78 protein-coding genes and 1 tRNA gene are annotated in these 97,452 nt (G+C 44.4%); 44 read left to right on the top strand and 35 right to left on the bottom strand.

What is annotated here, in order from left to right; genetic code table 11:
- Positions 1-476 precede the first annotated feature (476 nt).
- A complete protein-coding gene (locus tag BW716_RS18975; protein ID WP_083724860.1) occupies positions 477-1,409 on the bottom strand; it encodes a winged helix-turn-helix domain-containing protein in 933 nt (310 codons plus the stop codon).
- A 109-nt stretch (positions 1,410-1,518) separates the two neighbouring features.
- Here BW716_RS18975 and BW716_RS18970 point away from each other — a divergent pair, with 109 nt between their 5' ends.
- Both BW716_RS18970 and BW716_RS18965 read left to right on the top strand, forming a co-directional pair.
- Positions 1,519-1,941, top strand: a complete 423-nt coding sequence (locus tag BW716_RS18970) for a DoxX family protein (RefSeq protein ID WP_083724858.1) — start codon at positions 1,519-1,521, stop codon at positions 1,939-1,941.
- Between the two features lie 150 nt (positions 1,942-2,091).
- A complete protein-coding gene (locus BW716_RS18965) occupies positions 2,092-3,042 on the top strand; it encodes a DUF2911 domain-containing protein (protein WP_083724856.1) in 951 nt (316 codons plus the stop codon).
- 264 nt (positions 3,043-3,306) lie between these two features.
- Here the strand turns inward: BW716_RS18965 and BW716_RS18960 are convergent.
- Positions 3,307-3,395 (bottom strand) — tRNA-Ser (locus BW716_RS18960).
- A 201-nt stretch (positions 3,396-3,596) separates the two neighbouring features.
- Between BW716_RS18960 and BW716_RS18955 the strand changes: the two genes are divergently transcribed.
- The 5 genes from BW716_RS18955 to BW716_RS18935 all read left to right on the top strand — a co-directional run bounded on the left by BW716_RS18955 (position 3,597) and on the right by BW716_RS18935 (position 11,037).
- Positions 3,597-4,676 (top strand): fatty acid desaturase, encoded by a 1,080-nt coding sequence (locus BW716_RS18955; protein WP_083724854.1) that lies wholly within the window; start codon positions 3,597-3,599, stop codon positions 4,674-4,676.
- 286 nt (positions 4,677-4,962) lie between these two features.
- The gene (gene fabF / locus BW716_RS18950) at positions 4,963-6,225 is read left to right on the top strand and encodes a beta-ketoacyl-ACP synthase II (protein ID WP_083724852.1); all 1,263 of its coding nucleotides are present in this window, start codon (positions 4,963-4,965) and stop codon (positions 6,223-6,225) included.
- Positions 6,226-6,654: 429 nt separating this feature from the next.
- Entirely contained in the window at positions 6,655-9,531 is a 2,877-nt protein-coding gene (gene uvrA, locus BW716_RS18945; RefSeq protein ID WP_083724850.1) for an excinuclease ABC subunit UvrA, read from the top strand.
- Between the two features lie 176 nt (positions 9,532-9,707).
- Positions 9,708-10,184 (top strand): DUF6452 family protein, encoded by a 477-nt coding sequence (locus BW716_RS18940; protein WP_083724848.1) that lies wholly within the window; start codon positions 9,708-9,710, stop codon positions 10,182-10,184.
- Positions 10,144-11,037: a DUF6048 family protein gene (locus tag BW716_RS18935; protein ID WP_143708902.1), complete on the top strand. Its 894-nt coding sequence runs from the start codon at positions 10,144-10,146 to the stop codon at positions 11,035-11,037. The genes BW716_RS18940 and BW716_RS18935 overlap by 41 nt, the downstream gene beginning before the upstream one ends.
- Before the next feature lie 23 nt (positions 11,038-11,060).
- On the opposite strand, the gene BW716_RS18930 is transcribed toward BW716_RS18935, so the two are convergent.
- A complete protein-coding gene (locus BW716_RS18930; RefSeq protein ID WP_083724844.1) occupies positions 11,061-11,504 on the bottom strand; it encodes a GNAT family N-acetyltransferase in 444 nt (147 codons plus the stop codon).
- Between the two features lie 453 nt (positions 11,505-11,957).
- Here BW716_RS18930 and BW716_RS18925 point away from each other — a divergent pair, with 453 nt between their 5' ends.
- The 4 genes from BW716_RS18925 (at position 11,958) to BW716_RS18910 (ending at position 22,818) form a co-directional block, all read left to right on the top strand.
- The gene (locus tag BW716_RS18925) at positions 11,958-17,441 is read left to right on the top strand and encodes an Ig-like domain-containing alpha-2-macroglobulin family protein (protein WP_235643873.1); all 5,484 of its coding nucleotides are present in this window, start codon (positions 11,958-11,960) and stop codon (positions 17,439-17,441) included.
- A 264-nt stretch (positions 17,442-17,705) separates the two neighbouring features.
- Positions 17,706-20,081, top strand: a complete 2,376-nt coding sequence (gene pbpC, locus BW716_RS18920) for a penicillin-binding protein 1C (RefSeq protein WP_083724840.1) — start codon at positions 17,706-17,708, stop codon at positions 20,079-20,081.
- 422 nt (positions 20,082-20,503) lie between these two features.
- A complete protein-coding gene (locus BW716_RS18915) occupies positions 20,504-21,673 on the top strand; it encodes a hypothetical protein (protein WP_083724838.1) in 1,170 nt (389 codons plus the stop codon).
- Between the two features lie 35 nt (positions 21,674-21,708).
- Positions 21,709-22,818, top strand: coding sequence for a hypothetical protein (locus BW716_RS18910; RefSeq protein ID WP_083724836.1), 1,110 nt, complete (start codon positions 21,709-21,711; stop codon positions 22,816-22,818).
- 41 nt (positions 22,819-22,859) lie between these two features.
- Here the strand turns inward: BW716_RS18910 and BW716_RS18905 are convergent, their stop codons facing one another.
- Positions 22,860-24,119, bottom strand: coding sequence for a replication-associated recombination protein A (locus tag BW716_RS18905; protein WP_083724834.1), 1,260 nt, complete (start codon positions 24,117-24,119; stop codon positions 22,860-22,862).
- An 18-nt stretch (positions 24,120-24,137) separates the two neighbouring features.
- The gene (locus BW716_RS18900; protein ID WP_083724833.1) at positions 24,138-24,641 is read right to left on the bottom strand and encodes a hypothetical protein; all 504 of its coding nucleotides are present in this window, start codon (positions 24,639-24,641) and stop codon (positions 24,138-24,140) included.
- Positions 24,642-24,774: 133 nt separating this feature from the next.
- Here BW716_RS18900 and BW716_RS18895 point away from each other — a divergent pair, with 133 nt between their 5' ends.
- The 6 genes from BW716_RS18895 to BW716_RS18875 all read left to right on the top strand — a co-directional run bounded on the left by BW716_RS18895 (position 24,775) and on the right by BW716_RS18875 (position 28,848).
- Entirely contained in the window at positions 24,775-26,832 is a 2,058-nt protein-coding gene (locus BW716_RS18895; RefSeq protein WP_083724831.1) for a M13 family metallopeptidase, read from the top strand.
- A 97-nt stretch (positions 26,833-26,929) separates the two neighbouring features.
- Positions 26,930-27,148, top strand: coding sequence for a hypothetical protein (locus BW716_RS18890; protein ID WP_083724829.1), 219 nt, complete (start codon positions 26,930-26,932; stop codon positions 27,146-27,148).
- 6 nt (positions 27,149-27,154) lie between these two features.
- A complete protein-coding gene (locus tag BW716_RS18885) occupies positions 27,155-27,466 on the top strand; it encodes a YHS domain-containing protein (protein WP_220388789.1) in 312 nt (103 codons plus the stop codon).
- 250 nt (positions 27,467-27,716) lie between these two features.
- A complete protein-coding gene (locus BW716_RS18880; protein WP_083724827.1) occupies positions 27,717-28,118 on the top strand; it encodes a hypothetical protein in 402 nt (133 codons plus the stop codon).
- Positions 28,119-28,275: 157 nt separating this feature from the next.
- Positions 28,276-28,446: a hypothetical protein gene (locus BW716_RS36800; RefSeq protein ID WP_179091179.1), complete on the top strand. Its 171-nt coding sequence runs from the start codon at positions 28,276-28,278 to the stop codon at positions 28,444-28,446.
- 12 nt (positions 28,447-28,458) lie between these two features.
- A complete protein-coding gene (locus BW716_RS18875) occupies positions 28,459-28,848 on the top strand; it encodes a DUF1398 domain-containing protein (protein WP_083724825.1) in 390 nt (129 codons plus the stop codon).
- A gap of 261 nt (positions 28,849-29,109) precedes the next feature.
- Here the strand turns inward: BW716_RS18875 and BW716_RS18870 are convergent, their stop codons facing one another.
- The 5 genes from BW716_RS18870 to BW716_RS18850 form a co-directional block, all read right to left on the bottom strand.
- Positions 29,110-32,352 (bottom strand): TonB-dependent receptor, encoded by a 3,243-nt coding sequence (locus tag BW716_RS18870; protein WP_083724823.1) that lies wholly within the window; start codon positions 32,350-32,352, stop codon positions 29,110-29,112.
- 413 nt (positions 32,353-32,765) lie between these two features.
- Positions 32,766-34,172 (bottom strand): hypothetical protein, encoded by a 1,407-nt coding sequence (locus BW716_RS18865; RefSeq protein WP_083724821.1) that lies wholly within the window; start codon positions 34,170-34,172, stop codon positions 32,766-32,768.
- Positions 34,173-34,210: 38 nt separating this feature from the next.
- Positions 34,211-37,042 (bottom strand): TonB-dependent receptor, encoded by a 2,832-nt coding sequence (locus BW716_RS18860; protein WP_083724819.1) that lies wholly within the window; start codon positions 37,040-37,042, stop codon positions 34,211-34,213.
- 154 nt (positions 37,043-37,196) lie between these two features.
- Entirely contained in the window at positions 37,197-37,616 is a 420-nt protein-coding gene (locus BW716_RS18855; protein ID WP_143708901.1) for a hypothetical protein, read from the bottom strand.
- 233 nt (positions 37,617-37,849) lie between these two features.
- Positions 37,850-38,686 carry a UDP-2,3-diacylglucosamine diphosphatase gene (locus BW716_RS18850; protein WP_083724815.1) on the bottom strand — a complete coding sequence of 279 codons (837 nt, stop codon included), beginning with the start codon at positions 38,684-38,686 and terminating at the stop codon, positions 37,850-37,852.
- Between the two features lie 280 nt (positions 38,687-38,966).
- Here BW716_RS18850 and BW716_RS18845 point away from each other — a divergent pair, with 280 nt between their 5' ends.
- From BW716_RS18845 to BW716_RS18810, 8 genes are all read left to right on the top strand, one after another.
- On the top strand, positions 38,967-39,620 hold the full coding sequence (locus BW716_RS18845) for a DUF47 domain-containing protein (RefSeq protein WP_083724813.1): 654 nt from the start codon (positions 38,967-38,969) through the stop codon (positions 39,618-39,620).
- Between the two features lie 39 nt (positions 39,621-39,659).
- On the top strand, positions 39,660-40,664 hold the full coding sequence (locus BW716_RS18840) for an inorganic phosphate transporter (RefSeq protein WP_083724811.1): 1,005 nt from the start codon (positions 39,660-39,662) through the stop codon (positions 40,662-40,664).
- A 214-nt stretch (positions 40,665-40,878) separates the two neighbouring features.
- Positions 40,879-41,742, top strand: coding sequence for a glucose-1-phosphate thymidylyltransferase RfbA (rfbA, locus tag BW716_RS18835; RefSeq protein WP_083724809.1), 864 nt, complete (start codon positions 40,879-40,881; stop codon positions 41,740-41,742).
- 165 nt (positions 41,743-41,907) lie between these two features.
- Complete coding sequence (galE, locus tag BW716_RS18830; RefSeq protein WP_083724807.1) at positions 41,908-42,936, top strand: UDP-glucose 4-epimerase GalE; 1,029 nt, start codon at positions 41,908-41,910, stop codon at positions 42,934-42,936.
- A 105-nt stretch (positions 42,937-43,041) separates the two neighbouring features.
- On the top strand, positions 43,042-44,007 hold the full coding sequence (locus tag BW716_RS18825; RefSeq protein ID WP_083724805.1) for a transketolase family protein: 966 nt from the start codon (positions 43,042-43,044) through the stop codon (positions 44,005-44,007).
- Between the two features lie 154 nt (positions 44,008-44,161).
- Entirely contained in the window at positions 44,162-44,713 is a 552-nt protein-coding gene (locus BW716_RS18820; RefSeq protein WP_083724803.1) for an RNA polymerase sigma factor, read from the top strand.
- 122 nt (positions 44,714-44,835) lie between these two features.
- Positions 44,836-46,269 carry a hypothetical protein gene (locus tag BW716_RS18815; protein ID WP_083724802.1) on the top strand — a complete coding sequence of 478 codons (1,434 nt, stop codon included), beginning with the start codon at positions 44,836-44,838 and terminating at the stop codon, positions 46,267-46,269.
- A gap of 66 nt (positions 46,270-46,335) precedes the next feature.
- Positions 46,336-46,758 carry a hypothetical protein gene (locus BW716_RS18810; RefSeq protein ID WP_083724800.1) on the top strand — a complete coding sequence of 141 codons (423 nt, stop codon included), beginning with the start codon at positions 46,336-46,338 and terminating at the stop codon, positions 46,756-46,758.
- Between the two features lie 53 nt (positions 46,759-46,811).
- Here the strand turns inward: BW716_RS18810 and BW716_RS18805 are convergent, their stop codons facing one another.
- The 7 genes from BW716_RS18805 to purD form a co-directional block, all read right to left on the bottom strand.
- Positions 46,812-47,573 (bottom strand): MBL fold metallo-hydrolase, encoded by a 762-nt coding sequence (locus tag BW716_RS18805; RefSeq protein ID WP_235643871.1) that lies wholly within the window; start codon positions 47,571-47,573, stop codon positions 46,812-46,814.
- A gap of 93 nt (positions 47,574-47,666) precedes the next feature.
- Entirely contained in the window at positions 47,667-48,959 is a 1,293-nt protein-coding gene (gene rodA, locus BW716_RS18800) for a rod shape-determining protein RodA (protein ID WP_235643870.1), read from the bottom strand.
- Entirely contained in the window at positions 48,959-50,917 is a 1,959-nt protein-coding gene (gene mrdA, locus BW716_RS18795) for a penicillin-binding protein 2 (RefSeq protein ID WP_083724798.1), read from the bottom strand. Before mrdA ends, rodA begins: the two co-directional genes overlap by 1 nt.
- A gap of 57 nt (positions 50,918-50,974) precedes the next feature.
- Positions 50,975-51,484, bottom strand: coding sequence for a hypothetical protein (locus BW716_RS18790; protein WP_083724796.1), 510 nt, complete (start codon positions 51,482-51,484; stop codon positions 50,975-50,977).
- Entirely contained in the window at positions 51,481-52,371 is an 891-nt protein-coding gene (gene mreC, locus BW716_RS18785) for a rod shape-determining protein MreC (protein ID WP_083724794.1), read from the bottom strand. The genes BW716_RS18790 and mreC overlap by 4 nt, the downstream gene beginning before the upstream one ends.
- A 58-nt stretch (positions 52,372-52,429) precedes the next feature.
- Entirely contained in the window at positions 52,430-53,452 is a 1,023-nt protein-coding gene (locus BW716_RS18780) for a rod shape-determining protein (RefSeq protein WP_012787871.1), read from the bottom strand.
- 296 nt (positions 53,453-53,748) lie between these two features.
- Positions 53,749-55,026: a phosphoribosylamine--glycine ligase gene (gene purD / locus BW716_RS18775; RefSeq protein WP_083724792.1), complete on the bottom strand. Its 1,278-nt coding sequence runs from the start codon at positions 55,024-55,026 to the stop codon at positions 53,749-53,751.
- A 174-nt stretch (positions 55,027-55,200) separates the two neighbouring features.
- Here purD and BW716_RS18770 point away from each other — a divergent pair, with 174 nt between their 5' ends.
- From BW716_RS18770 to BW716_RS18760, 3 genes are all read left to right on the top strand, one after another.
- Positions 55,201-56,895, top strand: coding sequence for a peptide MFS transporter (locus BW716_RS18770; RefSeq protein ID WP_083724790.1), 1,695 nt, complete (start codon positions 55,201-55,203; stop codon positions 56,893-56,895).
- A gap of 128 nt (positions 56,896-57,023) precedes the next feature.
- Positions 57,024-59,084: an OPT family oligopeptide transporter gene (locus tag BW716_RS18765; protein ID WP_083724788.1), complete on the top strand. Its 2,061-nt coding sequence runs from the start codon at positions 57,024-57,026 to the stop codon at positions 59,082-59,084.
- Positions 59,085-59,264: 180 nt separating this feature from the next.
- Positions 59,265-59,768 carry a hypothetical protein gene (locus tag BW716_RS18760; protein WP_083724786.1) on the top strand — a complete coding sequence of 168 codons (504 nt, stop codon included), beginning with the start codon at positions 59,265-59,267 and terminating at the stop codon, positions 59,766-59,768.
- On the opposite strand, the gene BW716_RS18755 is transcribed toward BW716_RS18760, so the two are convergent.
- Genes BW716_RS18755 through BW716_RS18745 form a run of 3 tightly spaced genes read right to left on the bottom strand, consistent with a single transcriptional unit; the run spans position 59,765 to position 63,641 of the window.
- Entirely contained in the window at positions 59,765-60,967 is a 1,203-nt protein-coding gene (locus BW716_RS18755; RefSeq protein ID WP_083724784.1) for a DUF1501 domain-containing protein, read from the bottom strand. The two genes, BW716_RS18760 and BW716_RS18755, sit on opposite strands and share 4 nt — an antisense overlap.
- A 10-nt stretch (positions 60,968-60,977) precedes the next feature.
- On the bottom strand, positions 60,978-62,420 hold the full coding sequence (locus BW716_RS18750; protein WP_235643851.1) for a DUF1800 family protein: 1,443 nt from the start codon (positions 62,418-62,420) through the stop codon (positions 60,978-60,980).
- 15 nt (positions 62,421-62,435) lie between these two features.
- Positions 62,436-63,641: a molybdopterin molybdotransferase MoeA gene (locus BW716_RS18745; protein ID WP_083724780.1), complete on the bottom strand. Its 1,206-nt coding sequence runs from the start codon at positions 63,639-63,641 to the stop codon at positions 62,436-62,438.
- 40 nt (positions 63,642-63,681) lie between these two features.
- On the opposite strand from BW716_RS18745, the gene moaC reads away from it, so the two are divergent.
- Entirely contained in the window at positions 63,682-64,164 is a 483-nt protein-coding gene (gene moaC / locus BW716_RS18740; RefSeq protein WP_083724778.1) for a cyclic pyranopterin monophosphate synthase MoaC, read from the top strand.
- Entirely contained in the window at positions 64,164-64,742 is a 579-nt protein-coding gene (locus BW716_RS18735; RefSeq protein ID WP_235643849.1) for an NTP transferase domain-containing protein, read from the top strand. Before moaC ends, BW716_RS18735 begins: the two co-directional genes overlap by 1 nt.
- Here the strand turns inward: BW716_RS18735 and BW716_RS18730 are convergent.
- Together BW716_RS18730 and BW716_RS18725 are read right to left on the bottom strand one after the other, a co-directional pair.
- Positions 64,717-65,133 (bottom strand): molybdenum cofactor biosynthesis protein MoaE, encoded by a 417-nt coding sequence (locus BW716_RS18730; RefSeq protein ID WP_083724774.1) that lies wholly within the window; start codon positions 65,131-65,133, stop codon positions 64,717-64,719. The two genes, BW716_RS18735 and BW716_RS18730, sit on opposite strands and share 26 nt — an antisense overlap.
- Positions 65,134-65,144: 11 nt before the next feature.
- Positions 65,145-65,375 (bottom strand): MoaD/ThiS family protein, encoded by a 231-nt coding sequence (locus tag BW716_RS18725; protein ID WP_083724864.1) that lies wholly within the window; start codon positions 65,373-65,375, stop codon positions 65,145-65,147.
- A gap of 40 nt (positions 65,376-65,415) precedes the next feature.
- Between BW716_RS18725 and BW716_RS18720 the strand changes: the two genes are divergently transcribed.
- From BW716_RS18720 to BW716_RS18710, 3 genes are all read left to right on the top strand, one after another.
- Complete coding sequence (locus tag BW716_RS18720; RefSeq protein WP_083724772.1) at positions 65,416-65,778, top strand: hypothetical protein; 363 nt, start codon at positions 65,416-65,418, stop codon at positions 65,776-65,778.
- A gap of 3 nt (positions 65,779-65,781) precedes the next feature.
- Positions 65,782-66,747 (top strand): GTP 3',8-cyclase MoaA, encoded by a 966-nt coding sequence (gene moaA, locus BW716_RS18715; protein WP_083724770.1) that lies wholly within the window; start codon positions 65,782-65,784, stop codon positions 66,745-66,747.
- Between the two features lie 377 nt (positions 66,748-67,124).
- Positions 67,125-68,258 carry a PepSY domain-containing protein gene (locus tag BW716_RS18710; RefSeq protein ID WP_083724768.1) on the top strand — a complete coding sequence of 378 codons (1,134 nt, stop codon included), beginning with the start codon at positions 67,125-67,127 and terminating at the stop codon, positions 68,256-68,258.
- A 141-nt stretch (positions 68,259-68,399) separates the two neighbouring features.
- On the opposite strand, the gene BW716_RS18705 is transcribed toward BW716_RS18710, so the two are convergent.
- The 5 genes from BW716_RS18705 to BW716_RS18685 form a co-directional block, all read right to left on the bottom strand.
- Complete coding sequence (locus tag BW716_RS18705) at positions 68,400-69,473, bottom strand: HesA/MoeB/ThiF family protein (RefSeq protein WP_083724766.1); 1,074 nt, start codon at positions 69,471-69,473, stop codon at positions 68,400-68,402.
- Position 69,474: 1 nt separating this feature from the next.
- The gene (locus BW716_RS18700; RefSeq protein WP_083724764.1) at positions 69,475-70,020 is read right to left on the bottom strand and encodes a GNAT family N-acetyltransferase; all 546 of its coding nucleotides are present in this window, start codon (positions 70,018-70,020) and stop codon (positions 69,475-69,477) included.
- Between the two features lie 104 nt (positions 70,021-70,124).
- Positions 70,125-71,396: a serine--tRNA ligase gene (gene serS / locus BW716_RS18695; protein ID WP_083724762.1), complete on the bottom strand. Its 1,272-nt coding sequence runs from the start codon at positions 71,394-71,396 to the stop codon at positions 70,125-70,127.
- Positions 71,397-71,540: 144 nt separating this feature from the next.
- Positions 71,541-73,205, bottom strand: coding sequence for an NAD+ synthase (locus tag BW716_RS18690; protein ID WP_083724760.1), 1,665 nt, complete (start codon positions 73,203-73,205; stop codon positions 71,541-71,543).
- Positions 73,206-73,389: 184 nt separating this feature from the next.
- A complete protein-coding gene (locus BW716_RS18685; protein ID WP_083724758.1) occupies positions 73,390-74,073 on the bottom strand; it encodes a porin family protein in 684 nt (227 codons plus the stop codon).
- A gap of 68 nt (positions 74,074-74,141) precedes the next feature.
- Here BW716_RS18685 and BW716_RS18680 point away from each other — a divergent pair, with 68 nt between their 5' ends.
- Positions 74,142-75,191 (top strand): hypothetical protein, encoded by a 1,050-nt coding sequence (locus BW716_RS18680; RefSeq protein WP_083724756.1) that lies wholly within the window; start codon positions 74,142-74,144, stop codon positions 75,189-75,191.
- Between the two features lie 443 nt (positions 75,192-75,634).
- Entirely contained in the window at positions 75,635-75,931 is a 297-nt protein-coding gene (locus tag BW716_RS18675) for a helix-turn-helix domain-containing protein (protein WP_083724754.1), read from the top strand.
- Here BW716_RS18675 and BW716_RS18670 read toward each other — a convergent pair.
- The 6 genes from BW716_RS18670 to BW716_RS18645 form a co-directional block, all read right to left on the bottom strand.
- Positions 75,906-77,666 (bottom strand): c-type cytochrome, encoded by a 1,761-nt coding sequence (locus tag BW716_RS18670; protein WP_143708900.1) that lies wholly within the window; start codon positions 77,664-77,666, stop codon positions 75,906-75,908. The two genes, BW716_RS18675 and BW716_RS18670, sit on opposite strands and share 26 nt — an antisense overlap.
- A 90-nt stretch (positions 77,667-77,756) precedes the next feature.
- Positions 77,757-78,143, bottom strand: coding sequence for a Co2+/Mg2+ efflux protein ApaG (gene apaG / locus BW716_RS18665; RefSeq protein ID WP_072364286.1), 387 nt, complete (start codon positions 78,141-78,143; stop codon positions 77,757-77,759).
- A 119-nt stretch (positions 78,144-78,262) separates the two neighbouring features.
- Positions 78,263-78,589 (bottom strand): DUF4157 domain-containing protein, encoded by a 327-nt coding sequence (locus BW716_RS18660; protein WP_083724750.1) that lies wholly within the window; start codon positions 78,587-78,589, stop codon positions 78,263-78,265.
- Positions 78,590-78,729: 140 nt separating this feature from the next.
- The gene (locus BW716_RS18655) at positions 78,730-79,650 is read right to left on the bottom strand and encodes a DUF5777 family beta-barrel protein (protein WP_083724748.1); all 921 of its coding nucleotides are present in this window, start codon (positions 79,648-79,650) and stop codon (positions 78,730-78,732) included.
- 34 nt (positions 79,651-79,684) lie between these two features.
- The gene (locus BW716_RS18650; protein WP_083724746.1) at positions 79,685-80,233 is read right to left on the bottom strand and encodes a YceI family protein; all 549 of its coding nucleotides are present in this window, start codon (positions 80,231-80,233) and stop codon (positions 79,685-79,687) included.
- Positions 80,234-80,266: 33 nt separating this feature from the next.
- Positions 80,267-80,638, bottom strand: a complete 372-nt coding sequence (locus BW716_RS18645) for a hypothetical protein (protein WP_083724744.1) — start codon at positions 80,636-80,638, stop codon at positions 80,267-80,269.
- A gap of 317 nt (positions 80,639-80,955) precedes the next feature.
- Here BW716_RS18645 and murF point away from each other — a divergent pair, with 317 nt between their 5' ends.
- The gene (murF, locus tag BW716_RS18640) at positions 80,956-82,236 is read left to right on the top strand and encodes a UDP-N-acetylmuramoyl-tripeptide--D-alanyl-D-alanine ligase (protein ID WP_083724742.1); all 1,281 of its coding nucleotides are present in this window, start codon (positions 80,956-80,958) and stop codon (positions 82,234-82,236) included.
- A gap of 404 nt (positions 82,237-82,640) precedes the next feature.
- On the opposite strand, the gene mce is transcribed toward murF, so the two are convergent.
- The gene (gene mce / locus BW716_RS18635; RefSeq protein ID WP_083724740.1) at positions 82,641-83,042 is read right to left on the bottom strand and encodes a methylmalonyl-CoA epimerase; all 402 of its coding nucleotides are present in this window, start codon (positions 83,040-83,042) and stop codon (positions 82,641-82,643) included.
- A gap of 100 nt (positions 83,043-83,142) precedes the next feature.
- On the opposite strand from mce, the gene BW716_RS18630 reads away from it, so the two are divergent.
- From BW716_RS18630 to BW716_RS18595, 8 genes are all read left to right on the top strand, one after another.
- A complete protein-coding gene (locus tag BW716_RS18630) occupies positions 83,143-84,357 on the top strand; it encodes an IscS subfamily cysteine desulfurase (protein WP_083724862.1) in 1,215 nt (404 codons plus the stop codon).
- A gap of 120 nt (positions 84,358-84,477) precedes the next feature.
- On the top strand, positions 84,478-84,918 hold the full coding sequence (locus BW716_RS18625) for an iron-sulfur cluster assembly scaffold protein (protein WP_083724738.1): 441 nt from the start codon (positions 84,478-84,480) through the stop codon (positions 84,916-84,918).
- Between the two features lie 208 nt (positions 84,919-85,126).
- The gene (gene gldF / locus BW716_RS18620) at positions 85,127-85,861 is read left to right on the top strand and encodes a gliding motility-associated ABC transporter permease subunit GldF (protein ID WP_083724736.1); all 735 of its coding nucleotides are present in this window, start codon (positions 85,127-85,129) and stop codon (positions 85,859-85,861) included.
- A 35-nt stretch (positions 85,862-85,896) separates the two neighbouring features.
- Entirely contained in the window at positions 85,897-87,603 is a 1,707-nt protein-coding gene (gldG, locus tag BW716_RS18615) for a gliding motility-associated ABC transporter substrate-binding protein GldG (protein WP_179091178.1), read from the top strand.
- Between the two features lie 221 nt (positions 87,604-87,824).
- A complete protein-coding gene (locus BW716_RS18610) occupies positions 87,825-90,326 on the top strand; it encodes a bifunctional UDP-N-acetylmuramoyl-tripeptide:D-alanyl-D-alanine ligase/alanine racemase (protein WP_083724732.1) in 2,502 nt (833 codons plus the stop codon).
- Positions 90,327-90,379: 53 nt separating this feature from the next.
- A complete protein-coding gene (locus BW716_RS18605) occupies positions 90,380-91,036 on the top strand; it encodes a lipoprotein signal peptidase (RefSeq protein ID WP_083724730.1) in 657 nt (218 codons plus the stop codon).
- A gap of 386 nt (positions 91,037-91,422) precedes the next feature.
- Positions 91,423-94,296, top strand: a complete 2,874-nt coding sequence (locus tag BW716_RS18600; protein ID WP_083724728.1) for a TonB-dependent receptor — start codon at positions 91,423-91,425, stop codon at positions 94,294-94,296.
- Between the two features lie 207 nt (positions 94,297-94,503).
- Positions 94,504-95,478 (top strand): sulfite exporter TauE/SafE family protein, encoded by a 975-nt coding sequence (locus BW716_RS18595; RefSeq protein WP_083724726.1) that lies wholly within the window; start codon positions 94,504-94,506, stop codon positions 95,476-95,478.
- Between the two features lie 298 nt (positions 95,479-95,776).
- Here BW716_RS18595 and fumC read toward each other — a convergent pair whose 3' ends face one another.
- Positions 95,777-97,174 carry a class II fumarate hydratase gene (gene fumC, locus BW716_RS18590; RefSeq protein WP_083724724.1) on the bottom strand — a complete coding sequence of 466 codons (1,398 nt, stop codon included), beginning with the start codon at positions 97,172-97,174 and terminating at the stop codon, positions 95,777-95,779.
- Positions 97,175-97,452: the final 278 nt, after the last annotated feature.

Genomic DNA, 97,452 nt, shown 5'->3' with positions numbered 1-97,452 from the left:
CGAAGCGTAGACAGCGACTGCTGACGGTATGCCATTGAGCCTCGAAACTGTCCTCAACGTTGAAGCTTTAGTTGTTTGAAATGCTAAAGCAACATCTAACCTGCGTTATTGACGAGTGGGAGCGATTCGACCGGGGTCTGAGAACATATCAAAGGCAGACAGGGGTAATACGGGAACACAGGAGAGCCTAACGTCTCCAAACGAAAGCCGGTTATAATGGATTGACCGAACAAGAATAATCCAAGCTTGCAGGGTATATATCGTCACCTTGTTATGCGCAAAGAAAAGGCGATATCGAGAGGTATCTGAACCGAGAGAAATTGAAGGTAAAGAGAAGGATGAAGGCAGTCTTAGCATCCTCATAGCGAAGCCGTAAATAGAGGAACCGTGTGAAGGAAATCTGCTCGCACGGGTCTGTGGGGGAGCGGGGAGGTAACGACCCGCTCTACCCGGAACCTTTTTGTTGAAAATTTGAATTACATTATAAACTTTTTAAGAAAGTTATATCGGTAGATCAGGGGGCGGCAACTATACATATTACTTAACCGGTAACCTTTCCCATGTATATTAATTATACTTATATCAGGATCTTTTTGTAATTTTTTCCTTAGTTTAGATACATACATATCCAAACTCCGCCCAGTGATAACCCCTTCATCCTCCCATCCTTCTTTCAATAATTTATTCCGATCAATAAGCTGATTCTGATCGCGCGTAAATATGCCTAGCAGTTTTGACTCTTTTGCTGTTAGTTCCATTTGCTCCTGTCCTATTATCAGCAATTTTTTGTCGGGGTAAAATAGATATTTACCAATACTTATGGATTCCACAGATGTTTCAATGTTTTCAGGTTTAATTGTCGTCTTTTTAACATTTCGTTGGAATAACCCAATGGTGATAAGTACAAGGCCCAAACACAGACCGGAAAAAGGTAAAATATATCTCCATCTAACAATGGCAGATAACGAAGTAACAGGTATTAAGATATTAATTGAGTAACGCCCTTTAGGTAATGTTCTTCCTGTACAGGGAATAATGTTATTATCCTGTTCTGCAACTGAAAAACCGTAAACCACCTGATTACTTCTATTTTCGATAACATTCACAAGATACTCAGGAGGAAATGAACCTCTCTTCATAATACGACTAATAATATCGACCAGAGAATCCGGCACAAGAGCAAAAACATTTTCGAAATCAAGCCGATATTCTTTATTTGAGATTCTGCGGATAGGAAGTACCCGTGAGGAAGAGTCACCGGCAGATAGCAATAACTCATGCCCTACCTGTCGGAAGAGAATTATTTTCTTTGCTTCATCAAAAGAAGTAGACATTCTCATATTAATAAAACCCAAAACTGTAGCAAGGACAACGATGATTACAATTAGTAAAAACATCCGTGAATGCATGTTTACAAAGATTTTACATTACAAGTTACACTTTTTTACAGTTAGTTTCTGGGTTTCAAAATCAGGTAGATTAGGTTTGCCTTATCAAAATTATTTTAAACATTAACTTATGATCAGAAAACTATTTACTTCAAGCCTCTACCTTGATAAATGGCTTGTTATTCTCAGGGCGATTACCGGCATTATTATAATGAAATACGGATTGGAAGTTTTCAGCAAGGACCACATGCAGGGGAATACAGCATGGTTAAAAGATATCCACTTTCCTCTTCCCTCGTTCATGGCCTATGTTGGGAAAACAACAGAATTATTGGGGGGAATTTTCCTGATTCTTGGGCTATTTACAAGGGTTATATCTATTCTGTTGGTTATAAACATGTCAGTCATAACTTTTATAATGGGAAACGCAAAGATTTTAGGGGAAGAGACATTGCCGTTCTTATTGCTATTATTATTTGCGACATTCTTTTTTGCAGGTTCAGGCCAATGGAGTCTTGATTGCCTTCTGTTTAAAAAGAGGGACAACTTTTGAACCATTTTGTTTATTATTTAGGCAAAGATTGTAATTATAACTAACGCATTTGCCGAAACAACGAGCAAACTATCTTGAGATTTCTCTATGTAATTAGTTGATAATATTGAACAATAGTTAAAAATAATTGCTTGCAAAAATTGTTTTCTTATGGAAGTAGTGTATAATAACGGAAATAAAATGTTATGGGCAAGGTGCTGTCCGAGATTGTGGTATCGAAAAAGACTAAAAATGAGGACACTTTTAATTATATTTTTTCTAACTGTGACATTTGTTTCTTTTTCGCAAACAATCTTTCCTAGTCTAAGTCCGAAAGGAAGAATTGAGCAAAAGATTGGACTAACAAACATTTCAGTAGACTACGAGAGACCAGCGGCTCGAGGGCGCAAAGTATTTGGCGAATTAGTCAAGTACGACAAATTGTGGAGAACTGGTGCAGGAAATTGTACAAAGATTGGATTCAGTAAGGCTGTTGTTATCGGCAATAAAAACATAAACAAAGGGACTTACTCAATCTTAACTATTCCAGGCACCAGCGAATGGACTGTGATATTGAATAAGGACACGACTCTTTACGGAGTAACTTGGTATGACGCGACAAAAGATATAATTCGATTCAAAGTAAAGGCACACCCGACAGATCGATACTACGAATCACTAACCATAGACATCGACATAGTACCGAACAATGCCATCGTCTACCTTTCGTGGGAGAATACCCAGATTTCATTCCAAGTAAAAACAGAATCAGACAAACTAGTCAATGATTTTATTCAACAATATCTGTTGACAGATAAGTCACGAAATTCAGACGAATACGCGGAGGCTGCAGAGTACTATTACTACCTAAACAAGAATTTAGATCGAGCGGTGGTACTCATTGACAAGGCAATTGCAATGAAGAGGGAATCCTGGTACTACAGACAAAAAGTTGACATACTGGAAATACAAAAGAAATATGAAGAAGCGATTGACTGTGCTACTTTGGCTATTTCAATAGATCAAAAGAGAACAAATTGGGACTCTAGGACAAAGCAACAAAGTGAAACGGAGTATAAGAAACGAATTGAGTTTTTTAAACGTCAAAAAAAAATAGAATAAATCATTGATCGGAAGTGGACAAGGGCAGACATAATGAGTAGTGCTTTTAGGTTACAAAATACAGTATGGTAATTTATATAATATGTAGGAGGAGTTAAAACTTATAGTTCAGGATATTCAGGTAATTCTATACGTAGGTACTAATTTCGAACCCACTAACAATCTGATTACCTACTTTTTGTTTTAAAGTGGCGCACCTGCAAAGGAAACTATCAGGCAAAGAAAAAGGGACAAATCATACTTGTGATGATTTGTCCCTCTTAGCGGTGAGAGAGGGATTCGAACCCTCGGTACAGTTTGACCCGTACGACGGTTTAGCAAACCGTTCCTTTCGGCCACTCAGGCATCTCACCGAAACTTCCCCGTTAGGGGTTGCAAAAATAATAATAATTCTTAATTCTCCAAAAGCAATTAAAAAAATTTAGAAAATTCTTCATTCGTTATAAAATTCACAATTAATCATCCCCCCATCTTTATCCCGGATTAATACTTTATCTTGTTAATATCAATTGCGAACTGATTCCGCCAACGACTTACTAAAAAACCTACAACTGATGAAAGTATTCACTGACGTACTTACTGACCCAGTTTACACAAAGTCAACAAAGCCAGATTCGAAATCCAAAAAATTCCTGAAATCGATGATCCGTGACGAACGCGACCTTCCATTTCTCTACCTCACCATCGAACTTACCCTCACCCTCCTGCCACTGGCCATCTTATTATTTCTGCCATTACCGACATTCCTGTGGTGGATAGCTGCCGCCGCTTTTACCTTTTTGAACAACTTCAGGTATAAAGGCCCTTTTGGCCTCATGCTCCACTGTACCAGTCACCGGGTGTTTTTCGTTAAAAAATATCAACTACTCAATCACTACCTCCCATGGGTAATCGGCCCCCTCTTTGGCCAGACACCTGAAACATACTATAGCCATCACATCGGTATGCACCATCCGGAAAATAATATGCCGGATGATGAGAGTTGTACCATGCCATTTCAGCGTGACTCTGTCCGGGGATTTAGCCGTTACCTGGGTAGCTTTTTCTTTACAGGCGTGATAAACCTGGCCAGGTATTTCGTTAGAAAGCACCGGAAAAAACTGCTGATTCGCTCTGTAAGAGGGGAGATATTGTATATACTAATGTGTGTAGGATTGTCTTTTGTAAACTTGCCGGCTACTTTGGTGGTCTTCATCCTGCCATTTGTGATTTCCAGGATTATTATGATGGTGGGTAACTGGGCACAGCATGCCTTCATTTGCGCGCTGGATCCGGATAATGCTTATAAAAACAGCATTACCTGTATTAATACCAAGTATAACCACAAGTGCTGGAACGATGGCTACCACATCAGCCATCACATCAAACCCAATATGCACTGGACAGAACATCCTCTTTATTTCAAACAAACACTACATGAATATATTGAGAACGAAGCCATTGTATTTGATGGCATCCACTTTCTGCATGTATGGCTGTGGTTGATGGGGAAGAGGTATGACCTGCTGGCAAAACACTTTGTAAATATTGGGAACCGGTTTAACTCGGATGAGGAAATCATGGCTTTTTTGAGACTGCGGACAAAGAAAATAGACCTGGCAACATTGCCGGTCACAACGGTAGCGGTTGCTTAAAAAGAAGCTAAATAAGGAGTGCCACATTATCCCAAATCTGGTAATAACCACTCTAAAAGCATCTATTATACCGACCTGAACCGCCTGATATTCATCATCCCACCTACAAATTTTTATCAAATCATTCCCAACAAACTCACTACGGGAGGCCATCCGCCGCCTCCCACCCCCTGACTTTCCCCCATTCTTTCCCCATTATATTATATAATTCTTATGATTATGCGTAATCATAAGAATAAGTGCCTAAATTTGCGCTCTAACTTTCGATTTTAAAGTTCAAAGCAATATGCGCACTGTTACGTTAAAAAGGGTTGTGGTTACCGGGCTTGGGGCCTTGACGCCTATCGGAAATGATGTAAACACTTTCTGGAATAGCCTTAAAACAGGGACCAGCGGTGCCGGTCCTATTACACGATTCGATACTACAGAGTTTAAAACCAAATTCGCATGCGAACTGAAAGGTTTTGACATAGAAAAGTACATGGATAAGAAAGATGCCCGTAAAATGGACATGTTTACCCAGTACGCAATGGTGGCCGCTCAGGAGGCTGTTGAAGACGCCGGCCTGAACAAGGAAGGTGTTGACAAAACTATGGTCGGTGTAATCTGGGCTTCTGGTAACGGCGGTATGCAAACCTTCGAAGACCAGATCGTAGAATTCACTCAGGCCAACTTCGTACCTAAGTTCAATCCGTTCTTCATTCCCAAGCTGATCTCCGACATCGCTGCCGGCCAGATCTCCATGAAATATGGGTTCATGGGCGTAAACTATTGTACAGTATCTGCTTGTGCTTCTTCCACCAGTGCCCTGGTCGACGCCTTCAACTTTATCCGCCTTGGTAAAGCCAACGCAATCGTAGCCGGTGGTTCCGAAGCCCCTGTTACCCGCGCTGGTATCGCAGGTTTCAATGCGTTGAAAGCCCTCTCTACCCGCAATGACGATCCTACCTCCGCTTCACGTCCTTTCGACGCTGACCGCGATGGTTTCGTAATGGGCGAAGGCGCTGGCGCTATCATCCTCGAAGAATATGAGCACGCTATCGCAAGAGGCGCCAGGATCTACGCTGAAATGGTAGGTGGCGCAATGAGTGCTGATGCTTACCACCTGACTGCTACCCACCCTGAAGGTCTGGGCGCACGCCTGGGTATGACCCGTGCCCTCGAAGATGCTGAACTGACACCTCAGGATGTTGATTATATCAACGCACACGCTACTTCTACCCCTCTCGGTGATGCAAGCGAACTGAAAGGTATCATCGGCGTATTCGGTGATCACGTTACCAAACTGAACATCAGCGCAACCAAATCTATGACAGGTCACCTGCTCGGTGCTGCCGGTGCTATCGAAGCTATCGCAAGTATCAAGGCAACCCTGCATAACCTGATTCCGCCTACCATCAATACCACTACCCTGGGTGAAGGTATCCCAACCGACCTGAACCTGACTATCGGTAAGGCACAGGAACGCGAAGTGAATGTAGCCATGAGTAATACTTTCGGCTTCGGTGGTCACAACGCGATCGTAGTGTTTAAGAAATACAAAGCGTAATTGACGTATATATAATGTATAGAAAGGCTGCATCCACAAGATGCGGCCTTTTTTTTTATGTCCCCCCTGATTCCCCCTTTCTTCGAATGCTGTTCGAATGTTCTTCGAGTGCCCTTCGAATGCTGTTCGAACGTTGTTCGAGTGTTGTTCGACGCTTCTTCGACGCTAGTTCGACGCTTCTTCGACTACGCTATATCTTCGCCACCAACCGCCTACCAAAAGACCACGAAAAGGTCACCTCATTATCCCTTCGATATACAAGTGCCCTTCTAGTCCTCTTTTGGTACCGAATCGCTATCGAATCTCCACCGAATCTTTACTAACGCTCCAACCTCTTCACTAAAATTTTTAGCAAAATCACCATTTTTGACGTAGCTTAGTATTAAAATAAACACCATGCTTCATACCATGGTGACTCGCTAATCAAATATGGCAAAGAAGAAAGAGAATGCAACAACGCCGGTCCTCACACCGGCTACGGCAGATGATCAAATAGCTGTGTTTGGCGCCCGGGTTCACAATCTCAAAAACCTGGACCTCACATTACCTAAAAATAAACTGGTTGTCATTACCGGCATCAGTGGCAGCGGAAAATCCTCCCTGGCATTCGATACCATCTACGCAGAAGGCCAACGCCGATACATGGAAAGCTTTTCTGCCTACGCACGCCAGTTCATAGGCGATATGGAACGCCCCGATGTTGATAAAATCACCGGCTTATCCCCGGTTATCTCCATCGAACAAAAAACTACCAACAAAAATCCCCGCTCTACCGTAGGGACCATCACCGAAATTTATGACTTCCTCCGCCTGCTCTACGCACGCGTAGGTATCGCATACTCCTATAATAGTGGTAAACGCATGACCCGCTTCTCCGAAGAGGAAATCATGGACCACGTATTTAAAAACTACCCAAAAAAGAAACTCGTCATCCTCGCCCCCCTCATCCGTGGGCGTAAAGGCCACTACCGCGAACTCTTCGAACAGCTCCGCAAACAGGGCTACCTCAAAGTGCGCGTGAACGGAGAAATCCTCGACCTGAAAGAAAGGATGCAGGTGGATCGTTACAAAATCCACGACATCGAACTGGTAGTTGACAGGGTACAAGTGCAGGACGACGCCCGCACCCGCATCAGCCAGAGCATTCAAAAAGCCCTGCAGATGGGGAAAGGCCTCCTCTTCATCATGGACAATGACACCAACAAAGTCAGCCAGTACTCTAAACAACTCATGTGTGAAGATACCGGCCTCTCCTACGAAGAGCCCTCTCCAAACACATTCTCCTTTAACTCTCCATATGGCGCCTGCCCCCGTTGTAAAGGCCTCGGCACCATCTACCAGATAGATATGGACGCCGTGATCCCCGATCACAACGTCTCTATCAATGACGGTGGCCTCGCCCCACTCGGCGAAGCCAGAGATACCTTCACCTTTAAACAGGTACAACAACTCGCCAAAAAGAATAAATTCTCCCTGACTGCCCCCATCGGCAACCTGCCCCAGAAAACATTGAACCTCCTCCTATTCGGAGATGAAAATGGTAGCCTGGAAATGGACATGGAATTCGGGGATAATGGCGAAAACGCCTACAACTCTGACTTCGAAGGGGTGATCAACACCGTTCGCCGTTACTTCAACGACACTTCTTCAGACGCTGTACGCAACTGGGCCGAAAGCTTCATGAAACTACATACCTGCCCTGAATGTAACGGCTCCCGCCTCAAAAAGGAAAGCCTCTTCTTCAAGGTAGATGAGAAAAATATCTCCGAACTGGGGAACATGGACCTGGATAAACTGGCCGTCTGGTTCAAGGACATCGAAAAGCGACTGGACAAGAAACAAAATACCATCGCCAAAGATATCCTCAAAGAAATCAGGGAAAGACTAGGCTTCCTGCTCAACGTAGGTCTTACTTATCTCACCCTCAACCGTGCTACCCGCACGCTGAGCGGTGGTGAAAGCCAGCGTATCCGCCTCGCCACCCAGATCGGCTCCCAACTAATGGGTATCACTTATATCCTGGATGAACCCAGCATTGGGCTTCACCAGCGTGATAACATGCAACTCATCGACGCCCTCCGCAACCTTCGCGAAATGGGCAACACCGTGATCGTGGTGGAGCACGATAAAGATATCATGCTCCATGCCGACCACCTCATCGACGTTGGCCCAGGTGCCGGTGTACACGGTGGCCGCATCATCGCCCAGGGTACGCCTGGCCAGATCCTGCTACTCGATACCCCCACCGCCGGCTACCTGAATGGTAAACAGGCAGGGACCATCCCCTCCGAAAGACGCAAGGGTAACGGGAAATCACTGGAACTAAAAGGCGCCACCGGCAATAACCTAAAGAACGTGAGCGTGAAACTCCCGCTAGGTACCTTTATCTGTGTAACAGGGGTATCTGGTAGTGGTAAGTCTACCCTCATCAACGAAACGCTGTACCCTATTCTGAGTCAGCACGCCTACGATTCCAAGCAAGACCCGATGCCTTACAAAAGCATCAAAGGCCTGGAAAATTTAGACAAAGTCATCGAAATCGACCAGTCCCCAATCGGTCGTACCCCCCGTAGTAACCCGGCTACTTATTGCGGGTTCTTTACGGACATCCGTACCCTGTTTTCCCAGGTGCCGGAAGCCAAGATCCGGGGCTATAATGCAGGTCGATTCTCCTTCAATGTGAAAAGCGGTCGCTGTGATGTTTGTGAAGGAGGGGGGATGAGAGTCATTGAAATGAACTTCCTCCCTGATGTATACGTGCATTGTGAGAAATGTAACGGCCGCCGGTACAATCGTGAAACACTGGAAATCAGGTACAAAGGCAAATCTATCTCCGATGTACTGGATATGACGGTCGATGAGGCAGTGGAGTTCTTCCAGCCCGTAACTTATATCTACCGGAAAATCAAGACATTACAAGATGTAGGACTGGGATATATCACATTGGGACAATCAGCCGTGACCCTGTCAGGTGGTGAGGCCCAACGTGTAAAACTGGCGACTGAACTATCTAAAAAAGATACCGGAAAGACTATTTATATCTTAGACGAACCTACTACCGGTCTGCACTTCCAGGATATCCAGCTGTTGCTGAATGTGCTGAACAAACTGGTAGATAGAGGAAATACCGTGCTGGTGATCGAACATAACCTGGATGTGATCAAGATGGCGGATCATATTATTGATCTCGGACCTGAAGGTGGCGCTGGTGGAGGTACAATATTATGTACCGGTACACCGGAACAGGTGAGTGAATGTAAAGAAAGCCATACGGCGAAGTTCCTGAAGCAGGAGCTAAAAAGATAGTTTCAAAGCAGCCCGCAGGCTAAAATACAATCAGTTATCACTCGCCGCAGGCTAAAATATATCTCCCTAAAAAATCGCTTTTGTCTATGACAAAAGCGATTTTTTGTTTCCAGGTACAACAGATTCTACCCTCTAAGTCATTATCTTCGCCTCCAGAATTGTTATAACCAATAGGCATGAAATATATTCCCGGCATTATAGCCCTTCTACTCATAGCAGTATTTGCGGCTTGTGAGGATGAAACCAAGACCTGTGACCAAACCTTGCTCGCAGACCTTGGTATTAACTTTAAAAAAGACTCCCTGGATGGGTACATCAACAAAGACACCACCTGGCCCAAAGTGACGGTGTGTGCCCTTGACAAGGACACCCTCATCAGTCAGCAAGCCAGATCCAGTGTATATTTCGAACTCGACCCGCTGCACGATACCTGTCGTTACTACCTGAAACTGGACTCCACCGCCGTGGCAGATACCCTGACCTTCAGGTATACACGCACCCCGCACTTTGTATCTGCTGGTTGCGGCTTCGCCACTTTCTCCACACTGGATACGGTGATAACCACCTACCATACCATCGACTCTTTACATATAAATAACCGGGAGGTAACAAGTGATAATACAACGAACATTTCTTTATTCTTTATTTATTAGTCTCTTCGCGGTCGCCGCGCAGGCACAGGTGAAGAAGGATACCATTCCGGCGACTGTAAAGGATACGACTCACAGACCGTTATCAAACGCGCTGAAAATCAAAGCCGCCAATGATACCGTTATCCTGAAGACTAAATCAGGCAAGGACTCTGTTGCACTGAAAACCAAATCAGGCAAAGACTCTATTGCCCCGAAAGGCAAACCAATTGTTGCAAAAATCGAAGACAGCACCTACCTCTCTAACGCAGGTATCCGCATCGGTCTGGACATCAGCCGTTTTGCCCTGCTGTATTTTCAACCATATAGAACCGACATTACCGTTCAAGCCGATGTGCGCCTTGGCCAAAAGATCTATGGCGCCATCGAAACCGGCTGGAACCGCACTTCTCACAGCGATTCCAACTACACCTACAAAGGAAGCGGTATCTACAGCACCATCGGTATCGACTACGACTTCATGAAAAAAACAGAAACCACAGAACAGAATATGCTCTACGGAGGTATCCGCTATGGTTTTGCACATAATACCTACGAAGTACCTACTTACCTCATCACCAGTGATTACTGGGATGCATCTACCCAGGGGAGCTATCCAAAAACAAGTATGACTGCCCACTGGATTGAGCTGGTATTTGGTCTGAGAGTAGAAGCAGCAAAAAATCTGTTCCTGGGATGGGGGGTGCGAGAGAAAATTATGATCCACAGTAGTGCCAGCAAAGCATTTCCACCTATCGTAATTCCAGGATTTGGAAGCGGGTCGAAGCGGTCACAGTTCGATATGACCTACACCGTGTCTTATATGATTCCGATGTATAAAGTCAAGGTACACGTACCGAAAGATAAAAAGAAATAAGGGGGAAGTGATTCCCCCCTTATTTAATGCCGTATCATATCAATATGCGGCAACCCATGATCATCATATTCCTCACTCACCTGCTCAAACCCTAATTCACTATAAAACTTCAGCAGGTACGACTGTGCACTGATCTTCACCGGCACCTTGCCATAATGTGCTGCTATCACGTCGAGCGTACGCTTCATCAACTCCTTTCCAACTCCCTTGCCCCGTGCCTCCTTCGCCGTTAGCACCCTGCCAAACGCCGCCTGCTCATATTTCTTTCCCGGACCAAAGATCCTGGTATACGCCACGACCTTATCGTTTTCTATCCCATACAGATGCAGGGCTTTCTGGTCATAATCATCCAGGTCTTCCGCCATACAGTTCTGCTCTATGATAAAGACATTGAAACGTATCTGCATTATGGCATATAACTCGCTATTCGTTAATTCCTCAAAATATTTGGTAAACCACTGTATCATGCTGACAAATTTAATAAATGTGATGATTGTTATCAGTCCTAAAAAAGCCCTATTCACGCCTTCAAAATGAGTTTTATTGGCAAGATGGCTGGTTAAAGACACTCCTTTCCTTATCTTTGACGAGCCTTGGACCAGTTGTCATGGATACATTGAACCTGACAATCACCTTCGTAAGCCACTACCCGGAACAGCTTCCGGGAATAGCCACGAATATCCAAAGGCCGGAAAAAGGGGAGGACTATATAACTATATATGTGACCTATATGTTCGTAATCAGATCGTAAACCCAACCCCGGCTCCACCATATTAATTATTAAAATATATTTTAACATACCTTTATATCTTAAACCAGCATTTATCCACATGCATCCCAAAAGAAATATTGCCATACTTACTGGTATTTTCTGTCTGTTAATGTCATGTTTTTCAGCTTGCAAACAATCCAGAAAAGCAATGAACCCTGAACTGGCAAAATACATCGATGCCTATACCGCCGGTGTAATTTCCAAACAAAGTACTATCAGGGTACAGTTATCCAGCAATGTAAACGTTACCCACACCCAAAATGAGCCTGTCACCGAAGAACTCTTCGATTTCAGCCCGTCCATCAAGGGTAAGGCCTATTGGGTAGACGCCACTACAATTGAGTTTCGTCCGGATGCCAACCTGACTCCCGGCAAAACCTACACCGCTACTTTCAGACTCGGAAAAGTGATCAATGTAGAAAAAGCCCTTCGCTCTTTCGACTTCGAATTCCGTGTCATGGAGCCATCGTACGAACTGCAGGATTTTGGCCTTAAATCAGCCAGCAATACCTCCCGCGAAAAAATGGTCTACACCGGCGCCATCGTCACTGCTGATGCCGAAGATCCTCAACAGATCGAAAAAGTAGTCACCGCCCGCGCTGGTAGCAAATCCTTCCCTATCAAATGGGAACACAACGCTGCCGAAAGAACATCTAAGTTCACCATCGAAAACCTGACCCGTGCGCAGGATGGATGGAACCTGGACCTCGAATGGAACGGCGCTCCGCTGAAAGTTGAGCTATCAGGCAAAAAGCAACTTGAAATACCGGCCATCGGTGAATTCAAAGTACTCGATGTAAAAGCGATCATTGATCCTGAACAATACGTTCTCGTACAATTCTCCGATCCCATTAGCGTAGCCCAAACCCTCGATGGCCTCATCGGTATCAGCGGCGTTAGCGACCTGCGCTATACCATCGAAGGCAGTGAAGTAAAAGTATTCGCACCTAAACGTCTGGAAGGTAGCTTCTCCGTTGTGATCAACGAGGGTATACTGAACAGTTATGACGAGAAACTACTGCAGAGCTTCTCCGCCAATATCGATTTCGAAAATATTCAACCTTCCGTATCTATCCCCGGCAAAGGGGTGGTGCTCCCGGAAAGCAATAAACTGGTGTTCCCCTTCGAAGCGGTGAACCTCAGTGCCGTAGACGTGACCATCATCAAGATCTACGAAAACAACATTCCGCAATACCTGCAAAGGAATGACCTGAATGGTACGCAGGATCTGCGTCGCGTAGGTCGTCCGGTGGTTGAAAAAACCATCCGCCTCGATACCGACAAGTCGCTCAATCTTCATAAACGTAACCGTTTCTTCCTCGACCTGGATCAACTGCTCCGCACCGAACCAGGCGCCATCTACCGCGTGACCATCGGCTTCCGCAAAGCATACTCCCTCATGGGTTGTGGTGCTAAAACCGACGATACCAAAAAAGAAGAACAGTCTGAAGAAGACTATTACAGTGATGGCTATGGCGAAAAGATCGACGAAGACGATGAATTCTGGTCCCGTTACGATAGCTACTATCCATACGGTTATAACTGGGAAACCCGCGACGACGCCTGCTCTAACTCTTATTACAACAAAGACCGATGGGCATCCCGCAACGTTTTCTCTTCCAATATCGGTCTGACAGCCAAGAGAGGGAATGACAACAGCATGCTCATTGCCGTTACCGACATCCGCGATACTAAACCATTAATGGGTGTAGAACTGGAACTGCTCGACTACCAGAACCAGGTAATCTTCAAAACCAAGAGCGATGGCGATGGTCTTGCAAACTTCGATCTGAAACGCAGACCTTACCTCCTGATCGCTAAGAAAGGTGACGAAAGAGGCTACCTGAAACTGGACGATGGTAACTCCCTCCCCCTGGGCCGTTTCGATGTGAAAGGGGAAGAAGTACAAAGCGGTATCAAAGGCTTCCTCTACGGTGAACGTGGTGTATGGCGCCCTGGCGATACCCTGTACCTTACCTTCATACTGGAAGATAAACAACAGAAATTACCAGCTGATCACCCGGTTACACTGGAACTCTACAATCCGAAAGGCCAGCTGTACAGAAGGATCAACGCCCTGCAATCTGTAAATGGCTTCTATAACTTTATCACCGCTACCAACCCTGACGACATTACTGGTAACTGGACGGCGAAGGTAAAAGTAGGAGGCGCCCTCTTTACTAAAAATTTGCGCATTGAAACTGTAAAGCCCAACAGGCTGAAAGTAAAACTGGACTTTGGTACAAGAACAACCCTGTCCAAAGACGATGCTTCTGAAGGTACACTGAGTGCACAATGGTTGTTTGGCGCTACTGCCCAGCACCTGAAAGCAAAAGTCGATGTATCGCTCACCCAACAGGCTACCAGCTTTAAAAACTTTGCCGGCTATACCTTCGACGACCCTGTCACTCACTTTGAAGCTGAAGATAAAACCATCTTCGAAAGCGCCCTGAGTGAGAACGGTACCGCACCTGTAAAAGTGAACCTGCCACTGGGCAAAATCGCTCCAGGTCAGCTGAAAGCTAACTTCGAAATCAAAGTATTCGAGCCAGGTGGCGATTTCAGTATCGACCACTTCTCTATGCCATACAACCCGTTCTCTACCTATGCAGGTATCCGCATGCCGGAAGGAGATCGTACTACAGGAATGTTGCTCACAGACCAGCCACACCATATCAGCATCGTAAATGTGGATAACAATGGTAACCTGGTGCGTGGTTCCAGCAGTGTGCAGGTAGAACTGTACAAAGTTCGCTGGCGCTGGTGGTGGGATGAAGATGGTGAAGACGACTTTACCAACTTTACGCAGGATAGTTACAACCAGCTATTGAAAAAAGAAACTATCGCGCTCAATAATGGTAAAGGTACCTGGGACCTGCAGATCAACTCTCCTGACTGGGGCCGTTACCTCGTAAGAGTGAAAGACCTGAAGAGCGGACATACCACCGGTAAGTCAGTATATATTGATTACCCGGGTTGGGCAGAAAGAGTGCAGAAAGAAAATCCTTCTGAAGCTGCTATGCTCGTGTTCACTTCTGACAAGAGTAAATACAATGTAGGTGAAGACGTGAACCTCACCATTCCAAGTAGTGAAGGAGGTCGTGGCCTCATCAGCATTGAATCAGGCAGCAAGGTGCTGAAATCCTTCTGGGTAAATACAAAGAAAGGACAGACGACCTTCAGCTTCAAGGTGGACAAATCCATGGCGCCTAATATATACGTGAACATTAGTTTGCTGCAACCACATGCACAAACAGCGAACGATCTGCCTATCCGCATGTATGGCGTAATACCACTGACGATCGAAGATGCAAATACCATCCTCAGTCCGGTGATCACCATGGCCGATAAACTGGAACCTGAACAGAACGCCAGCATCACCGTATCTGAAGCCAAAGGTAAATCTATGACCTATACCATCGCCATTGTTGATGAAGGTCTGCTGGATCTGACCCGCTTCAAAACACCTGATCCACATAGTACCTTCTATGCAAGAGAAGCACTGGGTGTAAAAACCTGGGATATCTTCGACTATGTGATCGGTGCATGGGGTGGCGATATGGAACGCATTCTGAGTATAGGTGGTGACGAAGGTCTGAACAAAAATGCAGGCGCTGCAAAAGCAAACCGCTTCAAACCAGTTGTATTATACATGGGTCCATTCACCCTGAAAGGTGGTGAAAAGAAAACACACAACTTCAAACTGCCTCCATACATTGGTTCTGTGAAAGCGATGGTAGTAGCGGGTCAGGATGGTGCATACGGTGCTGCTGAAAAAGTAGTAGCTGTGAAGAAACCATTGATGCTGCTCACATCACTGCCACGGGTATTAGGTCCTTCTGAAACCATTCAATTACCAGTTACCGTATTCGGTCTGGAAAACAATATCAAATCAGCGAAAGTAACACTGGCTACCAGCTCACTGCTGCAAGTGGTGGGTGAAAGCACGAAGACCGTTACCTTCAATCAACCGGGTGAACAACTGGTATACTTTGATGTGAAAGTGAAAGCTGCCGTAGGTGTGGCCAAAGTAAAAGTAACAGCTACCAGCGGCGCTGCGAAAGCAGAAGAACAAACTGAACTGGAAGTACGTAATCCGAATCCACTGATCACCACTGTACAGGATGGAACTGTAACAGGTGGTCAAAGCTGGACTGCCGATTACAAACCAGCAGGTATGGCAGGCACCAATACCGGTGTATTGGAAATCTCTACCGTGCCTCCGATGAATCTGGCAAAACGCCTGAATTACCTGGTACAATATCCACATGGTTGTGTGGAACAAACTACTTCTGCAGCATTCCCTCAACTGGTACTGAACCAGCTGGTAGACCTGAAGAGCAGTGAAGCTGCCAATGCAGATCACAACATCAAAGCGGCGATCAACAGACTGAAAGGCTTCCAGACCTCCGACGGTGGTTTGGCTTACTGGCCAGGTAATGCAGAATCAGATGAGTGGGGTACAAACTATGCCGGTCACTTCCTGCTGGAAGCACAGGCAAGAGGGTACGAACTGCCTGCAAGCATGCTGGACCAATGGAAGAAATACCAACGTAACAAAGCAGCATCCTGGACACCACGCAGTACCAACTTCTATGGTGGCGATCTCACACAGGCATATCGTCTGTATCTGCTCGCACTGGCCAAAGTGCCTGAGTTAGGTGCGATGAACCGTCTGAAAGAGTTCGCATATCTCTCTGATGCAGCAAAATGGAGACTGGCAGCAGCTTACAAACTCGCTGGTCAGCCGGAAGTATCAAATATGCTGATCAGAAATTTACCAACCAGTGTGAAACCTTATAAACAATTAGGTGGCACCTTTGGCTCTGATACCCGCGATAAAGCGATGATACTGGAAACACTCACGACCTTAGGTCAGACAGCTCGTGGCAATGAACTGGTGAAAGAACTGGCTGCTGATATGTCGAAAGATGATTACTATAGCACACAGACCACTGCCTATACATTGATTGCGATTGCGAAGTTCTGCGGTACAAACAAGAATGGCGCTAAAGCCACCTTTACTTACAAGCTGAATGGTAAAGCAACCACTGTAAGTGCTACCTCTTACATCACACAAATCCCGGTTGTTACTACTACAGCTGGTAATGTGAGTGTGCAGAACACCGGTGGTAATATCCTGTATGCAAGACTGATCCTGCAGGGTCGTCCGGATGCAGGGCAGGAGCCTACTGTTCCAAACAATCCTGAAGTATTAGGGCTATCAGTAACTTATAGCACCCGTGACGGTCATCCGCTGGATGTAACGAACCTTCGCCAGGGTACAGACTTCATGGCGACTGTGAAGATCACTAACCCTGGTAAGCGTGGATATTATGAGCAGATGGCATTGACACAGATCTTCCCAAGTGGGTGGGAGGTGATCAATACACGCCTGCTGGAAAGCGATAGCGCCTTCCATAATTCACCGTTTACATTTATGGATATTCGTGACGACAGGGTGTATACTTATTTCAATATTGAAGAAGGTAAAACACATACATACAATGTATTGCTGAATGCAGCTTACTTAGGGCATTATTACCTGCCAGCTGTGAATTGTGAAGCGATGTATGATAATACCATACAAGCCTTCCTGCCAGGTAAGTGGGTAGATATAAGTACGAAGTAAATTGACTAAATTTACTTTCTCTCAATAAAATGGAGCGTGTATCAAAAGTAAGATACACGCTCTTTTCATTCGGATACCTGATGGAGCCAGGTTTGCATTTATGCAGTTCTAAGGAGGTTCATTTATTTTTGATACATCCTGCGTTTTATTCGGATACCTAATGGAGATAGGTAGTCCTTTCAGCACTTCTGAGGAGGTTTATTTATTTTTGATGCACGCTCATTTTTTTGCCACGAGGGTGGCGGCCGGCTTAAAAAGAATTCTATGTGGTTGCGTAAAAGAAAATGGTGGTTGATTGTTGCTTCCATCTTGTTAATAACATATATTTTTTGTCTCCCCTCCCGTTTATTTACGGCCCCTACTTCCTTTGTTATAGAAGACAACAACGGCAGGCTGCTCAGCGCCACTATTGCCACAGATGGTCAATGGCGTTTCCCTGTTGATAAACCTGTACCTGAAAAATTTGCACGGTGCATTATCGCTTACGAAGACAAACGTTTTAATTACCACTGGGGTGTGGATATCATAGCCCTTGCCCGTGCTTTTAAACAAAACATACAACACCGCACTGTCATCAGTGGAGGTAGTACCCTCTCCATGCAGGTGATCCGCCTCTCGCGCAATAAACCCCGTACTGTATTTCAAAAGTTGATTGAAGCGGTACTCGCTACACGTCTTGAATTCTCATATTCTAAAAAAAGCATCTTACAATTATATGCTGGCAATGCACCTTTCGGAGGAAACGTAGTAGGACTGGAAGCAGCTTCCTGGCGCTACTATGGCCGTGGTGCAGAACAATTATCATGGGGTGAAACAGCGGCATTGGCAGTATTGCCCAATAGTCCGGCATTAGTACATCCTGGTCGTAACAGGCAGATCTTACTCACGAAAAGAAACCAGCTTTTAAACAGGCTGTGGAAGAATAAAACGATTGATAGCATCACCTGTGCGCTCTCTAAATTAGAACCTTTACCAGATCAGCCACAGGCATTGCCGCAGGATGCACCACACTTGTTAGATAGGTTCCGCAAAGATTACCGCACAGGCAGCACAGGTAGCACCCGTATCAAAACCACGCTGGAAGGTGATCTGCAAAGAAATGTTGCGAACATTGTAGAGCGCTATCACAATATTTACAAAGCCAATGGCATCAACAACGCTGCAGCAATTGTATTGGATGTAGAAACGGGCAATGCACTCGCTTATGTAGGTAATATCTATCATCATGAAGATGCAGAAATGGAAAGCCATGTGGATATCATACAGAGTCCGCGCAGTCCGGGTAGTACATTGAAACCAGTGTTGTATGCAGCGATGATGACGGATGGCATGATACTACCACATAGTTTAGTACCGGATATTCCTACACAGATCGCAGGGTATACACCACAGAACTTTGACTTAGGATATGATGGTGCAGTGCCTGCCAGCAGGGCATTGGCAAGGTCACTGAATATTCCGGCGGTGCGTATGCTACAGCAATATCGCTATGAACGTTTTCATGCATTGCTAAAGAAAATGGGCATTACCACATTGCGACAACCCGCAGACCACTATGGTTTATCACTGATCTTAGGTGGTGGAGAAACCAATCTGTGGGAGATGTCTGGCATGTATGCAAGCATGGCGCGTACCTTGTTACATTTAGATCAATACAATGGTAAGTATGATGCAGATGACATTCATGCACCCAACTATATACATGGATTAAAAAGACCTTCAGAACATGCACCTACAGACTATGGTGTGCTGGATGCAGGAGCGATCTGGTACACCTTCCAGGCAATGGAAGACGTAATGAGACCGGGTGAGGAAATGCTCTGGCAACAGTTTTCCTCTTCACAAAGAGTAGCATGGAAAACAGGTACCAGCTTTGGGTTCAGAGATGGATGGGCCATAGGTGTCACGCCTCAATATGTAGTAGGTGTATGGATCGGTAATGCAGATGGAGAAGGGAGACCGGGGTTATTGGGCGTAGCGACAGCAGCCCCTGTAATGTTTGATGTATTCCGATTACTACATACCAGTGGCTGGTTTACCACGCCTTATAGCAAATTAAGAAAAGTAGAAGTGTGTAAACAAAGTGGCTACAGGGCCAGCGATCTCTGTCCAGACAAGGATTCACTATGGGTACCTGTGAATGGATTGCGTTCTGGCGTATGCCCTTATCACCAGTTAATACATTTAGATCATACAGGTCAATACCGCGTGACAGCGAATTGTGAATCGCCATCCATGATGCAACATGTACCCTGGTTTGTATTACCACCAGCCATGGAGTTCTATTACCGTACCAGACATAACTATGCTGCATTACCTCCATATAGACCTGATTGTATCGCGACCTTATCAGCTGATAAGCCAACGATGGAAGTGATATATCCCCGACCCAATGCACGTATATATGTACCTATAGAAATAGATGGCACAGCCGGAGAAGCAGTATTTACGGCCACCCACCGGGATACAAAAGCAAAGATCTTCTGGCACCTGGACAATAACTTTATCGGTACTACAGAAGAGTTTCACCAGATGGCTTTGCACCCGGCACCCGGTAAGCATATGCTCACATTGGTAGATGAAACCGGAGCTGAGGTGCATGTACCATTTGAAATTTTAGCGAAAGAAAAGGACAAGTAAAGTGCATTGTTCATCTAAAAATGAAATTAAACTACATGATTGTAGTCCATGTGCTATAAGTCTTTGCCTGTAAAAAAACTGTCAATCTAAACGGTACGACCACTTTTCCTGACTTTAAACCGGATACGGCAAAGTGAGGGTAATACAAATACCTCATTATGAAACCTATTGCATCAATGAATTAAGGGATACCAGCCCGATGGTGTCAGTATTTTCTTATGAAGAAGCAACTACTGACGGCACATACTATTAAAAATATCTGAAGCAAAGCAGACCAGCTATACATTAATTAAGAACTGATAATATTTTTAACCACCTGGCTTTCAGGTGGTTATTTTTTTACCTACCTACCAGATATCAGAAGAAACTAGATAAAGATTTTCCTTACATTATTTTTACTTGAAATATTTATTCCCTTATCTATGAAGAAAATTTACTTAATTGGTGCCATACTTGGTGCCCTGGTTTTCTATGCCTGTAAAAAGGAGGATAAAACCATCACTGTTACCAACACAGTGAATGACACTATCAATAAGACTGTTTGGTGGAGCGGTCAGGTTGACGCTAATACACTGACAGCTGCAATCAGTGTGGGTTATTCCACCAAAGTCGCTGATTCCGTATTACCATCCCCATCAACATCTGCCGATGCCCCCGTACTGGATACCATGTACGAAAGAACTTACAGTGTAATAGAAGGACAATATCTGACCATCTATCCGCCAAATCTTTCCGGCTATGTAGCAGGTTATTATGTGCAGATCAAAGGAGCCAGTTCATATTTCAAAGTAAATTACTCCACTGCGAATACACAACGTAAAGCTGCAAGAGCAGCGATGCGTGCAAAGCTGGCAGCAAGTGGTGCGAAAAAGGCCTCTCAATTGCCTGCATTTGTCCGTGGTAGCGGCGAGGGTTATATCGACTCTTCAATTGTAATCAAATTACCAATCTCCATCAAAGGCGATACTTTCTATGTGAAGTATGCAGCGTATGATACCTTGAACCGTGTGAGTAAACCTGTCACAGCTACAGTGATCGTATTACCCCAGGGTAGTACTACATTCAACGATTCACTGGCTGGCACCTGGAATTATGCAAGATATAAATATTATGGTACCAGTTCCTATGACAATGAATGGATAGTTGATACGCTGTATCCTTATACCCAGCAGTACTATACCTGCAACAATAATACCCTGACAGCATCCGAAGAGGCCACTGATATTTACCTGACTAGCTATGCATGGACTTATCATTGGGCGTTCACGTTCAATAGTCAGTATACCTATTCCTCCTCTTATAGCGGTAGTTACAGAAACCTGGACCTTGATAATTCGACTTGTAGCAGCTATGCATATACTTATGCAAATAATTATAATGGTATCGAGACAGGTGCTATTTCTTATGATGCTTCCAAACATCGCCTGATGTTCATCTACAATAACAGTGAAAGTGGCAACAGTTCAAACATCGATTTCAACTACTATTATTATTATGTATCTGAATTGACTGCCAGCAAACTGGTATTGACATATGATGATAATGAGACTTCTGACTACCAGTACCTGTACATGTACGAATTCAATAAATAACTACACACTTTCCAAACTGAATTTAGATTAAACTTATGAAGAAAATTATATTATCAGGTGTGTTAGCCAGTGTTGTAGCATTCTATGCCTGCACAAAGGAAGGCACCACCACCACTATTACAAATACTGTACACGATACTACAATAGTAACAACCTATGCCAGTGGCATCGTCAATGCAGATACCCTGACTGCCGGTCTGAAAGTAGCTTATGGCAGCAGTGTAACAGGTACATTTCCTGCAGCGTCAGCTGATGCAAGTGCACCGGTACTGGATTCCCTGTACAATAAAACGTATACAGTGATCAAAAGCCGTTACCTGATCATCTATCCGCCAAACGTATCTGGCAATGTAGCAGGTTACTATGTACAGATAGCAGGTGCTGCTTCTTATTTCAAAATTGATTATACACAGGCATACGGTCTGAGAAAAGCGGCAAAACAAGCGAGAGCTGCTGCTACTAAAACACCAAATGCCCGTGGTATTGGTGATGGTTATATCGATTCTACCATCGTATTCAAATTACCTGCTACCATCAATGGTGATACTTTCTATGTAAAGTATGCAGCGTATGATACCCTGGGTCGTGTAAGTGATGCAATTACTGCAACAGTACTGGTATTGCCTGAAGGTAGCGATAAATGGACCGATTCACTGACTGGTACATGGAACTACTATGGTCATAATTATTATTATAATGGCAGCTGGGAGTATACAGATTACCAGGTGGATACATTATATAATTATAACCAGAACTTTGATTGTAATAATGATCAACTATCTTTTGGATCGACTTTAACTATTCCTTATTATAAAAATATTTACCACTCTTCTTACAGTTTCGATAACTACTCATTTACCTATAGCTATTCAAATAATTATGGATACCTGGATATGAATACCTCAACCTGTAGTAATTATGTCTATAATTTGAATTATAGTGCCGATTCTGAAGAGGGAGGTTTTTCATACGATCCGGCCACCAAAAAGTTTACGGTGATCTATGACGGTTCTTCAAATGTAGATATTAGTTATGATAGCTATCATTTAGCTGAACTGACAGATAAGTATATGATTTTGTCTTACAAAGAGTCAGATAACGACTATAATGGGACGATAGATTACTACAAATACATAAAACAATAGCACTTTTATAAAAAAGGCGTCCCGAATCCGGGACGCCTTTTTTAATATCCATATTTTTCTTTCCACAACCCTCTCAGGTGCTTCCTCATTTCATCTTCCCTTGCATTCTTCCCCGGATCATATAGCTTCATTCCTTTGATCTGCTCTGGCAGATACTCCTGTGGAGAAAAATTGCCTTCATAATCATGAGAGTATTCATAGCCTTTGTTATACCCCATTTCTTTCATCATCTTTGTCGGCGCATTTCTGATATTCATCGGCACCGGCAGATCACCTGTTTTATTCACTACAGACAAGGCGTTGTTGATCGCCATGTAGGCTGCATTGCTCTTCGCAGAAGATGCCAGGTAAGTGGTACACTGCGATAATATAATTCTTGCTTCGGGATACCCGATCATCGTCACTGCCTGAAAACAACTGGTGGCTAATAGCAATGCATTGGGGTTCGCATTTCCAATATCTTCAGCAGCAGATATCAACAATCTCCTCGCTATGAACTTCACATCTTCTCCACCTTCTATCATCCTTGCCAAATAATAGACGGCTGCGTTCGGATCACTGCCTCTGATTGATTTAATGAAAGCAGAGATAATATCGTAGTGTTGCTCGCCTGACTTATCGTAGATAGCTACCCGTTGTTGTGCAATATCCATCACCTTCTGATCAGTGATCACGATAGGAGATTCATGTTGCAGGGTGTTCACCACCAGCTCAAATAAGTTCAGCAATTTACGGGCGTCGCCACCAGAGATGTTGAACATCGCCCGTGTTTCTTTCAGCTCTATTTGTCTGCTGCCTAACCACTCATCCTTTTCCATGGCCTGGTGCAGGAGTTGTAACAATTCTTCCTCAGTCAATGGTTTCAACACATATACCTGGCTCCTGCTCAGCAACGCCGCATTTACTTCAAAACTGGGATTCTCGGTAGTTGCACCGATCAGGGTGATGATCCCTTTTTCCACAGCGCCCAGCAAGGCATCCTGCTGACTTTTATTGAAGCGATGAATTTCATCTATGAACAACACGGCATATCCTTGTTTTCGGGCAATTTCGATCACTTCGCGCACTTCCTTTACACCAGCAGCAATGGCGCTGAGGGTATAAAAGGGTACTTCCATGGTATGCGCAATAATATTGGCAATGGTCGTTTTACCTACGCCGGGAGGCCCCCACAGGATCATGGAGGGAATTTTACCTTGTTGTATGGCCTTGCGTAAGATGCTGTCTTTTCCGGTCAGGTGTTGCTGTCCCACCAGCTCATCCAGTGTCTGAGGCCGTAACCGCTCTGCTAATGGTTCCATATAAAAGATCTTAACGGGTTAAAATAAAGGCTCCTCATCCTGCCTGTTCTTCCACTGCTTCAGGAAGTTATAAGAGAGCAATACATTTGTAACAATTATTACTCCAATCAGGATAAAAAATACAGACATAGGGCTCAGCATGGCTCTCATCTTTCCCTGCTCACTTGTGGGGAGTTGTTTGATCACATCTTCCAACGGGCCCAGGTTACCAGTTTTGAGCAGCAGAAACAGGGATAAGCCTGCCAATGCAATATATCCACCTACAAAGATGCTGATGCCACCAATGATCCGGATACCACCCGGCGTACTTTCTTTCAATACCATATTACGATCTAACAGCGCTTTTTGCAGATGGAGTGATAATATAGCATGAATTAAAATAGCTCCTAAAAAGATGCCGGCAGAAAGGATCATCAGGCTACCAGTGGTGAACAGTGTGATCACAAGTCCCATCAGAAAGAAGGTCGAGAACATGATATTAACAGCAGTGAGTCCTCTGAATAATTTAAACTTTAAAGTCATTGATCTCCGGTTTTTCGAGGTACAAACCTACCTAAATCTTCCCTTATAGCAAGATAAAAACAGCCGTCTGTAAAATCCGTATCTCACACAATCCGTGATTTAGCTATCTTTAAATACTAAACCTGTTTATTTTATGAAGAGCATTTACGCTTTACAACTATCGTTGTTGGCTGCCATCTCATGGACGGCCTGCAACAACAACACCACATCAGAACAGGCGGGGACAAACCAGGACACCCTAAAAATTCCCGCGTTTGACGTAAGTTCCATTGACAGTACTGTGAATCCCTGCGATGATTTCGACAACTTTGTAAACGGCAACTGGAAGAAAAATAACCCGGTTCCTTCTACAGAAAGCCGTTGGGGCGCATTCAATGTTCTTGATAAACAGAACAAAGAAATAAGATTGAAAGGCATTATCCTGGACCTGGCCGCTAAAAAAGACCTGAAAAAAGGTACTGAAGAGCAACAGATCTCCGATTTCTACCGCTCCTTCTATGATACTGCTACCATCGAAAAACTGGGTATGACCCCGTTACAGCCTTACCTGGATAAGATTAACGCTATCCAGTCACTGGAAGACTGGGCAAAAGTATCTGGTGAACTCCAGACCCTGGGTATCAGCACAGTCGCCACTTTCTATATCGGCGCTGACTCACGTAACAGTAAGATGAATGCTGTATACGAGAACCAGGGCGGTCTCAGCCTCGGCGAAAGAAGCTATTATGAAAGAACAGATAGCGCTACCAAAGCGGTTCGCGATGAATTCGTAAAGCATATAGATAAACAATTCTCTCAGGCAGGTTTCAAAGATGCAAACCCAGGTCAGACGATCCTGGACTTCGAAACCAAACTGGCTAAACTGCAACTCACCAACGTACAGCTGCGTGACCCGGTGGCTACTTATAATAAGGTGGCTTTTTCTGAGCTGAAAAAACTGGCTCCGGAATTTAGCTGGGATGGTTATGCCGAAGTACAACAGGTGAAAGTCGATACCATCATCCTGGAAAACAAGGCATATGTCACCAATTCAGCTAAACTGGTAAAAGCAACTCCGCTGGAAACCCTGAAAACATATGCACGCTGGCAGACCCTGTCCCGCTTTGCAGGTTACCTGCCTAAGGCCATCGACCAGGAAAACTTCCATTTCTTTGCAACCGTAATGCGTGGAACCAAAGCACAGAAACCTCGTCTGGAACGCGCTATCCGTGCTACTGACGGTACTATGGGCTACCCACTGGGTAAACTGTTTGTAAAACAGTATTTCCCTGAAAGCTCCAAGCAGAAGGTATCTGAAATGATCGAAAACGTTCGTGCCGTATATGGAGAAAGAGTGGACAGCCTGAAATGGATGAGTGCTGCTACCAAAGAAATGGCGCACAAAAAGCTGAAATCCTTCACTTACAAAATCGGTTATCCTGATAAGTGGAAAGATTATTCCAGCATTGATGTGAAACCAGGTACACTGATCGAAAATGTTGTGGCAGCTACCAACTACAAACACAAGGAAGAGATCGAAAAGATCGGCAAACCTGTGGATAAGTCAGAGTGGGAAATGACACCACAGACCGTGAACGCGTACTACAACCCACTGAACAACGAAGTCGTATTCCCGGCTGGTATTCTGCAACCTCCATTCTTCAATGCAGATGCAGACGATGCGATCAACTATGGTGGCATCATTGCGGTAATCGGGCATGAGTTTACCCATGGCTTTGATGACCAGGGTTCACAGTTCGATGCAGAAGGTAACCTGACTAACTGGTGGACGCCTGAAGATCGTAAGAACTTCATGACACTGGCTAACCGTTATATCCGTTATTTCAACGGTATCGAGGTATTGCCTGGCTTCCATATCAATGGAGCACTGACAATCGGTGAGAACATCGCAGATTTGGGTGGTCTGACACTGGCTTACCATGCACTGGAAAAATCCCTGAAAGGTAAACCGGAACCTGCAAAGATTGATGGATATACCTGGCAACAGCGTTTCTTCCTGGGTTGGGCACAGGTATGGCATGGCAACAGTACAGAAGCTGCGCTGCGCAACCAGGTGCAGACAGATCCACACTCACCGGCTAGCAGCCGCATAGATGGCCCGCTGCCTCATCTGAAAGAATTCAATGATGCGTGGGGATGTACTGGTGGTAAAATGAAACTGGCAGATACTGCGAGAGTAGTAATCTGGTAATTTAATAACTTCTCTATTTCAAAAAAGCTTTTGCCGGTGGCAAAAGCTTTTTTTTGTAATTTTGGGTATCCTTTCACCAGATGTAAATTAGATCCATATGACAGGCATCTTCAGACAATACCGCACGGAATTACGCAACATCTTCATCTTAGCATTGGTCGTACTCGCTGTACCTTACCTCCCGGCTTTTGCTGATCTGGCATTGACCGCCAAGGGGTTGATTATAACAACCGCTATCATGGGTAGCCTGGTGCTGGCCATGATCATCAAACTTTACTTTCGCGTATTAGTGTTGCGTATCACCAAAGAAAACTAACACCTGATGAAAAAGATCTCTATAGTATTCGCAACGATAGCAGCAGGTGTATTTTTTGCCTGCAATCAACCATCTTCTGAGAAAGCTGCCGCAAAGGCAGACTCCGCAATGAGCACTGTCACTCAGCCAGCAGAGGATACGACAGCTTTGCAGCCGATCGCAGGAAAAGTGGGTGATCCGGTGTGTGGCATGCCTTATGATACTACGTACCATGAATTTAGCGTTTATAAGAATGATACAGTGCATTTTTGCTCTTTAACCTGTAAAAGGGTATTCGATAAGAATCCGGAGAAATATGCAGCTAAACTGGGTCTGTAAGGATCCATATAGAATTTAGTATACTTACCGACGTTGGGAATTATTTCCGGCGGAGAGAGATGTCATAAAGCCCCTTTTGAAGATCATGGGAGTAACTCCCTTGAAGCACATAAGCATTTTTGAGCATAACATACTGATTGTCAATCAGGCTTTAACATTTCCAAATCGACCAGCCGCCTTTTTTCGTCTCCAACCCGATGTAACTTCTTATAGTATTTCGCGTTCTAATTGATCATACAAATACGTGCGCATGAGATCTATATTTACGTGGCTGCTGCTACTCACGTTCTTCTGCAGCTGTGAAAAAAATGATACGGAGGCAACGCCTTCTATCGATGTGACCGGTTCCTGGGAACTGGCCGCCAGTATGAAACAGCCTGATACAACCTGGCAGGCGGTTGCTGCTGCGGATTCTGCAACGTATTCTTTTGATGCAAACGGACAGGTCTCCTATTCGACTAAATCATGGCGTACTACAGGCACCTATAAAGTGATTGCTGATGGGAGCAAGGTAAAGCTCATTATCAGTACGGATTCTTTGTCTCAATATCTGGAGGTGGAGAAGACGAGTGATTCTACGATCCGTGTGGATGACTGGTTAAAGGCGGTGAATAAGGGCTATACCAGTAAGCGGTTTGTCAGGGTTTTTTAAAAGAAACATCCCGGGATAATTCCCGGGACGGTCAGTTAAACAGCTTATGAAAATCTACGCTTACGTTCAGATTATTAAACTGAAGGTCGGTAGTTAATATTATGACAGTGTTACCAGAGGATTACCAACGTATTAACAATTAGTTGTAGCGACATATATGAGATTTGACAAGGTTTCTCCAACAGCCGCCCTTGCTCCTTATATTAAATACAATGTGATCGCAGAGAATACGCAGGCTGAGCAGTATACAGTTTTTTCTTCTACAAGATTAGGTTTCAGAACAGGGGATCTTTGGTTCAGGTCAAAGGTGTCATGGATCTTTGTATAAATTACTATAGCAATGTTTACATTACAAGAGATTAAAAATGCACATGCAAAGGTGAAATCGGGAGCTGATTTTCCTCAGTATATCAGGGATTTGAAAGTGCTGGGAGTGGTGAGGTATGAGACGTATGTGTCAGATGGGCATACGAGTTATTATAGTGAGAATGGGGGGACGGTTATTTCTGAGGAAAAGTATGATTTTTTGGAAGTGGAAAAAGTGAGTAATATTTCTGGTTTTAAGAATGGTTTGAAGGAGCATCAGGAGGGGAAGAGTGATTACATGGGGTTTTGTAGGATGTGTGCGGAGAGTGGGGTAGAGAAGTGGGTGGTGAGTATAGGGGAGATGAGGTGTAGTTATTTTGATGTGGAGGGGGGAATGATGGTGGAGGAGAGGATACCGGAATAAGGAAAATGGTTTATATTTGTGAAGACTAAAAAGCCAGGTGCTACGAACACCCGGCAGGTGGCTTCAGAAAAATAATTTCCATAAAGCCATTAGTTTTAAGCCGAACTCGACCAATTTGGTGAGACCGTCCAGGGTAACTAAAAACCGGGACGGTTTTTTTGTGTTTTTCATAATATATACAGGCTGTTTTTATCAGCCGATTTCCACAAAAAAAGGGCGTATCATAAGATACGCCCTTCGACTTTTACATACTTTATCTAATTAGAAACTATACCTCAAACCTAACTGCATCTGATGTCTGCTCGAAAAGAAATCCTTTGAATAAGGAGTTCCTGGATTAGTCCATGTATAAACAGGATTTGTAGTCGCTGAACCAGCAGTCGCAGTCTTCAAACCTACACTCGCTGTTGAGTTGAATGTATTCGGAGAGAAGTACTGTATACCCCAATTCTTATTAATCAAATTCGTCACATTCACGATATCATAAGTAAGCGTGATTGTATGCAGCGTCTTACCACTCTTGAAATTGAAATCCTGTGTGAAACGGAAGTCAGCAGAAGTATTCCAGGGTGTACGACCACCATTACGTTCTGTAAACTCACCCTTACGTGTCTTCAGATACTTATTACCATCTACATAAGCAAAGAATGCATCTGCCATATCCTGATTAGCAGCAGTGAAGAAAGTACGAGCCTCTGCCTGATCCTTTGGAATATACACCAGACTTACCTGCTGTGGAGTACCCTGAATTGTACTGTTCACAAATCCGTAAGAGAAAGGAACACCAGAAGATGTATTAAAGAACACTGCAAAGGTTGCTACCCAACGATTCTCCTTAGTCCAGTCAACTTTGTAAGTAGTTGTCGCAACGATACGATGACGGATATCAAAGTTAGAATAAGCCAGACCAGGATTGTTAGGACTCAGTGCCTGATTCAGCTGCCAGTTAGACTCCATTGAGTTACGGATACCATTGGTGATATCTTTAGACTGACCATAAGTATACGCTACACTTGCATTCAGACCAAACTTCCATGTCTTGTTTGCCTGACCTGTAATGCTGTAACGGTAACCCTTCTTAGTATTTGATAACAGATAAGCGTTCGTATATTTTGAGTTGATCTTAGCACCAGTATAGATTGGCTGCTGGTGTTTAGTATCATAAGGCAGATAATAAGGATTATCAACCAGGTTTACCTGCTGGAATTTCAGATCGTTGATAGTCTTTGTATAAATACCTTCTACAGTGAAACGCCATTGGTTCTGTGTAGAATAATCCAACGCTAAGCTGCTTCTCCACATAGATGGCATCTTAAAGTTGTTGTCGATCATATCCACCTGTGTAGCACCAGTTGCATCATGTACATCTACACCCTGTGCAGTCACAAACTGTGCAGCACCCTGGCTGTTCACCTTTACAGGATTAGAACCAGTAGCAGGAGCATCGCTGGCGCTTGTATAACCGAATTTCTTATCGTACGCGCCATAAGTTACACCATTGTTGTAGTAAGCGTAACCTAACCATGCGAAAGGAATACGACCGGTGAAGATACCAGTACCACCACGCAGGATCAGACTCTGATCGCCATTGATGTCGAAGTTGAAACCTAAGCGTGGAGAGATCTGTACGTTATTCAGGTACTTGTTCTTGATATCGCTTGGTTTGGTATACGTATAAGTAGTACCGTAATTTGCATCTACAGGAGCACCAGTTGTTTTCACGCTCAGCGGTTGCTTGTTAGGCAGGCTGGTATAATCTAAACGCACACCAGGAGTCAGTTTGAAACGGTCAGTGATCTGGATCTCATCCTGTGCATAGATAGAGTACAGGTTGATCTTGAACGCTGCTGGTGGGTGAGACATGATATAATCACGTGAGTTATCAGTGTAGTTGAAGTTACCACGTACACGACTTGGCTGATCAGCCAGGAAAGAAGCAATGCTGCTGTAGTCAACACGGCCATTCCAGGAGTTTACGAAACCATAAGTAATGTTGTAAAACTCGTTGTGTGTACCGATATTGATGTTATGTCTGCCTTTGAAGATGTTCACGTTATCGGTGAATTCAAAGGTCTTTTGTTTCATGTTGAAGATAGCCGCTTCACGGTCAGTACCTAAGAAGATAGTACCACCATTGCTCGCGATCTGGATCTGAGGCAGTGAAGGATCAGACAGTGGATCACGGTAATCATGAACACTGCTATAACCCAGGATCAAACTGTTTGACACCGTGTTGTTGAAATGGCTTTTCAATTCAGCAACTGTTGATGTCTGGTTGTTGGTTTGTTTGTAATCAATACCGCTGAAACGGAAGTTCTGTTGGTCACGCTCCAGGTTAGTCGCTTCAGAGAAGATGGTATTGTTACGGATAGACAGCTGGTGTTTGTCGTTGATATTCCAGTCTAAACGGTTAAAGAACTTAGTAGAGTTGGAATAGATATTATAGTTACCGTAAGTACCTGCGTTGTATTTACCAGTTTTATCCACATCCAGTGCACTCATGTGATCAGAGATCTGTTTAGCCTGATCAGCAGTCAGCAAGGTCATGTCGGAAGAACCAGCAGCAAGGATCACAGGATCCTGACGACGGGTGATCTCTTCGTTGGTAAAGAAGAACAATTTGTCTTTGATGATTGGGAAACCAACACGTACACCTGTCTGGTATTCGTGGAAGCTGGAAGGCTCTTTAGAACCATCACCTGCGTTGTTTTTACCAATCATTGCTGCATTACGACCGAAAGCGTAAATGGAAGCATGTACTTCGTTAGTACCGCTACGAGTTACGGCATTGATACTACCACCGAGGAAGTTACCAATCTTTACGTCGTAAGGAGCCAGGTATACCTGAATGTCCTGAACGGCATCCAGAGAAACCGGGTTCGTACGGGTAGAGCTACCTGGCTGTCCGGAGCTGTTAGTCTGACCACCCAGAGAAGGGCTAAAGCCGATAGCGTCGTTATTGATAGCACCATCCAGGGTTACGTTGTTATAACGGAAGTTGGAACCCAGGAAGGAGTTGTTATTACTTTGAGGAGTACCGCGCGTGAAGTCCTGGAAACTACGGTTCAGAGAAGGCAATGTTTTCAAAGCGTTCTGACCTACACGGAAACCGCCTGGTTTACCAGTGTTGTTGCCTTTTACAACTACTTCGCTCAGTGCAGTAGATTCATCCTGCAACAGGAAGTTGAAGGTTACACTACCCAGTGATAAGTTGATATCAGTTCTTTCTTCCTTCTTAAATCCGATGAAGGTAACGGTGATGGTATAAGGACCACCAGGATTCAGGTTGTTGATCAGGTAACGGCCTTCGGCGTTGGTTTGTCCACCATATTTAGTACCGGTAGAAGTGTTTACAGCAAGCACTGTTACTCCAGGCAAAGGTTCGCCTTTTGCGCTTACTACCTTACCGGTAAGTTGTGACGTAGTAATCTGCGCCTCTACGTTAGTAGCAGCTAGTACAAGGATGCTAAAGATAAAAATTAGTGAAGAGTAAATCTTATTCACGTCTGTTAAATTTGACGCAAACGTATCTCCGTAACATTACGCGTGTGTTAACACAATATTAAATTAATGTTAACGAGCGCATGTAGCACTATGTACCAACGAATTACAAATGTATTCGATGATAATTTGTGGAAAATAATTTAAAAAGTGGCGTGTATGGCAAGCCATCACTCAGGTGCGGATAAGAAGAATTAGTTCGTTCGCTATAGGTATTCTCTTAGTTCGCAATATGTTCAAAAATAGGTGGTCTATGTTAAGGGAGTGTTACCCTAATATTAACTTTATCTCTGATAACTGTTAATATTTTCACAAGAAGGTGAGCCATGGGAGCGGAAAAACACAAAAAATTGCTAAAAAAAGAAAACGCTTTAGCCAAAGGCTAAAGCGTTTTTCAAAATTGTTATGTAAGAATATTAATATACAGTTGTCTCTGCGCCTGCAGTAGTCCAACCTGTAGTCCAGTCATTAGTACCATCAAATGCACCAATGTAGGTAGTAGAAGTGAAACCGGTAGTCAGATTGGTGAAATCAGCACCTGTCAGCGCAGGAGAACCTGTCTTCAGCAGGAAGCTAGGTGTACCTACGTTAGTAGAAGAAACACCAGCAGAGAACAGGTAAGGATTTGCCAGCAGTACATCAGTAGCGTTAGTCAACACAGTTGTGTTGGTAGTAGCCCACCATGCAGTCCATGCAGCATTGTCGGTAGAGCTCCACTCGCTCTTGGTTACAGCTGTAGTGCTACCAGCGATGATGTTGTGAGAGAATACCAGGCTACCTTCAGAAGCGTTAGCAGAAGTCTTGTGAGATACAACTTTGCTGTCATCCAGGTAGAAACCGTAAGGGAAACCGATGATCAGAGAGTTGTACAGGCTCATAGATGAGTTACGACGGATCTGTACACCATGCTGATAGTTAGCATTAATAGAACCTGTAGAACCAGGACCAACGATAGTCATGTTAGAGAAAACTGCTTTCGTCTGTGGTGTATTGGAAGAACCTGTCGCATCGTTATCAGACTCAAAACCGTTTGAACCAGATTGGTCAGCAATAGTTCTGTAACGCTGTGCCAGACCGAACTGTACACGACCAGAGAAACCATTGTCAGTATCGAAATCATCATCCCAGGTATAAGTTGCAATCAGGTGATCACAATTTACAGTACCACCGAACCACTCGAAAGAGTCATCACCGGAACGATAAACCTGTACATAGCTGATAGTAGTACCACTACCAACACCGCCCATAGTCAGACCGTTGATTTCGTTATCAGGAGAGTAAGCAACACCTGCAAACTCGATACGTACATATTTCAGTACACCAGAGTTGTCAGCAGCGTCAGTACCACCGTAATAGATGTAAGTTTTTTCATCACCACCGTTAGTAGCTGTCAGACCACCTTCGATCTTAGCTTCGCCAGCAGTAGCGTTGATTGGAGCTTTACCCAGCAGGATAATACCACCCCAGTCACCATCCTGACGTGCACCAACTTCCTGTGCAGAGGTGAAAATGATTGGTTTTGCAGCAGTACCTGTTGCATTTACTTTACCACCACGGGTTACAACCAGCGTACCTTTGGATGCTTTATCACCCACGATGATAGTACCAGGTTCGATAGTCAGGGTTGCACCGCTCATTACATATACAAACCCCTTCAGCATGTATTTTTTGTCAGCAGATAAAGTTTGATTTGCTTTGATGTCTCCGGAGAGAGTTACGTACGTAGAATCAGTCGTAGATGTAGTGTTGTCATCATCTTTGCTACATGAGGTCATTGCCCCCAAAGATGCCAGTACCAGCAAGCCTAAAAGATACCTTTTCATGGATTGTCTAATTGAGTTTAGGTTCAGAAAAATTTAAACTACTTTGATAAATGATATGTAAAAGTCAATGTGAATGATGTGCCAGGGCGATACTGCTGTAACAGATAGTCTTCGCCGGAGTTGATGCTTCCTTTTTGATATACAGGATTATCGAATTTGTTGTTACCATTCTGGTCATAGTAGAACTGATAACGGGCATTTAACAGGTCTTTGATGTTCAGACGGAACCCACTACGCTTGCTCACATTCAGGTTAGCCTGGAAGTCCAGCAGGTTTCTTGGGCTTTCGTAGATGTTACCAAGTCTGCCTGAACCATCTGCGCCACCACCTTCACCTACCAGGTATAGACGCTGACCGATTCTGTTATACAGCAGGTTAAAGCTCAGCTTATCATTAGGCAGTGCATAACCAAGACTTGTATTTACTACGTAATTAGATTGACCGGATAATGGTCTGTCTTTCGCAGTAGTAGTTGTATTGTCAGATACTACAGATTTGATATAGGCTACGTTCGCATAGAAAGTCACATTGTCCAGGAAGCTATGCGGTGCTATGAATCCCAGTTTCTTTCGCACTTCTACTTCCACACCTACATTGTATGCATTCGGATAGTTATAAGGCGTTACATCATACTGGCTCAGACCAGAAGATGTTACCCTGCTTTCTATTGGGTTATTGAAGTATTTGTAGAACACAGATCCTGACACGACTTCACCTGCTGCAGGGAAGATTTCATAACGCAGGTCCGCGTTATCAATCTGACTGCGCTTCAGGTTGATATTACCATTGATGAGTGAAGACATCTCATAGTCGTAATATGCTAATGGCGCAATCTCACGCAGCTCTGGTCTTGCTACTGTTCTGTAATAAGAACCACGCAGGTTGGAACGCTCATTCAGTGCATAAGTAATGTTTGCTGAAGGCAATACATCCAACCAGTTATTGTCCAGGTTAATAGATGCGTTATTGATTGGTGATTTCAACTTCATGGTGTAGGACTCTACACGCACACCCCATACGATACGGATCTTATCAGAAAGACGGTTATCGAGTTGTGCATATCCTGCTGTAGTCAGTGTCGTCGCCCTGTATTCATCTGCTGTAGAGGTGATATCATTCAGGTCATAGAAATCCTGATCGATCACATCATCACCAAACAAGGTGCTGATTGGACGTTGTGCGACTACATCGCCACCATCTTTAGTGGGATCCAGTTTCATACCAATATAGCGGGCATGAAAATCTCTGGAACGGTACTGCCCTAATACACCTGCTTTGAACAGGCTCTTGTTGTCAAGGAAGCGGAAAGGATGTGAATAGTTTGCACTGGCGATATAGATGTTTTCATCCAGATCAGAAAACAGGCGGCTGTTGGCTTTACCTACCGATCCGATATCAGCTACCATTACAGCAGATGCATCATCAATGGCACGGCCATAAGATACTTTACGCTGGTCAGGCTGGTTGTTGGTGACTTTGTTGTAAGACAATAACCAGTTTACTTTACTTTGTCCCTGTCCGACCTGGTGATCACCTTCTACGGATGTTTTGAACAGTGATTTCTGAATCAGGTCAAATGCATAGTAGTTGATATACTTAGAGCTACCGATATTGTCACCTTCTCTATACAGGAAGTTGTCATCAAAGATCTTGTTGTAAATGTTTCTCCATACCAGTTTGCTTTTGCCAGTAGTGTAACCTACGTTTGCTACAGCACCCAGGTTAGAAGAGTATTTATATACATTGTCAGTATAATCGAAGTTGTCATAGTGCCTGATCATGTCTTTCGCCACCGTTTCATTGTGTGAATAAGTCACACCTGCAATCACACCCAGGCTACCATGTTTCTTAGTATCCCAATGATCTCCCCAGCTACCCTGCAGGTTGATGGCGGGTGCGCCATTGCGTTCTCTTACACGATAATCATTGTTCAGCGACTTCTCTGCAGCGCGTGTTTGTGCAGCACTCAGCTGGTTGTTCACGATTGCTGTAGTAGATGGAAAAGCTGATGGCAACTGACGTGCGCCATTATCAAAACCTAAGATATCAGTGCTTGTTTTATAACCCATTTTGAAAGGCTGGAAAGTAGAAACGGTATTGAATCCGGTTCCTAATGAGATATCGAAGAATTGTTGTTCAGGAATTTCTTTAGTTTGTACATTGATCACACCACCCGCAAAGTCACCAGGCAATTCAGGTGTAGCGGATTTGGTGATAACAATGTTGTCGATCATATTCGCAGGAATGATATCGAATGAGAACGCCTTACGGTTAGGTTCTGTACTTGGCAGGTTGGCATTGTCCACCAGCGCTACATTGTAACGATCACTCAGACCTCGTACGATTACGAACTTATTATCCTGGATAGTAGTACCGCTTACACGCTTCAGTACTTCGCCAGTACTGCGATCCGGCGATTTCTTAATTACATCGGCAGAGATACCATCTGATACAGCGGCGTTATTTTTCTGCTGAGTATATAATGCGTTGATTGTTTCCTGCTTGAAAGAGCCTTTGATCACTACTTCTGCCAGGTTTTTGGAAGTAGGTTCGTCCATGATCACGGGCAGACTGGTAGCATTACTACCTTTTACAATCACTTCAGTGACTGCTTTAGTCTGATACCCCATGTATTTGAACTCGAGTGTATAGGTACCAGGTGCAATATTCAAAGTATAGTTCCCCGTTACATCAGTTACCGTGCCCTGGGTAGTCCCCTGGATTAATACGGTTACGCCAATTAACGGCTCCCCGGTTTTCTGGTCAGTTACCTTTCCAGTGATTCTTCCATTATCGAATGCAAAAGATGGCAATATAGCGCACAAAAGTATACAGACACATAAGAGTGCGGACTCTAAAAGTTGCTTCACAGTAGAAATGTTCGTTCGTGATAGATTGATAGTACCGCAAAAGTATAGGGGATATATAACCGCAGTGTTAAGGGAGCGTTACCAGAATGTTAACAGTTTACGTAGGTACGTTGTAGGTATAGGAATATAAGGTTTACATAGTGCAATATAATAATTAACAGGAGAACGGCTGTGGTCCTTGTCTGCTATTATTATGCTGGTTTATTAATCTTTCGAGCTGAATGTTATATTCGTTACCGTTAGCAAAGCCTGTCTTTGCAATATCACTGAGACCTTTGATCAGTTGAAACAGGTGCATGCTTTTGTTTGTAAACGGTTTGTTGTCTTTGTTACAGAGTTCGAGGGTAAAGTTGAATCTGTCTTCCAGTTCTTCTTCGAATTCACGAAGGCTCAGGGTTTCGTCGATGGGGTATTCAATGAGCATATTTTCCAGAAAGCCTGCTTCCTGCAAGGTATCAAAAGCATTAGCCGGGGAGTTCCGCATGTATACTGCAATGTTACACGAGAGTAATCGTTGGAACTGCATCTGCAAAAGGGATACTGTCATTAAAGGATGTAACTTCAATACTTTCATTTCACGTTTGGATTATTATTTCCAGTCTTACTGAATTTGTTTGCAAACTTAGTTCGTGTGTATTAAGTGAATATTAAGGGGGTGTTATCTAATCATAAATATATGTTAAAGTATAACATATATAACCTTGCATTTACACTTCAAACCAATCCATTTCCACTTTTAGCGGAAACGGATTGGTTTGGGGCAGGCCTGCGGGCCGGCTGAAATAGCAGGAATCAGAAATACCAATATTATGAATTAGGGAAAGTCACTGCTTTCGACAAATCAATATCCCCCCATATCTGCTGATCTTCTTCCTCTTCCGGCAGTACTACTTTTGTTTTCGTTACAGGGTATTGGTAGAGGGTCCATTCTTTATTTACATATTCGAGAGAAGTGAGGCTTTCCACCCAGTCGCCGGAGTTCAGGTACGTTACCGTCTTACCGTTATGTACCATTTCCTTAATGATTGGCTGGTGGATATGCCCACAGGCTACTACATCAAATCCTTTGTCTACAGCGATTTCAGCTACGATCTGTTCAAAGTCGGAGATGAATTTCACTGCTTGTTTCACCCCATGTTTCACCTTTTTGGAAAAGCTCATCTTTTCCCTTCCCATGCTTTCCAGGATATTGTTCACCAGGCGGTTGAGAATAATGAGCAGGTCATAGCCTTTGCCCCCCAGTTTTGCAAGCCACTTGGAGTTTTTCATGGTTATATCATATACGTCTCCATGAAAGAACCAGTGTTTTTTGCCGTCTACGTCCAGGATGAGTTTATTATCGATAGTGAGGTTACCCAAACCGAACCCGGCAAATTTGCGGAGGGCTTCGTCGTGGTTGCCGGTCAGATAATATACATCCGTTCCCTTTCCTGTCATTTTCAGGATTCTGCGGATCACCTTGGTATGCGCTTTTGGGAAGTAGCGTTTGCTGAACTGCCAGATGTCGATAATATCTCCATTGAGAATCAGTATCTTAGGATCGATGCTATCTAGGTATTGGACAAGCTCTTTTGCGTGACAGCCGTATATTCCGAGATGTACATCGGAAATAACGACTATATCAAGTGGGCGTTTATCGGACATTGTTTACGCTGGTGAACCGGAAAGCCGGATTCGTTGTTTCTAATGGTGATAAATAGTGTTCGCTCGCTGTAGGTGTATTTTGCCCCTGCGCTGGGCCTTTTCCGGATAAAATCATCCTTGAAAACCAGGCTCGTACACTGCAGGTTTTAACAATACAAAGAAAAAATTGCTATATTACTTTTATATTAATACAGTGTTAAGGAATCATTAAGAAAAATTATTTCTTGGAGGTATTGGTTGCGGAGAGCTATTTTTGCGCCAAATTCAAACTATATAGCGTATGGGAGGCTTTAATTCCTTTGTTAAATTGTTTATTCCTAAGGACAGGGTATTCTATTCATTATTTGAGGATGTAGCTGCCAATCTGGTGGAAATGGGAAAAGTATTGATAGAACTGGTAAATTCTACAGACCCTGCTGTAAGAAAGGATAAGACGCACCTGATCGAAAGACTGGAGCATAAGAACGACGATTTTACCCATCGCATATTCGTAGAACTGGGCCAGAACTTCATCACCCCTTTTGACCGTGAAGATATTCACCACCTGGCATCTACGCTGGATGACGTAGCAGATTATATTCATGGCTCTGCCAAACGTTTAGATCTGTATAAAGTGGTAGAAATCAGCGATAGCGTTCGTAAACTGGCAGACCTGATCTACCAGGGTTGCGTAGAGTTGCACAAGGCGATCCCTGAACTGAGAACCATGTCTAACATGCGTAATATCACAGATGCCTGTGTAAGGATCAACAGCCTGGAAAACCATGCTGATGATATCTATGATATGGCCATCGCTGACCTGTTCGAGAAAGAATCCAACAATGCAGGCGAGCTGCTGAAAATGCGTGAATTGTATCAGGCACTGGAAATCGCTACCGATAAATGCGAAGACTGCGCCAACGTGATCGAATCTATCATTATTAAATATGCATAGTCGCCCGGTCCTTAATGGCTCAATGCAAACTGTATTCTAATGGCCTTACTTGTCACAATTATTATACTGGCGTTCATCTTTGACTTTATCAACGGGTTTCATGATGCTGCCAACTCTATAGCTACAATCGTTTCCACAAAAGTGCTGACTCCGTTTCAAGCCGTATTGTGGGCTGCTATATTCAACTTTGCTGCTTTTTTTATCTCAAAGTACGTTTACGGGGAATTTAAGGTAGGTAATACCATTGCTAAATCAGTATTTGAGCAGTTTATCACCCTGAAAGTGATCTTCTCCGGACTGGTAGCGGCGATTGTATGGAACCTGCTGACCTGGTGGTATGGTATTCCATCCAGTTCTTCCCATACCCTGATTGGTGGCTTTATTGGCTCTGCCGTTGCTGCTGCTCATGGTAACTTTGACGTGATCAACTATGGTAAGGTAATGCCTATCATTTACTTCATTGTGCTGGCGCCCTTTATAGGGATGGCCGTCGCCTTTGTGATCACGATCATAATTATGAATGTTTGTCGCAAGGCAAACCCATATAGGGCAGAAAGCTGGTTCAAACGCCTTCAGCTGGTATCTTCTGGTGCCCTGAGCCTTGCCCATGGTGGTAATGATGCTCAAAAGGTAATGGGTATCATCGCTGCTGCCCTGGTAGCACATGGTATTATCCCTGACCTCATGCATATACCGAACTGGGTACCGTTCTCGTGTTTCGCTGCAATTGGTTTAGGTACCATGAGTGGTGGCTGGAAAATTGTAAAGACAATGGGGTCCCGCATTACCAAAGTGACTCCGCTGGAAGGTGTAGCCGCTGAAACCGCAGGCGCCATTACGCTTTACCTTACTGAAGCACTGGCCATTCCTGTAAGTACCACACACACAATTACCGGTTCTATTATCGGGGTAGGTGCTACCAAACGTCTTTCAGCAGTACGCTGGGGGGTAACAGTGAGCCTGCTTTGGGCATGGATCCTGACTATTCCGATCAGTGCTTTACTGGCTGCTGCCGTGTATTTTATCGTGAATCTCTTTATTTAAACGATCTTAGGATCTATATAGCCAGCCGGCGTGAGTAATACGGAAGTTATACTCACGCCGGCTTTTTTTATTGATATTTTTCCCGATGCCGCTTTTTTTTCCCCCCCATCCACCTATTTTTGTAAGGCTTTTGGAAAACCCAGTATCCTATTACATCAATGAGGCCATTATTGTAATGGTGTATTGATAATTGTTTATCATATAATAAACCACAATGAAAGGTATTATCTTAGCCGGGGGCTCCGGCACGCGTTTACACCCCATTACTTATGCTATCAGTAAGCAGATCATGCCGGTGTATGATAAACCGATGATCTACTATCCACTGTCTACGCTGATGTTGGCTGGTATCAGAGAGATCCTGATTATTTCAACGCCTCATGACCTGCCTGCTTTCAAGCGGCTCTTTAACGACGGCAAGCAGTTGGGACTGGATATTTCTTATGCTGAACAACCGGAACCAAATGGTCTGGCACAGGCATTTGTGATTGGCAAAGACTTCATCGGGAATGACAATGTCGCCCTGGTATTGGGAGATAATATATTTTATGGCGCAGGTCTTGGTACACAGCTGGCCAACAATGTGAATCCACAGGGAGGTATCGTATATGCCTACCAGGTATCAGATCCGGAAAGATATGGTGTAGTGGAGTTCGATGGCAAAATGAAGGCGGTATCTATCGAAGAGAAACCTGCTAAGCCCAAGAGCAACTATGCCGTACCTGGTTTGTACTTTTATGACAATACTGTGGTGGAGATTGCTGCTAACCTGAAACCAAGTGCACGTGGTGAATACGAGATCACCGATGTAAACAAAGCCTACCTGGAGGCTGGCAGACTGAAAGTATCTATCTTACCACGCGGTACCGCATGGCTGGATACGGGTACCTTCGACTCCATGATGCAGGCTTCCCAGTTCGTACAGGTGATAGAACAGCGGCAGGGGATCAAGATCGCCTGTATCGAAGAAATCGCTTTCAGACAGGGATTCATTGACATAGATCAGTTACACAAACTGGCGGCTCCACTGCTGAAGAGCGGTTATGGCAACTACCTGGAGTCATTGCTGAAACAATAATATTGAGATCCATACACCAAAAAATCGCTTTTGCCGCCAGGGTAGAAGCGATTTTTTGTGATAAGCTGTTCCTGGCTGACCAATATTTTGAGAATATGGTATTTACGACATAAATTCGTAATTCGCTTTTTGTTACTTTGATACCAACTCTAAAAAACAAATCATATGAAGGTTCTTGTTACCGGCGGTTGTGGCTATATTGGCTCTCATACTATCGTAGATCTGATAAATAATGGATTTGACGTAGTCTCTGTAGACAGCAATATCCGTAGTAGTACACAATTGCTGGAAGGCGTAGAAAAAATCACAGGTAAAAAGGTCCGCAATTACAAAGTTGACCTCTGCAACCTGGAAGATACCCACGCCGTATTCCACGAAAACCGTGACATCATAGGTGTCATTCACTTCGCAGCCCTGAAAACAGTACCAGAATCAGTGTCAGAGCCCCTGTTATATTTCCACAACAACCTCACTTCACTGACTAATGTACTGAAATGTGTAAAGGAATTCAACATTCCTAATATGGTGTTCTCTTCTTCCTGCTCTGTGTATGGTAATACCAACGCCCTGCCAGTAGTAGAAGAAACCCCGCTGGGAGAAGCACAATCACCATATGCACGTACCAAACAAATGGGGGAACAGATTATTGAAGACTATAGCCGTGTAAACAGCACACAGTCTATCCTGCTCCGTTATTTTAACCCGGTTGGTGCACACCCTTCTGCCCTGATCGGTGAACTGCCACTGGGTAGACCAGATAACCTGGTGCCTGTGATCACCCAGACAGCAATTGGCAAAATTCCTAAGCTGACTGTATTTGGTCATGATTATGATACCCGCGATGGTAGCTGTATCCGTGACTATATATATGTAATGGATATCGCAAACGCTCATACCAGGGCATTGCAATACCTGATCGACAAGAAAAATAAGGCGAATTGCGAGGTTTTCAACCTGGGTACCGGTAATGGTGTAACCGTACTGGAAGCTATCAAGGCATTTGAAAAGATCTCAGGCGTGAAGCTGAATTACGAACTGGGCCCAGGTCGTCCGGGAGATGTAATTGCGATTTATGCGAATAATACAAAAGCTAAGTCCCTGCTGGGATGGGAGCCTAAAACAGGCATTGAGGATATGATGAGGACTGCATGGCAGTGGGAAGTAGCGCTGAGAGACAGGGTTTTAAATAATTAAAGTTTCATCCGCCTTAGGCGGATGAAACTTTTTTAAAATAGTACAGAGCTATAACATGCTCATCTTTTTTATTACTTTAGAGGCGAAATACTTATAACAAAGGCTATGGTAAAAGATATAAAACCATTAAATGAGAAGGAAACCCGCGCAGGATTTGGAGAAGGAATCCTGGAAGCAGGTCGTAGAAATCCAAATGTAGTGGCGCTGACTGCCGATCTGCTGGGCTCTATGAAACTGAACGCCTTTATCAAGGAGTTTCCGGATCGTTTTGTACAAGTCGGTATTGCAGAAGCCAACATGATAGGTATCGCTGCTGGTATGACTATTGGCGGTAAAATCCCTTATACTACCACGTTTGCAAACTTTTCAACCGGACGCGTATACGATCAGATCCGTCAGTCCGTTGCTTATTCTGACAAAAATGTGAAGATCTGTGCATCACACGCAGGTTTAACCCTGGGTGAAGATGGTGCTACTCACCAGATCCTCGAAGATATAGGAATGATGAAAATGCTGCCTGGTATGACAGTGATCGTACCTTGCGATTTCAATCAGACCAAAGCTGCCACTATTGCGATTGCAGAATATGAAGGTCCTGTGTACCTGCGTTTCGGCCGTCCAAAATGGCCTAACTTCACTGCAGAAGATCAGACTTTTGAAGTAGGTAAAGCGCAGATCCTGCACGAAGGTACTGACGTAACCCTCTTCGCTTGTGGTCACATGGTATGGCTCTCTATCGAAGCGGGTAAGATACTGGAAGAAAGAGGCTATAGCGTGGAAATCATCAATATCCACACGATCAAGCCACTGGACGAAGCAGCTGTACTGGCTTCTATCAAAAAAACCGGTTGTGCGGTAACTGCCGAAGAACACAACGTACTCGGTGGTCTGGGCGACAGCATCGCACAGGTAGCTGCACGTAACCATGTCGTACCTATCGAATATGTAGGTACTGAAGACACCTTCGGTGAAAGCGGTAAACCTTTAGACCTGCTGAAGAAATATGGCCTGGATGCAGATCATATCGTGGCTGCTGCTGAAAAAGCAATTGCCAGAAAGAAGGCTAAATAAGAGATATTCATCAACTTTTTATTGGACTGTAGGCTGACTATAACATGGTCAGCCTATATTTTTATCTCTTATCAATATTAAACTTTACAGTAAAAAAAACGTCTTAATAGATGGTTTTTAATTAAATTCCAGTCTTTAACCATTTAACCTTTGTATGGCCATCATTCAGGATGATAAGACATTGCTGAGTTTGTACAGAGATCCTGCCACAAGGGAGAAGGGATTTACGTATATCATTCAGAAATATCAGGAGCGCTTATATTGGCATGTAAGGCGGTTGGTGCTGGATCATGACGACGCGAACGACGTATTGCAAAACATATTTGTAAAAGTTTGGAAGAACCTGGAAGGCTTTCGTGAAGACGCCCAGTTATATACATGGTTATATAAGATAGCCACCAACGAATGCCTGACATTCCTGGAAAAACAAAAGAAAAATACCTCCGTCTCCCTGTCCGACGTGGAAACAGGACTTAGCAATACGCTTAAAGCTGATAGTCAGTTTGACGCGAATAAATTGGAATGGAAACTGCAGAGAGCAATTCTGGGATTACCCGAAAAACAAAGGATCGTATTTAACCTGCGATACTATGACGAAATGCCCTATGAAGAAATGAGCCGTGTGCTGGATACCTCAGAAGGTGCACTGAAAGCATCTTACCACCACGCCGTAAAAAAAATAGAAGAATTTATCAAGAACAGCTAATATTGCGACATTTGCTAATTTTTGGGGTGAAATCCTTAAATTATGAGATGAAATTGAAATATTTGAAGACGAAACGTTTCAGTCTTTAAACTATTCATATCTTTTGCCGTCTAAATACCGAGATGATACCCAAAGGCAACGATATTGCGAACGAACTTCAGGAGCTTATTCCTGGCGCTCAATGGCCACAAAAGGCGCCCCTGTCAGGGGTTCCGGTGGGCTACTTTGAGTCCCTGCCAGCAATGATCCTTGGAAAAGTGCGTCAGGGGGATGTGATGGAAGAGCTGCAAAGCCTCTCCCTCATGCTGGCTGCTGCACCAAAAACGTTCCCGATGACTGTGCCATCCGGTTATTTTGGTCAGTTACCTCAGTCAATCATTACACGTATCCAGGAGCCGGAATTATCGGGTGTATCCCGGAAATTACCTTTTACCCCTCCGCCTAACGGGTATTTTGAGCAACTATCCCAACAGATACTTGCAATTGTAAATGAAGAGCAGGAGCCCGAACTGGTTGGTATTTCAAGAGAATTACCTTTCACCGCTCCGCCTGCAGGGTATTTTGAGCAACTGTCACAACAAATTCTTGCACATGTAAATGAAGAGCAGGAACCGGCGCTAACGGGTATTTCCCGGAACGTACCTTTCTCTGCTCCACCAAAAGGATATTTTGAGCAACTACACCAAAGGATAATTGCACTCGTAAACGAAGAGCTGGCCCCGGAATTGACCGGTATATCCCGGATATCTCCTCTTACCCCTCCTCCAAACGGATACTTCGGGCAACTATCCTCACAGGTGATGCAAAGAATTCAGATGGAAGAAGCCGCTACTGAGCTGGCAGCTATCTCTCCATTAATGGCTACCCTGCCAAAAGCAATGCCTTTCTCCCTGCCTGAAGGGTACTTAGAGCAGTTCCCTGCCCAATTACTCCTGCAGATCCAGGAAGCAGAAAGTGTATCTCCTTTTGCCGAGCTGACCAGACACACGCCTTTCTCTATGCCTGCAGATTACTTTGAGCAGCTATCTGCCCAGGTTATGCAAAAGGTAAGAAATGAGGAAGTAGCAGATGAACTGGCTGACATCTCTCCATTACTGGCTTCCCTGCCAAAAGCAATGCCTTTCTCTGTACCAGCCGGTTACTTTGACCAGCTGGATACGCAGGTAGGCACTATTGTACAGGCACCGGCCAAAGTGGTGAACATGCGCCCACGCAGAATGCAGTTCTACAAATGGGCGGCCGCCGCCTGTATGATTGCACTCGTAGGTACCAGCAGTTTGTTCTATATGCGCAACACCCAACATCCGGCTACTAAGGCAGTTATTAACCTGGCCGAAGCCAGCTTATCAGATGTAAGTGATCAGGAAATTTTGGAGTACCTGCAAAATCACATGGATGCTTTTGATAAAGAAGACCTCATGGGAGTAACAACCGCAGCGACTACTAAAACGACGACAGAAAATTCACCATTACCGGGTGGATTGTCTACCGAAGACATCGAAAGCTATCTGGAAAACACCGGTTCTTTAAAAGAAGAAAGTCCAATTAAAAATTAAATGAAACATTTTTACATACTGTGCTTACTGTTTATCACTTCTCTTCTGTGTCGACCCTCACCGGGTATGGCACAAAGTGGCGGCAGCGATGCTGAGATAAATAGCAAGATCCGGGCGGCGGAAATAGCTTACCTGGCTCAAAAGCTCGACCTTACACCAGACGAAGCCCAGAAGTTCTGGCCGGTGTATAACCAGTATACCAAAGAAGTAGAGATCCTGATCGCAGAAAGAAATAACCGTGCTACCCCTGCTAAAGAAAATAAAACTGAAGCAAGAAACAGTGCGCCGGATCAGGAATTAAAATATGACCAGCGTATGCTGGATATCAAAAACCATTACGATAAGGAATTTCAGAAAGTACTGCCAGCAAATAAAGCAGGGTCGGTGTTCAGGTCAGAAAGAGAATTCAGGAAAGTATTGTTGCAGCAGCTGAAAGAAAGACAATTGAGAAATGTGGGTGGACCAGGCCCCCGCAGATTTAGAAACTGATAACGCTAGATGTTATACAAGGCATAAGTAAAAGGAAAGCCNNGGCTTTCCTTTTACTTATGCTTATTTGGAAATTTATTAAATGGCGTCTTTGTATCATGATAATAAAGAAACGTCCAATCCTCTTCTGCGCCCCGCTGTTTGAACTGCTCACGGAGTTCTAAACCACGCTTGCCATCGTAATCATACTTTGCTGCAAAGCGACGGATCATGAAGGACATTTGAGGCGCTTCGTCACCACCAAAAAAGACCTTACCATCTTCGTCGTTGATAAGAAATACCTGGTGGTAAGGGCAGTGACCGCCGGTTACCCAGTAACTAATATAATCGTCGATGGTACCATCACCTTCTGTGAAGACTACATTATCATAATTCTGAAGCAGGGAGATATCACTGCCGAGGTATGATTTGCCGTCATTCTCAAGCGCATACTGGAATTCCTGCCTGTTTACATAATAGGTAGCATGTGGGAATGTGAGCTGCCGCTGACCGGTGATGGGATCTTCTGCAGAAACGCCACCGGAGTGATCTTTGTGCAGGTGACTCATCAGTACTTTGGTGATTTCCATGGGGTTCACACCATTATCAATCAGATGCTGATGAATTTGCAGTACCCCATCTTTGTTGCGGAGCCCCAGTCCTGTGTCGAAGAGGATGAAATCCTGATTCGTGATCACAAGGAAAGGTTGAATTTCTACCAGTAAGGAACCACCAGTTCTTTGCTGCATGGTATCTACTGATGGATTATAAGGTACGAACTGTTTTGTAGCATCTACAGTGAAAGACCCTTCTGATAATGGAATAATACGTGCCATAGTTTCTAGTGCCAAAGTGCGTATGCAAAGGTACAAAATAAAAAAAGAACGCTCCTGCCATAGGCGGGAGCGTTCTTTTTTGTGGACGGGCCATTATCTTAATACCATCTGCCTGTCAGCATCCAGTCTCAACATTATAAATATCAACATCGTAAATGTCATCAACGACGAACCACCATAACTCACTAACGGCAATGGAATACCAATTACCGGTGCCAGACCTATCGTCATCGATATATTGATGGCCATATGGAAGAAGATGATGCTCGCGACCCCATATGCATACACCCTGCTAAACGTCGATCGCTGTCGCTCCGCGACAAATATAATCCGTAAGAGCAGGGCGACATATAGCCCTACAAATATGATAGAGCCCAGGAAACCAAAGTCTTCTCCCACTGTACAGAAGATGAAGTCAGTACTCTGTTCCGGTACGAAGTCATATCTTGTTTGTGTTCCTTTCAGATACCCCTTACCGATCACACCACCGGAACCGATGGCAATCATACTCTGCCGGGTATTGTAAGTCGCTTTCGGATCGTTCTCTTTACCCAGCATTACGTTGATACGCTTTACCTGGTAATCTTTCAGCACCTTGGTAAAAGCAAAAGGAACGATGAACATCACAAACACCGAACAGAAAGCATAGATACCTACGATCAGCGCCAGTTTGGAACGATGTCTTTTGATATCCCTGCGCATGAAATAAATGACAAGCGCTGTAATACCAGTAAATATGTAGAAGAGAATGTTCTTATCCACCAATAAGGCCGACAATACCAGCACAATCCCTGAGAACGCAATTACCAGCAATACCGCAGGCAACCCTTCTCTATACATCACCAGGAAGAAAGAGAAATACACCAGCGCCAAACCCGTTTCATCCTGCAAGATGATGATGGCGCAGGGAATCAATGCCAATGAAGCGGCAATCAACCGCGCCCGTAGCTTGGTAAAATCCGTTTCCAATGAAGAGAGGTATTTCGCTAAGGCCAGGTTGGTACATAGTTTCGTCAACTCTGCGGGCTGGAACTGAAAGCCTCCTATCACCAGCCATGAGTGTGAACCTTTTACATCCTTACCGATAGCTATTACCAACAGCAATAGTAATATACCACCTGCATAGAGCAGGTTGGCAGTAGCTGTAAAGAACTTACTATCCGTGAGCCAGATGATGGTAGCCAATACGGCCGATACACCCAGCCACATAATCTGGCGGGAATAGTTTTTATTCAGGTGAATGATATCGTTCCAGATATTATCGCCCTCTCTGTACTCTGCAGCAAAGATCGATAACAGGCCAACGAACACCAGTGCCAGATACAGACCCATTATAGGCCAGTCAATACCTTCTGTAAGCTTTAATTGCTGCCGGCGGTTTATCATTAGTTATTCGGGAAATAGAGTTTAAGTATTTGTTCTGTCGTCATTTTAGCCGAAGCTCCGTTCAGGGAATCCAGCTTGGATTTCTCTCTTACCACAGGATCGATGGTCGCATCGTTCAATGTTTTCGTCATCTGTGGTTTGCGTTTTATTGATATGGTATCATTCAGGTATTTCTCAATCATTAAGCTGGCGATAGGTGCAGCATAGGTGGAACCAAAGCCTGCATTTTCCACGATTACGGCTATCGCAATTTTAGGATTGTCTCTCGGCGCAAAAGCTACGAACACAGAGTGGTTTTTCAGTTTGGTGAGCTTACCGTTTACAATAGCATTGTTCTCTGCAGTACCTGTTTTACCACACACAATGATGTTGTCGATACGGGCAATCATACCAGTACCTTTTTCCACCACATCCTCCATACCATAGATTACTGAACGGTAAGATGTATCTGATACGTGTGCTACCACGTGTTTTTCTTTGTATTTAGCCAGCAAATTGGTGTTGTCATTGTCTATACTGCTCACAAAGTGAGGTATATAGTAAGAACCATGGTTGGCAATGATACACATGGCATTCGCCATCTGCATGGGCGTAGCGACTACCTGGCCCTGCCCCATACCTACATATAGTTCGGAACAGGAGTTCCACTGACCACGATACAATTTATTCATACCTGTGGTATCGATGGCTTTACCACCTGATTCGCTCGGAATATCTACACCCAGTCTGTGACCGAGACCGAAGGAGGAGATATAATCATGCCACTTCTGATGTCCTTTTTTTACACCACCCCATTTAGGCGCATCCACTTCCAGCCTGTAAAGGTGTACAAAGTAAGCATTACAGGAGTTGGCAATAGCCAGTCGCAGGTTCGCTGCGTGCCCCGGGTTGTGGTGGGTACAGGCAATCGGGCGACCGCAATAGGTATATGCACCAAAGCAGGGGAAACCATAACTTGGTGTAATTACACCTTCATCCAGTGCGATCAGGGCTGTCAGCGGTTTCATAGAGGATCCCGGTGGATAACCTGCCTGAATAGCACGGTTAAAGAGTGGTTTGGTCGTATCAGTAAAGAGACGGCTAAAGTTGCGTGCTCTGAAAGAACCTGTCAGCAGATTCGGGTCGTAGGTAGGTGCACTCACCATAGAGAGGATACCACCTGTCTGTGGATCGATTGCTACCACACTACCTATTTTATTACGCATCAGGTGCTCACCGAGTACCTGCAGATCAACATCTAAAGAGAGGCGGAGGTTCTTACCTGCAATAGCGGCGGTATCGAACTCCCCATGTTCATAAGGACCCTGTGGACGGTTCAGGTTATCCTTTACCAGGTATTGGATACCACGTTGCCCCATCAGCACTTCTTCGTAAGTTCTTTCCAGGCCGGTCATACCCAGGTAGTCACCCTGGTTATAATCGCTGTATTGCGGGCGTTGCATCATCTGAGGGGAGATTTCACCAATATACCCTAAGATATTTGCAGCAGCGGCAAAAGGATAAGAACGGATCTGTCTGGGCACCAGTTCAAATCCGGGCTGGAACATATACATGCTTTCCTGCAGCTTACCGAACATATCCGGAGCGAGCAGGGGAGCAAAAACAGATACACGGCGGCTACCATTCTTGAGGATGGAGGCAGTGATGCGTTTTCTGAATTCTTCATTAGTAATATTCAGGATCTGGCACATGTAAGCCGTATCAATATTTTTGACATTGATAGGTGTTACGACCAGGTCGTACATAACATCATTGCTGAGGATACTCCGACCTTTGCGATCGAAGATAATACCACGGCTGGGGTAAACTACTTTGCGGAGTACCGCATTCGCATCCGCCAGCTTGGAGTATTTCTTCTCGACAACCTGTAAAAAGAAAAGCCTTGTTATGATCAACACGATCATGCCAAGGAAAATTAATTGTATGACCCGTTTTCTGGGTTGGTTATAAACAGACATTTCCCTGGAGATGCATTATTAATAAAAGTATCCTTCTATATAAAGATACTATACATTTTACTTCCTCGAAAAGAACAACAACTCATACAGCACGATCAGGAAAATGCTCGCAGCGGTAGAAAAGATGATCTTTAACAGCAGATACAGAAAGCTGCCAACATTGAATACCTCCAGTGAGAAGAAGACCAGATTGTGAAGGAATACCAGAATAGAAGCATAGATCAGAAACTGGGACACTCCCATACTTGTCATAGAAGGGGTCTTCTGCGTAGTTTCGAAACCACCTTGTGGAGAAAGGACATTAATAATAAATGGTCGTAGGTAGCCGATGAATACACAGGCAGCAGCGTGCATACCCATTGTATTCATAAACATATCGAGGCTGAGGCCCATGAGCAATGCCAGCAACATGAGTGCCGGACGGGGCAGGTTAAAGGGCAACAGCAGTACGAAAAGCACGTAGAGATTAAAGCTAATCGATTGATGCAGCAAAATTCTGTTTAGAACAAATACCTGCAGCAACAGCAAAAGCACAAAACGGATTATATTTCTTAACAGTATGCTCATTGTTTGATCAGCTTGTAAGTTGAATCCTCCAAAGATTTTTGTTCATCCTGCAGCAGGTTGTCGATCACATATACATATTGCAGGTTGTAAAAGTTGGTGGCCAGGCGAATTCTAACATTGACAGAAGTGCTGGCTTTGTCTACCTCTTCGGTTGATTCTACATAACCGATCGGTATATTTTCAGGGAAGAAGGCGGAGTAACCGCTGGTGACTACGGTATCACCTTTTACGAGGTGTACACCTTTAGGCACGTCTTCCATGGTGGCATAACCGGCTTCGCTGCCATGCCAGCGTACCATACCCATTTCCTTACTGTGGCTCAGGCGGGCACTGGTACCGAAGTTACGACCTTTGGAGAGCAGGGAGATGATGACAGCATAGTGTTCATTCACACTGCGTACGATACCTACTACACCGCTTGGGCCAACTACGCCCATATTAGGACGGATGCCATCGGCACTGCCACGGTGAATGGTGATATAGTTGATAGGACTATTTACGGAGTTGTTGACTACCTTGGCAGCTTTGTACAGGTAGCGGCGTACAGCGGTACTGATCACTTTGCGGGTGGTATCGGTACTATACTGACGAATGGTATCAGATTTTACAATATTGTCGAGGATAACAGTGTCAAAACTTGTGCGCAGCATATTGTGCAGACGGGCATTCTCTTTTACCAGACTGTCATTTGTCGCTTTCAGGTGAAAGTAGTATTCTACGTTGTTGTAACGTTCGTATAACCTGGCGCTAATGTTATTGGCGGAATTGAGGTAAGCTGTTTTCTGAAAATCGTTGTTCTGGAAGACCAGCACTAAACAGATCACTTCCAGCAGCAAGAACAGAAAAAAATTAAAGTAGCGCCTTAAGAAAATGATGAGATTACGCACAGGATTTTATTTCTATAAAGAAGCCTGCAAAGCCGATAGCCCTGCAGGCCTCTCTGTATTATTGCATTAGGAACGGATACTTACCTACGTGTTTCAGTGCGATACCGGTACCTCTTACCACGGCGCGCAGTGGATCGTCTGCCACGTGAACGGGCAATTTGATCTTCTGGGTCAGGCGTTTGTCGAGGCCGCGTAACAATGCACCACCACCGGTCAGGTATAATCCTCTGCGGTAGATATCTGCAGCCAGTTCGGGAGGAGTTGTTTCCAATGCTTTCAGGATGGCTTCTTCGATCTTGAAAATGGATTTGTCCAACGCTTCGGCTACTTCCTGGTAAGATACCATGATCTGTTTAGGAATACCGGTTACGAGGTCACGTCCATTTACTGCTACATCATCTGGTGGGTTGTCCAGTTCTTTCAGTGCAGAACCGATCTGGATCTTGATCTGCTCAGCAGTTCTTTCACCAATCAGCAGGCTATGATAGCGGCGCAGGGCTTCCATGATATCGGCAGTGAACTCGTCACCGGCGATACGGATACTCTGGTCGCACACAATACCAGCGAGGGCAATCACGCTAATACCGGTGGTACCACCTCCGATATCGATGATCATGTTACCTACCGGCTCTTCTACGTCAATACCGATACCCAGCGCAGCGGCCATCGGTTCATGTATCAGGAACACTTCCTTAGCGCCCGCCTGCTCGGCAGAGTCGCGTACGGCGCGTTTTTCTACTTCTGTGATGCTGGATGGAATGCAAATTACCATACGCCAGCTGGGAGAGAACAAAGGCTTCTTTGGATACACCAGTTTGATCATTTCACGAAGCATACCTTCTGCTGCATTGAAGTCCGCGATTACACCATCTTTCAGGGGACGAATGGTGCGCAGGTACTCATGTGTCTTCTCGTGCATCATCATGGCTTTCTTACCAACAGCCACAATTTTCCCGCTAGCGCGCTCTATAGCAACAATGGAAGGTTCATCCACTACCACCTGGTCATTGTGAATGATCAGCGTATTAGCTGTACCTAAGTCAATCGCTATTTCCTGTGTTAAAAAATTAAAGAACCCCATTGCTTAATATGGTCAAAATATTATTGTGTGCAAAAATGAATAATTCCAACGAATATACAATCTTAAAATTGTATGTTTTCTCAATAATACAACTAAATATTAAAAAATGTTATTTATTGTATTTGATGAGCCGGTTAGTAGTTGCAACAGTTAAAAACAACCTGTTAGCCGGTAAGTATGACTCTCGAAAACGCTTAAACGAATGATCGTTTATGAAATGGTATTGCTCTCTATTAATGAATGAGTTATGCGACAGTAGTGGTGCCTGCATAGCCACAGGCCAACCCTTGCTGGGCTTACACGAACTCGAATCCAATATCCCTCCTGTAATATTTGCCTTCAAAATCAATAGATTCTGCTGTTTGCCGGCTATGCGACAACGCAATACCCAGATCAGAAGCCAGTGAAGTGATGGTAAGTACACGACCGCCATTGGTGAGGATCTCACCGCCAGAAGCCCTTGTACCTGCCTGGAATACCAGCTGATCCTGCGTTGGGGCAGGAATGTTGGTAATGACCTTACCCTTCTCATACGCTTCCGGATACCCTCCGGCTACCAGCATTACTGTGGTCGCCACACGGCTATCCTCATAAATTTTTTGTGCAGACAGCTTACCGTCTATCACTGACTGAAACAGCTCCAGCAGGTCATTTTGCAGGCGAGGCATTACCACCTCCGTTTCAGGATCACCCATGCGACAGTTGTATTCTATCACAAATGGCGCTCCATCTACTTTGATTAACCCAAAGAAAATAAAGCCGTTGTAGACAATGTTCTCTTTGGCTAACCCGTCTACCGTAGGTTGGATCACCTGTTCTACCACCTGGTCCATAAATGCTTTGTCAGCAAATGGAACAGGAGAAACAGCACCCATACCACCAGTATTCAGGCCGGTATCGCCTTCTCCAATACGTTTATAATCTTTTGCGGAAGGCAGCAGCTGATAGCTTTTTCCATCCGTCAGCACAAATACAGATAATTCTATGCCAGAAAGGAATTGTTCTACAACAACTTTTTTGCTGGCATCACCAAACTTCGCCTCACGGATCATCTGGGTGAATTCAGTCACCGCAGCTTCGCGATCTTCGAGGATCACCACCCCCTTACCGGCAGCCAACCCATCGGCCTTGAGTACAATTGGGGTGGCATGCTGACGCAGATAGGCGACCCCCTCTTCGTAGGTACTCTCGTCAAACTCCCTGTAGGCGGCAGTTGGAATATTGTGACGGCTCATGAACTGCTTTGCAAATGCCTTACTGCCCTCCAGTTGAGCGGCATATGCAGAAGGTCCCATCACTGGGATGTGTTTCAAAGCTTCGTCCTGCTGGAAGAAATCGTAGATCCCTTTTACCAGTGGTTCTTCAGAACCAGGTACTACCAGGGTAATGGCATTTTTAAGACAGAAAGCCTTTATTTTATCGAAGTCGGACACCGCGAAATCAACATTCTCCCCATATTGGGCAGTACCCGCATTTCCGGGAGCGATGAACAACTGCTCACATAAAGTGCTCTGAGTCATTTTCCAGGCCAGGGCGTGTTCCCGGCCACCACTTCCTAATAGTAAAATCTTCATATTGTATATCAGTGTGTAATTTGAGCGAATTCAGCCATTTCAGCCCCGTTCTTCCAAATTTTTTGCAAAGAAAGGCCAAAATTTAACCAAAAGCACCATTTTTCTCTACAAAAAGCCTAATTTATTTATCTTGCCACATTCATAGGACTATCTTATCAACAAAACTAACCAATTATGACTCAATCTGCTGTTGAGCAGCCTGTAAGTACACCAAAACAAAAAGGCGGCCATCACAAAGGCCTTTATGTTCTTTTTTTTACTGAGATGTGGGAGCGCTTCGGGTATTACCTGATGATCGGGATCTTCTTCCTATACCTGATTGATCCAACCGCTAATGGCGGTAAAGGCTTTGATACTGCCCACGCTTCTGATCTTGTAGGTTCGTACATTGCATTGGTTTACCTTTCGCCGTTCATAGGGGGGTTAATGGCCGACAGGTATCTCGGCTATCGTAAAGCGGTTATTTTAGGGGGTGCCCTGCTTGCCGCCGGTTATTTTACACTGGCCTTCCCCGGGGAATTAGCCATGTATACTGCCCTGACCCTGATCATTATCGGAAATGGCTTCTTCAAACCGAACATCGGCACCATTCTCGGGAACATCTACAACAGAGAAGACCTTAAACCTAAGAAAGACATTGCCTACAACATCTTTTACATGGGTGTAAATATCGGTGCCTTTATTTGCAACTTCGTGGCTGCTTACCTACGTAACCACTATGGCTGGGGCCACGCTTTTACCGCTGCCGGCGTAGGTATGCTGGTAGGTTTGGTGATCTTCATCTCCAAATCCAAAGTAATTGCTGAAGGAGATATCCGCAAACCAGTACAGAAAGATGATATGCCGATGAGCAAAATCCTCGGACTGGTATTGCTGCCAGCTTTCATCGCTGCTATCCTGGGTTACTTCATGTACAAATTCCTCGGGCATCCGCTATTTGGTACACCATCCATCGATGCATTCATGTTTGCCTGTGTACCTATCGTTATTTTCTACATTCGCCTGTATACTACTGCGAATAAAGAAGATAAACGAGGACTGGGTGCGCTGCTGGCCTTCTTTGCAGTAGCGATCGTGTTCTGGGTGATCTACAACCAGAACAGCACCGGTTTGACAATATGGGCAGATCAGTATACTGATCGTTCTATGTCAGAAGGTGTCGAAAAGATTGCGAAACCAATGGGTATGCTGCAAACTGTGACAACCGAGCCACACGCCGTCACCCAGATCGATGCACAATTCCGTGCAATAACTGATGGTCATGGCAATACCATTACCGTACAGGGTGCAGATCCTTACTTCCAGAACCTGCCAAAGGACAAATGGCCTGCCAGCGGCAAAATGCAACTGATTTCAACAGAGATCTTCCAATCTGCCAACCCAGGGTTTATCGTATTATTCACATTGTTAGTCCTCGGATTGTTCGGATGGCTCGCCAAGAGAGGCAAAGAGCCTACTACACCTATGAAAGTGGCAATGGGTATCTTCATTGCCGGCCTGTCGTCTTTACTGATGATCGTGGCAGCATCTATGACGAATGTGTATGTGGATAAGAGTTCTATGGCCTTCCTGGTAGGTACTTATGCCATCTTCACCGTGGGTGAAATATTGGTAAGTCCGATCGGATTGTCTATGGTATCCAAGTTATCCCCTCCACGCCTGACGGCACTGATGATGGGTGGCTGGTACCTGGTGAACTCCATTGCTGGTAAAGTGGCTGGTATGATGGCAACTTTCTGGGATAACTTCACTGACAAAAAGGTATATTTCATGATTCTGACCGTAGCTGCAGCCATTGCATTTGTGGTCATGCTGATGATCAGTAAGTGGATTGCAGGTGTCGTAAAAGAGAAAACCGGATCTTATTAATACCCTCGAAAAAATATGCTTAAAATGCTTCTGCCGGCCGGTAGAAGCATTTTTTTTTAGGGGTAAAAGGGCTATATGTCTTATATTGCCTCCCAAACAAAATCTAACTATACCCACCAACAACAACTATGGCAGATAATTTTAAACCTTTTGTCTCACCCGAGGTGAAGATGAAAGAATTTACAGTCAAGTCCATTTTATTGGGCTGCATGTTTGGTATTATATTCGGTGCCGCCACGGTGTATCTTGCGCTGAAAGCGGGTTTAACGGTTTCTGCGTCTATCCCGATTGCAGTGATTGCCATTACACTCGGCCGGAGATTTTTTAAGACCACGATTCTGGAAAACAACATTATTCAGACTACAGGTTCAGCAGGTGAATCTATTGCTGCGGGTGTGGTATTTACGTTACCTGGCTTCCTCTTCCTGTCTGACCACAATGGTGATCAGTATTTTAATTACATCACGATCCTCATCCTTGCCATCTTTGGTGGTATCCTGGGTACATTGATGATGATTCCCCTGCGCCGGTCACTGATTGTAAAAGAACATGACACCCTGCCTTACCCTGAAGGTACTGCCTGTGGCGATGTACTGATAGCCGGTGAAAAAGGCGGTGACTTTGCCAAAACAGCTTTCTATGGTCTGGGCTTTGCGGTAGTATATGCCGTGTTCCAAAAGGTATTTCACGTGATTTCGGAAACACCTGCCTATATGACCAAACAGGTCAACAAATTCTTCCCTTCTGCTAAAATAAGTGCTGACATCACCCCTGAATACCTGGGTGTTGGTTATATCATTGGCCCCCGCATTGCCGGTGTACTGGTAGCGGGTGGTGTATTGTCCTGGTTGGTATTGATACCTTTGCTGGCCAGTTTACTGCCTGGTGACCTGATTGCTACACAACTGGTAAAACTGGGTTACCTCGCTAACCTGGCTACGCCTGGGGGTAAAGGTAACTGGAATCCTGCTACACATACTTTTACGGATTACTCTGCCGCTATCTACTTTGCCTATGTACGTCAGATAGGCGCTGGTGCCGTAGCAGCAGGTGGTTTCATCACGCTGATCAAAACCATTCCTACCATCATTTCTTCTTTCAAAGGTAGCCTTGGCTCCCTGAAGAAAGGTGAAGGTGCAGGTGCTGCAAATGTGGCTGTACCACGTACAGAAAAAGACCTGAATGTAAAACTGGTATTGTTTGGTAGCATTGGCCTGATCATCCTGATGGCGTTCCTGCCCCAGTTACCAGGTCAGTCTATTGGTCAGAAACTGCTGGTAGGTTTGCTGGTGGTAATATTCGGTGCATTCTTCGTAACTGTATCCAGCCGTATAGTAGGTTTAATTGGTTCTTCCAACAACCCTATTTCAGGTATGACTATCGCTACACTGATGGGTACCTGCCTGGTATTTATTGCTGTGGGTTGGAGCGGTAAAGTATATGAGCCAATGGCACTGGTAGTAGGTGGTATGATCTGTATCGCTGCTGCGAATGCAGGTGGTACATCGCAGGATCTGAAGTCTGGTTATATCGTGGGTGCTACTCCTATGTACCAGCAGTTGTCACTGTTTATTGGTGCGATCGTATCATCTATCGTAATTGGTCTGACAGTGAAATTCCTCGATAAACCTACTGCTGTAATGATTGCGAATGGCGTAACTGACCACGCAATTGGCAGTACTTATTTCCCTGCCCCACAGGGTACACTGATGGCTACGTTGGCAAAAGGTATTCTCTCTAAAAACCTTGACTGGCAGTTTGTACTGGTAGGCGTATTCCTCTCTATCGTAATGGAGCTGTGTGGTATTAAATCACTGTCATTTGCAGTAGGTGCTTATCTGCCATTATCTACGACTTTACCAATTGCGATTGGTGGCGCTATTCGTGGTGTGGTAGATATGAAAAACAAGAAAAAAAATGTGACGGTTTCTGCTGAAGAAGAAGAGCTGGGTAAAGGTAATCTGTTTGCAACCGGCCTGGTAGCTGGTGGTGCGGTAGCTGGTGTGATCATTGCGATTATGGCGGGCTTCAATAGCACAGCAGGTGCACTGGATGCGATGAATATGGAAAATGCACTCTCTGGTGCATTGGGCGAAGAAGGGTATTATATACTCGGTGTATTAGGATTTGCATTCATGGGATGGGTGCTGTATCGCATCGCTACAAGAAATAAAGAAGCAGGCGCTTAATAGCAATACCTCTTTTAAAAAACATTCATGAAAGAGGACATTCTCCAACGGAGGATGAAAACCATTTTCAGAAAAAAGCGTTTTTGGCCGATGGTCAAAAACGCTTTTTTGTTTACTTTTAATTATCAATTGACAATTAACCTCTTACATTTTCGTTAGCTATATAAAACCCAAAATCTCATGCGCCAATTAATTGCTCTAGCCGGAATCCTGTTACTGATTAGCGCCTGCAAGCACGATGACAACGAACCCATCAGAAAATTTACATCCTTCCAGGTAGACAGCCTGATCGTACTGGCTGAAGACCCAACTGCTGTGCTCACTCCCGCTAATCTTACAGATAACGACGCTACTAATGATTATCCTGTTCTAAACATTCTCGCTACCGGCAATCATGATGAAACGGTTCAATTCTCTTTGATTTCTGAAACCGAAAATATTCAAACCGGTGACTATTCTTCTACCATCTATGGCAATGCTTTTCAACTAGGATTTGCAGGTCTCGATTATAACCTGCAGGCGAATTTCAATTACGGTACGCTGAACCTGCATATTACCAAAGTAATAGATACACTCATCGAAGGTTCCTTTGATGGTGAACTCGTAGATACCACCGGCACTATCTCTCCCAAACCTTTGGTAAAAGGGTTCCTGAGGGTTGTATTCAAAAGAGATACACTCTAAATAAAAGTTAAATGATCGTAGTTATGTTTTAAGATCGTCTTGTCATCTGCTCCCAACCATTTGTTGAGCAGCGTGGCATATACACGCTTGAAATCAACTTTGTACTGCAGGTCTCCGTCCTTCAGATTCATCAGATCAGGACCATCGTTCAATAAACCCTGTTGCTTTAATCCACCACCTATCAGGAACATGTTATTCGCAGTGCCATGGTCAGTACCATTGCTGGCGTTCTGCTCCACTCTTCGGCCAAATTCAGAGAAGGTCATGACCACCACATCCTGAAAACGGTTATTGTTCTTCAGGTCTCTTGTAAATACTGTCACTGCATCGTCCAGTTGTTTGAAGAGGTTCTGTTGCTGTGCCTGTTGATTTACGTGTGTATCAAAACTACCATGAGATACATAATATACTTTGGTACTGATGTCGGACATGATCAGCTTTGAAATGGTACGCAGGCTCTTACCCAAATGGGTGGAAGGATAATCTTCTTTGGTCTCGTATGTTTTAAATTGCTTTTGAATGTAGTTGGCAGATGATAAGGTAGCGCCCAGTGTTTTGTACAGATAATCCACATTAGGTTCTTCATCACGATGCTGATGCATTAAATCATTGTACAATCCTGCATTGATACCACTGCTTAATCTGCCCGGGTCATTGAAGGCTAATCCTTTCTGGAATTCGCCTTTCATGGCAAGGCTCAATGTATCGTCAATTTCCAGTGCCTGCACGGGTTTATCACAATCTCTACATTGTGCATCGAGATAGCGACCTACCCAACCATTGCCCCAGTAGTCAGCAGCGTTGCTGGCAGATTGCCAGATATCCATAGAGCGGAAATGCGAACGATCCGGATTGGGATAGCCTACATTTTGCAGGATGCCCATACCTCCATCATCATACAGTGCTTTCATGCCTACCATAGCAGGATGCAGTCCTGTTTCATCTGTGAGGGACAAGGCCTTTTCTCTTTGTATACCTAAGCTGGGCCGGAGTTTATAATAGATATCATTGCGATAGGGAATTACAGTATTTAACCCATCATTACCACCTGACAACTGGATAATGACAAGTACCTTATTGCCCGGCGGCACCATGGCATGTGTTGAGTTTTCCAATGCTTTCAGGAACTTCGGTATGAACAAAGATGCTGATGCCAACGAGCCCGCTTGTAAAAAACGACGTCTGTTCAATATTAGCATACAATAAGTTTTAACACAATTGATATTCGGGTGTACTCATCACAGCGATGGTGACTGTCTTTATAAATTGTTCTCTGGATGTAACGTCTGCGTGGTTTTCCAGGATTTTTTTGCTTACGTTCTTACTATTTTGCAAGAGCGTATCAGCAATGGTGGTAGCCAGGTCTTCGCGATTTACATCTTTGTAATCTCCCATGTAATCATCCCAGTGAATAATGCCTTTGATCTTTCGGGCATATTGTTTTTTGGCTGCCTCATTTACCTGCTGTGTGGCTTTGTAACTTCCCATCCCCATTTCTGGCGTGATCTCTTTTGGCTGGATATTGAAATCTTTTTCATAGAGAATCATAGATGGTAATTGCATGCGATACATTAAGCTGGAACTATCTATCCAGTTACGACCACCGGGCCATCCGGCTACGTTTGGCGGGTAAAATAAAGTCTGACCCAATACCTGCTGAAAGGAGATCATCACTTCTTCTCTGTCAAAATCGACAGGGATCGTTCTACGAAAACCCACCAACAATTCAATGGGTGATTTGATATGGTTACCGATCAATTTACTATCGTAAAACCAGTCTGCCATGAAGATGTTGCGCATCAGTTCTTTGATGTCGTAACCAGAATTATAAAATTTATCTGCGAGGGTATTGATCTTTTCAGGATCAGGTGTTTCTTCATCTACAAAGAATTTATAGACTTTCGCGGTGATGAATTGTGCAGTCGCTTTTTTCTCTAAGAGAATTTTTAACACATCATCACCATTGAAATTCCCTTCTTTGCCAAGGATATTTTTCACACCTTCATCATGCGTCTTTTCTCTGAACACAAAATTACCATCATCATCAAAAGCCCATCCCGTGAAGGCTCTGGCTGATTCTTTCACATCCTGTTCAGTATAGTTACCACGCCCCATGGTGAATAGTTCCATCACTTCACGTGCGAAGTTTTCATTGGGATGTGCTTTTTTGTTTTGTTGATTATTCAGGAACTGTAGCATAGCAGGCGTTTTGGAGACAGCGGTGAGTAAGTCTCCAAAGTTGCCCAGGGCATTGACTCTGATCACATTCAGCAATTGCTGGTTGAACAGTACATTCTGTGTGCGACAGGCAAAATGCCCATGCCAGAAGAGGGCCATTTTTTCTCTTAATGGATGTGTACTGCGCACCATCTCATCTACCCACGATACATTCAGGTCTTTGATACCTTGCGTATTCATTTGCTGCACCATCTTGCGGGTATCAGCATCCAGATCTTTTTTCTTCCTGTAATCAGGCAGGTCGGACTGGTCAATGATCTTGATGGGAGTCGTCTCATCTTTAGCAGGACCAATAAGGATCTTGCTTACAATTTGTTTACGGCGCTTGTGGGTCCAATCAGCTATAACAGGATAGCGTTCTCCAAAGCCAGCCCTCCATGCGAGGTGCTGCATCTGCAATTTTCCAGGGACCATAATTTTATTTTTAGATCAGGATCTGAATCTCCACACTGGATAACTACTGCCTTTCTCAAAGTTTTCTTTTTCTGATGGCAATTCCAGAAACCCATCTGCCTGCAATAAAGCTGCCAAATCTCCGGAACCATGATAGGGCGGTGGCAAAGCGATGAACTGGCCACCCGCTACGGGGTGCAAACGAACAGGCATGAAATAGGTCAATGGTGGCTTGAAATGTACATCTGTACCCAATACAGCGTATGGTTCAGGCCCCGCTGTAATTTGTAAAGAAGCCTTTAACCAAGGCAAAACATAACGATAACAACACATGAACCCGGATACCGGATTGCCAGGCAATGCAAAAACCACAGGGCCATTTTCAAAGTGTCCAAACAGGAACGGTTTGCCGGGGCGCTGTTGTACTTTATGAAATACCTGCTGCATACCCAGCTCTTCCAACACCTGTGGCAGGTGATCGTATTTACCAGCAGAGACAGCTCCCGTACAGATCAATACATCATGATTTAATAATGATCCTAATAATTGTTGTATAGCGGGTATATCGTCATTGACATGATAACAGGTGGCATGGATACCCAGTTCTGTATGTAGTGCAGCAGCAAGTGTATAAGAGTTGGAAGTACGTACCTGGTGTATATCAGGGGTTTCTGATACAGGTACCAGTTCATCACCGGTAGTGATAATGGCGACGTTGGGTAAGCGGCTCACACTTACCATTGTTTTACCGACAGACGCCAGTACACCTGTTTCTGCAGCAGTAATACGGGTACCTGCAGCGATCAATACCTGACCAGCAGCAGCATCGGCACCCTGACGGTGAATGTGTTGCCCTTGTGCTACACCCGCTTTGATAGTAAAACGACGGAAGCCATCGTGTTCCGACGCTTCCAGGTGTTCGTACTGGATCACAGTATCTGTCAGTTCCGGCAAAATAGCGCCGGTCATGACTTCCAAACAATCAGCCATGCTACCGAGTTGCTTTCTGGGCATACCTGCGGCCTGCATGTCTTCTACGCCAAATACAATTTGTCCTTTGGAATAGGCTTCAAAATTGATGGCGATCCCATCCATCATTACGCGGTCATAAGGGGGGAAATCCCGATCAGATAAAACGGGTTCACGCAGTACCCTTCCTGTGGCGGAAGTAAATGGTACCTGTTCCATTCCGAAGTCTCTGGCTATCCCCATGACGGCAGCATAGGCAGCGATGACATCCATTAGCATATGTTAACAGGTTTCTTTGTAAATTTATTCTATTATGAGCAATGATTCAAGTAAACAGGGTTTTTCTCATCTGAATGCAGCAGATCAACCTACTATGGTGGATGTAAGTGGCAAGATGGTGACGGAAAGAATTGCGGTTGCAGAAAGCAGGGTCTTTTTGCCAGAGGTGATCCGGCAGCAATTCAGTGGAAGTGATATTCATACAAAGAAAGGTGCAGTGTTTCAGACAGCGATCATAGCTGGTATTATGGCGGCGAAAAAAACGCCTGATCTGATACCTCTTTGTCATACTTTATTGCTCGAAGGTTGTAAGGTAGATATCACTTTGGAAGGAGAGGAAGCAGTGGTGAGATGTACGATCAAAACTACCGGCAGAACAGGTGTGGAGATGGAAGCACTGACGGGTGCAAGCATTGCAGCATTGACGATCTATGATATGTGCAAAGCTTTCTCTCATGGTATGGAGATCAGGCAAACAAAATTGATCAGTAAAACAGGTGGTAAAAGAGATTTCTGATGTCAGGTTTATATGGATTGATATTATGTGGCGGGCGAAGCCTGCGCATGCAGCAGGATAAGAGCCAGCTGGATTATCATGGGTTGCCGCAATGGCAATATTTGTATCAGTTGCTGAAGCCACTGACGGAGAAAGTATTTCTTTCCTGTCGTGCAGATCAGGTGTTGGAGACTGAGCTACCTGTCATTATTGATAGTGTAGGTGATGCTGGTCCGGCAACCGGGATATTGAGTGCACATGCAGCTTTTCCGGAAAGCGCATGGTTGGTATTGGCGTGCGATCTGCCGTTGATCAGTGCGCAGAGTTTAGAATTGCTGATAGCATCAAGAGATATGAGTAAAGAAGCAACTGCCTTTATCAGTTCATTCAAACAATCACCGGAACCATTGATGACGATATGGGAGACCGCAGGATTAAAAAGGTTAGATCTTGAAAAAGGATGTCCGCGCAAAACATTGCTGAAAGCGGAGATCGCATTGATTGAAAATCCATTTGCCATAGAGCAGTTTAATGCAAATACACCTTCGGAAAGAGAAGAAGCCATGCGCGCTATTATGGATGCGCAGCTACCCAGATAGCACCATCTTCGAAGAATTCTTTTTTCCAGATAGGTACTGTTTGTTTTAATGTATCGATGGCGTATTGACAGGCTTCAAAAGCAACGGCCCTGTGAGGAGCCGCAGCAGCAATGACTACGACCGTTTCGCCGGGAGTTTTTTCACCTGTGATGTGGAGGATGGCGATGCGGTGAATGCCAAATGCTGAGATAGTATACTGTGCAATCTTTTCCATTTCAGAAATAGCCATCGGCTCATAGCACTCAAAGAATAATTTCACGACTTTCTTCCCTTGTGTTTCATTCCGCACATTACCCACAAACAGCACTACACCACCGCAATCCGGTGATTCCACAAAGTCCAGTGCCTGCTGCACATTTATATCAGGTGCTATGTGTACAAGGAAGTTCATATTGACATTTTTCAGCCGCCACTTACGGGAGGTATTACAGCAATCTCATCGCCGGGTAATAATGGTTGTTCATCATTTGCATATACTTTATTCACAGCTATCATCAAGGAGCGTAATTCACGCAGCGAAGGATATTGTGCATACAACCATTCTTTCAGTGTTGCTACGTCAGCAACGCCTGTAGTGGTGATAGCCCCTGCCCCGGCAATATCTTTTGCAATACCAAATAATAACACACGCATAGTTATAGATAAAGCTACGATAATGTAGTAATTTACATACATGAAAATAAGAATTCGCGGGAACAGTATCCGCTACCGGTTGGATAAACAAGATATTGCTACACTGCAGGAAACGCAGCAGGTAGAAGAGATCACTACGATTGGCGCCGGTACCCTGCAATTTTCTATACATGCAAAAGGGGAAGCGCCGGCCATTGCCCTGAATGCAAATGGGGTGCAATTGTTTTTGCCTGTAACACAGGTATCCGGGTGGATCACCACTGAGCAGGTAGGTTTTAAGCATGAGTTGCCAAATGCTGATGGCTCTGTACTACACCTGCTTATAGAAAAAGATTTTAAATGTCTGACCGAAAGAGATGAGGATGAAAGCCAGGCTTTCGAGAATCCTGCGCAGAGTTGCTAAATTATGTTGACAGACGCACATAACCGTATTATCAATTACATCAGGCTGGCAGTGACTGATCGCTGTAACCTGCGATGTACCTATTGTATGCCGGAGCAGATGCAGTTTTTGCAAAGGCGGGAACTACTCACCAATGAGGAGATCCTGACCCTGATGCGTCCATTGGCAGCAGCGGGGATTGATAAGTTACGGATTACGGGGGGAGAGCCTTTCCTGCGGAAAGACCTGCTGCCATTGTTAGCGTCATTAAAAACACTCATTCCCGAGATTTCTATTACGACCAATGGGGTGTTGACCCAACCTTATATTCCCCAACTAAAAGAGATAGGCATCCGGAAAATCAACCTGAGCCTGGATACTTTGCAAAGAGACCGTTTTCAGCAAATCACGAGGAGGGATCAGTTTCCTGCTGTGATGCAGACGTTGAACAGTTTGCTGGAACATGATATGCAGGTAAAACTGAATGTCGTGATCATGGATGGGGTGAATACAGATGAGCTACAAGCCTTTGCAGAACTGACGAAACAAATGCCGCTGTCTGTGCGGTTTATTGAAGAAATGCCATTCAATGGACAGGGACATGCTTTTTCAGGTAATCAATGGCATTACCTGCGCATCCTGGATGCTTTGCAGGAATACTATTCTTTGGAGAAATTGCCAATCCAGCCACAGGCGACAAGTATTAACTACCAAATACCTGGTTATCAAGGGCAAATAGGCGTAATCCCTGCTTATAGCCGTACCTTTTGTGGTACTTGCAACCGACTTCGCATTACACCTACGGGTGGGTTGAAAACCTGTCTGTATGGAGGTGATGTACTGAATGTAAGAGATTTACTCCGTAGCGGAGCCGGCAGTGAATTGATGTTACATGAGATTCGGCATGCACTTGGGCACAGAGCAGAGAATGGGTTTGAGGCGGAGCGCCAGAACCAACATTGGGATAGTATGTCTGTGATTGGAGGGTAAGGATGTTATGCCTTACAGGTATAGATGTTTATCCCTTATAGATAGAGATATTATCCCTTACAGATAAAGGTATTATTCCTTATAGGTGTAGATATTATCCCTTATAGATAAAGGTATTATTCCTTATGGATAAAGATATTATCCCTTACAGATAAAGGAATTATTCCTTATAGGTGTAGATATTATCCCTTATAGATAAAGGTATTATTCCTTATGGATAAAGATATTATCCCTTACAGATAAAGGTATTATTCCTTACTGGTATAGATATTATCCCAATTAGATAAAGATATTTTCCCGATTTGAGCTACTAATGGTCTTCTCCTGCTGTAATTTGTGGGCAATCTGATGGTCGCTTTCCCCACAGGTATCTGATAATGAAGAAGTTAATAGGCTGGTTACATCTCTGGCTGGGGCTTGCCTCAGGGCTGGTGGTTATTGTGGTTGCACTCAGTGGCAGCCTGTTAGTGTTTGAAGACGAACTGGAACACCTTTTTCAACCCTCTCTTTTTAATGTACAGTCCCCCTCAGGTGCCGAAAGAATGTCGCTGGACGTACTGGCAGCGATGGTACACGATAAATACCCGGATTATAAACCGAATAATATTGAAATTCAACCTGAAGCAAACAGCACCGTCACTTTTTACCTGAAAAAGGGGAAAGAGAAAGGGAAGCTGCTGATGGTGGTAACAAATCCTTATAGCGGAAAAATTATTTATACAGGTGCGCAGGATAAGCGATTCTTTGTGGTGGTGAAGAACCTGCACAGACACCTGTGTATGGGAGAAGCAGGTAAACTGATCACAGGTATTTCCTGTAGCATGTTTGCACTGATCATCATCAGTGGATTGATCCTCTGGTGGCCCAAAAAGAATACCCGCAAGCAACGAATGAAAGTGAAGTGGAATGCCAGCTTCAAGCGATTGAACTGGGACCTGCATGCCGTATTTGGGTTTTATATTCACATAGTTATTTTCATCACTGCACTGACAGGGTTGGTGTGGAGTTATAAATGGGTGAATAACCTGTTGTTCTATGCATTTGATGGCAAGCCACAACAAAAGATAGAAGCGCCTGTGAGCAAGCCGGAAAAGGCCAATGACATTGCATGGCTGGACAAAATATTCACAGAAACAAACCAACGACTCACTTATAATGGTATTGTAAATATACGTTTCCCGGAAAAGAAAGATCAGGCAGTGAGTGTGGGAAAAGAGAATACAGACAGGATCACCACGCACATTGTAGACGTACTTTATTTCCAGGCAGGAAGTGGTGCATTTGTAGGTGATAAGTTATTTGCAAATGATACAAAAGGTACGCAGGCAAGAAGAATAGTCTATCCTATTCACACAGGAGGATTATTTGGCTGGCCGACCAAGATACTCGCATTTATCTGCGCGCTGATAGCTGCATCACTACCGGTAACGGGATTCCTGATCTGGTGGGGAAAGAAATCGAAGAAACCTGTGGTCAAAAAGCCTCTACAACAAAAGGCAGTTAGTATTTAAAATAAAACCTTCATGAAAGAGGGTATTCTCCAACGGGGAATGAAAACCATTTTCAAATAAAAAGCCCCTTCAAAAAAAAGCGGTTAGTATTTAAAATAAAAAACGAGCCGGTATCAAAATCAGATACCGGCTCGTTTTTTATTAATAAGTGTTCATATTGTCGTCTATTTCGTAAGCCCAGGCATGTATACCACCTGTTACATTATATACTTTAGGAAAGCCGGCAGCATCCAGTTGTTGTGCAATCATCATACTTCTCATACCATGGTGGCATAGTACAGCTGTAGGAACATCTTTTCTCAGTTGCGGAAGCACCCCGCCTACCATACGCATAGGTATAAAAACTGCTTGCGGCAGTTTACATATTTCCCATTCATCAGGTTCTCTTACATCGATCAGTTGTACCTGTTTTCCTTCTTCCAGCCATTGGTGTAATTGCTGTACGCTGAGGTGTTGTACACCACCTGTATCGCAGGGGATATCGTATTCTTCCATGAGTGTAGTAATAGGTTGTCTGACAGGTTTGAATTGAAATACCTGGTGAATATTGTTGAGTGTATCGATGGTCAGTAACTGGTTACTCAATGGTTCTCCTATGCCACAAATAATCTTGACGGCTTCATTGGCCTGATACGTACCGATGATGCCTGGTAATACACCTAATACACCGATATCACTGCAATTCTGCATCGTACCTGGTGCTGGTGGTTCAGGGAAAAGACAACGATAGGTAGCGCTTTCTTTATAGTTGAATACACTTACCTGTCCTTCATATTTATGAATAGCGCCGTATACAAATGGTTTGTTCAATAGCACACAGGCATCGTTCACAAGGTAGCGTGTACCGAAGTTGTCAGAGCAGTCGATGATCACATCGTACGATGCAAAAATTGACAACGCATTACCTGGTGACAACCAGGTATCGTGTGGTATGAATTCAACTTCAGGATTGAGTTGCTGTAAACGTTTGATAGCCGTGAAGAGCTTGGACTGGCCTTGTTCTGCGGTGTGGTATAAAACCTGTCTTTGCAGGTTGGTAATAGAGATCGTATCGTGTTCTACAATACCGATCTTCCCTACACCCATGGCCGTTAGGTATTGCAATACAGGTACACCTAATCCACCTGCACCGATCACTAAAATAGCAGCGTTGTGCAACAACGCTTGTTTGGCAGGACCAAATCCTTCCAGTTTCAAATGTCTGTCATACCGCATGTTACAATGGCTTTACTCTTTTCGACATCAGGATATTATCCACATAAGTTCCGTCTGGCTGGCGAACGCCTTTAGGCATGCGACCATATTCCATAAAGCCAAAGTTACGGTATAACTGAATCGCTCTTTCATTATTTGCGAGTACGCTCAACTGAATGATTTCCAATTGCGGATGTTGTTCTGCCCACCGTGTGGCAGCAGTCATCATTCTCCTTCCTATGCCCATGTTCCAGTAGCTGTGGAGAACGCCGATACCCAGATTACAGAGGTGAGCTTCTTTCGAAAAGGTGTTCTGCCGAATGGAGAGGGTACCTATCGGGTGCTTGCCGGCGAAGGCTAATAACAGCAGGTCTTTGGCATCTCTGGAAAAAGAGAGGATAAAATCTCTTTCATCTTCCACCCTCCAGGAAGCTGCTTCCTCGCGGGTATAAAGCAGGAAATCTGTTTCGCTGATTAACTGGCGGAAATAGGATAGGAGCACCGGCGCATCGTCCGGTACGGCCTGGCGGAGTTCCAGGATTTGACCATTGGGAAGGAAATGCTGCATATGAGGTACAAATGTAATAAGAATTCAAAGGGGCCTGAAAATAAAAAAGCCTCTGCCTTAGGCAGAAGCTTTTCTATATAGAATTTTGGCCAATGGCCTGTTAGTTATGCAATCTTGTCGCTACCAAAATAAGATCTCAGCACTTCCGGAATCACGATCCCTTCTGCAGTCTGGTTGTTTTCCAGAATACAAGCCAGTATACGTGGCAGTGCCAGGGAACTACCATTCAGGGAGTGAACCAGCTGAGGTTTTCCACCACCATCTTTGAAACGGATCTTTGCGCGGTTAGTCTGGTAAGATTCGAAGTTAGATACAGAGCTTACTTCCAGCCATTTTTGCTGTGCAGTGCTATATACTTCGAAGTCGTAGGTGAGGGCAGAGGTAAAGCTCATATCGCCACCACAGAGGCGCAGAATGCGGTAAGGCAGGTTCAGGGACTGAATCAGCCCTTCTACATGTGCCACCATTTCATCCAGTACTTCGTAAGATTTCTCCGGGTGCACAAGCTGTACCAGTTCTACTTTGTCAAACTGATGCAGGCGGTTCAGACCACGTACATCTTTACCATAAGAACCTGCTTCACGACGGAAACAAGGTGTATACCCTGTCATGCGCACAGGCAGATCTGTATCTTTCAGGATCTCATCGCGGTAGATGTTGGTAAGCGGTACTTCGGCCGTTGGGATCATGTAGAACCCATCTTCGCCAATGTGGTACATCTGACCTTCTTTGTCTGGCAACTGACCGGTACCATACGCAGAAGCTTCGTTGACCATATGCGGCACCTGGTATTCGGTATACCCCTTGCTGATGTTATAATCCAGGAAATATTGGATCATAGCACGCTGTAAACGGGCACCTTTGTTTTTGTAAACAGGGAAACCGCTACCGGTGATCTTATTACCGAGTTCAAAGTCGATGAGGTCGTATTTTTTAACCAGGTCCCAGTGAGGTACAGCACCTTCGTAGAGAGAAGGGATGGTACCACCTTTGCCTGTTTCCAGGTTTTCTTCCGGGGTTTTGCCGGGAGGAACGATGGCAGCAGGGAGGTTAGGGAGTTGTACCAATGTATCGTGCAGGGCCTTTTCAGTGGCGATCAGTTCTTCATTGATAGGCTGTAATTTCTCTTTTAATGATGCTACTTCCGATTTGCGCAGATCAGCAGTATCTTTCTGACCCTGAGCCATCAGTTTACCGATTTCTTTTGAAGCGGAGTTAACCTGGGCTTGGGTTTCATCATATTCCAGCGTCAGCTTTTTGCGCTTGTCATCCAGTGCCAGTACTTCATCAACGATCTGGGTTTCTTTGAAATTTTTCAAAGCCAGACGTTCCAATACCAGTTCTTTGTTTTGACGAATGAACGGAACTTGTAACATTGTACGATCAATTAAATTTTGCCAAAGATAATAAAAGATATTTCATGCCTTGCCGCGGAGTAAGCATCAAAAAACCTCTTCCACCTTCGGTAGAAGAGGTTTTTTGACTTTGCGGGGCCTGCGGCCGGCCTAAATGCCAGGCTACTAACTCAGGTATTTCCCCACTATCGGTACCCTTCTACCTACTCCAAATGCCTTCGACGACACCCTGATAATAGGACAGAACTGGTTCCTCTTATACTCATTATTATTCACCATTTTAAGCGTACGCGCTACCAGTGCAGCATCAAACCCCTGTGCGATGATCTCTTTTGGCCCTTGTCTGCGCTCTATGTATTGATAGAGTATTTTGTCCAATACTGCATAATCAGGCAAACTATCGCTATCCTTCTGGTTTGGACGCAACTCTGCTGAAGGGGCTTTGTCAATAATATTCTGAGGGATGATCCCGCTATTCCTGTTGATGTACCTGGCCAGTGCATACACCTGCATTTTGTATACATCACCCAATACTGACAGGCCACCGGCCATATCACCATACAGGGTGCCATAACCTGTGGATAACTCACTCTTATTAGAAGTGTTCAACAGGATATAACCGAATTTATTCGACAACCCCATCAGGAGATTTCCACGAATACGGGATTGCGTGTTCTCTTCCGCTACATTGAATGGCAGCCCTTGGAAGTAAGGGTTCAGGGTTTGCAGGAAGGTTTCGTAAATATCATTGATGCGAATGATGTCGTATGGGTTATCTAAATTCTTAGATAAAGCCACGGCATCATCTACTGAATGCTCTGTTGAATAAGGAGACGGCATCAGGATTGCACGTACATTTTCCTTACCTAATGCCTCTACTGCCAGGGCCAAGACCACTGCGCTGTCAATGCCACCGGAAGAACCCAGGATGGCTTTTTTAAAGCCCATCTTCCGGAAGTAATCTTTGATACCCAGTAAGATCGCTTCATAAATGCGATCTATGTTGTGTTCGAACAACAACTCCGTTACAGGCACATATGGTTTTACGGGATGAGCAGTCGTAGCCAGTTGCAAAGGTTCCAGCTCCAAACCGTCGATTGCCTCTGTGAAATAGGGGAATTCCTTGGCGATATTTCCCTGTGCATCGAAGATGAGGGATCCACCATCGAATACGATTTCAGTCTGAGAGCCTACAGTGTTACAGTAGAACATGGGCAGTTTGTACTTGCGTACATTGGCGCGGATAATCTCTTTGCGATCTTCGTCATGATCGTAGTCAAACGGAGATGCGGAGAGGTTGATCATCACATCCGGCTGTTGCTCCATGAGCTGATCCATAGGACAGATACGGTAGAGCGGGTTGTTGCCCAGGTTCCAGATATCTTCGCAAATGGTGACAGCGAGTTTCTTTCCTTTGAACGGAATAACGTTCCAGGAGAAGGATGGCTCGAAATAACGGTATTCGTCGAATACGTCGTAGGTGGGCAGCAAGGTCTTGTGAATGATCTGTTTTACCTCGCCTTCGTACAGGAACCAGGCCGCGTTGAAGAGGTCTTTGCCCTCTGTTGCCGGGTTACGGCAAGGGCCACCTACCAGCACGGCTATATTTTGAGTATGCGCTTTGATGGTGTCAATAGCAGCATAGCATTGTTGAATAAAGTCTTCGAATTCCAGAAAATCTCTGGGAGGGTAGCCACTGACACAGAGTTCAGAGAAGACTACGAGGTCTGCGCCCTGCGCTTCGGCTGTCTTGATCCCATTCAGTATCTGCTGGGTATTCCATTCGAAATTGCCTATGTGATAGTTTTGTTGAGCCAGAATAATTTTCATCTGTAATAGCGTTGGACTGACACAAATTTCCTGAATTTTATAACAAAAACGAGCGTGTATCAAAAGAAAGATACACGCTCGTTTAATTCGGATACCTGATAGCGCCCATTACTATGCATGAGCTGTACAGGAGTTTAATTTATTTATGAAACAGTGCGAATGGCCTGCGGCCGGCCTATCACCACTAAAAGAATAATCCTAATTTCAACGCTATGCTATTCATATTCACCTTCCCATCATTCCACTTAGCATTTCTCGTCACATCGATAAACCCATTCCTGTAATCCAATCCTACCAATCCGGTCAGATTCTCTCCCAATGGATATTCTACACCAGCACCCACCAGTAAGCCAATGTTCACTGGTTGTAAGTCTCTCAGTACATTCACTTTGTCATACGTCTGGGTCAGACTCACTACATCTGCACGACCTCTTACCGGAAAACTCACATAAGTACCGAACTGACCAAAGATACTCATCCCCGGTGCTGTTTCCGCCTTGAGTTTCAGTGCCAAAGGCACTTCTATATAAGTGGCTTTGATATTATATTCAGCAGGGTTCGCCTTATAATCATCCAATCCTTTTCCCGCATCATATTTCAGTTTGCTACCCGCAGTGGTAATCTGTAAACCGGTAGCAAAGGCATAATGCCCTGCCTCATCCAACAGGAAATCGGCCATCACACCGAAACTAATACCTAACCGACCAGCATTTCTATCTACTCCTGATTCCTGTGGAACCAGCAGTGATACGGTTGGATCCAGCCGAAATCCCAGCCTTACCCGGTGCTCCCTTATAGAATAATTACGTTGAGCATTGCTTATCAATGCTATATTTAATAGGAAGATCACCAATAATGCCTTTCTCATGATAATTTTATCTTTTTTTTAATACAAGGTATATAATATTTTTACCGCTCAGTAGTTTAAGTAGAAGTATGCAAAATAAGACTAATAAATTAACCGGTATTTGTCAGCAGATAATCTCCTATGTTCTCTTATTGCTCTGCCTGACAGCATGTACACATAAAAACGTGCCAGATGTAAGTAAAATTGCCATCAGTGTACATATTGACCGTTTTGATCAGGCGTTGGACAAGTTGGATACGACAAATGTCACCTCCTCCTTACAGCAACTGGAGCAAAAATATCCTACATTTTTGCCCAGTTATATCGAGCATATCATGAATTTCGGTCCTTATTCCGATACCGGCCGACTGGTGTTATTGCAGACCAAAATGCTGGTGGGTAATAAGGATTTCCGGCTTTTGCAGGATTCTATCAATGCCCATTTCCCTGATGTAAAGAAAATTGAAGACGAACTGGCGCAGAGCTTTAAGTTCATCAAATATTACTTCCCCAATTTCCAGCCGCCTACCAAAGTGGTGACTTTCAGTTCTATGATCAGCAATTATGGTGCGGTCACCGTCGATTCTACTTTAGGTATCGGACTGGATATGTACCTGGGAGCAAATTTTCCTGTTTATGGTTTACTGCCGGATTATCCGGGGTATATGGTGAGAAAGTTTTCACAGGAGAATATAGTGCCTAACTGTATCCAGGTGTTGGCACAGCAATTATATCCGGGTGGTCAGCCGGGCGATAAACTGGTGATTCAGTTGGTGAATGCGGGCAAACAGCAATACTTTACAGAACAGGTGCTGCCTTATACTGACGATAGTTTAAGACTGGGTTATACTGGTGAACAGGTAAAATGGTGCCTTGACAATGAACAGATGATCTGGCAGTATTTTGTACAGCAGGATCTCCTGTACAAATCTGACTGGCAGAATAATATGCATTATATGAACGATGGCCCTTCTACCCAGGGTATGCCGGAAGGCTCTCCTGGCAGGATCGGTGCTTTTGTAGGCTGGAGAATAGTGCAGGCATATATGAAAGCGCATCCAAACGTGACCTTACAACAACTGATGGATAATAAAGATGCCATGGGCATCTTCCAGCAATCCAAATACAGACCTAAGTAAAAAATATGCATGAAAGAGGGAATTCCTCAACGGGGAATGAAACCATTTTCAGGAAAAAAAATAGCGGTGGTGCTGAAAAATCAGCTTCCACCGCATTGCTAGCTCAACGTAAAAAATAGATACCGGATTGGGAAGAGTCCAGCCTTCCGGCTAAAAACTACTATGTATTGGAAAAAAATGAATTCCTTTTAACCCAATACCGATGCTATTCCATTGATAAAAAAGAGGGCTGAAATAAAAATTTCAGCGCCTGTAGCATACCAGTTTAACCCCAAAAAATGCTTTGCTTATTCCCCTTTTTATGATGTTGTTTGTGTCTCTTCTGTTTGTTTGTGATACAAATATATGGTGAATAATTAAAAAAAGTACACTATAATATACATATCACAATAACACTTGTATTATTGAGTTGATTATAGTAAACTTAGTTTGTTAATTGCACCATGGCTAAAGAAAAGAAAGAACCCAAAAAGAAGGCGGTTCTGGGTCATTTTGATCACGACATTTTCCTCGAAGAATTAGGAAAACGCATAAAATTTCTTAGAAAAGACAAAGGATTTAGGTCTTACGAGACCTTTGCCTATGATATTGACATCTCCCGTGTTGGAATGTCAAGATACGAATCAGGCAAGTTTGATGATATTCGCCTCAGTACATTACTCAAGATAATTGATGGTCTTGAAATGACACCGCAGGAATTCTTTGCAGAAGGTTTTACCGTGACGAAGACGCAGGAGTAACCCGTTCCTTCTTTACCATATCAGCAGTGACCGTTATTTCTTCATTGTTGAACCGATCCTTGATATATGCCACGATCGATGCCACCGATTGATCATCCAGAAATGCGGCATGGGCAGGCATCACCCCATCAAAAGTTTTCCCATTCACCGTGATCTTTCCTTTCAATCCATTCAGTACGATATTGATCAATTGTTTTTTATCACCAGCCAGGTATTGCGAACCGGCCAATGGTGGATACCGGTTATTATCGCCTTTTCCATCCCGCTGATGGCAGGTAGCGCAATAAGAATCGTATAACATTCTGCCATGCATTTCATTACCCTTGCCCACCATATCCAGTACAGGATCTGGCACCTTTATATAAGTACGTGATTTTCGGGTTTCCATCGCAGTAAGTTGAGCAGCGTTGAATGATTTTTTACTTCCAGTATACATTACCCGCCATATCTTCCCTTTGTTGGATTCTGCTATGTACAGCGAGCCATCGGGGCCGGTAGCGAGGCCCATGGGGCGATAGCGGGCATCGCTGGTATTGAATACGGTATCTGTGTCAGTAAAGCCATCTGCAAATACTTCCCATTTACCTGTAGGGGCACCTTTTTCAAAAGGTACAAAGCATACGATGTAACCGGCTTGCGGATAGGGTGCCCTGTCTGTAGAACCATGGAATGCTACGAAGCACCCGTTTTTGTATCTCTCCGGAAACTGATCGCCTTCGTAAAATAACAGGTCCATTGGCGCCCAGTGACCGGGAAAACCAAAGATGGGGATCGCAAAACTATCTGCTCTTGCGGTGATCTTTCCATCCCCTCCATAGCCGGGAGCCAGTATATTTTTGCCCTGCATATGATCGAAGTAGGCATAAGGCCAGCCGAAATTGGACTGAGGGGTTACTTTCAATAAAGGTTCCGAGGGCAAAACTGCTGCCTGCCAGGCAGAAAAGACACCGGGATAGCGGTTATGAAAGTTGTCCATGCCATTCATGGCTACATAAAGGGTATTGTCAAAAGGGCTCCAGGCAAGTCCTAAGGCACTACGAATACCAGTGGCATATAGTTCCCCATCAGCTTGTGTCTGCCCTGTTTTATTGGCATCGAAACGCCAGATACCACCATGTCCTTGCAGGTCTGGTGCAGGATCTAATCCTTTGCCACCCGGCATACCGCCGGGACCTGCGGTATTGATATCCTGTGCAGCATCGGTAGGTGCTCCGAATGGAACATAAATATGGCCATCATGATCAAAGACCAGTGGCTTGGCGCTGTGCCAGTGTTTAAAGAGTGCGGTATCTGTATCGGTGATGATGGTATCAGTTTTGCCTTCAGGAATGAGTTGGCCGGGAGTGAGCTTTGTACGCAATACATATTTCACTGTCGAGAAATACAGGTAACCGTTATAGATAGACATGCCTGCAGGCAATCCTCCTTCATCCTGATAATCACCAAAGTAAGCCACTACATCCGCTTTCCCATCTCCATCCTTATCACGCAATGCCACTGTGCCACCCCGGCCTTCCAGCTGTTCATTGTAAGCGAGTTTCACATATATATCCCCATTGTCATTCACGGCCAGGTGACGGGCAGGACCTATGCCTTGTGTAACTGTAACGGCAGCAAAACTATCAGGTAAAAAGAGGCCTCCATTATCCGGGTCAGGTGTAGGCAGGGTAGTATGTACAATAGTTTGTTTACACTGGGTAAGCACCAGCAATAGCAGGAGAAAGGAACGAGACATGATATCTTGATTTTGGTAGACCTGTTCGAACAAAAAAGATATCATGGCAACAGCTTGCCATGATCAATAAGACCTGTGTTAATCAGTAAATCAATTTAGCTTAAAGGGTACAATCATTTGAAACTCCGGGATTTTAACCTCGAACAGCTTCTTGTTGAGTTGATTCTCCATCTGGTAGGTACCATACATCTTGCCGATCTCTGTACGCAGGTTAGAACCTGATACGTACTGGTAGCTTTCGGTAGGGGCTAGTAGCGGCTGTACACCTACTACGCCTTCTCCTTCTACTTCGCGATGAGTACCGTTGGAGTCAATGATGTACCAATGACGGCGCAATAACTTTATGGGAAAGGTATTATTGTTTTCAATGGTGATACGGTAGGCGAACATAAACTCACTTCCAATCGGATTTGAATAATCCGGTTGATAAAATGTTTCCACGCTGATGGTGATTCCGTCTGTTACTTTTTTTACCATAGAACACCTCCGTTTGACGTAAAAATAAGCAAAATAAATCCAGTGTTATCAAAAAATATAAACTGATACGGACTTTAACAATTTCTTGCAAATTTAACAAACAACTGTATTTCAACCACTTAACTAAACACCACCCGATTTACGATCGCAGTATTCTTCTCTGCGGCCCGGGCCGCCACCTCAAAACGGTTGGCGTAGTACCCCACTTTTTTACATTCCCAGAGATAATGCCAGAGAAAACGGAGCAATCCCAGCTCCTGATATTGCATAATGTGGCATACTTCGTGGCGCACCCACCATGGGTGTCGCAAAAATTCCTTGCGGGTTACACCATGGAGATGGATGGTTTTTCCAATCACCATGGCCATATTCTGGCTGTTCATCCGGCGGGCAGCCAGACGAGCTATCCAGGAATCCTCTTTGATATGGCAGACAATTTTTTCCATTGCACTATAAAAATACGAATCAATTTTATACCTCCCTCGCAGGCGCAAAAATCTTGCACAGCCAGCGTCTCACCCTTATAAACACAAAATGCTTTTGCCATGGGCAAAAGCATTTTGTGTCCGGAAGTTATATGAATTTTTTACAGTGAAAATCTTCTGGATATATTGAATCCCCATCTGAACTGTCCCTGCAACCAGGAGGTAGTGGTTTCAGGTATAAACTGATTTTCCAGTATAGCAGTTGAGTTGGTGAAATTGATATGGAATACGTGTCCGCCAGTTTCGATTTCCAATCCTACTGAGAGTGGGTTGTACAATTCGCGGCCCCTGTTTTTGAAATAATCTTTCGTTTCCTGACTGCGGAACGGATAGAAATATTCTACCAGCAATGCCATGCGGTTGGTGAATTTCAGGCGTCCACCGCCGCCTATTGCAAATACATCATTCTCGTCCATGTACGTGACCCGGTTGCGGTGTACCAATGTTGGTAACAGTGCCAATGACAGGCTACGATTGAATTTACGGCCGATGATCACCTGTCCTGTATAAGAAACACGGTCACTGAATTTATCAAAATAAGCAGCATCCGATTTTACTGTGCTGGATGTAGCACCACTTGCTACTGCATTACCAAATAGGGTAACGGTTACGGGTACATGGTCATCAGTAGTCTGTGTGATCAGCTGGTACTTGGCCAGGCCTTCATACAGCTGTGTAAGGCCACCAGAGCCTTTGGAGCGGGACAGACCTACCATGAGGCGATCTGTAACACCATATTCAAATGCGATACGGATATCAGAAGAGTTATCCAGCCCGAAAGCTGTTTTGCCACCACCGAATTCCCCGCCGATGTCACCAAAGCGGTGATCTACGCGAAAATCCAGTTCATGTTTTTTGAGGGTTTCAATAGAATTGCCCTGAATGATACGGGTTGATTTGAATGTCGCAATCACGGGTTCATGCTTCTTAGCGCTATCCTGAAACATATTTGCCAGATCATCCTGCGCAAAGGTGCTCAGGCTGTAGCAACAGCCGAGCAATAACAGATATATTTGCTTCATAGAAGAGTTGTGTTGTTGTGTTGTTTTAAATGGTTCAGGACGCAGGGGAATAGGCTCCTTTTACAGTCACTTCTATTACTTCTGCAATGTTTTTGACAACGAGCGTAGGTACTTTGATCTTGTGATCTACCAACCTGACATTGAATTTGGCATCGAGGGTTGGTTTACCGTCTTTGACGATGATGGTGCCTTTTTCGCGATACACTTTATCTACGCCATGCATGTTCATTGTTCCTTCTACAGTTACAGGATAGGTGCCATCCTTGTGCAGGTCAGGTATTTCCAGAATTTTACCTTTGAATTCTGCGGTTGGATACTTGTCACTCTCGAGATAGTTTTCGTTAAAGTGTTCTTCCATCAGTGTCTTTTTAAATTTAAAAGTATTGATGGCGACTTTGAAGTACACAGCGCCTGTTTTTTCATTGATAGCAGATACGGCTTTGTTGGTTACAGCATCAATGTCTTCCATGGGTGTAGCGGAAAAGAAAGACAGGGTTGTGTTCTTGCAGGAATAAACATCCTGGGAGTTGGCGCGAAGCTGTAACAAGAGCATGGTTGTCAACAGCACAATGCAATGTTTCATTGTTTTACTTTTTTAGGATTTTTGAATAGTAACTTATTCGGGCATTCCATGCGATATCCAGCAGTCGATGGAATCTTTCATGCCCTGACTCAGTTTTGAAGAGCCGGGAGGCATATCGGCATCTGCACCTGTTACACGTGATTTCCAGAGGGCTTCATTACTGGTGATGTAACCTTTGATACCACTATAAGTAGTGAAATCGGTAGATGCAGTAGAACCGGTGCCTTTGTGACATCCTCTGCTGGTACATTTATCTGAAACAGCGGTCAGAATGTAAGCGGAGGTGATGACTGCGGTGTCGCATGCAGTGACGGTGATTCCTGAGTCGGGAGCTGGTGCTTTTTCGGCAGTACATCCGTACACGAGCAGGCTAAGTAATAACACTGGCAACGCGAGTGTTTGCATGGGTCTTTTCATTTGGTCATACAATAGCTGGTTTTGTCCAGCCAGGTCTTTTAATATGGTTGAGTGATGGTTATTTGAGTGTCGATATGGTTATATGTTGGAACAAATATAGAAGATATATTTATAAATAATATTTTATTTTTCACGGGAATTTTGGGGGGATTTTTGCGGTATAATGCCTGTGGATTGCCCCTGATTTTAGGCAGGTTTCCGAAAAAAATGCAATTCATTTACAGTAATTTCATTTTTTCAAATAGCAGACAAATGCCCCACCAGGGCATATAGCAAATAATTTTTATTAAGTTACATTTGTTTTTATGAACATAGCGCAGTTATACGAAGTTTACCGTAATCATCCATCTATACAGACTGATACACGCCAGCTCAAACAGGGCGATATTTTCTTCGCGTTGAAAGGTCCCAATTTTAACGGGAATACCTACGCAGCTGCGGCATTGGAAAAGGGTGCTGTACTCGCCGTGATAGATGAAGCTGAATTCAATACGCAGCCGGACAAAATGATGTTGACAACAGATGTGCTGTCTACCTTACAGCAACTTGCGTTACATCACCGGAAACAATTGAATATTCCTTTCCTCGCCATCACCGGTACGAATGGTAAAACTACTACCAAGGAACTGGTAAGCACGGTACTGGCGGCAGCGTTCAAAACAACCGCTACTATTGGGAATCTGAATAATCATATTGGTGTGCCACTCACGATTCTGCGTATTCCTGCGGATGCTGAGATTGCAGTGATTGAAATGGGTGCGAATCATGAACATGAAATTGAAGCATATTGTAAAATTGCATTGCCAACGCATGGCATTATTACTAATATCGGAAAGGCCCACCTGGAAGGGTTTGGTAGTCCGGAAGGCGTACGTCGTGCAAAAGGTGAGTTATATGATTTTCTGAGAGCAAACGAAGGCACTGTGTTCCTGTGCAACGAATATCCATATCTTGTAGAGATGAGTAAGGGTATTCCACAGGTCATTACCTATGGACAAAAAGGTGCTACTTACACAGGTGATCCTATTGCCGACACTGCACTGCTGAGTGTAAAAGTAACAAGCGATACAGCGACCGGATTGATCCCCACACAACTGGTAGGCGCCTATAATTTTCCGAATGTAATGGCTGCTGTAGCTGTAGGTTTATACTTCAATATTCCGGGAGAAACAATACGGGAAGCCATTGCTGGCTATGTGCCTTCCAACAACCGTTCGCAGGTGATTAAACAGGGTAGTAATACTGTGATTATGGATGCGTACAATGCGAATCCTTCCAGTATGAAGGCGGCGATTGAAAACTTTGCAGGTATTGAAGCTGCACAAAAAGTATTGCTGTTAGGTGGTATGATGGAGTTGGGTGCGGATAGTGTAGAAGAGCACCAGGCGCTGGTCGATTTATTGCAGCGAACTCATTGGCATGCAGTCGTATTAGTGGGTGGCGATTTCAGTAAAGTAAAACATCCTTACATATTCATGGAAAACTCAGCAGCAGCAGCGGAATGGCTGAAGCAGCAGGAGTTTACAGATACGTATATATTAATCAAGGGATCGAGAAGTATGGGCATGGAAAAGGTCATTCAGTAAGTTCTTTATTTATCTATTCCTGCTCCGGCGGGAATAGATCTTTCTATAAAAAAAGAGACCTGCAAGCTAAAAAGCCCGCAGGTGTTCATAACCTATGCCAACTTTAGAGTATTTTGAATATACCTCCCACATTCATTTTCCAATGAATTGGGTAGATACAATATGTTTAAGGTAATTATTAGTGGTAGTCTGTTGCTTTTTGTTGTGCATTTAAATTCTTAGGTATATTAAGCTCGATCATTTACATTTCCCGAACATTCCCAAGCTATAAGTTCTAACAAATATTATTGATGATTGTTTAAATAAAAAAAGTTTTTCTTTTTGAAATTAACGTGTCTGCTACAGTGTCTGAGAAATATCTACGTAACCAGATAAAAGGTGGATTTTAAAAAACTGGAAATTTTTTAAAATATTTCCTGACACAGTTCTACAAGTACACCACTGGTATCCCGGGGATGTAAAAAACAAACTAATTTATTGTCCGCGCCCTGCTTTGGTATTGGATTTAGTAAGGTAAAGCCTGCTGCAGCAAGGCGAGCCATTTCTGCATGAATATCCGCTACATCGAAGGCGATGTGGTGCATACCTTCTCCTTTTTTTTCCAAAAAACGCGCAATCACACTTTCGGGGTTTGTTGGTTCGAGTAATTCTACTTTGGTTTCGCCTTTTTGAAAGAAAGCGGTCCTGACGGCCTCGCTATCTACCTGCTCCTGTTTGTAGCAGGAAGTGTTGAGCAGCGCCTCAAACAGGGGAATAGATTTTTGTAACGATTGTACAGCAATACCTATATGTTCGACTTTCAGCATGTTAGGCAAATTAACACAAAATGGCTAAATCTCCTTCGCAACGAATTCGTACCTTGATGATAGCAATTCGTTAGATTTGTAGTATAAACTTTTGTGTATGTTGCAACTGCCTGTGTATCTTGATAACAATGCTACTACGCCCCTGGATCCAAGGGTGCTGGAAACGATGCTTCCGTTCTTTACACAGCATTTTGGCAACGCCAGCAGCCGTCATCATGCATATGGCTGGGCTGCAGAAGCTGCGATAGATCTGGCCAGGGAACAGGTAGCTGCCCTTATAGGAGCCGATCCGAAAGAAATCATCTTCACTTCCGGCGCTACGGAAGCCGATAACCTGGCCCTGAAAGGTGTATTTGAAATGTACGCGGACAAAGGGAACCATATTATTACTACCGAAGTAGAACATAAAGCCGTACTCGATACCTGCAAACACATTGAAAAGTTGGGCGCATCTGTGACCTACCTGAAGGTGAATGAGGAAGGTATGATCGACCTGAAAGAACTTGAATCAGCTATTACTGCTAAAACGATTATTGTAGCTGTAATGTACGCCAACAACGAAATTGGGTCTATCAATCCTATCCGGGAGATCAGTGCCATCGCCAAGCGTCATGGCGTACTCATGATGAGCGACATTACCCAGGCTGCGGGCAAGGTGCCCGTGAATGTGACAAAAGACGGTATTGACCTGGCTGCATTTAGCGCACATAAATTATATGGTCCTAAAGGCATCGGTGCATTATATGTACGTCGCAAATCACCCAGAGTGAAGGTAACTGCGCAAATGGACGGTGGGGGACATGAACGTGGGATGCGCTCCGGTACCCTGAATGTGCCTGCTATTGCAGGGTTTGGCAAAGCCTGCGAACTGGCCATGCAGGAAATGGAAGAAGAAGGAAAAAGGCTGGGAGCCATGCGCGATAAGCTGGAAAATGCGTTATTACAACTGGAAGAAACATATGTAAATGGTAGCCGCGCACACCGCCTGCCACATGTAAGTAACATATCATTCAGATATGTAGAAGGAGAAGCCCTGCTGATGGGCTTTGGCAAGGAAGTCGCTTTGTCTTCCGGGTCTGCCTGTACATCAGCATCGCCTGAACCTAGCTATGTGCTGAAAGCTTTGGGATTGGGAGATGACCTTGCACATTCTTCCCTGCGCTTTGGATTGGGAAGATTCACCACTGAAGAAGAAATAGATTTTACTATTAATGCTGTAACAGCAACCGTGAACAGACTGCGCGAAATCAGCCCCCTGTGGGAAATGTTCAAGGAGGGAGAGGACATGAATGCGATCGAATGGTCGCATCAATGACAATACGGAAAAATCTGGCCGTAAGATTGCTATAAACCAACTATAAAACGGCCAGACAGAGGCCTAAATACAGTGACCTGTGGCATGCCTCTGGATTATGAATGCTTTATACTTATGCTTATGTCTTACGCTGAAAGAGTACTGGATTACTACAACAACCCCAGGAACGCCGGCACGCTGGACAAAAATTCCCAGCATGTAGGTACCGGGTTGGTACACGTCTCGGAATACGTAGATGTTGTAAGGTTTCAAATCGAAGTAAACCCTGTCACACACGTGATCAGAGACGCACGCTTCAAGACCTTTGGCTGTGGGTCAGCGATTGCGTGTTCTTCTATCACTACTGAATGGATTAAGGGGAAAACAATTGAAGAGGCTTTCCGGTTAGATCATATGGAGATCGTGGAAGCATTGAGTTTACCTCCTTCTAAAATTCATAGTGCGATTTTGACGGAAGATGCGGTGAGGGCTGCCATCAATGATTATCGGTTTAAGAATGGGATGGAGCCTGCGGTAGAAGAATATGAAGAACCAGCTGACTATTACGACGAAAGGGATTGATTGATTTTATCATCCTGCTTATGTAAACGACCGGAGCGCCTCCGGTTGGAAAAACTTTCTCTCTTATCCAATAAAATTTTGATTTAAGCGCTATATACATGGCGCAAAAAATGCTTTTGCCTGAGGCAAAAGCATTTTTTATTACTAATTATATTCTAACGCTTGCACCTTAAATAATATATATATTTGTACTTTCAGTCAAATTACTATGCTAGCAATATTCAGAAAGGAAATCCATCAGTTTTTCAGCAGCATCACAGGGTATATCGCTATTATCCTATTCCTGCTGGCAAATGGGCTATTGCTATTCGTATTCCCCGACACCAGTCTGCTGGATTATGGATATGCCAACCTGGACCCGCTGTTTGAGCTGGCCCCAGTTATTTACCTGTTGCTGATTCCTGCTATCACCATGCGTTCTTTTGCCGATGAATTCAAATCCGGCACCATGGAGCTGTTGAGCACCAAACCGCTCACCTGGTGGCAGATCGTGAACGGAAAGTTCCTCGCTGGCCTACTGATCGTACTGATTTCCCTGATACCGACTTTGGTGTATTACATCGCCATCCGCAGGCTCAGCGCTCCTAATACAGTGCTGGACAACGGTGGCATTACCGGTTCTTATATCGGGCTGTTCCTGCTGGGAGCCGTTTTCACCGCCATCGGTGTCTGGGCTTCCTCTCTGACCACCAACTCTGTGGTCGCCTTCCTCACCGCCATTTTCACCTGTTTTATATTCTATTATGGATTCGACTCACTGAGTAAGTTGCCTGCCTTCACCGGTTCGGCGGACTACTACCTGCAAATGGCAGGGATCCGCTTCCATTATTCTTCTATCAGCAGAGGGGTAATCGATAGCCGGGATGTAGTTTACTTCCTTAGTATCATTGCACTGATGCTCTATCTAACAAGATTGTCATTACAAAGAAGGATCTGGGATTGAAAATAAGACTGTCACACTAAGTAATTAATCAGATTGTGATTAACAGTAAGAAAAAATACCTGCAACGGGCAATACTCGTCATAGCTATACTGATAGGCGTTAACATCCTGGCCATGTACGTTCATACAAGATGGGACCTAACCGCCGAAAAGAGATTTACCCTTACTCCCAGCACCCGCCAGCTGCTCAAAGGGCTGGATAGCACTGTCACCATCGAGGTATTCCTCAAGGGTGATTACCCTGCTTCCTTCCGTCAACTGGCACAATCTACCCAGGAACTCCTGGAAGAATTCAGGGAAGTAGGCGGTAACCGGGTGCAGTTTTCTTTCCTGAATCCCGGTCAGGGCATGAATGATTCCGACAGGCTCGCTTTTCAGCAATCACTTGCTGAGCAGGGGATCATGCCTTTTAATATGCAGGTGCAGGAAGATGCGAACCAGGGATACTCTGAGAAACTGATCTTCCCGGGTGCCCTTGTTCACTATGGCAGCAAGACCCTCGGCATCAATCTCCTGAAGAACCAGGGTGGCCAGGATCCTATGCAAACCATGAACAGCTCCGAGGCACTGCTGGAATTCCAGTTTGCCAACGCTATATATCAGCTCAAACAAAATCACCTGCCACTGGTAGGCTACATGCTCGGCCACAATGAATTGCTGGGTGCCGAAGTACTGGATGCCCTTACCAGCATGCAAAGCAGCTACCTGCTCGACACGATTACCTTACAATACGTTTCTCACATTCCGCAGGATTTTTCCGCCATCGTGTTTGCAAAACCTGTTGACCGCTTTACGGATGAAGATAAGTTGAAGATAGATCAGTACGTCATGAACGGTGGTAAAGTGATCTGGTTTGTAGATGAACTGAATGTAGGTATGGATAGCCTGCAAAAACATGATACCTATGTAGCCATGGATCGTGAACTGAACCTGGAAGACATGCTGTTTCGCTATGGCGTGAGGATCAACCAGGACCTGATCCAGGATTTACAATGTGATCGCCTTCCACAGGTGGTGGGACATGTTGGGGATAAACCACAGTTTGACCTGCTCCCTTTCCCTTATTTCCCATTGCTTTCACCAACCGGTGCACATCCGATTGTAAAAAATATGGACCTGGTGCTGAGCCATTTTGCAAGCTCAATCGATACGGTGAAAGGGGGGGATATCTCCAAAACAGTGTTGCTGACTTCTTCCGGCAATTCACGTACAGAGCGTGCTCCCGTACAGCTGAGCTGGAACGACCTTCGTACCAAACCTAATCCACGCCAGTTCCAGCAGCATAACCTGCCGGTGGCAGTATTGCTGGAAGGACAGTTTACCTCCCTGTTCCGCAACAGGCTGAGTGTAGACGAGCAACAGCTGATTCAACAGGTGACCCGTTTACCATTTAAAGATCATAGTGATGTTATAAATAAGATGATTGTCGTTAGTGACGGCGACCTCATCACAAATGCCATTTCCCAGAAAAATGGTCCTATGCAAATGGGCGTTAACCTCTTCGACCCCTCGATGGTATATGCCAATAAAGAATTCCTGCTCAACTCGCTGGGATACCTTACCAACAACGCCGGCATCATGGAAGCGCGCAATAAAGAGTTAACCCTGCGCCTGTTAGATGCCGAAAAGATCAAGCAAAACAAGTCTATGTGGCAGGCTATTTGTGTCATTATTCCCGTTCTGCTAATCCTTTTGTTCAGGGTCATTTTCCAGTTCATCAGACAGCGGAAGTTCGAAAGATAAGGTCATTATTAATTAAGTGGTTACCACCTGAAAGCACACATTTATAACAATGTGCTAACGGTTATTCCCATATATTTGCCATTCATTCATCAAAAAATTGCGGCAACCATGACCCCACATTAGAAGTAGACGTCAACTTTGTTTTAATTAATTCTATTAAGGGAAGTGGAACAATGAGGCCGTCACTGGTCATTGTTCCGGCAAAATAAACTTAACCACAAGTGTATAACGCAGAAAGTATCAGCAAGGTGCTGAAAGGTGAGCTATTACAGCAAACAGGTAACCCGGAGATTGAACATATTCTGTTGGATAGCCGGAAGGTGATATTTCCGGCCACCTCTGTCTTCATTCCGTTGGTAAGTCCTCGCAGGAACGCTCATCAATATATAAAAGAATTGTACGAAAAGGGGGTCAGCAACTTCATTGTAAGTGAATCACCGGACCTTGCCCAGTTTCCAACGGCTAACTTTATATTGGTTAAAGATACAATGAATGCGCTGCATGCTTTGGTAGCGTATCACAGACAGCAATTTCATATTCCTGTGATCGGTATAACTGGTAGCAATGGTAAAACCATCGTAAAAGAGTGGTTGTACCAGCTGCTGGAAAAAGATTACAACATCATACGTAGTCCTAAGAGCTACAACTCACAGATAGGGGTTCCCCTTTCTGTATGGCAAATGAAACCTGAGCACCAGCTGGCCATTTTCGAAGCCGGCATCTCCCAACCCGGAGAAATGGAGCACCTGGAAAAGATAATCCGTCCTAACATTGGCATTTTTACTAATATCGGCGAAGCCCATAACGAGGGCTTCCTGAACATCCGCCAAAAGATCAACGAAAAGCTGGTACTGTTTTCCAAGAGCGAACTGCTCATTTACTGCAAGGATTACCTCGCATTGAATGAATGTGTCAACCAGTTTCACAACCTGGTGGGCAAGAAGGAAAACCTGGAGGGCTTACAACTTTGTACCTGGTCGCGCAAAACGGATGCTGACCTTAGAGTGATCAATGTGGAAAAGAACGGTACCCACTCCCACATCGAGGCCCTGCATAAAGGGGAGTCGCTGAATATTACCATTCCTTTTGTAGATGAAGGTTCTATTGAGAATGCGATTCACTGCTGGGTACTGATGCTGTACCTCAAGATCTCTCCGGAAGTGATTCAGCAGCGTATGGATCAGTTGGGTAATATCGCCATGCGACTGGAGCTAAAACAGGGTATTAACAACTGCTCGGTGATCAATGACAGTTACAATTCAGATTTAGGTTCACTCAATATAGCGCTGGATTTTCTGCAACAGCAGCAACAGCACCCTACCCGTACCGTGATACTCAGCGATATTCTGCAAAGCGGCAAGAGCGATGCTTCTCTTTATGAAGAAGTAGCCAGCCTGATGCAACAAAAGAAGATCGACAAGGTAATTGGTATTGGTAAAAACATCTTCCGTGAAAAGAAGTGTTTCCAGCAGGTAGAGGGATTAAAGAGTACTTTCTTCCTCACTACAGAAGAGTTTATCCAGCAGTTTAACCAACAGGATTTTCAGCATGAGACCATCCTGCTGAAAGGAGCACGTGTATTTGAGTTTGAGCGGATAGGCAAATTGCTGGAACAAAAAGTACATCAGACCATTCTTGAGATCAATCTCAGCTCAGTTTCTCATAATATCAAACAATACCAGGCATTGCTGAAACCCGCTACCAAACTGATGGCGATGGTCAAAGCATTTTCTTACGGTAGTGGAAGTTTTGAGATTGCAAATCTATTGCAGTTCCATGGCGTAGATTACCTCGCCGTTGCGTATGCTGATGAAGGTGTTGAATTAAGACGAACAGGTATAACCATGCCGATCATGGTCATGAACCCCGAACCCAGTTCATTTGATGCGATCCTGCAGTGGAACCTTGAACCCGAGATCTACTCCCCGCATTTGTTACAGCAGTTTGAAGAAGAAGTTCAGATAGCAGGCAAGACCGGATTTCCGGTACATATTAAACTAGATACAGGCATGCACAGGCTTGGATTTGAGCGGAAAGACATTCCCGAGCTGGCTGCTATGCTAACAGATAATAATTACCTTACAGTTAAATCTATCTTCAGTCATCTGGCAGGTAGTGAAGATCCGGCACTGGACGAGCTGACCAAACTACAGGGTAAGCATTTCTATGAAATGAGCTATGAGTTGCAAAAGGCACTCGGCTATGCGGTGATCAGACATATTTCGAACAGTGCGGCCATCCTCCGTCACCCTGATTTACAACTGGATATGGTGCGGTTAGGTATCGGGATGTATGGCGTGGACAGCAGTGAGCAAATGCAGGCACAACTGAAACCGGTAAGCACACTGAAAACCACCGTTTCGCAGGTAAAACACCTGAATACAGGCGATTTTGTGGGTTATGGTGCAAAGTGGAAGGCAAAAAGCCCGGCTGTGACAGCTACTGTGCGAATCGGGTATGCAGATGGGTATCCCCGCCGCCTCAGCAATGGCGTAGGCAAGATGCTGATAAGGGGTCAGCTGGCCCCGGTAGTAGGTGTGGTAGCAATGGATATGCTGATGCTGGATGTAACCCACATTACTGATATTGCAGAAGGAGATGAAGTAATAGTATTTGGCGAATCCTTACCTGTACAGCAATTAGCCGCCTGGGCAGGTACTATACCTTATGAAATATTAACAGGAATTTCGCAGCGGGTGAAACGGGTATATTTTCAGGAATGATAGGAAATTCCGATTTTGCACATTATTATTAATTTTGATAAAAATTATACCCTTTGAAATATCGTCACGTAATATTGATTGTAGTACTGGTACTGGTAGTAGATCAGGCATTAAAAGTATGGATCAAAACCCATATGAACTTCTCTGATGAGATCATTATCTTCCCTAATTGGTTTAGGATTCATTTCATTGAAAACGATGGAATGGCCTACGGTATGAAGTTCGGTGGTGATTTTGGAAAAATAATCCTCACGCTGTTCCGCTTATTTGCGGTAATTATTGGTTTCAGATATATGAAGAAACTGGTGAAGCAGGATTACAGTAGAGGTTTGTTAATTTGTGGTTCATTGATTCTGGCTGGTGCCGCTGGTAACCTGATAGACAGTCTGTTTTACGGAATGATATTCTCTTCTTCCAATTATGCAGATGTAGCACAGTTCCTGCCTCCAGGTGGTGGATATGGTACTTTCCTGCATGGAAATGTGGTGGATATGCTGTATTTCCCGATTCTGAGGGGGCATTTTCCAACCTGGTTCCCGATCAATGCAGGTGAGTCTTTTGTGTTTTTCAGACCTATCTTCAATGTGGCGGATGCTGCAATTTCAGTAGGTGTGATCACGATCCTGGTGTTCCAGAAAAAGTTTTTTGCCAGGCACCATGAGAAGGAGAGAGAGCAGAGAGAGAGAGAGCAGGTAGCGGTGAGTAAATAAGTGTATCGAATGACTACTATAAAGTCAAAGCTCCTGTCTTATGGCAGGGGCTTTTTTTATGCCTTGCGGTAGCATGGAGGTGCCTTTTGCGATAGCAGGAGGTGTCTTTTGCGATAGCAGGGTTACCCTTTGCGATAGCTGGGATGTGCCTTGCGGCAGCAGGGACTTGCCTTTTGCGATAGCAGGGGCATATTTTTTTTGTGTTTAACCCCTTCCTCTCATCAAATTTTAACAATAAATTTTGAAATGCTGAATCCCCTTATTACATTTGTCCACAAATTCTATAGACTAATAGATATAAAAAAGAAGAATAAGCTAAGGAACTGACCTGTAATTCATTATACATTCACTAAACTAAAGTCTTTTTACTAATACATATAAATTATATGCAAAACACCAGACGCCCCGTACGTATAATCTATCTGTGGCTCCTGACCATTCTCCTGCCGCTGTTTGCGCAGGCACAACTCAACGGCTCCTATATCATTTCCGGAAAAATCACCGGAGACAGCAAGGAACCCCTGGTAGGAGCTTCTGTACAGATTAAAGGTACCTCCTTCGGCGCCACTACAGACAGTACAGGTACTTTTCACCTGACTGCAAACACTAAATTCCCGTTCAAATTAGTTGTACGTCTCATCGGCTATCAACCGCAGGAGTTCGATGTAAAGAACAGCGATAGCCGTTTACAGATACAACTGGTGACGCAGAACCTGCTTGTGAACGAAGTGGTAGTATCCGCTTCCCGTCAGCAGGAAAAACTGATGCGGTCACCGGTGGCGATTGAAAAACTGGATGTAAAAGCATTGAAAGAAACACCGGCTGCCTCTTTCTATGATGCCATCGGGAACCTGAAAGGGGTGCAGATGACCACAGCAGGTTTGACCTTTAAGGTATTCAACACCCGTGGTTTCAATGTGCCGAACAACTTCCGCTTTATGCAGCTGGTAGATGGTGTGGATAACCAGGCCGCTACCCTTGGTGTACCACTGGGTAATGCCATCGGCCCTACCGAACTGGATATCCAGAGTATTGAAGTTACTCCCGGCGCCTCTTCTGCCTTGTATGGTATGAACGCCATCAATGGGATGTCTAACCTGCTTACCAAGAACCCTTTCCAATACCAGGGTATCAGTGTGTATCAGAAAATCGGTGCTAACCACTTCGATGGCAGTGGAGGTTCTCCAAAGGCATTGACTGAAACTTCTGTGAGATATGCGCAGGCTTTCAATGACAAATTTGCCTTCAAAATCAACTTCTCTTATATGCAGGGTACTGACTGGTATGCGGATAGTCACAATGACTTCAATCCCGGTACCAAGGCGAATCCTGACTTCCCTACGCTCGTAGGTGCGAACAACGTAGCTAACGATGCATGGAATAAATATGCTGACCAGAGTACTTTCCCGATCACTGATAAAAATGGTAAATCTTACAACGTAAGCCGTACCGGATATTGGGAAAAAGACCTGGTAGGTGATTACACCGTAAAGAACCTGAAATTTGATGGAGGGTTGTATTATAAGATCAGACCTAAACTACAGATTTCTTACAACTACCGTATTGGTCAGATGGATGGGTTCTTCCAGCGTGGTAACCGTATTGGTTTGAAAAACGTGGTAGTACAAAACCATAAAGTCGAGTTACAGGGAGAGGATTTCACTATCCGTTCTTATATGTCACTCGAAAACACCGGTGACTCTTATAATATGAACCCGCTGGCGGATAACCTTGAAAAGTCTTTCAAAACAGACAAGGTTTGGCAGTCAGATTATACCAAGGCTTTGAACTCCGCACTGGATGCGGGTAGCGATATCGCTGCTGCTCACCGTGCGGCACGTGCTGCAGCTGATAATGGCAGGTGGACACCGGGTACAGCGGCTTTTGATAAACAGGTGAAGTTGATCAAGAGCATCAACGACTGGGATATTTACCCTACTTCCAAAGATTCTACTAACAAGAGTGGTGGTGCTGCCCTGTTGCAGATGAGCCATTTCTATCACGGAGAGGGTACCTGGAACCTGCGTAAATATGTACACTTTGCGGATGTACTGGTAGGTGCGGATTACCGTACTTACGAGATCATTCCGGATGGCAACAACTTTGTGGATTTCACAAAAGCGCTGGCTGACCGTAATACACCGGGTGGTAAACACATCTGGTATGGTAAAGCAGGTGGGTTTGTACAGGCAAGCAAAACCTTCTTCCATGATCAGCTGAAACTGACAGCATCTTTGAGGTATGATAAGAGTCAGCAGTTCGATGGTAAGTTCAACCCTCGTATTGCGGCAGTATATACCACACCTAATCAGCGTCATAACTTCAGGGCCAGCTGGCAGAATGGGTTTAGGTTCCCATCGCTGTTTGAAGCGTATTCTTTCGTGAATAACGGTGGGGTACGTCGTGTAGGTGGTCTGGCATTTATAGAAGAAGGATTGGGATATTTTAAGAATTCCTTCCTGACCAGCAGTGCGACGGCATATACAACAGCGGTGAATAAGATCACCAATGCAGATGCAACAGTGACAAGGGCAGAGGCAGAGCAGCAAAGTGCAGGCGTACTGAAAGTAGCGAACCTGGACCCGATTGTACCTGAGCAGATCCATTCATTTGAAGCAGGGTATAAGAGTGTGTTGTTTGATAATAAAGTGTTTATTGATGTAGATGGGTATTTCAACAGTTACAAGCACTTTATCGGGCAGGTGGAAGTGGCGGTGCCTAAGACGGGTAGTGTGAATGACCTGACCCAGTCAGTGCTGGATCAGATGTATGATAAGCAATACCAGAACAGGTATAGGGTGTGGACAAATAGTAAGTCTACCGTACAGAACTATGGTTTTGCACTGGGTGTGACTTACAATTTTGAGAAGGGATATACCCTTAGTGGTAACCTGAATTATAATACCCTGACACAGGATAAGACGAAGGATGATGCGTTGATTCCTGGTTTTAATACGCCGAAGTACTTTTCGAATGTGAGTTTTGGTAACAGGCAGGTGTTTAAGAATGTAGGGTTCAATGTGGTATGGCACTGGCAGGATGCTTTCTACTGGCAGAATCTGTTTGGTAATGGTGATGTGCCGGCTTATAGCACGGTAGATGCGCAGGTGACTTATGGATTGCCCAAGATTCATACTTCCGTGAAGGTGGGTGGATCGAATATATTCAATACGGCTTACTTCCAGTATGTGGGAGGGCCTACGATAAAGGGTTTGTATTATGTGGCGATAACGTATGATTTGCCTTTTGCGAAGAAATAAAGGGGCTTATGAAATGCCCAGCCAACAAAGCTCCTGCCTTCGGCAGGAGCTTTGTTGGTTTAGAGAGGTGCCTGCCGGCAGTTGAAAGGATTAAACTTTCCTTATTTTTCTCTTTCTAATAACTTTTTAAGGTTGCCCGCTTGGATAAACCGTTTATTCACCCTACCTTAGTCTATCTTATCTATAGACTAAATAACTAGAGAAATAATGTCGCATAACGAGGAGATAGAGCAAATAGAGAATCAAGTGGCCAGCCCTGAACGCCAGGAGGTCCTTATTGACCTTGTCAATGATGACAACCAGAAGAAGCCAGCTTTATGGCTCCTGATCGGTCTTATCGGGCTAGCAGTACTGGTAGGGGCAGGAATATTATATTATTTTAATACCTCCGAAGCTACGCACACCCGTATCTACGACTTTACGGCGTCTTTGTTCACCAGGGAAGTGTTGTTCTACATCTGTGTAGGATTGGCTGCTCAGATGGTGGATGGTGCGTTGGGTATGGCTTATGGTGCTACATCTACCTCTTTGTTGTTGGGTCTGGGTATTCCTCCGGCTATTGCCAGTGCGAGTGTGCATGTGGCAGAGGTGTTTACGACCGGGGCTTCAGGTATTTCACACTTCCGTTTTGGGAATGTAAATAAGAAACTGTTTATGGGCCTTTTGATACCGGGTGTGATTGGTGCCATAACCGGTGCGTTTTTATTATCTAAGGTGATTGATGGGGATGTGATCAAGCCATACATGAGTGCTTATTTGTTGATCCTGGGTCTTGTCGTACTTCGCAAAGCATTTCAGAAAAAGAAGGCAAAGAGCAAAACGAAGAGACTGGGGCTGCTGGCATTGTTTGGTGGGTTTATGGATGCCATTGGCGGTGGCGGATGGGGTCCGGTTGTGACTTCAACCTTGCTGAGCAAAGGCCGTTCGGCTCATTATACGATTGGATCTGTAAATGCTGCGGAGTTCTTTATTTCTCTGGCTGGTGCGAGTACGTTTTTGTTATTTGGCGCTATTACCGGTTGGCCGGTGATTATAGGGCTGATTATTGGTGGGGTGATTGCTTCTCCTTTTGCAGCGCTGCTGGTGAGGAAGATTAAGCGGAAGCCGCTGATGATTATGGTGGGAATATTGATTATCCTGACTAGTTTACGGACTATTATAATGGCATCATTGCATCATTAATATTATTTAATATTCATTATAAGACATAATAAGAAAAAGGGGTTGTAAAATTTACAACCCCTTTTTTTATGCAGATTATTTGAGTTTTGGGCGGAGATAATCAGATCTCTTTATGGGGATTATTTAATCTCTTTGTGCAGACTACCAGATCTCTTTACACAGATGATTTAATCTCTTTGTGCAGACGATCTGATCTCTTTACTCAGATTATTTAATCCCTTTGGGCAGACTACCAGATCTCTTTACACAGATGATTTAATCTCTTTGTGCAGACGATCTGATCTCTTTACTCAGATTACTAAATCTCTCCAACCATATCAATTGGGTTTACCCACGCATCAAATTCTTCTGGTTTTACATATCCCAGTTTCACCGCCATTTCCTTCAGTGTAGTCCCTTCTTTATGTGCTTTCTGCGCAATCTCAGCAGCTTTGTAGTAACCGATCTTCGTGTTCAGTGCAGTTACCAGCATCAGTGAGTTATCCACATGCTTCTTGATATTTGCTTCGATTGGTTCCAGACCTGTCGCACATTTATCATTGAAGCTTACACAACCATCGCCGATCAGGCGTGCAGAGTGCAGGAAATTATAGATCATTACAGGCTTGAACACATTCAGTTCAAAGTGACCGGTAGCACCACCAATGTTGATTGCTACGTCATTACCCATTACCTGTGCAGCGATCATCGTGAGGGCTTCACACTGTGTAGGGTTCACTTTACCTGGCATGATAGAAGAACCTGGTTCATTGTCAGGAATGTGGAGTTCACCTATACCGGAGCGTGGGCCGGAGCTAAGCATACGAATATCGTTTGCGATCTTCATGAGGCTCACTGCTACAGTTTTGAGGGCGCCATGTGCTTCTACGATTGCATCGTGTGCTGCCAGGGCTTCAAATTTGTTCTCAGCAGTGATGAAAGGCAGACCGGTGAGGTTCGCGATGTGTTTCGCTACATTCTCAGAATAACCTTTAGGGGTATTGATACCAGTACCTACGGCAGTACCACCCAATGCCAGTTCGCTCAGGTGAGCGAGGGTATTGTTGATGGCTCTCAGCCCGTGGTCCAGCTGTGATACATAACCACTTATTTCCTGACCCAGGGTGAGCGGGGTCGCATCCATAAAGTGGGTACGGCCTATTTTCACCACGTGCTTGAAGGCTTCTGCCTTTTCAGCCAGGGTAGCACGGAGCTTTTTGATCCCTGGGATGGTTACCTCGATCAGCATTTTGTACGCCGCAATGTGCATAGCGGTTGGGAAAGTATCATTGGATGACTGTGATTTGTTCACATCATCATTCGGGTGTATCGCTTTATCTTTATCAGTGAGTTTACCACCATTGTTTACATGGGCACGGTAAGCGATCACTTCATTTACGTTCATGTTGGACTGGGTACCTGAACCTGTCTGCCAAACTACCAGTGGGAACTGGTCGTCCAGTTTGCCAGCGAGAATTTCATCGCAGGCGTTGCCGATCAGCGTGGCCTTTTCCTGGGAGAGAACGCCAGCATCCAGATTGGTGAGTGCTGCTGCTTTTTTGAGGTAAGCAAATGCCTGAATGATTTCTTTAGGCATTCTGTTAATATCCTGTGCTATCCTGAAATTGTCGATAGAACGTTGGGTTTGAGCACCATAATATGCGTCTACTGGTACCTGTACTTCGCCCATCGTGTCTTTCTCTATTCTATATTCCATAATGCTTGATTTTTTGCGGTACAAACGTACTAAATGTCAGTAAAAAAATGGCTTGTACAGGCAGGAAATTGGGGAATGAATGAAAATGAAACCATATGGGGCCTTAAGCAATGGATGGCCTGTACAAGCGAACTCTGGGGACAATGGATGTAGGTATAGGATAGGGATAAAAAACTTAAGGGTAAATGGACGAAAAGGCCTTTACAGACCTGATAGCTTAGGGGCGAATGAATGAAAACAGGTTAATGGATGGCCAAGACCGGCATAAAATCATTGGG

Source organism: [Flexibacter] sp. ATCC 35208 (genome assembly GCF_001975825.1).
GTDB lineage: Bacteria > Bacteroidota > Bacteroidia > Chitinophagales > Chitinophagaceae > Chitinophaga.
Note: the sequence above shows the minus strand (reverse complement) of the source record. Positions and strands in the feature narration are given on the sequence as shown.

What these genes read in the sequence shown, in the direction of transcription:
- BW716_RS18975 (WP_083724860.1), bottom strand. Translation starts at nt 1,409, where the DNA reads ATGCATTCACGGATGTTTTTACTAATTGTAATCATCGTTGTCCTTGCT.
- BW716_RS18970 (WP_083724858.1), top strand. Translation starts at nt 1,519, where the DNA reads ATGATCAGAAAACTATTTACTTCAAGCCTCTACCTTGATAAATGGCTT.
- BW716_RS18965 (WP_083724856.1), top strand. Translation starts at nt 2,092, where the DNA reads ATGGAAGTAGTGTATAATAACGGAAATAAAATGTTATGGGCAAGGTGC.
- BW716_RS18955 (WP_083724854.1), top strand. Translation starts at nt 3,597, where the DNA reads ATGAAAGTATTCACTGACGTACTTACTGACCCAGTTTACACAAAGTCA.
- fabF (WP_083724852.1), top strand. Translation starts at nt 4,963, where the DNA reads ATGCGCACTGTTACGTTAAAAAGGGTTGTGGTTACCGGGCTTGGGGCC.
- uvrA (WP_083724850.1), top strand. Translation starts at nt 6,655, where the DNA reads ATGGCAAAGAAGAAAGAGAATGCAACAACGCCGGTCCTCACACCGGCT.
- BW716_RS18940 (WP_083724848.1), top strand. Translation starts at nt 9,708, where the DNA reads ATGAAATATATTCCCGGCATTATAGCCCTTCTACTCATAGCAGTATTT.
- BW716_RS18930 (WP_083724844.1), bottom strand. Translation starts at nt 11,504, where the DNA reads ATGATACAGTGGTTTACCAAATATTTTGAGGAATTAACGAATAGCGAG.
- BW716_RS18925 (WP_235643873.1), top strand. Translation starts at nt 11,958, where the DNA reads ATGAACCCTGAACTGGCAAAATACATCGATGCCTATACCGCCGGTGTA.
- pbpC (WP_083724840.1), top strand. Translation starts at nt 17,706, where the DNA reads ATGTGGTTGCGTAAAAGAAAATGGTGGTTGATTGTTGCTTCCATCTTG.
- BW716_RS18915 (WP_083724838.1), top strand. Translation starts at nt 20,504, where the DNA reads ATGAAGAAAATTTACTTAATTGGTGCCATACTTGGTGCCCTGGTTTTC.
- BW716_RS18910 (WP_083724836.1), top strand. Translation starts at nt 21,709, where the DNA reads ATGAAGAAAATTATATTATCAGGTGTGTTAGCCAGTGTTGTAGCATTC.
- BW716_RS18905 (WP_083724834.1), bottom strand. Translation starts at nt 24,119, where the DNA reads ATGGAACCATTAGCAGAGCGGTTACGGCCTCAGACACTGGATGAGCTG.
- BW716_RS18900 (WP_083724833.1), bottom strand. Translation starts at nt 24,641, where the DNA reads ATGACTTTAAAGTTTAAATTATTCAGAGGACTCACTGCTGTTAATATC.
- BW716_RS18895 (WP_083724831.1), top strand. Translation starts at nt 24,775, where the DNA reads ATGAAGAGCATTTACGCTTTACAACTATCGTTGTTGGCTGCCATCTCA.
- BW716_RS18890 (WP_083724829.1), top strand. Translation starts at nt 26,930, where the DNA reads ATGACAGGCATCTTCAGACAATACCGCACGGAATTACGCAACATCTTC.
- BW716_RS18885 (WP_220388789.1), top strand. Translation starts at nt 27,155, where the DNA reads ATGAAAAAGATCTCTATAGTATTCGCAACGATAGCAGCAGGTGTATTT.
- BW716_RS18880 (WP_083724827.1), top strand. Translation starts at nt 27,717, where the DNA reads ATGAGATCTATATTTACGTGGCTGCTGCTACTCACGTTCTTCTGCAGC.
- BW716_RS36800 (WP_179091179.1), top strand. Translation starts at nt 28,276, where the DNA reads ATGAGATTTGACAAGGTTTCTCCAACAGCCGCCCTTGCTCCTTATATT.
- BW716_RS18875 (WP_083724825.1), top strand. Translation starts at nt 28,459, where the DNA reads ATGTTTACATTACAAGAGATTAAAAATGCACATGCAAAGGTGAAATCG.
- BW716_RS18865 (WP_083724821.1), bottom strand. Translation starts at nt 34,172, where the DNA reads ATGAAAAGGTATCTTTTAGGCTTGCTGGTACTGGCATCTTTGGGGGCA.
- BW716_RS18855 (WP_143708901.1), bottom strand. Translation starts at nt 37,616, where the DNA reads ATGAAAGTATTGAAGTTACATCCTTTAATGACAGTATCCCTTTTGCAG.
- BW716_RS18850 (WP_083724815.1), bottom strand. Translation starts at nt 38,686, where the DNA reads ATGTCCGATAAACGCCCACTTGATATAGTCGTTATTTCCGATGTACAT.
- BW716_RS18845 (WP_083724813.1), top strand. Translation starts at nt 38,967, where the DNA reads ATGGGAGGCTTTAATTCCTTTGTTAAATTGTTTATTCCTAAGGACAGG.
- BW716_RS18840 (WP_083724811.1), top strand. Translation starts at nt 39,660, where the DNA reads ATGGCCTTACTTGTCACAATTATTATACTGGCGTTCATCTTTGACTTT.
- rfbA (WP_083724809.1), top strand. Translation starts at nt 40,879, where the DNA reads ATGAAAGGTATTATCTTAGCCGGGGGCTCCGGCACGCGTTTACACCCC.
- galE (WP_083724807.1), top strand. Translation starts at nt 41,908, where the DNA reads ATGAAGGTTCTTGTTACCGGCGGTTGTGGCTATATTGGCTCTCATACT.
- BW716_RS18825 (WP_083724805.1), top strand. Translation starts at nt 43,042, where the DNA reads ATGGTAAAAGATATAAAACCATTAAATGAGAAGGAAACCCGCGCAGGA.
- BW716_RS18820 (WP_083724803.1), top strand. Translation starts at nt 44,162, where the DNA reads ATGGCCATCATTCAGGATGATAAGACATTGCTGAGTTTGTACAGAGAT.
- BW716_RS18815 (WP_083724802.1), top strand. Translation starts at nt 44,836, where the DNA reads ATGATACCCAAAGGCAACGATATTGCGAACGAACTTCAGGAGCTTATT.
- BW716_RS18810 (WP_083724800.1), top strand. Translation starts at nt 46,336, where the DNA reads ATGGCACAAAGTGGCGGCAGCGATGCTGAGATAAATAGCAAGATCCGG.
- BW716_RS18805 (WP_235643871.1), bottom strand. Translation starts at nt 47,573, where the DNA reads ATGGCACGTATTATTCCATTATCAGAAGGGTCTTTCACTGTAGATGCT.
- rodA (WP_235643870.1), bottom strand. Translation starts at nt 48,959, where the DNA reads ATGATAAACCGCCGGCAGCAATTAAAGCTTACAGAAGGTATTGACTGG.
- mrdA (WP_083724798.1), bottom strand. Translation starts at nt 50,917, where the DNA reads ATGTCTGTTTATAACCAACCCAGAAAACGGGTCATACAATTAATTTTC.
- BW716_RS18790 (WP_083724796.1), bottom strand. Translation starts at nt 51,484, where the DNA reads ATGAGCATACTGTTAAGAAATATAATCCGTTTTGTGCTTTTGCTGTTG.
- BW716_RS18780 (WP_012787871.1), bottom strand. Translation starts at nt 53,452, where the DNA reads ATGGGGTTCTTTAATTTTTTAACACAGGAAATAGCGATTGACTTAGGT.
- purD (WP_083724792.1), bottom strand. Translation starts at nt 55,026, where the DNA reads ATGAAGATTTTACTATTAGGAAGTGGTGGCCGGGAACACGCCCTGGCC.
- BW716_RS18770 (WP_083724790.1), top strand. Translation starts at nt 55,201, where the DNA reads ATGACTCAATCTGCTGTTGAGCAGCCTGTAAGTACACCAAAACAAAAA.
- BW716_RS18765 (WP_083724788.1), top strand. Translation starts at nt 57,024, where the DNA reads ATGGCAGATAATTTTAAACCTTTTGTCTCACCCGAGGTGAAGATGAAA.
- BW716_RS18760 (WP_083724786.1), top strand. Translation starts at nt 59,265, where the DNA reads ATGCGCCAATTAATTGCTCTAGCCGGAATCCTGTTACTGATTAGCGCC.
- BW716_RS18755 (WP_083724784.1), bottom strand. Translation starts at nt 60,967, where the DNA reads ATGCTAATATTGAACAGACGTCGTTTTTTACAAGCGGGCTCGTTGGCA.
- BW716_RS18750 (WP_235643851.1), bottom strand. Translation starts at nt 62,420, where the DNA reads ATGGTCCCTGGAAAATTGCAGATGCAGCACCTCGCATGGAGGGCTGGC.
- BW716_RS18745 (WP_083724780.1), bottom strand. Translation starts at nt 63,641, where the DNA reads ATGGATGTCATCGCTGCCTATGCTGCCGTCATGGGGATAGCCAGAGAC.
- moaC (WP_083724778.1), top strand. Translation starts at nt 63,682, where the DNA reads ATGAGCAATGATTCAAGTAAACAGGGTTTTTCTCATCTGAATGCAGCA.
- BW716_RS18735 (WP_235643849.1), top strand. Translation starts at nt 64,164, where the DNA reads ATGTCAGGTTTATATGGATTGATATTATGTGGCGGGCGAAGCCTGCGC.
- BW716_RS18730 (WP_083724774.1), bottom strand. Translation starts at nt 65,133, where the DNA reads ATGAACTTCCTTGTACACATAGCACCTGATATAAATGTGCAGCAGGCA.
- BW716_RS18725 (WP_083724864.1), bottom strand. Translation starts at nt 65,375, where the DNA reads ATGCGTGTGTTATTATTTGGTATTGCAAAAGATATTGCCGGGGCAGGG.
- BW716_RS18720 (WP_083724772.1), top strand. Translation starts at nt 65,416, where the DNA reads ATGAAAATAAGAATTCGCGGGAACAGTATCCGCTACCGGTTGGATAAA.
- moaA (WP_083724770.1), top strand. Translation starts at nt 65,782, where the DNA reads ATGTTGACAGACGCACATAACCGTATTATCAATTACATCAGGCTGGCA.
- BW716_RS18710 (WP_083724768.1), top strand. Translation starts at nt 67,125, where the DNA reads ATGAAGAAGTTAATAGGCTGGTTACATCTCTGGCTGGGGCTTGCCTCA.
- BW716_RS18705 (WP_083724766.1), bottom strand. Translation starts at nt 69,473, where the DNA reads ATGCGGTATGACAGACATTTGAAACTGGAAGGATTTGGTCCTGCCAAA.
- BW716_RS18700 (WP_083724764.1), bottom strand. Translation starts at nt 70,020, where the DNA reads ATGCAGCATTTCCTTCCCAATGGTCAAATCCTGGAACTCCGCCAGGCC.
- serS (WP_083724762.1), bottom strand. Translation starts at nt 71,396, where the DNA reads ATGTTACAAGTTCCGTTCATTCGTCAAAACAAAGAACTGGTATTGGAA.
- BW716_RS18690 (WP_083724760.1), bottom strand. Translation starts at nt 73,205, where the DNA reads ATGAAAATTATTCTGGCTCAACAAAACTATCACATAGGCAATTTCGAA.
- BW716_RS18685 (WP_083724758.1), bottom strand. Translation starts at nt 74,073, where the DNA reads ATGAGAAAGGCATTATTGGTGATCTTCCTATTAAATATAGCATTGATA.
- BW716_RS18680 (WP_083724756.1), top strand. Translation starts at nt 74,142, where the DNA reads ATGCAAAATAAGACTAATAAATTAACCGGTATTTGTCAGCAGATAATC.
- BW716_RS18675 (WP_083724754.1), top strand. Translation starts at nt 75,635, where the DNA reads ATGGCTAAAGAAAAGAAAGAACCCAAAAAGAAGGCGGTTCTGGGTCAT.
- BW716_RS18670 (WP_143708900.1), bottom strand. Translation starts at nt 77,666, where the DNA reads ATGTCTCGTTCCTTTCTCCTGCTATTGCTGGTGCTTACCCAGTGTAAA.
- apaG (WP_072364286.1), bottom strand. Translation starts at nt 78,143, where the DNA reads ATGGTAAAAAAAGTAACAGACGGAATCACCATCAGCGTGGAAACATTT.
- BW716_RS18660 (WP_083724750.1), bottom strand. Translation starts at nt 78,589, where the DNA reads ATGGAAAAAATTGTCTGCCATATCAAAGAGGATTCCTGGATAGCTCGT.
- BW716_RS18655 (WP_083724748.1), bottom strand. Translation starts at nt 79,650, where the DNA reads ATGAAGCAAATATATCTGTTATTGCTCGGCTGTTGCTACAGCCTGAGC.
- BW716_RS18650 (WP_083724746.1), bottom strand. Translation starts at nt 80,233, where the DNA reads ATGAAACATTGCATTGTGCTGTTGACAACCATGCTCTTGTTACAGCTT.
- BW716_RS18645 (WP_083724744.1), bottom strand. Translation starts at nt 80,638, where the DNA reads ATGCAAACACTCGCGTTGCCAGTGTTATTACTTAGCCTGCTCGTGTAC.
- murF (WP_083724742.1), top strand. Translation starts at nt 80,956, where the DNA reads ATGAACATAGCGCAGTTATACGAAGTTTACCGTAATCATCCATCTATA.
- mce (WP_083724740.1), bottom strand. Translation starts at nt 83,042, where the DNA reads ATGCTGAAAGTCGAACATATAGGTATTGCTGTACAATCGTTACAAAAA.
- BW716_RS18625 (WP_083724738.1), top strand. Translation starts at nt 84,478, where the DNA reads ATGTCTTACGCTGAAAGAGTACTGGATTACTACAACAACCCCAGGAAC.
- gldF (WP_083724736.1), top strand. Translation starts at nt 85,127, where the DNA reads ATGCTAGCAATATTCAGAAAGGAAATCCATCAGTTTTTCAGCAGCATC.
- BW716_RS18600 (WP_083724728.1), top strand. Translation starts at nt 91,423, where the DNA reads ATGCAAAACACCAGACGCCCCGTACGTATAATCTATCTGTGGCTCCTG.
- BW716_RS18595 (WP_083724726.1), top strand. Translation starts at nt 94,504, where the DNA reads ATGTCGCATAACGAGGAGATAGAGCAAATAGAGAATCAAGTGGCCAGC.
- fumC (WP_083724724.1), bottom strand. Translation starts at nt 97,174, where the DNA reads ATGGAATATAGAATAGAGAAAGACACGATGGGCGAAGTACAGGTACCA.